At 53.7% G+C, this 108,391-nt stretch carries 94 protein-coding genes, 4 tRNA genes and 1 riboswitch (1 of these 99 running past the window's edge); of the genes, 10 read left to right on the forward strand and 88 right to left on the reverse strand.

Annotated features, from left to right (window positions below):
* The 14 genes from pknB to E0L13_RS01160 all read right to left on the reverse strand — a co-directional run.
* Positions 1 to 1,578, reverse strand: the 5' portion of a protein-coding gene (pknB, locus tag E0L13_RS01095; RefSeq protein WP_095628860.1) for a Stk1 family PASTA domain-containing Ser/Thr kinase. It extends 348 nt beyond the left edge of the window; the window shows 1,578 of its 1,926 coding nt (coding positions 1-1,578); the start codon lies at positions 1,576 to 1,578; its stop codon lies off the left edge, out of view.
* 39 nt (positions 1,579 to 1,617) lie between these two features.
* Positions 1,618 to 2,325 (reverse strand): Stp1/IreP family PP2C-type Ser/Thr phosphatase, encoded by a 708-nt coding sequence (locus tag E0L13_RS01100; protein ID WP_087477407.1) that lies wholly within the window; start codon positions 2,323 to 2,325, stop codon positions 1,618 to 1,620.
* A 69-nt stretch (positions 2,326 to 2,394) separates the two neighbouring features.
* Positions 2,395 to 3,423: a 23S rRNA (adenine(2503)-C(2))-methyltransferase RlmN gene (gene rlmN / locus E0L13_RS01105; RefSeq protein ID WP_168059662.1), complete on the reverse strand. Its 1,029-nt coding sequence runs from the start codon at positions 3,421 to 3,423 to the stop codon at positions 2,395 to 2,397.
* Between the two features lies 1 nt (position 3,424).
* On the reverse strand, positions 3,425 to 4,756 hold the full coding sequence (gene rsmB / locus E0L13_RS01110; protein ID WP_168059664.1) for a 16S rRNA (cytosine(967)-C(5))-methyltransferase RsmB: 1,332 nt from the start codon (positions 4,754 to 4,756) through the stop codon (positions 3,425 to 3,427).
* Positions 4,753 to 5,517, reverse strand: a complete 765-nt coding sequence (locus E0L13_RS01115) for a DUF116 domain-containing protein (RefSeq protein ID WP_168059666.1) — start codon at positions 5,515 to 5,517, stop codon at positions 4,753 to 4,755. The genes rsmB and E0L13_RS01115 overlap by 4 nt, the downstream gene beginning before the upstream one ends.
* A gap of 4 nt (positions 5,518 to 5,521) precedes the next feature.
* Positions 5,522 to 6,463, reverse strand: a complete 942-nt coding sequence (gene fmt / locus E0L13_RS01120) for a methionyl-tRNA formyltransferase (protein WP_168059668.1) — start codon at positions 6,461 to 6,463, stop codon at positions 5,522 to 5,524.
* Positions 6,463 to 6,921 carry a peptide deformylase gene (gene def / locus E0L13_RS01125; protein ID WP_087477402.1) on the reverse strand — a complete coding sequence of 153 codons (459 nt, stop codon included), beginning with the start codon at positions 6,919 to 6,921 and terminating at the stop codon, positions 6,463 to 6,465. The genes fmt and def overlap by 1 nt, the downstream gene beginning before the upstream one ends.
* Before the next feature lie 92 nt (positions 6,922 to 7,013).
* Positions 7,014 to 9,374 (reverse strand): primosomal protein N', encoded by a 2,361-nt coding sequence (gene priA / locus E0L13_RS01130; RefSeq protein ID WP_168059670.1) that lies wholly within the window; start codon positions 9,372 to 9,374, stop codon positions 7,014 to 7,016.
* 125 nt (positions 9,375 to 9,499) lie between these two features.
* Complete coding sequence (gene metK / locus E0L13_RS01135; RefSeq protein WP_095628854.1) at positions 9,500 to 10,690, reverse strand: methionine adenosyltransferase; 1,191 nt, start codon at positions 10,688 to 10,690, stop codon at positions 9,500 to 9,502.
* A gap of 55 nt (positions 10,691 to 10,745) precedes the next feature.
* A riboswitch (SAM riboswitch) is annotated at positions 10,746 to 10,848 on the reverse strand.
* Positions 10,849 to 10,925: 77 nt separating this feature from the next.
* On the reverse strand, positions 10,926 to 12,140 hold the full coding sequence (gene coaBC, locus E0L13_RS01140; RefSeq protein ID WP_168059672.1) for a bifunctional phosphopantothenoylcysteine decarboxylase/phosphopantothenate--cysteine ligase CoaBC: 1,215 nt from the start codon (positions 12,138 to 12,140) through the stop codon (positions 10,926 to 10,928).
* Positions 12,141 to 12,160: 20 nt separating this feature from the next.
* Complete coding sequence (gene rpoZ / locus E0L13_RS01145; protein ID WP_087477398.1) at positions 12,161 to 12,370, reverse strand: DNA-directed RNA polymerase subunit omega; 210 nt, start codon at positions 12,368 to 12,370, stop codon at positions 12,161 to 12,163.
* Positions 12,371 to 12,405: 35 nt separating this feature from the next.
* A complete protein-coding gene (gene gmk / locus E0L13_RS01150) occupies positions 12,406 to 13,020 on the reverse strand; it encodes a guanylate kinase (protein WP_168059674.1) in 615 nt (204 codons plus the stop codon).
* A gap of 17 nt (positions 13,021 to 13,037) precedes the next feature.
* Positions 13,038 to 13,316 carry a DUF370 domain-containing protein gene (locus E0L13_RS01155; protein ID WP_168059676.1) on the reverse strand — a complete coding sequence of 93 codons (279 nt, stop codon included), beginning with the start codon at positions 13,314 to 13,316 and terminating at the stop codon, positions 13,038 to 13,040.
* A 10-nt stretch (positions 13,317 to 13,326) separates the two neighbouring features.
* Positions 13,327 to 14,202 (reverse strand): YicC/YloC family endoribonuclease, encoded by an 876-nt coding sequence (locus tag E0L13_RS01160; protein WP_206081454.1) that lies wholly within the window; start codon positions 14,200 to 14,202, stop codon positions 13,327 to 13,329.
* Between the two features lie 212 nt (positions 14,203 to 14,414).
* Here E0L13_RS01160 and E0L13_RS01165 point away from each other — a divergent pair, with 212 nt between their 5' ends.
* On the forward strand, positions 14,415 to 16,130 hold the full coding sequence (locus E0L13_RS01165) for an NFACT family protein (protein ID WP_168059680.1): 1,716 nt from the start codon (positions 14,415 to 14,417) through the stop codon (positions 16,128 to 16,130).
* Between the two features lie 154 nt (positions 16,131 to 16,284).
* On the opposite strand, the gene E0L13_RS01170 is transcribed toward E0L13_RS01165, so the two are convergent.
* From E0L13_RS01170 to E0L13_RS01390, 46 genes are all read right to left on the reverse strand, one after another.
* Positions 16,285 to 16,914, reverse strand: a complete 630-nt coding sequence (locus tag E0L13_RS01170) for a class II aldolase/adducin family protein (RefSeq protein ID WP_168059682.1) — start codon at positions 16,912 to 16,914, stop codon at positions 16,285 to 16,287.
* Between the two features lie 61 nt (positions 16,915 to 16,975).
* Positions 16,976 to 18,580, reverse strand: coding sequence for a DUF4153 domain-containing protein (locus E0L13_RS01175; protein ID WP_168059684.1), 1,605 nt, complete (start codon positions 18,578 to 18,580; stop codon positions 16,976 to 16,978).
* A gap of 129 nt (positions 18,581 to 18,709) precedes the next feature.
* Complete coding sequence (gene speD, locus E0L13_RS01180; RefSeq protein ID WP_168059686.1) at positions 18,710 to 19,486, reverse strand: adenosylmethionine decarboxylase; 777 nt, start codon at positions 19,484 to 19,486, stop codon at positions 18,710 to 18,712.
* Positions 19,487 to 19,523: 37 nt separating this feature from the next.
* Positions 19,524 to 20,015, reverse strand: a complete 492-nt coding sequence (locus E0L13_RS01185; RefSeq protein WP_168059688.1) for a metallophosphoesterase — start codon at positions 20,013 to 20,015, stop codon at positions 19,524 to 19,526.
* Positions 20,012 to 20,602 (reverse strand): XTP/dITP diphosphatase, encoded by a 591-nt coding sequence (locus E0L13_RS01190; RefSeq protein WP_168059690.1) that lies wholly within the window; start codon positions 20,600 to 20,602, stop codon positions 20,012 to 20,014. Before E0L13_RS01190 ends, E0L13_RS01185 begins: the two co-directional genes overlap by 4 nt.
* Positions 20,603 to 20,620: 18 nt before the next feature.
* The gene (locus E0L13_RS01195) at positions 20,621 to 21,295 is read right to left on the reverse strand and encodes a coenzyme F420-0:L-glutamate ligase (RefSeq protein WP_087477388.1); all 675 of its coding nucleotides are present in this window, start codon (positions 21,293 to 21,295) and stop codon (positions 20,621 to 20,623) included.
* Between the two features lie 13 nt (positions 21,296 to 21,308).
* Positions 21,309 to 21,851: a hypothetical protein gene (locus E0L13_RS01200; protein ID WP_168059692.1), complete on the reverse strand. Its 543-nt coding sequence runs from the start codon at positions 21,849 to 21,851 to the stop codon at positions 21,309 to 21,311.
* Positions 21,852 to 21,910: 59 nt separating this feature from the next.
* The gene (gene murI, locus E0L13_RS01205; RefSeq protein WP_168059694.1) at positions 21,911 to 22,714 is read right to left on the reverse strand and encodes a glutamate racemase; all 804 of its coding nucleotides are present in this window, start codon (positions 22,712 to 22,714) and stop codon (positions 21,911 to 21,913) included.
* 14 nt (positions 22,715 to 22,728) lie between these two features.
* Positions 22,729 to 23,154 carry a thioesterase family protein gene (locus tag E0L13_RS01210; RefSeq protein ID WP_168059696.1) on the reverse strand — a complete coding sequence of 142 codons (426 nt, stop codon included), beginning with the start codon at positions 23,152 to 23,154 and terminating at the stop codon, positions 22,729 to 22,731.
* 133 nt (positions 23,155 to 23,287) lie between these two features.
* Entirely contained in the window at positions 23,288 to 23,626 is a 339-nt protein-coding gene (locus tag E0L13_RS01215) for a DUF1232 domain-containing protein (protein ID WP_087477384.1), read from the reverse strand.
* 16 nt (positions 23,627 to 23,642) lie between these two features.
* Positions 23,643 to 24,563, reverse strand: coding sequence for a hypothetical protein (locus E0L13_RS01220; protein WP_168059698.1), 921 nt, complete (start codon positions 24,561 to 24,563; stop codon positions 23,643 to 23,645).
* Positions 24,564 to 24,616: 53 nt separating this feature from the next.
* On the reverse strand, positions 24,617 to 25,372 hold the full coding sequence (locus E0L13_RS01225; RefSeq protein WP_168059700.1) for an SDR family oxidoreductase: 756 nt from the start codon (positions 25,370 to 25,372) through the stop codon (positions 24,617 to 24,619).
* A 13-nt stretch (positions 25,373 to 25,385) separates the two neighbouring features.
* On the reverse strand, positions 25,386 to 26,171 hold the full coding sequence (locus E0L13_RS01230; RefSeq protein WP_168059702.1) for a TSUP family transporter: 786 nt from the start codon (positions 26,169 to 26,171) through the stop codon (positions 25,386 to 25,388).
* Between the two features lie 12 nt (positions 26,172 to 26,183).
* Complete coding sequence (locus tag E0L13_RS11935; protein WP_168059704.1) at positions 26,184 to 27,560, reverse strand: divergent polysaccharide deacetylase family protein; 1,377 nt, start codon at positions 27,558 to 27,560, stop codon at positions 26,184 to 26,186.
* A 69-nt stretch (positions 27,561 to 27,629) separates the two neighbouring features.
* On the reverse strand, positions 27,630 to 28,790 hold the full coding sequence (locus E0L13_RS01240; RefSeq protein WP_168059706.1) for a glycosyltransferase: 1,161 nt from the start codon (positions 28,788 to 28,790) through the stop codon (positions 27,630 to 27,632).
* Positions 28,791 to 28,900: 110 nt separating this feature from the next.
* Entirely contained in the window at positions 28,901 to 29,179 is a 279-nt protein-coding gene (locus E0L13_RS01245; protein WP_087477379.1) for an HU family DNA-binding protein, read from the reverse strand.
* A gap of 44 nt (positions 29,180 to 29,223) precedes the next feature.
* On the reverse strand, positions 29,224 to 30,231 hold the full coding sequence (gene mazG / locus E0L13_RS01250) for a nucleoside triphosphate pyrophosphohydrolase (RefSeq protein WP_168059708.1): 1,008 nt from the start codon (positions 30,229 to 30,231) through the stop codon (positions 29,224 to 29,226).
* A gap of 30 nt (positions 30,232 to 30,261) precedes the next feature.
* The gene (locus tag E0L13_RS01255; protein ID WP_168059710.1) at positions 30,262 to 31,845 is read right to left on the reverse strand and encodes a polysaccharide biosynthesis protein; all 1,584 of its coding nucleotides are present in this window, start codon (positions 31,843 to 31,845) and stop codon (positions 30,262 to 30,264) included.
* Positions 31,838 to 35,128, reverse strand: coding sequence for a transcription-repair coupling factor (mfd, locus tag E0L13_RS01260; protein ID WP_168059712.1), 3,291 nt, complete (start codon positions 35,126 to 35,128; stop codon positions 31,838 to 31,840). The genes E0L13_RS01255 and mfd overlap by 8 nt, the downstream gene beginning before the upstream one ends.
* A 138-nt stretch (positions 35,129 to 35,266) precedes the next feature.
* Positions 35,267 to 36,007, reverse strand: coding sequence for a peptidoglycan recognition family protein (locus E0L13_RS01265; RefSeq protein WP_240924620.1), 741 nt, complete (start codon positions 36,005 to 36,007; stop codon positions 35,267 to 35,269).
* Positions 35,994 to 36,914 carry a PHP domain-containing protein gene (locus E0L13_RS01270; RefSeq protein WP_168059716.1) on the reverse strand — a complete coding sequence of 307 codons (921 nt, stop codon included), beginning with the start codon at positions 36,912 to 36,914 and terminating at the stop codon, positions 35,994 to 35,996. The genes E0L13_RS01265 and E0L13_RS01270 overlap by 14 nt, the downstream gene beginning before the upstream one ends.
* 91 nt (positions 36,915 to 37,005) lie before the next feature.
* Positions 37,006 to 37,362, reverse strand: coding sequence for a molecular chaperone Hsp90 (locus E0L13_RS01275; protein WP_168059718.1), 357 nt, complete (start codon positions 37,360 to 37,362; stop codon positions 37,006 to 37,008).
* Between the two features lie 230 nt (positions 37,363 to 37,592).
* Positions 37,593 to 38,051 (reverse strand): low molecular weight protein-tyrosine-phosphatase, encoded by a 459-nt coding sequence (locus E0L13_RS01280; RefSeq protein ID WP_168059720.1) that lies wholly within the window; start codon positions 38,049 to 38,051, stop codon positions 37,593 to 37,595.
* 120 nt (positions 38,052 to 38,171) lie between these two features.
* Positions 38,172 to 40,550 carry an AAA family ATPase gene (locus E0L13_RS01285; RefSeq protein ID WP_168059722.1) on the reverse strand — a complete coding sequence of 793 codons (2,379 nt, stop codon included), beginning with the start codon at positions 40,548 to 40,550 and terminating at the stop codon, positions 38,172 to 38,174.
* Complete coding sequence (locus tag E0L13_RS01290; RefSeq protein WP_168059724.1) at positions 40,547 to 40,996, reverse strand: hypothetical protein; 450 nt, start codon at positions 40,994 to 40,996, stop codon at positions 40,547 to 40,549. Before E0L13_RS01290 ends, E0L13_RS01285 begins: the two co-directional genes overlap by 4 nt.
* Before the next feature lie 185 nt (positions 40,997 to 41,181).
* A complete protein-coding gene (locus E0L13_RS01295) occupies positions 41,182 to 42,732 on the reverse strand; it encodes a hypothetical protein (RefSeq protein ID WP_168059726.1) in 1,551 nt (516 codons plus the stop codon).
* Between the two features lie 26 nt (positions 42,733 to 42,758).
* Positions 42,759 to 43,829 carry a PDDEXK nuclease domain-containing protein gene (locus E0L13_RS01300; protein ID WP_168059728.1) on the reverse strand — a complete coding sequence of 357 codons (1,071 nt, stop codon included), beginning with the start codon at positions 43,827 to 43,829 and terminating at the stop codon, positions 42,759 to 42,761.
* A 52-nt stretch (positions 43,830 to 43,881) separates the two neighbouring features.
* The gene (locus tag E0L13_RS11940; protein ID WP_277344261.1) at positions 43,882 to 44,013 is read right to left on the reverse strand and encodes a hypothetical protein; all 132 of its coding nucleotides are present in this window, start codon (positions 44,011 to 44,013) and stop codon (positions 43,882 to 43,884) included.
* Between the two features lie 240 nt (positions 44,014 to 44,253).
* A complete protein-coding gene (locus E0L13_RS01305; protein WP_168059730.1) occupies positions 44,254 to 44,910 on the reverse strand; it encodes a TatD family nuclease-associated radical SAM protein in 657 nt (218 codons plus the stop codon).
* Between the two features lie 13 nt (positions 44,911 to 44,923).
* On the reverse strand, positions 44,924 to 45,751 hold the full coding sequence (locus E0L13_RS01310; protein ID WP_168059732.1) for a pyridoxamine kinase: 828 nt from the start codon (positions 45,749 to 45,751) through the stop codon (positions 44,924 to 44,926).
* Positions 45,752 to 45,767: 16 nt separating this feature from the next.
* On the reverse strand, positions 45,768 to 46,304 hold the full coding sequence (locus E0L13_RS01315) for an ECF transporter S component (RefSeq protein ID WP_168059734.1): 537 nt from the start codon (positions 46,302 to 46,304) through the stop codon (positions 45,768 to 45,770).
* A gap of 205 nt (positions 46,305 to 46,509) precedes the next feature.
* A complete protein-coding gene (locus E0L13_RS01320) occupies positions 46,510 to 47,490 on the reverse strand; it encodes a Gfo/Idh/MocA family oxidoreductase (protein ID WP_168059736.1) in 981 nt (326 codons plus the stop codon).
* A gap of 9 nt (positions 47,491 to 47,499) precedes the next feature.
* Positions 47,500 to 48,321, reverse strand: coding sequence for an MBL fold metallo-hydrolase (locus E0L13_RS01325; RefSeq protein WP_095628830.1), 822 nt, complete (start codon positions 48,319 to 48,321; stop codon positions 47,500 to 47,502).
* 12 nt (positions 48,322 to 48,333) lie between these two features.
* Positions 48,334 to 50,796, reverse strand: coding sequence for a homocysteine S-methyltransferase family protein (locus E0L13_RS01330; RefSeq protein WP_240924621.1), 2,463 nt, complete (start codon positions 50,794 to 50,796; stop codon positions 48,334 to 48,336).
* A 30-nt stretch (positions 50,797 to 50,826) separates the two neighbouring features.
* Positions 50,827 to 52,959 (reverse strand): ASKHA domain-containing protein, encoded by a 2,133-nt coding sequence (locus tag E0L13_RS01335; RefSeq protein WP_168059738.1) that lies wholly within the window; start codon positions 52,957 to 52,959, stop codon positions 50,827 to 50,829.
* A gap of 4 nt (positions 52,960 to 52,963) precedes the next feature.
* Positions 52,964 to 53,791: a peptidoglycan editing factor PgeF gene (gene pgeF, locus E0L13_RS01340; RefSeq protein WP_168059740.1), complete on the reverse strand. Its 828-nt coding sequence runs from the start codon at positions 53,789 to 53,791 to the stop codon at positions 52,964 to 52,966.
* Positions 53,792 to 53,861: 70 nt separating this feature from the next.
* Entirely contained in the window at positions 53,862 to 55,211 is a 1,350-nt protein-coding gene (locus E0L13_RS01345; RefSeq protein WP_168059742.1) for an MATE family efflux transporter, read from the reverse strand.
* A gap of 115 nt (positions 55,212 to 55,326) precedes the next feature.
* Entirely contained in the window at positions 55,327 to 56,496 is a 1,170-nt protein-coding gene (locus E0L13_RS01350; protein WP_168059744.1) for an SLC13 family permease, read from the reverse strand.
* Positions 56,497 to 56,622: 126 nt separating this feature from the next.
* Positions 56,623 to 56,698 (reverse strand) — tRNA-Ala (locus E0L13_RS01355).
* A gap of 384 nt (positions 56,699 to 57,082) precedes the next feature.
* Positions 57,083 to 58,459, reverse strand: a complete 1,377-nt coding sequence (locus tag E0L13_RS01360; protein ID WP_168059746.1) for an amino acid permease — start codon at positions 58,457 to 58,459, stop codon at positions 57,083 to 57,085.
* Positions 58,460 to 58,594: 135 nt separating this feature from the next.
* A complete protein-coding gene (brnQ, locus tag E0L13_RS01365) occupies positions 58,595 to 59,923 on the reverse strand; it encodes a branched-chain amino acid transport system II carrier protein (protein WP_087477359.1) in 1,329 nt (442 codons plus the stop codon).
* 263 nt (positions 59,924 to 60,186) lie between these two features.
* A complete protein-coding gene (gene cobD, locus E0L13_RS01370; RefSeq protein ID WP_168059748.1) occupies positions 60,187 to 61,266 on the reverse strand; it encodes a threonine-phosphate decarboxylase CobD in 1,080 nt (359 codons plus the stop codon).
* Between the two features lie 5 nt (positions 61,267 to 61,271).
* A complete protein-coding gene (locus E0L13_RS01375) occupies positions 61,272 to 62,129 on the reverse strand; it encodes a GHMP kinase (protein ID WP_168059750.1) in 858 nt (285 codons plus the stop codon).
* On the reverse strand, positions 62,129 to 63,073 hold the full coding sequence (gene cbiB / locus E0L13_RS01380) for an adenosylcobinamide-phosphate synthase CbiB (RefSeq protein ID WP_168059752.1): 945 nt from the start codon (positions 63,071 to 63,073) through the stop codon (positions 62,129 to 62,131). Before cbiB ends, E0L13_RS01375 begins: the two co-directional genes overlap by 1 nt.
* A gap of 2 nt (positions 63,074 to 63,075) precedes the next feature.
* Positions 63,076 to 64,605: a cobyric acid synthase gene (locus E0L13_RS01385; RefSeq protein ID WP_168059754.1), complete on the reverse strand. Its 1,530-nt coding sequence runs from the start codon at positions 64,603 to 64,605 to the stop codon at positions 63,076 to 63,078.
* Positions 64,606 to 64,668: 63 nt separating this feature from the next.
* The gene (locus E0L13_RS01390) at positions 64,669 to 67,188 is read right to left on the reverse strand and encodes an excinuclease ABC subunit UvrA (protein WP_168059756.1); all 2,520 of its coding nucleotides are present in this window, start codon (positions 67,186 to 67,188) and stop codon (positions 64,669 to 64,671) included.
* A 211-nt stretch (positions 67,189 to 67,399) separates the two neighbouring features.
* Here E0L13_RS01390 and E0L13_RS01395 point away from each other — a divergent pair, with 211 nt between their 5' ends.
* The 4 genes from E0L13_RS01395 (at position 67,400) to E0L13_RS01410 (ending at position 68,951) form a co-directional block, all read left to right on the forward strand.
* Complete coding sequence (locus tag E0L13_RS01395; protein WP_168059758.1) at positions 67,400 to 68,503, forward strand: NADH-dependent flavin oxidoreductase; 1,104 nt, start codon at positions 67,400 to 67,402, stop codon at positions 68,501 to 68,503.
* Positions 68,504 to 68,702: 199 nt separating this feature from the next.
* Positions 68,703 to 68,779: transfer RNA gene (locus E0L13_RS01400), tRNA-Pro, on the forward strand.
* A gap of 11 nt (positions 68,780 to 68,790) precedes the next feature.
* Positions 68,791 to 68,864 (forward strand) — tRNA-Gly (locus E0L13_RS01405).
* A gap of 10 nt (positions 68,865 to 68,874) precedes the next feature.
* A tRNA-Arg gene (locus tag E0L13_RS01410) sits at positions 68,875 to 68,951 on the forward strand.
* 88 nt (positions 68,952 to 69,039) lie between these two features.
* On the opposite strand, the gene E0L13_RS01415 is transcribed toward E0L13_RS01410, so the two are convergent.
* Positions 69,040 to 69,858 carry a MerR family transcriptional regulator gene (locus E0L13_RS01415; RefSeq protein WP_154877741.1) on the reverse strand — a complete coding sequence of 273 codons (819 nt, stop codon included), beginning with the start codon at positions 69,856 to 69,858 and terminating at the stop codon, positions 69,040 to 69,042.
* 100 nt (positions 69,859 to 69,958) lie between these two features.
* On the opposite strand from E0L13_RS01415, the gene E0L13_RS01420 reads away from it, so the two are divergent.
* Together E0L13_RS01420 and E0L13_RS01425 are read left to right on the forward strand one after the other, a co-directional pair.
* The gene (locus tag E0L13_RS01420; protein WP_198947357.1) at positions 69,959 to 70,327 is read left to right on the forward strand and encodes a multidrug efflux SMR transporter; all 369 of its coding nucleotides are present in this window, start codon (positions 69,959 to 69,961) and stop codon (positions 70,325 to 70,327) included.
* Positions 70,317 to 70,643, forward strand: coding sequence for an SMR family transporter (locus E0L13_RS01425; protein ID WP_087477351.1), 327 nt, complete (start codon positions 70,317 to 70,319; stop codon positions 70,641 to 70,643). Before E0L13_RS01420 ends, E0L13_RS01425 begins: the two co-directional genes overlap by 11 nt.
* Before the next feature lie 65 nt (positions 70,644 to 70,708).
* Here E0L13_RS01425 and E0L13_RS01430 read toward each other — a convergent pair whose 3' ends face one another.
* The 20 genes from E0L13_RS01430 to E0L13_RS01525 form a co-directional block, all read right to left on the reverse strand.
* Positions 70,709 to 71,692: a P1 family peptidase gene (locus tag E0L13_RS01430; protein WP_168059760.1), complete on the reverse strand. Its 984-nt coding sequence runs from the start codon at positions 71,690 to 71,692 to the stop codon at positions 70,709 to 70,711.
* A gap of 64 nt (positions 71,693 to 71,756) precedes the next feature.
* Positions 71,757 to 72,281 (reverse strand): dCTP deaminase, encoded by a 525-nt coding sequence (dcd, locus tag E0L13_RS01435; RefSeq protein WP_168059762.1) that lies wholly within the window; start codon positions 72,279 to 72,281, stop codon positions 71,757 to 71,759.
* A 98-nt stretch (positions 72,282 to 72,379) separates the two neighbouring features.
* Entirely contained in the window at positions 72,380 to 73,666 is a 1,287-nt protein-coding gene (locus tag E0L13_RS01440; protein ID WP_168059764.1) for a tetratricopeptide repeat protein, read from the reverse strand.
* A gap of 71 nt (positions 73,667 to 73,737) precedes the next feature.
* Entirely contained in the window at positions 73,738 to 75,876 is a 2,139-nt protein-coding gene (locus E0L13_RS01445) for a DNA topoisomerase III (protein ID WP_168059766.1), read from the reverse strand.
* 42 nt (positions 75,877 to 75,918) lie between these two features.
* Positions 75,919 to 77,568, reverse strand: a complete 1,650-nt coding sequence (locus E0L13_RS01450; RefSeq protein WP_168059768.1) for an AAA family ATPase — start codon at positions 77,566 to 77,568, stop codon at positions 75,919 to 75,921.
* Positions 77,569 to 77,713: 145 nt separating this feature from the next.
* The gene (locus tag E0L13_RS01455; RefSeq protein WP_239386291.1) at positions 77,714 to 78,961 is read right to left on the reverse strand and encodes an NADP-dependent malic enzyme; all 1,248 of its coding nucleotides are present in this window, start codon (positions 78,959 to 78,961) and stop codon (positions 77,714 to 77,716) included.
* 30 nt (positions 78,962 to 78,991) lie between these two features.
* A complete protein-coding gene (gene malQ, locus E0L13_RS01460; RefSeq protein WP_168059770.1) occupies positions 78,992 to 82,390 on the reverse strand; it encodes a 4-alpha-glucanotransferase in 3,399 nt (1,132 codons plus the stop codon).
* A gap of 65 nt (positions 82,391 to 82,455) precedes the next feature.
* Complete coding sequence (glgA, locus tag E0L13_RS01465) at positions 82,456 to 83,895, reverse strand: glycogen synthase GlgA (RefSeq protein WP_154877737.1); 1,440 nt, start codon at positions 83,893 to 83,895, stop codon at positions 82,456 to 82,458.
* A 40-nt stretch (positions 83,896 to 83,935) separates the two neighbouring features.
* Positions 83,936 to 85,990, reverse strand: coding sequence for a 1,4-alpha-glucan branching protein GlgB (gene glgB / locus E0L13_RS01470; RefSeq protein WP_095628717.1), 2,055 nt, complete (start codon positions 85,988 to 85,990; stop codon positions 83,936 to 83,938).
* A gap of 21 nt (positions 85,991 to 86,011) precedes the next feature.
* On the reverse strand, positions 86,012 to 88,441 hold the full coding sequence (locus tag E0L13_RS01475) for a glycogen/starch/alpha-glucan phosphorylase (protein WP_107195545.1): 2,430 nt from the start codon (positions 88,439 to 88,441) through the stop codon (positions 86,012 to 86,014).
* A gap of 19 nt (positions 88,442 to 88,460) precedes the next feature.
* Positions 88,461 to 89,576: a glucose-1-phosphate adenylyltransferase subunit GlgD gene (gene glgD / locus E0L13_RS01480; protein ID WP_232818745.1), complete on the reverse strand. Its 1,116-nt coding sequence runs from the start codon at positions 89,574 to 89,576 to the stop codon at positions 88,461 to 88,463.
* Positions 89,577 to 89,579: 3 nt separating this feature from the next.
* Entirely contained in the window at positions 89,580 to 90,731 is a 1,152-nt protein-coding gene (locus E0L13_RS01485) for a glucose-1-phosphate adenylyltransferase (protein WP_087477341.1), read from the reverse strand.
* 317 nt (positions 90,732 to 91,048) lie between these two features.
* Positions 91,049 to 91,294, reverse strand: a complete 246-nt coding sequence (locus E0L13_RS01490; RefSeq protein WP_168059772.1) for a DUF4911 domain-containing protein — start codon at positions 91,292 to 91,294, stop codon at positions 91,049 to 91,051.
* Positions 91,287 to 92,510 carry a U32 family peptidase gene (locus E0L13_RS01495; protein WP_168059804.1) on the reverse strand — a complete coding sequence of 408 codons (1,224 nt, stop codon included), beginning with the start codon at positions 92,508 to 92,510 and terminating at the stop codon, positions 91,287 to 91,289. Before E0L13_RS01495 ends, E0L13_RS01490 begins: the two co-directional genes overlap by 8 nt.
* Before the next feature lie 14 nt (positions 92,511 to 92,524).
* Positions 92,525 to 93,115 carry an O-methyltransferase gene (locus E0L13_RS01500; protein WP_168059774.1) on the reverse strand — a complete coding sequence of 197 codons (591 nt, stop codon included), beginning with the start codon at positions 93,113 to 93,115 and terminating at the stop codon, positions 92,525 to 92,527.
* Complete coding sequence (mltG, locus tag E0L13_RS01505; protein WP_168059776.1) at positions 93,112 to 94,188, reverse strand: endolytic transglycosylase MltG; 1,077 nt, start codon at positions 94,186 to 94,188, stop codon at positions 93,112 to 93,114. The genes E0L13_RS01500 and mltG overlap by 4 nt, the downstream gene beginning before the upstream one ends.
* An 81-nt stretch (positions 94,189 to 94,269) precedes the next feature.
* Complete coding sequence (locus tag E0L13_RS01510) at positions 94,270 to 94,707, reverse strand: hypothetical protein (protein WP_168059778.1); 438 nt, start codon at positions 94,705 to 94,707, stop codon at positions 94,270 to 94,272.
* An 86-nt stretch (positions 94,708 to 94,793) separates the two neighbouring features.
* Complete coding sequence (locus E0L13_RS01515) at positions 94,794 to 95,201, reverse strand: hypothetical protein (RefSeq protein WP_168059780.1); 408 nt, start codon at positions 95,199 to 95,201, stop codon at positions 94,794 to 94,796.
* A gap of 127 nt (positions 95,202 to 95,328) precedes the next feature.
* Positions 95,329 to 97,155: a DUF4127 family protein gene (locus E0L13_RS01520; RefSeq protein WP_168059782.1), complete on the reverse strand. Its 1,827-nt coding sequence runs from the start codon at positions 97,153 to 97,155 to the stop codon at positions 95,329 to 95,331.
* A gap of 57 nt (positions 97,156 to 97,212) precedes the next feature.
* Positions 97,213 to 97,878 (reverse strand): trimeric intracellular cation channel family protein, encoded by a 666-nt coding sequence (locus tag E0L13_RS01525; protein WP_095628709.1) that lies wholly within the window; start codon positions 97,876 to 97,878, stop codon positions 97,213 to 97,215.
* Positions 97,879 to 97,955: 77 nt separating this feature from the next.
* Here E0L13_RS01525 and tadA point away from each other — a divergent pair, with 77 nt between their 5' ends.
* On the forward strand, positions 97,956 to 98,411 hold the full coding sequence (gene tadA / locus E0L13_RS01530; protein WP_168059784.1) for a tRNA adenosine(34) deaminase TadA: 456 nt from the start codon (positions 97,956 to 97,958) through the stop codon (positions 98,409 to 98,411).
* A 141-nt stretch (positions 98,412 to 98,552) separates the two neighbouring features.
* A complete protein-coding gene (locus E0L13_RS01535; protein ID WP_087477332.1) occupies positions 98,553 to 99,266 on the forward strand; it encodes an SIMPL domain-containing protein in 714 nt (237 codons plus the stop codon).
* 57 nt (positions 99,267 to 99,323) lie between these two features.
* On the opposite strand, the gene E0L13_RS01540 is transcribed toward E0L13_RS01535, so the two are convergent.
* The 7 genes from E0L13_RS01540 to E0L13_RS01570 form a co-directional block, all read right to left on the reverse strand.
* A complete protein-coding gene (locus E0L13_RS01540) occupies positions 99,324 to 100,760 on the reverse strand; it encodes an Rne/Rng family ribonuclease (RefSeq protein ID WP_168059786.1) in 1,437 nt (478 codons plus the stop codon).
* Positions 100,761 to 100,956: 196 nt separating this feature from the next.
* Positions 100,957 to 101,259, reverse strand: coding sequence for a hypothetical protein (locus E0L13_RS01545; protein ID WP_233127845.1), 303 nt, complete (start codon positions 101,257 to 101,259; stop codon positions 100,957 to 100,959).
* Between the two features lie 140 nt (positions 101,260 to 101,399).
* Positions 101,400 to 102,254 (reverse strand): MurR/RpiR family transcriptional regulator, encoded by an 855-nt coding sequence (locus E0L13_RS01550; RefSeq protein ID WP_095628705.1) that lies wholly within the window; start codon positions 102,252 to 102,254, stop codon positions 101,400 to 101,402.
* A gap of 57 nt (positions 102,255 to 102,311) precedes the next feature.
* Positions 102,312 to 103,631 (reverse strand): gluconate:H+ symporter, encoded by a 1,320-nt coding sequence (locus E0L13_RS01555; protein ID WP_087477329.1) that lies wholly within the window; start codon positions 103,629 to 103,631, stop codon positions 102,312 to 102,314.
* A gap of 18 nt (positions 103,632 to 103,649) precedes the next feature.
* Positions 103,650 to 105,062: a decarboxylating NADP(+)-dependent phosphogluconate dehydrogenase gene (gene gnd, locus E0L13_RS01560; protein ID WP_168059788.1), complete on the reverse strand. Its 1,413-nt coding sequence runs from the start codon at positions 105,060 to 105,062 to the stop codon at positions 103,650 to 103,652.
* Positions 105,063 to 105,087: 25 nt separating this feature from the next.
* Positions 105,088 to 106,635: a gluconokinase gene (locus tag E0L13_RS01565; RefSeq protein ID WP_168059790.1), complete on the reverse strand. Its 1,548-nt coding sequence runs from the start codon at positions 106,633 to 106,635 to the stop codon at positions 105,088 to 105,090.
* A 364-nt stretch (positions 106,636 to 106,999) separates the two neighbouring features.
* Positions 107,000 to 107,884: an MBL fold metallo-hydrolase gene (locus E0L13_RS01570; RefSeq protein WP_168059792.1), complete on the reverse strand. Its 885-nt coding sequence runs from the start codon at positions 107,882 to 107,884 to the stop codon at positions 107,000 to 107,002.
* 338 nt (positions 107,885 to 108,222) lie between these two features.
* On the opposite strand from E0L13_RS01570, the gene E0L13_RS01575 reads away from it, so the two are divergent.
* On the forward strand, positions 108,223 to 108,378 hold the full coding sequence (locus tag E0L13_RS01575) for a type II toxin-antitoxin system RelB/DinJ family antitoxin (RefSeq protein ID WP_168059794.1): 156 nt from the start codon (positions 108,223 to 108,225) through the stop codon (positions 108,376 to 108,378).
* Positions 108,379 to 108,391 lie beyond the last annotated feature (13 nt).

The following is a 108,391-nucleotide window of genomic DNA, read 5'->3' on the forward strand; positions in this document are numbered from 1 at the left end:
ATCCAGATTGGTCACGTTGCCGACGATATATCCGGCGTTTTCCAAGGTCTTCATGGCCGTATCCAAGGTCATGCCGCTGACGGTCGGCGCATCCTGTCCGTTTTTAGCGTCATTCTTCTTTTCGGCCTTGCGGCAGATAATGACGTCGACCGACGAGCCCTTCGCTACTTTGCGCGGCGAGGCCGGGCTCTGGCTGATGATCTTGCCGTTTTCATATTTTTCGCTTTCGGCGTAATGGACGGAGCCGATGGTCAGGCCGATTTCAGACAGCTTTTTCTTCGCTTCATCCAGCGTCAGGTCCCGCAGGTCGGGCATGAGGACTTCCGAGCCTTGATTGCCCTTGCTGACGGTCAGGTAAATAGTCCGGTTTTCCTTGACGACGGCCCCTCCCGACGGCGTCTGGGTAATGACCTCGCCGACAGGCACTTCATCGCTTTCTATTTCGTTGACCGAAACGTTGAGGTGTTCCTTGGACAGTATTTCCTTGGCGATTTCCACCTGCTTGCCTGTTACGTCGGGAACGGTAATATCCTGAGTGCTCCAGAAATTGCCGAAGGAAAAGAATGCCCACATAAACGCGACGACAAAGACGCCGAGCATACCGATGATAATGGATTTTTTCGAATGGCTGCTGATGGAATCGAGCATGCGGGAAAAGATATTTTTCTTCTGCTCCTCTTCCGGCGATTTCAGCGGCGGAATCTTCTGAGTCGCAAAATTATTTTTGATAATCGGCATGGCTCCTTTATTGGTATTGACGAATCCTTGGGACAAGCGAAGCTCCGACATCATTTCGGCAATCGACTGGAACCGGTCGTCGGGATTCTTGGCCATGGCCTTTAAAATACACTGTTCCACCAGTCGGGGAATGCGGCGGTTATACTTCGTCGGCAAGGGAATATCATCCTGCACGTGCTGCAGGGCGACGCTGATTGCCGTCTCGCCTTCGAAGGGCACGACGCCGGTCATCATCTCGTACATGACGACGCCCAAGGAATAGATATCCGTCCGTTCGTCTACGGGGCCGCCGCTGGCCTGTTCCGGCGAAAAATAATGGACGGAGCCCAGCACGGCGTGGTCATCCTTGTTGGTCGCGCTGGAATTTATAGCTCTGGCGATGCCAAAGTCGGCGACTTTGATGCGTCCCGTTTCAGTCACCAGGATGTTATGGGGCTTGATGTCGCAGTGGACGATGCCGTTTTTATGGGCATTTTCCAAAGCCTCGCCGATATCGAAGGTAATCTGTATGGACGTATTGATCGGCAGATGGCCGTGCTTTTCAATATATTCCTTCAGCGTTTCGCCGCGGACGTATTCCATGACGATGTAATGCACATTTTCGTCATAACCAACATCATATATATTTACGATATTGGGATGGGACAGCTTGGCCGCCGCCTGCGCTTCCTGACGGAACCGGACGACGAAATCGTGGTCGTCTCCGTATTTTGCGAGAAGGATCTTGACGGCGACGATACGGTCCAGCAAAATATCCTGGGCCTTGTAGACGACGGCCATGCCGCCGGTGCCTACTTCCTCCAATATCTTGTATCTGTTGTCTAATATATGACCAATCATTTTTAGATTCTCCACCACTTTCATAGTAGTCAATCCCGATTATATGGTTGTTAAAATTGCAGTAACATTGTCTTTTGCGCCGTTATCGTATACCTGGGCAAAAAGATCGTTGATAATATCGCGTTCACTGCGGCTGTAATCGCCGACGGCGTCGCGCAGGACCTGCTCGTCCAAAAACGACGTCAGGCCGTCGGAGCAAATGAGTATCCGGTCTCCCCGCTCTACGGCAAAGGCGCCGCTGTCTACAAGCAGCGTCTTATCGACGCCGACGGCGCGGGTCAGGACGTGGCGCTGCGGGTGGTTCTGCAGCTCTTCTGACGTGATTTTATGCCGTTCCAGCAGCTCCTGGACGATCGTATGGTCTACGGATATTTGCTGCAGCCGGCCGCCGCGGTACAAGTAAATGCGGCTGTCGCCGACGTGACCCCAAAAGGCGTGCTGCTTGGCCAGGGTTACGAGAGATATAGTCGTTCCCATGCCTTCCAGCGACGGGTCGATCATCGTCTTGCTGATAATGCAGGAATTTGCGTATTGAATAGCTTTTTCCAGTTGTACCGGCGCGGCAAAGGTAAAGTTCTTAAAATAATAGGCGATGGCTTCTACGGCCGTCTTGCTGGCTATTTCGCCGCCGACGTACCCGCCCATGCCGTCGGCGACGGCCAAGACGTTTCGTTCGCGGCTTATATAAAAAGAATCTTCATTTACCTTGCGCACCAGACCGATTCGTGATTCGCCGTATGTGCCCAAAGTCTCACGTCCTCTCGCGGTGCGTTGTTATTACATACACATAATTCATATCATATTCCCTAGGACATGTCAAATGTTTTCACGCTTGATACGCAGCTGCCCGCAGGCGGCCTGGATCTGGCTTCCCATTTCGCGGCGCAGCGTGACGTTTATGCCGCGTTTCTGCAAATACGCAATAAAGGAATTGATTTCTCCTGCTGACGGACGATACAGGCCGACGTCGTAATTATCATTTATGGGAATGGCGTTAATCAGGATATTTTTTCCGCCAAACAGCTCTGCGAGCTCGCGGGCGCAGGCCGTGCTGCAGTTTACGCCCTGTATCAGGATGTATTCAAAAGTCACCTTGCGGCCTGTTTTCTGAAAATAATGGTCTGCCGCCTTCAGCACGTCGGCGACGGGATAGGTGTCCGTAATCGGCATGATGCGGCGGCGCAGCTCGTCGTTCGGCGCGTGGAGCGACACGGCCAGCGTAATAGGGATGCCTTCGTCGGCCAGGTCATACATGCGCGGCACGATGCCCGACGTCGACAGGGCCATGTTGCGGTATCCCAGATACAGCGTGTCCTTTTCATGGATCATCTTCATAAAACGGACGACGTTGTCATAGTTCAGCAGGGGTTCGCCTGTCCCCATGATGACGATAGAGTGAAGATCCGGCGTTACGTATTTGCGGAACGCCATGAGCTGGGCTACCATTTCGCCGGCTGTCAAATTGCGGACGAAGCCGTTTTTAGCCGAAGCGCAGAAGGCGCAGTTTACGGCGCAGCCCACTTGCGACGACAAGCAGATAGAATTGCCGTAGTCGTGCATCATGAGGACTGTTTCGACGGTGTTGCCGTCGTGCAGGCTCAAAAGCAGCTTGACCGTCTGACCGTCCGGCGACTCCAGCTTAGACAGGATTTCGGGGAAACAGATGGGCAGCTCGGCCTTTAGCTTCTCCCTGTCGCCCTTGGGCAGCAGGACCATGTCGTCCCAGGAAAAAATATGCTGCTTATAGATGTAGTGAAAGATTTGGTCTGCCCGGAATTTTTTCATGCCCCGGGCTACGAGGAACTCCTGCAGCTCCGTTTTGGTCATATCGAATATATCGGCCATATTACTCTCCTCTTCTCATGCGGGCGATGAAAAAGCCGTCCAGGTGGTCGCGCTGCGGCAGCAGCTGGATGCACGGCCCGTCGTGATTCGGCAGGCGGCAGAAATCTGCAGCGTTTTCCAAGTGGAAGTCGCCGTGATCCTGCAAAAATTGCCGTACAATCTGGATATTTTCTTCATCGTGCATCGTGCAGGTGCTGTACACGAGGACGCCGCCGGGCTTGACGCATTGGGATGCGCTGTCCAGGATGCGCTTCTGCAGTACCGGCAGAGTCCGTAAGTCGCTGGGCTTCTTGCGCCAACGCAAGTCGATTTTATGGCGCAGCACTCCCAGGCCGGAGCACGGCGCGTCAACAAGCACCCGGTCGGCACGGCCGGCGTAGGACTGGCCGATCGTGCAGGCGTTCTGCAAAATCGTGCGCACGTTGGCCAAGCCCAGGTGCTTGGCGTTGCTTTCGATGAGGCGCAGCTTATGCTCGTAAATATCTCCGCCGTAGACCGTACAGGTCGGTCCGCCCAGGGCGGCGATGTGCGTCGTCTTTCCTCCCGGCGCGGCGCAGACGTCGAAAATGAGCTCGTGAGGCTGAGGATCCAGCACATGGGCGACGAGCTGAGACGGCTCGTCCTGAATGATAGCCAGCCCCTTTTTCAGGGCTTTGACGCTGCCGATGTTAGGGATGTCCGGCAAATATACGCCTTCAGGCGCATAGGCTGCTTTTTCAGCCTGAATTCCCTCTTCCGCCAGTTGGGCAATGAGCTCGTCGCGGCTGACGCAGGCCGTATTTGTCCGCAGGCAAAGCACCGGTATACTGTCGAAATACCGGCACAGCGCTTCTGTTTCAGCCAGGCCGTACTCTTTAATCCACGCTTTTACCAGCCAATCCTGCTGATGATACGTCAGCGTCAGATGCAGCAGCGGATCTTCTTCCATCGTCGGAATGGAAAATTCTTGCCGGCGGCGAAGGCTGCTGCGCAGCATGGCATTGACGAAACCGGCCATGCCTTTATTGCCGAGGCGCGTCGCCAGCTTGACCGATTCGTTGCATGCCGCCGACTCGGGCACCTTGGTCATGCCGAATATCTGGTACAAGCCTAAGCGGACGATGGCCAGACACAGGGGATCGAGCTTATTGAGCTTGCGCGTGCTGATTTTTGATACGATCCAGTCTAAGTAATTGATATACCGCAGCGTGCCGTATACTAATTCCGTGTAAAACCGGCGGTCCCGGTCTTCCATTTTATATTTTTGGATAGCCTGCGACACAACGATATTGCTGTATCCTTCGTCTTTGCAGATAGCCAGCAGGCTGCGCAGGGCTATTTCACGTACGTTCATGCATCTTCTCCTATCATTGCAGATAAAATTTCTGTTAAGGCTCGTATATCGACGTCAGTATTGAAGCAAGGGCCGTTCGGCCGCTTGTTCAGCAAGCCGACAGCCGGCAAAGGCGCTACGTCCTGCATGCCGCTGATCAAGTCGCGCTCGCAGGCGACGGCTACTACCGCTTTCGGACGACAGGCCGCGACGACTTGCCGGGCCAGCGTTCCGCCGGGAACGACAGCGAAAGAAATGCCCAAGCGTTCCGACAGAGCTGTCATCTCGCCGATGGGACAGCGGCCGCACCGCCGGCAGTTCTGCACGTTCCGCGTGATTTTATGAGGGCATTGGTCCCACTGCAGACAGTGCGGCGCCAGCAGCAGGACTTGCCGCGGCGGCAGGCAGAGCGGACGGCGCAGGATCAAGTGATTCAGGACCTGGATATAGGCCCGGCTTATGGCGCTTTCCGCATACAGCAGCTTGCCGATACAGCGCACGAGGGAAAAGAGGACGCGAAGGCAGACAAATAACAACTGGCGAAGCCGCTTGTTTGAAGGCGTTCCGGCCAGTACACAGACCCACGTAAACCCATAAGCTGCAGCGGCCGCCGCCAAGCACAGCCGGACGGCCCAGTCCCACCAAGCCGCTGCGGACGGCACATACAGGGACAGTCCCGGTTTGACCAGCGCGCAGACGGCGGCAAATCCAGCTAAAAAGACGGCGGCAGCGATACCGCCGCCGCTTAAAAATAAAATCGTCTGCCTGTACGCTGCCTTCACGAGTTTACTCCCTCGTTAAGACGTCGCCAGGCTGCAAGGAAATGCCTTGGAGAAACTGGGCCGTCTGCATGCGCTTCCGGCTTTCCGGCTGTACTTCACGCACGCACAGCGCGCCGCTGCCGGTTTGTACCGTAAAGGTCTTCTTAGTAACGGCGATGATCGTCCCCGGTTCAGCGTCGGCTCCGTCAACGACGGCGGCGCTCCACACCTTGAGGCGTTTGCCGTCGAGCCATGTATAAGCGCCGGGATGAGGATCAAGGGTGCGGATAAGCCGCTCGATGACAATAGCGTCCTGCGTCCAGTCGATTTGCGCCGTTTCCTTGTCGATTTTTGCCGTATACGTAGCCTGAGATTCGTCTTGGGGGCAGGCATTTCGTTCATACTCTTCAATATGGGCCAATACGTCCGTCAGCGCCTGTGCGCCCAATACGGACAGCTTATCGAAGAGCGATCCCGTCGTTTCCTTCGGGTCCAGCTTTATTTCCGCTTTCTTCAGGATGGCCCCCGTATCCATGCCTTCGTCGAGGAGCATGATCGTCACGCCGCTTACGGCCTCGCCGTCCTTGACGGCATACTGGATCGGCGCGGCTCCCCGATACTTCGGAAGGAGCGAGCCATGCACGTTCAGGCAGCCGTACTTAGGAATATCCAGTACGGCCTTGGGCAAAATCTTGCCGTAGGCAATGACGATGATGACATCGGGCTGAAATGCCGCCAATTCGGCTACGACCTGTTCGTCCCGCAGCGTATCCGGCTGCAGCACGGGAATCCCCAATTCCAGAGCCTTTTCCTTTACGGGTGAAAAGGAAACCTTTTTCCCGCGGCCCCGCTGCTTATCGGGCTGGCTGTACACTGCGGCGATGTCAAAGCCCTGATCGTGCAGTGCTTGCAGGGACGGCACGGAAAAATCGGGCGTCCCCATAAATACGATTCGTAACGATGCCATTAGCCTATTCTCCGTAAATTTTCTGCTTTTTCAATAAAAAGCGTACCGTATAAATGATCGATTTCATGCTGGAAAATACGAGCCAGGAATCCTTCAGGCTCATAGATCACCGTTTTGCCGCGGCGGTTCAGGGCCTTGACCTTGATGCGGTGATGCCGTTTTACCGTGCCGTAATAGCCGGGAACGCTCAGGCAGCCTTCATCTCCGTCGTCCGTTTCTTCCGAACGCTCGATGATTTCCGGATTGATCAGCTCGATTAAGCCGTTGCCGTCGTCGAGGACGACGAGCTGCAGCGATTCGTTGACCTGCGGGCCTGCGAGGCCGACGCCTTCGGCAGCGTACATGGTTTCAGCCATGTCATCGAGCAGTTTTTTAATGTGTTTCGTAATATGTTCAACCGGTTTTGCTGTTTCTTTCAAAATAGGCGCGCCGGCTTCAATGATTTTTAGCGTTGCCATTCTCTCACCTCATAGCTTACTATAGTATATTTACATTTTTCTCTTTATTATATCATATTTTTTCATATCTCTACAGATACGGCTTTTTCGTTTTAGAAGGACGGGTCCACGTCAATGACAACGCCGGAAGCCCAGCACTGGGGCTCACGGCGCATATAGTCTTTGATATCATCCAGGGATTTGCCTTTTATCAAGATAACCAGGCGGTATTTGCCGCGTATCCTCTTGATGATGTCGGCAAAAGGGCCAATGACTTCGACGGGACTGTGTTCCCAGCGCGTCCAGCTTTGCAGCGCCGCCGCTAAGTCGTTTCCCCGCCGCCACAGGGGCTGCTCCTCTTCGTCTGTAAGGATGATTTTTATGATGCGATGGAAGGGCGGGTACTGCAGGGCGCGGCGAAATTCGATTTCCTGCTCGTAGAAAGTGTGATAATCCTGCTTCTGCGCGCACTGAATGACGTAGTGCTCCGGCGCATAGGTCTGCATGACGACCCGGCCCGGCGCGTCTCCCCGTCCGGCCCGTCCGGCGGCCTGCGTCAGGAGCTGAAAGGTCCGTTCGCCAGCCCAATAGGCCGGCAGGTTGAGCAGGCTGTCGGCAGATAAAATGCCGACGGCGCTGACATTGGCAAAGTCATGGCCTTTCGCTACCATCTGCGTCCCTAAGAGGATATCGTATTCATGCCGCCGGAACCGTTCCAATATCTGCTCGCCGCTGTACTTGCGGCTGGCCGTATCCTGGTCCAGGCGGACGACGCGGCTGCTGGGAAACAACTCGCCCAGCTGTTCTTCGACCTTTTCCGTCCCCGTTCCGAAAAACTTGATATACTTGCTGCCGCAGGCCGGACATACCGTCGGAATCGGCTTGGACGCCTCGCAGTAGTGGCACTGCAGGTGGTCGCTCTGCTTGTGGTAGACCATGGGCACGTCGCAGGTGTCGCATTTGACGACGTAGCCGCACTTGCGGCACATGACGAAGGTGGCAAATCCGCGGCGGTTCAGCAGGATGATAGCCTGCTGCCTGGCTGCCAGCGTTTCTTCCAGCAGGGAAACCATAGCGTCCGACAAGACGCGGTAGTTGCCCCTGGCCAGTTCGTCGCGCATGTCGGCAATGGTTACAGTCGGCAAGGGCCGGCCGTGGATGCGTTCTTTCAGCTCCAGCAGCGTATATTCTCCCTGCAGGGCTGCGTAATAATCGCTGACCGAAGGCGTGGCGCTGCCCAATATAACCGGGCAGCAGTAATAGGCGGCGCGCTTCTGCGCTACGGCGACGGCATGATAGCGCGGCGATTCTTCCTGCTTGTACGAGCTGTCGTGAGCTTCATCGACGATGACGAGGCCGAGATGCTGCGCCGCCGTAAAGACGGCCGAGCGGGCTCCGATGCAGATGTGGCTTTCGCCGCGGAGCATGCGGAGCCAGTTGTTTTTCCGTTCGCCCTTCGAGAGCTGGCTGTGCATGACGACGACGTCGTTTCCGAAGCGGCGGACAAACTGCCTTACGATTTGGCCGGTCAGGGCGATTTCCGGCACGAGGACGATGACCTGCTTTCCCTGCCGCAATACGTCTTCGGCCAGCTGCATATACACTTCGGTCTTGCCGCTCCCCGTAACGCCGTGCAGCACATAAGTGCGCCCCGTCGCGTCGCCGCGGACGGCCTGTACGGCCCGGGCCTGCTCGCTTGTCAGCGTCAGCGGATGGCTCTGACCTAACGTCGGCAGCAGCTGCCTCGTTCGGACGTCTCTTTCGCTGATAGCTGCCAGTCCCGTACCGCAGAGGCGGCGTATGACGTCGGCACTGTATCCTTTTTCGATAAAGGAAGACACGGGCGCGCTGCCTGCTTGCTTTAATTCAGCCAGCAAGGCTGCTTGCCGCCTTCGGTTCGCCAGCAGGCCGTCGGCGTCGTCCCGCACAAAGGACAGCCACTTCTCCGTTTTATCGGATATTTTATTTTTCCAGCCCTTTTCTACCTGCAGTACGCCTGCCGCAAGAAGATCGTCTACTTGCCTGGCGCCGAATTTCCGCGCCAGCGCCGCTTTTTCCACCTGGTCCTTCGTTTGGACGTACGCGGCGACAGCGGCATCTTCCGCTGTCGCGGGAGCCTTCGTTCCAACCGTAATATACAGACGGACTTCCAGACCTTTCTTTTCTATCATGAACAGGCGGAGGGCGTCGGCAAGGCTGCAGAGATAATACCGGCTGATCCAGGAAGCCGTTTCGATCATTTCTTCCTGAAACCCCGCCTGCGCCGACAGCACGGTGCTGATCGGCTTGAGCTCGTATGCATATTCGCCTGCATTCCTCTCGCTGACGGCGACGACGATTCCTTCTTCCTGCCGCCGTCCAAAGGGAACCTGCACGCGGCTGCCGACGTGCACAGCCATGCCGTCCGGGACGATATAGGAAAAGGTCTGCTGCAGCCGTTTGGCCGTCGTATTGATGATGATGTCTGCTGTCATACCCCTGCTCCTGCGTTTATATAACATAAATATAGGGACTTGACGAAGCAAGCCCCTATACATTGTATCATATTTAATTCAGCCATGCCACCTGGAAGGCATGATTCCTCTGAGATGGCCCAGTTTTATAAGCCGGCTTCCTGACGGAGAACGTCGGCTTTATCAAGCTGTTCCCAAGGCAGGTTCAGATCGTTGCGGCCGAAATGACCGTAAGCGGCCGTCTGTTTGTAAATCGGGCGCTGCAAGTCGAGCATTTCGATGATGCCGGCCGGACGGAGGTCGAAGTGTTTGCGGATCAATTCGACAATCTTTTCGTTTTCGACTTTGCCCGTACCGAAGGTTTCTACGTGGATAGAAACGGGATGGGCTACGCCGATGGCATAGGCCAGCTGGATTTCGCATTTATCCGCCAAGCCTGCGGCTACGATGTTCTTCGCCACATAGCGGGCTGCGTAAGCTGCCGAGCGGTCTACCTTTGTGGGGTCCTTGCCGGAGAAAGCGCCGCCGCCGTGACGAGCCATGCCGCCGTAGGTATCGACGATGATCTTGCGGCCCGTAAGGCCGGAGTCGCCCTGAGGACCGCCGATGACGAAGCGGCCTGTCGGGTTGATGAACAGTTTCGTCTGGTCATCGAACAAGCCTTCGGGAAGTTCCGGTTTGATGACGTATTCGAGCAAATCTTTTTCAATCTGTTCGCGCGTAACTTCCGGGCTGTGCTGAGCCGAAATGACGATGGTGTCGATGCGGACAGGCTTGCCGTCTTCGTATTCGACCGTTACCTGCGTCTTTCCGTCCGGACGGAGGTACGGCAGCGTGCCGTCCTTGCGGACCTTGGCCAGACGGCGGGACAGGCGGTGAGCCAGAGAAATCGGCAGCGGCATGTAGTCGTCCGTTTCGTTCGTCGCGTAGCCGAACATCATGCCCTGGTCGCCGGCGCCGATCGAGTCGAATTTATCCGTCGTGCCGGATTTCTTTTCCTGCGCTTCGTCAACGCCCATGGCGATGTCCGGGGACTGTTCGTCCAGGGAAACGAGGACGCCGCACGTATCGCAGTCAAAGCCGTATTTTGCGCGGGTATAACCGATATTGCGGACCGTTTCGCGTACGATGTGCGGAATATCTACGTAGCACGTCGTGGAGATTTCGCCTACGACGTGTACCATACCTGTCGTTACGAGGGTTTCGCAGGCGACGCGGGCGTTTTTATCTTTTTCCAAAATTGCATCCAAAATGCCGTCAGAAATTTGGTCGGCCATTTTGTCGGGATGGCCTTCGGTTACGGATTCAGACGTAAAAAATTCACGATTCTTTGCCATTATATCCTCCTTATGCGTTCAAAAAAAATCCCCTCTGAAAAGAGGGGTATGTATCAGCCCATCTTTCAGTACGCTACACTGTTGGATTTAGCACCTTTCATTCACTGAAGGTTGCTGCTGCATCATCGGGCCAATCCCTCCACAGCTCTTGATGGTTAAATATTTTATTCACTTGACCTATTGTATACTAACAAGAAGAATTATGCAAGACCTATTCGAAAAATCATGGCCTCGATTACTGATTTTTTTTGGCTAAAATCGCCGCGGCCCGTTCTACGATGACCGCCGCCAGGTCTTCCTTGTCCATTTTCTCGAGCTTTTCCATCGAGCCGTCAGGGAACAGGAAGGTGGCGATATTCGTCGTGCCCTGGAAGCCGGCCCCTTCGGCGCTGACGTCGTTGGCGACGAGCATGTCGAGGTTCTTCTTCTTTAACTTAGCCGTGCCGTACTCGATGAGGTTCGTTGTTTCGGCAGCAAAGCCGATGAGAACCTGATGGGCCTTGCGCTGGCCCAAGCCGTACAGGATGTCCGGGTTTTTAGCCATCGTCAAGGTCAGCGTTTCGTCGGATTTCTTGATCTTATTCGCTGCCGGATGAGCCGAACGGTAATCGGCGACGGCAGCCGACTTGATGACCAGATCGCAGTCGTCGTAATACGAATCGACGGCGGCCTTCATGTCGTTGGTGCTGCCTACGTCGATGCGGCGCGCTACGCCGGCCGGCGTCTTCAGATGGTCGTTGCTGCCGGCGACCAAGGTGACGTCTGCGCCGGCAAAGGCTGCGGCTTTAGCGATGGCAAAGCCCATGCGGCCGCTGGAATGGTTGCCGATAAAGCGGACCGGGTCGATAGGCTCGCGCGTGCCGCCGGCCGTGACGATGACCTTCTTTCCTTTCAGCAGGTTCGTCCGGCAGGCTGCAAATTCAATATAGTCGACAATATCTTCCGGTTCGGGCAGGCGGCCGACGCCGGTAACGCCGCAGGCCAAATGACCTGTAGCAGGCTCGATGATTTCATAGCCGTACTCTCTGAGGGCGGCGATATTTTTCTGCACGATGGGGTTCGTGTACATGTTGCTGTTCATAGCCGGGGCGATGACGACGGGAGCCGTCGTAGCCATGACCGTCGTCGTCAGCATATCGTCGGCAATGCCGCCGGCAATTTTACCGATGACGTTGGCCGTAGCCGGGGCGATGACGAATACGTCGGCCCACTGGGCCAGGGCGATGTGTTCGACGTTAAATTCGGGAATATCGCCGAACATGGATACGGCGACGGGGTTGCCGGAAATTTCCCGCATCGTCAGCGGCGTAATAAACTCCGCCGCATGATCGGTCATAATGCACTTGACTTCGGCGCCGCGCTTGCGCAGCATGCTGGCGATTTCAGCGGCCTTAAACGCGGCGATGCCGCCGCTGATACCCAAGACGATTTTCTTGTTTTCTAATAACATGGCGATACTATCCTCCGCAATTATTTAATGCCGCCCTGAGGCTTTTCATAGGTAATCTTGCCCTGATCGATTTCTTCCATCGCGATGGAAACGACGCGCGTCGTTTCTACGTCTACGAGCGGTTCGTCGCCGTCCGTCAATTCGCGGGCCCGTTTTGCCGCCAGCGTAACTAAGGTGTATTTGCTGTCTACTTTTTTCATTAACGATTCCAACGTCGGTTTAATCAACATAAGAACATCTCTCCTCTTTTACTGCATACAAATTTCTATTGATACGCCTGCTTGGTCTCTTCGATACAGTTGGCGTTGCGCATGACTCGGCACTCCTCTGCTTTCAGCACGGCGGCAGCCTTCTGAATCGCTTCGCCCAGATCGTCGTTGACGATGACATAGTCGTATTTATCAATCCATTCCAGCTCGTTCCGGGCCTTCGCCAGCCGCGCGGCGATGACGTCGTCCGAGTCGGTATGGCGTCCCCGAAGCCGTTCTTCCAGGACGGCCTTACTCGGCGGAACGATGTAGATAAAGACACCTTGGGGATATTTTTCCTTCACCTGCATAGCTCCCTGAATGTCGATTTCCAGCATGACGTGGTTGCCCTGACGGAGCATCTGGTATACGTATTCCTTCGGTGTGCCGTAATAATGGTCGTATACCTTGGCGTGTTCCAAGAACGCGTCTTCCTTCAGCAGCTCTTCAAAACGGCCGTTGTCGGTAAAATAATAGTTGACGCCGTCTTCTTCGCCCGGCCGCGGCTGGCGCGTCGTCATAGAAATAGAATAATGGATATTGGGAAAATGCTCCCGCAGTGCGTCGCATATCGTCCCCTTGCCGGCGCCGGACGGGCCGGAGACGACGATAAGCAGACCTGAATCGATCATGGTCGCTCCATCCTCTCTTATAAATCTTCTTCTGGTTCTTCCTGGTCTTCCCCGTCGACCTGCAAAATGCGGTGGGAAATGGTTTCCGCCTGCAGGGCCGATAAGATGATCTGCCCATTGTCCATGATAAGGACCGAACGGGTCTTGCGGCCGAAGGTCGCGTCGATGAGCGTATTGCGCTCCCGCGCTTCCTGCACCATGCGCTTAATCGGCGCCGATTCGGGGCTGATAATGGCTACGACTTTGCTGCCCATTACCATGTTGCCGAACCCTATATTCAATAAGTTGAAATTCATAGACTCACCATCATTCGATATTCTGCACCTGTTCGCGGATTTTTTCGATTTCGTTTTTCAGCTGCAGGACATATTCCGTCACGTCGGTGTCGTTGGCCTTCGAGCCAATCGTATTGACTTCCCGGTTCAGTTCCTGGATGAGGAAATCAAGCTTGCGGCCTACGTCACCGTCCTGTTCCAGAAAGCCCTTTAATTGTACCACATGGCTGCGGAAGCGTACAACTTCTTCCGTAAAATCCACCTTGTCGGCGTATGTAGCTACTTCCTGCAGCAGCCGATCCTGGTCGGGAACCTGGCGGGCCGCATCGAACAGGGCCAGTATTTTCTTCTCCAGCCGTTCCTTATAGCGGGCGACGACGTCTTCTTTCTTCGCTTCAATGGCCTCGATCATAGCCGCCATCCTGTCGGTCCGCGCCAGCAAGTCGCGGCGGATATTAGCTCCTTCCTTGTCCCGCATGGCGACCATGCCGTCCAAGGCGCCCTGCAGGGCCTGGGCGAAGACGGGCCATACCTCTTCGGCGTTGACTGCCGGCGGTTCCTGAACGAACCAATCCTTAGTCAAGCCCATGATCAGCGGCAGCGTCGTCTTTTCTCCGCCGAACAGCGACTGGTTTACGTCGTCCATCGCCGCCTTGCAGGCTGCCAGGGCCGCGTAGTCGATGCGGATCTGCGGCGCCGCCGGCGTCAGCTCACCGACGGTGACGTATACGTCGACCTTGCCGCGGTGCAGCGTCTCCTTTATACTTTTCCGCAATTTATCTTCCAGCGCCAGATAGGCGTGGGGCATGCGGATGTTTAACTCTAAAAATCGTTGGTTGACGGCACGCATTTCAATGGTCACGCTGACGTGCTCATCGCTGTACGTACCTCGGCCGAAGCCGGTCATACTGCGCACTATGATGACCTCCTCTACAGCATCGTTCTATCTAATGTATTAGTATAACGTAAATCCGGCCGCAGGTCTATATACTTTTACGCAAAAGGCCGACTTTTCCCCTCAAAATCCGCGCCCGGCCGCAAGCCTATCTACTCACGGCCCCGTATTTATGGTATGATGTCAGAATAGAGTAATTTTGTAAAAGAACAGGAGTTGTCATTATGAATCTCGATGGCATTACGCTTCATTGTATTACCAATGAATTAAAAGATATATTAAAGGGCGGTCAGATTTCCAAAATATACCAGCTGGACAACCGCTCTCTTTACTTCCGCGTGTTCAACGATACGGGAGTCCACCACCTCATCATGACCTTGGATGATTCGCCTCGGCTGTACGTCGCGCGGCAGATGCCGCCGACGCCGGACGTGCCGACGGGCTTGTGCATGTTTCTGCGCAAATATTATGAAAACGGCCGCATCGCCTCGATCAGCCAGCTCCACATGGACCGGCTCATCGAAATTGCCGTCGACGTCCTCGACACGTCGGGCCAGCTGGCGACGAGGAAGATCCACGTCGAGCTCATGGGCAAATACAGCAACGTCATCTTCACCGAAGACGGCGTCATCATCGAAGCTCTCATCAAGACCCGCAAGGACAAGCAGGCCCTGCGTACTATCTTCCCCAAGGAGCCCTATGATTTCCCGCCTAACTTCATGCGCATGAACCCCTTCGACTTTTCCGCCGAAGAATTAGCCGCCATGATGGAAACGGGTACGGATGAACCCTTGGGAAAGTGGATGCTCAAGCGGTTCAACGGCATGAGCACCGTCGTCCTCGACGAATTGGCCGTCCGAAGCGGCCTCGATAAAAACGCCCTCGTCCAGGACCTGTCGCCGGCCGACAAATTCTCCTGGTGCCGCTGTATCGAACGCCTGGGCCAAGAGCTTGACGGCGTATCGGGAGCCTTCGTTTATACGGTCAAGGGAAAAGAAATCATCTTCCCCCTGGAACTGCAAAGCTTGTCTGCCTATCCGCGCCGCCGCTTCTCGTCCATCGAAGAATACCTCGACGACTATCAGGCCGCTAGCAAGGGCAGCCTCAACGGCGAGCAGGAAGAGATGCAGAAGCGCGTCGCCAAGCTTATTGAAAAACAAAAGAAAAAGATCAAGCGCATTTCGTCCGAATTGAAAGAAACGGATAAGATGGATACTTATAAGCTTTACGGCGACCTGCTCATGATTTACGCCTACGAAAAGCACGATCACGAAAAGAGCGTCACCGTTGCCAATCTCCTGTCGGAGCAGCAGGAACCGATTACCATTCCCCTCGAACCGGCCTATTCCATGACGGACAATGCCAACCGTTATTACAAGCGCTACACGAAGATGCGCAACCGCAAGCAGAAATCGGCCGAGCTCATCGCCGAAAACGAGCAGCATCTCCAGTATCTCTACTCGCTGGAATACGCCTTGGACAACATCGGCAGCAAAGCGGAAATCGTCGATATTAAAGCCGAAATGCGGCAAATGGGGCTTATTTCCTCCTCGTCCAAGGATAAAATGAAGCGGGAATTTTCTCAGCAAATCCTGACCGCCGATGCCGGCGGCATCCCCATCTGGGTAGGCCGCAACAACCGGCAGAACGATTTTTTGACCCAGAAGAAAGCCCATCCCTACGACTTGTGGTTCCACATCAAAAATCAGCCCGGGTCCCACGTCATTTTAGCCTGCCACAACGTAACGCCGACAGACGAGCAAATCGAAATGGCCGCTCAGATGGCCGCCTATTACAGCAAGGCCCGCGGCACATCGAAGGCCGAAGTAGATTGCGCCCTTGTGCGCAATGTCAAAAAGCCGGCCCATGCTGCGCCGGGCTTCGTCGTCTTTGAAAACCAAACGACTTACGTCGTAGAGCCGAAGGACTGGAGCAAGTAACGTATCCCCTACGCTGAGTCCTTGATAAGATTCATCGAAGGGATAATTTCTTATCAAAAGAAAAAATCTGAAAAAGATAAATTGCGTATACAAAAAAGCTGTTCAGCCGACGATGGATTGAACAGCTTTTTGCTTAACATCTAATCTGAATTGACTAGCGCAGGAAAAACGACGCCAGCTCTTGGCTGCGGCTGATATCCTGCAGGGCCCGGGAATTGACGGCGAAAGCCAGCGACGCCCGGTAGACTTTGGCGACGGCTTCCAGCGTTTCCATACGGTACAGGGCTTCCTTCAGGTCTTTACCCAGAGCTGTCGCACCGTGGCGTTCCATGAGGAATACGTCGACCTTCTTGGCGTATTCGGCACAGACCTTGCCCAATTCAGCGCTGCCCGGCGCGGCGTACGGCACGGTCGGTACGGATTTCCCCAGGACGATAGCGCCTTCAGTCACAATAGTGCTGGGAAAGGTTAATCCGGCAACGGTCACGGCGGTGGCGACGATGGGATGGGCGTGGATAATAGCATTGACATCGGGACGAGCCTTATAGATTTCCAAATGAAGAGGCGTTTCCGACGACGGCTTTCCTTCTCCTTTTATCACCTTGCCGTTTATATCCATGACCAGAAGCTGAGACGGCTTCAATTCGCCCTTCGGCAGGCCCGACGGCGTAATGACGATCGTTCCATTAGGGTTTCGGAAGCTGATATTGCCGTCGCAGGCGGCGACGAGACCAGCTTCCTTCATTTTTTCACCGATTTTGCATAGTTTTTTCTTCGTATCCATATATAACACTCCTTCATGTCCATCTATGTATACTATACCATGACTACGGCCTGAGGCAACTTTATTTTTCCAACAGAATGGCTGATATGGAAATGCTCTGGATAGCATCGTCGGCCAAATCGACATTCATCGTGCGTATAAAGAGATAATGGCCGTCGTCGGGAAGGAGATACAGGTTTGCCACATTTTGATTGGCCATCTGACCGGCGCCTTCGTACTGTCGGCACAGCTGTTCGGCATAGGGCAGCAGGGAAATCGCTACGTCTCCCCTCTGCGTTTGAACCGTGAGCATGCCGTCCTTACCGGCCGTCTTTTCCACGACGTACATTGCTGTGTATCCGGCTACCGATACAGCCGTACTGTCATTGATGAAATACCGCGACCGATAATGAGGACCGGCATAGCGGAGAGATTCCATGACCGGCGATTGCAGAATAACTTCAACAGTCGGGTCCCTCTGGCCCGTATAGCTCTTCACGTAGCGGTACGTGCTGTATATTTCTTCCTTATCTTCACGGGACATATCCGCCGCGTCTGAGACCACGCCGTTTTGAAGCATTCCCTTTTCTTCCATCATCGCCAGCAGCCGCCTTTCCTGACTGCGGTACGGGGCGTCCAGTACGTTCAAAGGCGTTATGGAAATGACCAGCGTCATACCGGCGGCCAATAGAAACAGCCAGGTTCCGGACAAGCGGCGCAGGGCCGCCGGGATCACGGCGATGCCGAAGGCCGTGCAGGCCATAGACAAATAGCGCAGCTCCGTCAATCCATAAGCTTCATGACGAATATACACGCCCCAAAGTTGTACAGCTACGACAGGAATGAGGAGAAGGCCGCCCCAACGGCGGTAACGCAGTAGCCAGACATGATTGTCATAATTACTGCAAGTCAAATAACAAAAAGCATATACCAGCAGCGCAATGGAAGCAAACCAATTCATCTTCCCTACGGGCATTTCTCCCTTAAAGCAAATCATGGCGATGTATATGTACAGAATCGCCAGCAATACGCCGTAAACCGGTACGACGACGTAAGCCATGACGCTGCCGAAGGGCTTGGACGGTGCAGCCGGCCGTCCCGGCTCGGGAACAGACGATAAGAATACGTTCCACCCGACGACCAAAAACGACGCATAGAAAATCAATGCGTACAAGTTGGAAAAAGATAAGGACAGCTGAAGCAGCGTCTGCAGAGCCATGGCGCAAATAGACAGGGATATGTCAGCGACGACGGCGACGCCGACGGCCTGCAGGGCGCCGCAGAATACGCGGTTGAAGGCGCTTTCACCGGCATAATACGTCAGCCAGGCCAGAATACCGGCTGTCAAGGCCAGAAATATACCGGAGCCATATAAGATGATATAGGTCATGTCCTGTACGGCCATCCACGTACCGTACGAGCCAGCCCATACGACAAGGGACGCGCCTTGCCATAACCAGGCCTTCGCCCCCCTAATCCGGCGTACTTCCAATACCAGCTGCCACCAGACAGAAAACATAGCAGCAATACACAGAGATATAGCGCCATAGACAAGCCACTTTTCGTCCGACGGCCAGCAAGTCAGATAGGCTACATCGGCAAACAATAATAGGGAAATGATAAACGGCACCGTAAAGCGGCGGATACTGTCGACACTTCGCCGACGGAGTTGCAGCACTATATTCACAGGAAACCAGCTCCTTTCTGTCTATTGGATGTTACAGGTATTATACCATGAGTATCAAGATTATAAAAGAAAAACTGCCTGCCATCTTATTTTAAGACAACAGGCAGTTTTGTTCATAGAGATAAAAAATTAACGCATCGTCGGCATATTGTGGCCGTTGAATATTTCCAGCATTTCCTGATATACGAGCTTGCGGATTTGATTGCGCTGCCGTTCTGTCAGCTGGTCAGCCGTCATGTTGAACAGGTAATTGTTCAAATCAAAATCCTTCAGCATCATTTTCGTATGGAAGATATTTTCCTGATATACGTTGACGTCTATCATATTATAGCGGCTGCGCGTACTCTGGGAAATGTAATTTTGGATGGAATTAATGCGGTGATCGATGAACAGCTTCTTGCCGCTCAAGTCGCGGGTAAAGCCGCGGACATGGTAGTCGAGGGTTACGATGTCGGAATCGAAATTGTCTATCAGGTAATTCAGCGCGTTGAGAGGAGAAATACGACCGCACGTCGATACGTCGATATCGGCGCGGAAAGTCATGATCCCCTTCTGAGGATGGCTTTCCGGATACGTATGAACCGTCAGATGGCTCTTATCCAGATGACAAACTACGTCGGCGTCGGCCGGTTCGACAGGCTCTTCCGAAATGAGGATCGTCACGCTGGCCCCCTGCGGATCGTAATCCTGGCTGGCAATATTCAAAATATTGGCGCCGATAATGGACGAGACATTTTTTAAAATATTCGTCAGCCGTTCTGCGTTATATTGTTCATCAATATATTCGATATACTGGCGGCGCGACTCTTCGCTGACGGCATAACAAATGTCGTATATGTTGAAGCTCAGCGTTTTGGTCAGATTATTGAAGCCATACAATTTTAATTTATTCGTTTTCGTTGCCATTTCATCATACCTTTTCAATAAAATTTCCAAATAAAAGTTACTTTGTCAGTTCATAAAACTGTATATCCGTCAGCACGCCGTCGTCTATGGCGCACACGGCATACGTGCCCACCCTGCCGTCGCGGGGCAGGGAAATACTGCCGGGATTGACGATGGCCATATCGTCGTCGCGTCGGCAAAAGCGACGGTGCGTATGCCCAAACAGGACGAGCCGGGCCTCGTGTTCCCGGCCTAGCTGCCGAAGCTTGGCCAGCCGCGCATCGCCGTACCACTGGTGACCGTGAACGGCGATGATATTTACGCCGCCGATGGTCACCTTACGGCACGCCGGCGCGTCGCTCATAAAATCGTTGTTGCCCCTGACAGAATATACGGGCACGCCTGTATATATAGCTAAATCGTCGCCGTCGTCGCTGTAATCGCCGCAGTGTATCCAAGCCGCCACGTCCGGCGCCTGCGATACCATGCGTTCCAGCGGACGAAAGCGGCCGTGGCTGTCACTGACGACGCCTATGCGGATAGGCGTCATGACAGAGCCTCGACGAGCAGCTCCAGTGCTTTGCCCCGATGGCTGATTTCATTTTTCTCTTCCATCGTCATCTCGGCCATGGTCTTGCCCTTTTCCGGCACGTAAAACAACGGGTCGTAGCCGAAGCCGTTCGTACCGGCATAAAAATCACGCAGCACGCCACTGCAGCGGCCTTCTCTGACGATTTCCCGTCCGTCGGGAAACAGCAGGGCCAGCACGCAGGCGTAATGAACCGTCCGCTCTTCCGGCGGAAAGGCCGACAATTCGTCGATCAGCTTTTGGTTGTTCTTTTCATCGTCGCATTCCGGGCCGGCATAGCGGGCCGAATAGACGCCGGGCCGGCCGCCTAAGGCGTCGGCGATGATGCCGGAATCGTCGGCCAGGCAGGGAAGCCCTGTAGCCTTCATGTAATACGCCGCTTTCAGACGAGCGTTTTCTTCAAAGGTCTTTCCCGTTTCTTCCGGTTCCGGCAGCTGGGGACACAAGTCGCGGACAGCTGTCGCCGTATACCCCAAGGGCTCCAATACACTTTTAAATTCCCGTATTTTTCCGGCGTTATGGGTTGCCAGGACGATTGTCTGTTTCATAAGTTCCGTCGTCACTCCTTAGTTTGCCGCCGCAGGTTCGGGCTTCTGATGAACGAACTTCGCGTAATTCTTGATTACGACGATAGGGGTTTTCTGCGAAGCGTTTCCGAAGGGATTGTCGATAAGAATACGGGCGATTTCGCTGGGATTGAGGCCTTTCGAATGACCGAGGACGGCAGAGCGCTTCAAGTCGTTGACGTCGGCGACACAGGCACCGTAGCAGCCCAGGCGCTGCTTAATCTTTTCTGCTACCTTATCCGGTTCAGCCGGCCCGTAGACGATGCATTTGTCAAAAGGCGGCATCGTGCCCGTAACATCGTCCGTCAGGGAAGCCTGGCGGCACAGCTGGTACCAAACGCCGTTTTTACCGATTAATTTGGCCAGGAAGCCGATGATAAAGCAGAACAGCATCTTCCACTCCCCTTCCAGCTCCATAGCGGCCTGCATGCCGTAGAGGCTTGCCATGCTGCCTTCGCCGGGAACGAAGCGGCGCATGAGACGGGCCTGCCACGACGGCGTCAGCTCTTCCGGGCGCGTATAGCGGCGCTGCGTAATCGCTACGACGCTTTCGGCCGTGCATACGATATCGTCGGGACCGACAATATCCTTCGCATATTCTTCAATGGCATCGACAATGTCATCTTTATCCGTAAGGATTCTCGTCTTAATCGGTACAAGTTCTAATTCTGCCATTTCCATATACCTCCTAATGCAGTTCCAATGCGTGCTGTACTTCCGAAGCCTTCAGGGTGATGCGGGCTTTGTGGATGTACCATTCGCTTCTCGACACGACCTGGTATACCAAATCGATGGGCATGTCAGGGAAGGTCTTCAAATCTTCGCGGATATTGCCGCTCTTGCTGACGAGGGCAATGGTAACGCGAAGGCTGCTTCCTTTTCCAGGATAGTAAATGACAGATTCCCAATAGTTGTCGTCCCGTTCAGCTGCCGTATTAGCCAGCTGCGAATGGACGACACATTTGTCGTATTGTTCTCTCGGCAGCAGCGTACGGGGATAAAAATCCATAATCGTGCCTAACTGACGGCCAGCGTTATGAAAGGGCACTTCCGTTTCAAAGACAGCCGTATCGGCCGTCATCTGCTTCAGCTCAAAGGGCTTGCGGCGGCGCGCCTCGATGACGAAGCGGGCGTCGCCCTGTCTCCAGGCAAATAAGCGGAACAGCAGGTACAATACGGCGACGATGCCGATAACAGCAATGACGATGTTGATCAATACATACAATAACACGGCGCAAGACTCCTTTTCGACGCCTTATCTGCATGATAAGGCCGTAATTTTCTCCGCCCTCAGGCAAAGGATATTTCTTCAACTGTAAATTCGTTGGCCGGAATGAGATGCTCGGCCAGCTTGCCGCCGCGCCGGGCCTCGGCGGTAAAGCAAAGGCGCAGATATCCCGGCAGGCGGTCGTGGTTGAGAAGGCCGCCCTTCTTTAATACTTCCAGCGTCTGCAAAGCCATTTCGTGAGCCGGGTCTACAAAGGCAATCGTATCGCCGCACAGCTCTTCGAATAATGGCTGCACAAAGGGAAAATGCGTGCAGCCGAAAATGGCCGTATCGGCTCCGGACGCAATGACCGGGGCCGTATATCGACGAAGGGGCTCCATGATCTCCTCGCCGGACAGGACGCCCCGCTCGACAAGGTTGGCCAAGGCCGGGCAAGCTTGTTCTACAATTTCGATGTCCGGATCGATGGCCGCAGCCATTTTTTTATGGCTGTGATTGGCAATCGTCAACTCCGTCGCGAAGACGGCGATTTTTTTCTTGGCGCTGATTTCCCGGGCCGTACGAATGCCGCGGCTCATGCCGATGAGGGGATACGGCACTTCTTTCCGCACCGTCTCGTAGGCCACGGCCGTTACGGTATTGCAGCCGATAGCGACGAGCTTGACCTCTTTTTCGCTCATAAAACGCAGTATATCTCTCGTATATGAAAATATTTCTTCCGGCGTGCGCGAACCGTAGGGATTGCGCTTCGTATCGCCGACATAAATGATATTTTCATGAGGCAGCAGCATGCGCAGCTTATTTACGACAGTCAAACCGCCGACGCCGGAATCGAATACGCCGATAGGCTGTCTATTCCGCTCCACTTGTCATTCCTCCATTATTGGGCAGAAGCTTCCTCCCGCTCATACCATGCTTTCAATTTATTGTAATGCCTGTCGTCCAAGCGGGCCACTGTCCCCGTATCCTTATGAGTAAACACGTTCTGCGACGTGCCGACGGCCAGCAGGACGCCGTCTTCCTTGCGCACAATGCGGTATGAATACGTCATCTGGGCCCGCGACAGACGGGTCAGACGCGTTTCAATCACGATGGTATCGGCGTAGTTAATGGGGCTGACGTACTCGCAGGAGACGTTCTTTATGGGAAATAATATGCCCTCGTCCATCAGCTCGAACAAGTCTATGCCGGCCTGCTTTAAATACTCGCAGCGGCCGCATTCAAACCAGCGGATGTGGTTGGAGTGGTGGGCGATTCCCATCATATCGGTTTCATAAAACCGCACTTTTTCAGTAACAGTAACCATGCCAATTCATCCTCCTATATAGCATACTCACATCATTTTACGATGAGTAGGTATGTTTGTCAAAGGAATTTCGCCAATTCATGAGAAATAGACAATCCCAACACGGATATCCGTATCGGAATTGTCTATTTCGTCACACGTTGGCAAAGGGAAACATGCGGCGTACCTTTTCCAGGTGCTCCGGCTTGACATACGTTCCGGCCAAGCGCAGGGCCGCCGCTACGACGGCGGCGTCGTCGAGCCAGCCGATGCCGATAAAGGCGTCGGATACCAAATCCAAAGGCAGTATGACGTACCCCAGGGCTCCCATCAGGGCCAGCTTGACGAACTTCGGCGTATCCTTATCCTGCATGCAGTAAAAAATCGTCATCAGCTTGGGCAGGAAATGAAGGCGCCGCCCCGTTCCCCGTATAAAGCGAATAAATTTTCCCGGCGTATAAAAACGGGCGAAAAAACTCAGCAGTTTCCACATACGCATCGTCCCTTTTTTAATCCAGCGGAATCTTGGCGTCTTCTACGGCGGCCTTGACCTGTTCTTCTACCGTAGTCTTCTTTTCTTCTTCCGTTGTTTCGGCGGCCGCAGCCTGTTCCGCCGCATCGTCGGCAGCTTCGTCCGCCGTTTCTGCAGCGACGGCCTTCGCCGCGTCTTCCGCCGCTTTTTCTTCGATAATTTCTTCTACTAAATCGTCCTTATGGCGGACATTGTGGTATAATTCCTGGCCCTTTTCCTTGACGTCCTGGAATTTTTCCGCAGCCGTACCGCCCCACCGTTTGATGAAATCGACGGTTTCGTCGCCGAGAGGAACGTTTTTCAAGGGATTTTCACGCAGGCGGTCGACCTGTTCGCGGGCTTTGTCCTTCCATTCGCCCATCATTTCGACATACGGCGTCATATCACTGGGCATGCCGTCCTTCATCCATCGCTGCGTCACGCGGCCCAGGCTGTACGTAATGCCTACGGCAACGGGAACCTGAATAACGCTGAACGGGATGAGCGTCGTGAGCAGCGTGCCGATCATGCGGCTGCCTACAGCACCGAGGAAAGCGATGAGAGCCCGTTCGGTCAGCTTGACGTTGTAAATGCGGGCGATGCGGCTGACGAGATATACTTCGTTTGCCATGAGAGCCACCGTTCCCAGCAGCGGCGCAACGACAATCGCACCGGCACGGGCCGCGGCCCAGCGGCACAGCGTTTCAACCTTAACGTCTACATCATCTGTAGACTGTTCAATCGTCTGGAGAACCTGCAGGGCCATTTCGTTTTCGCCGCCGGGAATTTCCTGGTCGGCCGCGGCAACGGCCTCAGCTTCCTGAGCCGGGGCTTGACTGGATTTCAAATCGGCCAATTCCTGTTTCAGCTTGGCAATTTCTTCCTGCAGCTGTTCTACTGTTTTCATTTCTTCTGACATATATACCACCTCATTTGCGCAAATTTGATAAGTTAATTTATTTTCCCATGTTTTTACCAGCTTGTCAAACCACCGTCGACGGGAAGTGCCGCAGCTGTAATAAACGAGGCGTCGTCACTGAGCAAAAAGGCAATGGCCTTCCCCACTTCCAGCGGCTTCGCCAGCCGGTACAAGGGATACTGTTCCCTCATGGATTCTATCGTCAGGGACGGGTCTCCTTGCAGCTGCTTTTCCAAGAGCGGCGTTTCTACATCGCCGGGACAGACACAGTTGACCCGTACCTGATGGGGCGCCGCCTCCAGTGCCAGGGATTTCGAAAAAGCCACGACGGCCCCCTTCGTCGCGCCGTAAACCGAACAGGCCACGTTTCCCTGAAGGCCGGCATCACTGCTGACGGTGACGATGCTGCCGCAGGTCTTCTTGAGATACGGCAGAGCGTATCTGCACAAGGAAATCGTGCCGTACACGTTGACGGCAAACATCTGCCGCACCTGTTCATCGTCGGTATATTCCAGCAGGCACTCTTCATAATATCCCGCCGACGTAACAAGGCCGTCCAGTCGGCCAAACTGCCGAACCGTTTCGTCGATCATACAGCGGCAATCCTCGTCATTACCTACATCGCCGCCCATATAGACGGCACGGCTGCCGGCGTTCAAATATTCCAGAGCCGCCTTGCCCCGCTCAGCGCTGCGGCCGCTGACAACGACATTCCAGCCTCTTTCCAGTAAAATTTCCGCTGCTGCCAGGCCGATGCCCGATGTGCCGCCGCTGATGAAGGCCGTTTTCTGCATAGATTCCGTCATCATATTTCCTCCTTCGCTACAATAATCCGGCGTAATCCAAGGCCAGCTTAACAATTAACACGGTCGTTACGACGAGCATGATCGCCCGGACAAAGGCCGTGCCGCGCCGTATTGCCAGGCGGGAGCCGAAATACGCGCCGGCAAACAGGCAGACGGCCATCGCCGCGCCGTAAATATACAATATTTTTCCCCAATATACGAGGAGGACAAAGCTGGTCAGATTGCTCATCAGGTTCAGCACCTTGGCGTTGCCGGCAGCGATGATGAAATCAAAACCCAGAGAAACAAAGGCCACGATGAGAAAGGTTCCCGTGCCGGGACCAATGAAGCCGTCGTAAAATCCGATAGCGCCGGCTGCGGCCATGGCTAAGGCCAGATTCCTCTTCGTCTCGCCCTGATACGTATTGACCGCTCCCATAGAGCTTCCCCGGCTGAAAACAAAGAGAATCGTCGCTACCAGGGCCGCAATGATAATCGGCTGAAGCCATTGGGCCGACAGGTGAAGCATACAGATGCAGCCCAGCACGGCCCCGGCGAAGGTACAGGGCAGAGCCCGCTTCATCAGGTGGACGTCCACCTTGCCGGCCCGCCAGAACTGCCAGGCGCTCATGACGGCGCCGAAGGTGGCGGAAAACTTATTCGTACCGATGGCCAGATGAGGCGGCATCCCCGTCGCCAGCAGCACCGGCAGGGAAATAAGCCCTCCGCCGCCGGCAATAGCATCGACGAAGCCTGCCAAAAATCCGCCGCCCATGACGAATATCAGAATGTATATGGAAATCGTACTATCCCCTATATCCATAGTCTTCCCCCGCTACGACATCAAGTCCGTTACAAATACGATGTCGACGCCCTTGGCATGGAGCTCGTCGACCATTTCACTGAGAGCCTGCGCCGTATTAGGCCGGCAGTGACCGATGACGACGGCGCTGCCGTTTCGTATCGCCATGTCTCCGCCCTGGCGCAGCCGCTCTTTAATAGAAGCTACGTCGGAATCGTTGTCGATAAACAGGTTGTTGCGGCCCGTCATGACGCCCATAGCCGAGGCGGTCTGCTCGCCTACGGAGGCGCTGTTTGTGCGGCTGTCGAGGAAAGCCAGGCCGCGCTGTCTCATAACGGACATGACGCTTTTCATGATGCGCTCATCTGCCGTAGCCATCGATCCCTGATGGTTGTTCATGCCGACGGCATAAGGCACCTGATCGAGGATTTCATTAGCCGTAGCCTGAATCTTGCTGTCGCTCATGTCGCCGCCAATAAATATTTCTTCCGACGACGTCGTATTCAGAGGCTGCATGGGCATATGCACGAATATCTTGCGTCCCGCGCTGTAGCCGCTGGCAGCGGCTTCGGCTGTATGGGCCTTATACGGCATGACGGCGTATGTCAGCGGGACGGGAATGGAGTTCATACGCGACAACGTATCGAGATCGACGCCGCAGTCGTCAATGACGATGGCCAGACGGCCCTGTACCTGAGCCGGGTGGCTTTGCTTCGGCGCAGCCTGCTTTGGTTTCGACTCCGTCACAGCCTTCTTCTCTTCTGCCGGTTTATCCTTTTCATCGTCAGGTGAAGACGATTCCGTGAATATGTCCTTTATATTTTTGACTAAGCCGCTTTTTTCCTGTACCGGCAACACGTACAGCTTGTCCGTCACCAGGTACAGCGGGTCGCCGTCGAGGGTATCGAAGTAAGCGATATCGTATTCCACTGCATCCTGCCCGTCAAGCTTCGTCTGGGTCACGCGGTATATAGACGCTTTGCCGCCGCTCTTTTGCAGAAATTTTTCCAGTTTTTTCCGGGAAAAAGGCTCTGACAGCGTTACAGCAGTGCTGCGCGTAGTCCAGTAAATCGTGCCGCCCGTCGCCTGCCGTTCTTCCCTCCGCTCTTCCCGCTTCAGTTCCTGTGTGTCTGCATCCTGTTCCTTGAGCCAGGCCGCAATGGCATCGCTTAATTCCTGGGAAGTATCTGTATATACAGCGTCTTTTCCGTCGTCGCGAACCGTTTCAATCTGCTCCATCTGCCGGTCCGACGACGGCTCCCTGCCCGTATCCCTGTCACCGGCAAGCCAATACGCGCCAATGCATAAGGCGATAAGGCACAGCAGGACAATCCATGGCCGCGATGACGAGCCCTTGGGACGGCGCGGCTGTCTGGTCTTGCGGGGCCGCCGTGTAGTAGTCTGTTTCACTTGCCATTCCTCCTATAAAAAGAGCCGGATGCTGCTTCCATAGCGAAGGCTATGGGCCATCCGGCTCCGTTATATTGATTCGTGAGAATATTCGCTGCCGCAGACCGACAGGGATTCCTCATCGTCCGGAAATACAATCTGACGAATATGAGTCGCAATAATACGCGCTCCGTCGCGGTGGCACGACACGCTGGCCTCCGACATAACCTGCAGTTTTTCCGGGTGCTGCAGCAAATCTGCCGTAATAACGGCCAGATTTTCCTGTCCTTTCGCCCAGCGGGCGCAGCCCTTCTCCTGCATGTACATGGCATTCGCCTCTTCCTGTCCGGGAATAGGGCTGTACAGCACCATCGGCACCTGAACCGTCGCTGCTTCCGTACACGTCAGCGCTCCCGGCTTCGTAACCAGGAGGGCCGCCTTCGCCATGAGCTCGGCAATGCGATTCGTATAGCCCAGTACCTTGACGGGATGGCGCAGTTCGCGGCGAAGCTGATAAATTTCATCGTATAAATCGGCGTTATATCCCGTAACGACAGTAAAGCTATCGACATCGTCCAGCTTATCAAGGCGTACCAGCGACTGGCGGATAGACCCCATACCCAATCCGCCGCCCATGATGAGGACGTTTTTGTTGCGCTGATGGTCTTCATCCCAGCGCCACGTCCCCTGCTTAAAGGTGCTGCGGACGGGAATTCCCGACACAGTAATCTTTCGGCCGTCGATTCCCTGCTCGGTCAGCAGCTTTTTCAGAGGCGACGCGGCTACAAAATACGCGTCGATCTGCGGGTATACCCACAGCTGATGAATAGCAAAATCCGTAATAACGCCGACAAGGGGTAGCGTCAGCCGGCGCTGACGCTTGAGCAAAGCTGCCGCGCCGGCCGGAAACGGATGGGTAAAGACGAGGATGTCCGGCTTCTTGTCAGCCAAAACGCGCAGCATGCGGCGCTTCAGCCCCCAGGAAATGAGCGTCTTAACAGCCATGCCTTTTTTATAGCCTTGAGAAGAGTAGTACATCAAATCGTATAATAAAGGGAATAAGTCCAGGATTTTGATATACGTTTCCTTGACGATATTATCGATAGACAAGACGTCGTTAGAAAGAAAATCGACGTGCTCTACCTCCCAGTCGGCAGGAATCGTTTTCACATATTCTTCTATTGCGCGCGCTGCCTGTGTATGCCCTGTGCCGATCGACGCCGACATGATCAGGACTTTTTTCTTCGTCATACAAATCCCTTCTTTTGGGTAGAAGATACGATTACCTTACTATCTCTATGTTACGACAAAAATCAAGTAAAGAAAAGGGCCGTGTACTATGCGGCCCTCGTTTTACGACATTATTTATTGTTGACCAAGTCTTTTAACTGTTTGCCAGCTTTAAATGCCGGTGTCTTGGAAGCTTCGATCTGAATCGGTTCGTTGTTGCGCGGGTTGCGGCCTTCACGGGCTTTGCGCTGGCGAACTTCAAACGTGCCGAAACCGATAATCTGTACTTTATCGCCTTCGATCAGGCTTTCGCTGATGGCTTCAAATACAGCCTTTACCGCTTTTTCAGCATCCTTTTTCGTCAGATCGGATTTCTGTGCGACACTCGCAATTAATTCTGTTTTGTTCATTACAAGTCCTCCTTTATTTGGTTACATCTATCTTCACAGCCAACCTATTCTCCATCGCCGCAGCCGCGCCGTTCCAAGTCCTTGGCTTCCTTCCAAAAGGAGTCCAATTCGTCTAAGGAAAACTCGTTCCACGAACGGCCCGATTCCTTAACGCGCTGCTCGACGTGAGAAAACCGGCGGCGAAACTTGCTGTTCGCTCGATGTAACGCGCATTCCGGCTCGATATGAAAATGCCGGCATACATTTGCAAAGACAAATAGCACGTCGCCCGCTTCTTCTTCCGCGTGGTCTCCGTCCTGCTCCTGCAGGGCCTCCTGAAACTCCTGCCATTCTTCGTCCAGCTTAGCCAGCACGTCTTCGTCCTTATCCCAGTCGAAGCCGACCTTGGCCGCTTTTTCCTGAAGCTTATAGGCCTGCAGCAGAGACGGAAGTCCTTTGACGACGCCGTCCAGCATCCGGTCATGATGCTGGCGCTTTTCGCCCTGCTTTAATCTATCCCAGTTTAACACACTCTCGCCCTTGTTTTCAAGGCTTTTTTCGCTAAAAACGTGGGGATGACGGCGAATCATCTTTTCCGTAATATCGCCGACGATATCCTGGGCGGAGAAAAGCCCTTCTTCTTCGCCGATGCGGGAGTGGATGACGACCTGGTACAGCACGTCGCCCAGTTCTTCCCGCATTCCTGCGTCGTCGCCCTGGTCGATAGCGTCGAGCATTTCGTACACTTCTTCCAGCAGGAAGCGGCGCAGCGTCCGATGGGTCTGGGCAATATCCCACGGGCAGCCCTCCGGGCCGCGCAGCCTGGCCATGACGTCTACGATAGGCGTCATATCGAAGGGCATGTGCCCCTGTGCCGCTTCCTCCTTCAGCGCGTCGTCGATCATCTGGCGTACTTTTTCGGCCATGGCCGGACCGCCCGGCACAGTATGCACGACATCTCTCACATACGACGTCTTGACTAAATAGTTTACGACAGGACGGTACATTTCTTCAAACGAATGCTCCCAGCCGGCCCTATCCGTTCCCAGCGGAATGATTTCAATAGTTCCCATGACGTATCCCCCTTTCAGGCATCTTCCAATCTATTTTTCCAGCCGGCTAAGCAGTGACGACACCTTCGCGCCTATGACGGGCACGCGGCGCAGAGCGTCGGCGGCGACGGCGCGGAATAAAAACAAACAGAGGATATATATGGCTCCGGCCGCGCTGATCGCGGCGAGCGTCGCCCCTGTATTGCCCAAAAACAGCAATAAGCCGTGATACGCAAACCAGGCCGTCCCCGCCATGGCCGCAGCCGACAGGAACAAGCGAGCCACATACCCCCACTGCACGTGGTAAGCGATGAGCCGATGGGCAAAATACAAATTTAAAATCGTCGCTACGGCTAAGTCAATATTCGTAGCCCAGGCTGCACCGACTTCTCCCAGCCAGGGAATAGCCGTCAAATGCCAGCTGAATAAGATTTTAAATACTGCGGCAACGGCCATGTTAAGCAAGGGAATGGCCGTATGCCCCATGCCCTGGAGCAAGCCGCTCGTAATCTGCTGCACGCCGATAAAAAAGACGGATATGGACAGCACGCAGATAGCCGGACCGGCTTCAGGCGTCGCGTAAAGCATCTGCGAAATCGGCACGGCCAATACGGCCAGGCCGCAGCAGCTCGGCACCGTGATGACATTGGCAATGCGCATGGCCGTATGGGCCCGCTGCAGAACCAAATCGGTCTGCCCCTTTGAATAAGCTGCCGAAACGGCCGGCACCAGGCTCGTCGCCAGGGAAATCGTCAATATCGTCGGCAGCTGGACGAGGCCGTTGGCCATACCGGTAAGATAGCCAAACAGCGTCGTCGCCTCGTGTATCGTATATCCGGCTGCCTCCAGCCGCTGCGGCACGATAAACAAGTCGATGCTTGCTACAGCCGGCAGGAGCATATTCGCCGCTGCGACGGGAACGGCCAGGACGGCCAGACGCCGGATAACCGAAACGGCCCGGCAGGGCGCAAACTGCCCCTCGTCAGCCGGCAAGGGCGCGCGGCTGTGACGGTAATACAAGAAGGCTATGACAGCCAGACCGGCTGCCGCTCCCGGTACGGCGCCGAAGGTTGCGCCAGCCGCCGCGATTTCCAGTCCGTAGGGAAACAACAGCCAGGCCAGGGCGAGCATCGTGCACACGCGGACAAACTGATCAACCATCTGCGACACTGCCGTCGGCGTCATGAGCTGCAGCCCCTGGAAGTAGCCGCGGAAGCAGCACGTTACGATGGAAATTGTCAGAGCAGGAGCGAGCACCAGCAGGGGCAGGTACGCCCGGTCGTCACGGACCAGGCCGTAGGCAATCAGGGCCTTCGCCCCTAAAGCCATGGCGATGCCGCAGCCCAGGGCCGCCAGGGTCATGACAGCCAGGGTAATATGAAAAATACGCTTGGCGCCGCTGTAATTCCCCTTGGCCGTTTGTTCGGCTACCATGATGGAGACGGCGATTGGTATGCCCGCGCCGGCAATGCTGAGAAATAAAATATACAAGGGATAGGCCATCTGGTACAAGCCGATGCCTTCGCCTTCCAGCAGCCGGGACAACAGAATGCGGTTCGCGCCGCCGAGTATCTTTACGACGATACCAGCAACGGTCAGAACCATAGCGCCTTGCAAAAAAGAAGTTTTACTCAAGGGGATTCCCCTTTCTCAGCTTCGAAAACGTAGTCAGCAGCTCGGCGAGCAGCGTCAGAATATCCGGCGTATTAGCCAGGGATACACGCAGCATCAGCGGATTGCCCGGCACGGGCCGAATGCGGCGGCGCAGGGATATATCCAGCTGATTCGCTTTGGGAAGCAGGTTGGGATACTGCCATTTTAGTTCCAGCACGTCCCGCTTCTGCGAAATCAGGATGATGTGCTGATCCTGGGCCTGCAAGCGCAGCTTCGTCGCCTGCAGCAGCGTCTGCACAGGCTTCGTCGGCTTGCCGTATCTGTCTTCCAGCTCCGCTGCCAGGGCGTTGAGTTCCTCTTCAGTCCGCAGCAGGGCCATGCGCTGATACATTTCAATTTTCTGGCCGCCGTTGCTGATATACTCGTCGTCAATAAACGCGTCGACATGGATTTCCATGACCGTATCCTGCCGTTCCGGCTCGGCGGGCTTGCCGGACTGGGCCTTGGCAATGGCCTCTTCCAGCATATGGCAGTACATGGCGAACCCGACGCTGGCAATGTTGCCATGCTGTTCCCGGCCCAGCAGGTTGCCGGCACCGCGTATTTCCAAATCCCGCATGGCAATCTTAAAGCCTGATCCCAACTCTGTAAATTCTTTAATAGCCTGCAGCCGTTTTTCCGCAACTTCCGACAGCACCTTATCGCGGCGATACAGGAAGTAGGCGTAAGCCATGCGATGGCTCCGGCCGACGCGGCCGCGCATCTGGTACAGCTGGGACAAGCCGAAATGGTCGGCATCGTATACGATAATCGTATTGGCATTGGCTACGTCCAGCCCGTTTTCTACCAGACTGGAGCATAGGAGCACGTCATACGTTCCTTCGTAAAAATCAAACATGATCTGCTCCAGCAGCGTCCCCGCCATCTGGCCGTGGGCGATGCCGATGGTGATATCCGGCAGCAGGGCCTGCAGCTCGTCCTTCATCGTCTCGATGGATTCGACGCGGTTGTAGACGAAAAATACTTGTCCGCCCCGCCGTTTTTCACGCATAACCGCATCGCGGACAATGCGGGCGTTGTACTCCGTCACATAGGTCTGCACCGGCAGGCGGTCCGTCGGCGGCGTCTCGATGATGCACATTTCCCGCAGGTTAACCAGGGACATGTGCAGCGTCCGGGGAATCGGCGTTGCGCTTAAGGTCAGCACGTCGATATTAGCGGCCCAGGCCTTCCATTTTTCCTTTTGAGCCACGCCGAAACGCTGCTCTTCGTCGACGACGAGCAGGCCTAAGTCTTTAAATTTTACCTTTTTATTCAGCAGGCTGTGCGTGCCGATGAGGACATCGACGTCGCCGCTGAGCGTACGGGCCAATATGTCCTTCTTTTCTTTATATGAGCGGAAGCGGTTCAGCACGTCGCAGGCTACGCCGAAGGGGCCGAATCGTTCGCTGAAGGTCTGAAAATGCTGCTGGGCTAATACGGTCGTCGGCACGAGGACGGCGACCTGCTTGCCGCCCATGACAGCCTTAAAAATGGCCCGCATAGCTACTTCCGTCTTGCCGAAGCCTACGTCGCCGCAGACGAGGCAATCCATGGGAAAGGGCTTTTCCATGCTCTTTTTAATCGTCTGGACAGCCCGCAGCTGATCGTCTGTTTCTTCATAGGGAAAGGCGTCTTCAAATTCCTTTTGGTAGGACGTATCAGCCGGGAAAGCGTATCCCGGAACGATTTCCCGCTTGGCGTACAAGGCGACGAGCTTTTCCGCCAAATCAGTAATCGATTTCTGAGCCTTTTTCCGCACCTTCTGCCATTCGTTGCCGCCCATTCGGTGCAGCTTCGGCGTCGTTCCTTCGTTTCCGATGTAGCGCTGCAGCAGTTTCAGCTGATCCGTCGGCACGTACAGGATATCCTGACCGGCATAATGGATTTCCAAGTAGTCCTTATGCACGCCGTCCAGCTCGATGGTCTTAATGCCTTCGTACCGGCCGATGCCGTGGGACTCGTGGACGACATAGTCGCCGGGCTTCAGATCTGTAAATACGTTGATTTCCTGTCCCTTGGCCGCATGATGGCGGAGGCGGCGCTTCTGCATACCATATACGTCCCGTTCGGCCAAAACGACGAGCTTGGCGTAGGGAAGCTCGAAGCCGCTGCGGATTTCGCCGTCTGCCGTATACACAGCGCCTTTCTGCATAGGCCTGCCGTCGTCATATAGCTGCGGCTCTACGTCCTGCTGGCGGAGCCAGGCTGTCAGAGACGCCGTCCGCTCACGGCTCCCCAATACGAAGATGACGGTATTGCCGTTTTTCTGCCAGTGGCTCAATTCGTCTTTCAGCAGAGTAAACTGCTTTTGGAAGCTGGCCATCATCTTAGCGGCGAAGCTCGACGAAGAATCGGCCGGCATATCCGGCACGGACTGGGCCATGAGGGACAGCATGATTTGACTAGCAACCCGTTCTGCTGTCACGGCCTTCTGCCAAGGACAGAGGCGGCCTTTATAATCGTCGGACTCCTTCAAAAGCTTTTTCAGGCTTTCCCGTATCCGGTTGGGCTCGTCCCAGATAATGATGCCGTCGCCGATGTAATCGAGGACCGTACAAGCCCGTTCGTCCTGCTCTTCTTCCAGGGAAATCGGCAGCAGGCGGACCTGCCGTACCGCTTCCTTCGATTTTTGGCTGTTGACGTCGAAAAAGCGCAGGCTGTCTATGTCGTCGCCGAAAAACTCGACGCGCAGCGGGTCCTGCTGATTGACTGCATATATATCAATAATGTCGCCGCGGACGGAAAAATGGCCGCGCCGCTCAACGAGATCGACTCGTTCGTATCCGCCTTCTACAAGACGCTGCAGGAACATATCCCGTTCGTACTCCGCGCCGGCTTTTATATCGACAGCGCCGTCGTCAATGCGCTGCGGCGGCAATACATATTGAAAAGCCTCCTCCGCTGTCGCCAATATGACGCCGGGCCGGCCTTCACGCAGAAAACCGAGAACGCGCATCTGCTGCGCCGACCGTTCGATGCTTTTCGCCGTCGTCGTAAAGACAGCTTTGTCGACGAAAGGAAAATCCAAAACCGGCATATTAGGCAGCCAGAACTGCAAATCGGTCTGCCAGGCCGCAGCCTGCTCTTTTCCCGGCACGACGATCAGCGCCGGCCCCTTTATTTCAGCCAGCGCATTCCCTGCGAAGGCGCTTTTTGCCGAGCCTCCCAGTCCGTAAATGCTGTGCCGCCCGGGCAGCTGAAACTGCTCCGCTGCCTTTTTAATATTTTCATCGTCATTCATCCATTGAAATACTTGATTCATTGCTTGACCTCATAGAAAATGGGGCTTTAGACAGTACGCTAAAGCCCTATTTAGTAATGTTTTACGTTGTCTTACTATATGCACGGTTTGTATTATATCATATTTTCCGTCTAAACGCATAGGCATGACTTGCCGGGATTACCGGTCTTTCTTGAGAATCTTCCATATATCGACGTCTTCCAGCTCTTTTTCCGCTGTCCGTACCTTGACGTCGCGACGTATCTGCGGCAGCAGACGGTATAAGTTGCCACCGGGGCAATCCGTCGCGTTCACGTCGCGATGGCCTTCAATCGTCGTAACGCCTGCCTCGATATTGTATATATGGCACAGCCAGACCAAGAGCCGCTCCAGCGAGGAAAGCTGCTTAGCCGTCGGCTGTTCGATGTCAAAATTACCCGTCACGTTGACGCCGACCGTATCGTAATTATGGCCCTGAGCATGAGCTCCTACAGTAGCCAATGGACGGCCCCGTTCAATTGTACCGTCCTTTCGGATGACGTAATGATAGCCGATGCCGGCCCAGCCCTTCGCCAAATGGGCCTTGTGAATGGCCTCTGCCGACGTGTCGCCGGACGGCATGCCTACATGATGAATGACGATCCCCTTCGTATCAGGCCGTACCAGAAGCGGTTCGGCAAAGGAAAACTTCGTTTCGACAACGGGAACGTCTTCAGCCGGGCTTCTGTCAGCAGCCGGATCATACCGGCGTAATCCCTCCTTTCCGCGATCAGAGGGAAGCTTTCCTTTGCTTGGAACAGCTTGTACTGTCTTTGTCTGTACAACAACTGCATCTGCCGCCTTCGCCTCGGCAGCAGTTAGAACTCCCAGCCAGCAGATACAGCAAACCAGCGCACATATATAGGTTTTAACTTGTCTCATAGGCATATACGTCCCCGCCTCGTTCCTGAATGATGCGGCACAGCGTGTCGAACGCAGCCTGCGGCGCAGGATGACCGTATTGCCCCAAACGAATATGCGGCTTAGCCCGTCCGTGATAATCGCTGCCAATCGTAGCCAGCAAACCGTTCTCTTCAGCGATAGCTGCATAAAAAGCCGCCGTATCGCCGTCGTGATAGCTGCAGTACGCTTCGATGCCGTCTATGCCTTGAGCAATTAAGTCTTCCGTTATGTCCCGATTTTGCTTCATGTTCGCTCCCGGATGAGCTAAGACGGCAGCGCCGCCGTGTTCCTGTATGATGCGGACGGCTTGGGAGAACGGCATGAGAACCATGGGAACAAAAGCCGGTCCTCCCTGGCCGCAGAAATCCCAGCCAAAATTGACGTACGGCGCATTGCTGCGAGCACCGCCGGGCCGGTAAGGTGCCAGCAGGGGATTTCCGTCGTTACGAGGGTCTTCTAAAGCCGTTTTAGCAATATTGACCGAAGCGACGACGCCGCTGGAAGCCATATCCCAGATAGCCTGCCGATCCAGATATATCCCTAACCCTTCGACAGCATCGAGAACCTTTTCGGAAATAGCCAGCCGCTGGGCGTGCAGGTCCTGTTCCAATTCGTCAAAGACCGGCGCCTGATAACGAATTCCATATCCCAGCAGGTGGAAATTCCTGCCCTTATGCTGACAACTGATTTCGATTCCCGGAATAAAAGGCAGCTGCAAGGCTGCCGCTGCGGCCTTTGCCTCATCCAGAGCGCCTACGGCATCGTGATCCGTAACGGCTGCCGCCTGCAAACCGGCATCGGCACACTGACGCATCAAATCAGCCGGCTCAAATTCCCCATCCATGCTGTATTTCGTATGCATATGCAGATCAAGCCATGTTTCCACTATATACCATCCTTCCAATCTCATATATCAATTTATATCTGAATACTAAAATGACACCGTAGATAGGTGTCATTTAGAAAACTATATTGAATTATAACAGGCTGTCTTTCTTTTCCAAAATTGCAGTAGCCGCCGAACAGGCCGGACAATCACAGTATACGGCTCCCTGAGCCTTGATATCCTTGGCATGGGCTGCAATGGCTTTGGCCGTCTCTTCACCAAAGACCTCAACGCCGCCGGCTGATTCGGCAAACTGAATCAGCATGTCGATAGGCATGATATCCCCTTCCAGCTCGGCAATATACTTCTTCGTTTCTTCAGCTTCCCGATTCGTCCCGACGGCATCGAGCCAAGCCTGGGCCGCAGCTTTCGCTTCCTGACTGCATGACGGGGCGGCCATAAGCGCATGCGTCTGTTCAACTACAAAATCCAATATTTGCTTATCCATATACTGCACCTCTTTCCATGACGGAATATCCTTACATATACATATTATATCACATCATAAAAGAGACAAAAGACAATTTACGCTTTTTATACAGAAAACAAAGGCACAACCCGCAGCTATGAATCGCTATAATCCATAATGCAGCTAGAGTGCCCAGAGGAACTAATTACGAGTACTGGGATACCTCCTGTGACGCCAGCTAGTACGGCCATAGCTAATCATGCCGCGCCCTATTTCTTCTGCAAGATGTACTCCAATAATGCCCGGCAGCCCATATCGACATCTTCATAGGTCTTGTCGAAATTCCCCGTATACCACGGGTCGGCTACTTCTCGGTCAATCCCGGCAAAAGACAAGAGAGAATATACCTTGCCGTCGTCGTCCGGCCCGCAAATGCGGCGAATTTCATAATCGTTTTCCCGGTCAAAGCCGATAATATAATCGTACGCCTCGTAATCGGCCTTGGTAATCTGCACGGCCTTGCGTTTCGTAAAAGGAATCCCCTGCTCGCGCAGTTTCTCCTTCGTTCCCCAATGAGTATCGTTGCCAATCTCTTCCCGGCTCGTCGCCGCCGAAGTAATATAAAACAAATCAGCAATCCCCCGCTGCCGCACCAATTCCTTCATGACAAACTCCGCCATGGTAGATCTGCAAATATTGCCGTGGCAGATGAATAGTATTTTTATCATATCTCTTATATCCTTTCCTCTTTTGCGCTGTTTTTTAGCGCATCAGAGATACCCGGAGGGTGCTTAATAAACCTTCAAAAGATGATTCTCCACAGAAAATCCGCTTCTTAAGCTCTCCTCTTACATGAAATCCGCTTCTAGGAGCTCACAAAATCCAATTCCACGTCCACTCAACTTATACTTTAGCAATTTACTAATACGGTCATCACAGGTGATGAAAAATAACTGTTCCATAGTTGCTTTTGATGACATTTGATACTTAAGCAAATCCATGAACGCAAGCATATTAACATCATCCATACATGCTGTCAGGTCATCAATAAAATATACTTTCATCTTTTCACGGTCATTTCTTGCATTAATACCCGCAAAAAAATGAGCCAACATAAAGACACTGATCTGACCATTACTTAAAACATTAACGATACTCTTACCTTTATCATCAATTAACGAGATTCCCTCATTCTTCTGAACAATATTAATTCCGTTACTAGAATTAAATCTTATCAGTTTATTATAGAATTTTCCAAGAGTCGGACCTACCTTTTCGTACTCGTCTTTCGAAAGTTTCTCCACAATTTCCCTGATATCTCTTGCTCTCCAAGATGCAATATCTTTCAATTTCTGAAGTTCTTCTATCTCCTCATCAAGGCTCTGATTCTTCTTATTATCCTCCTCCAGTTTTTGATTCAAGTCATGTAAAGTGTGATTTGCAAGAATACTATCGATGGCATTGAGCTTTGATACAAACAAATCATAAGAGAAATTCGAAATCTCATACGATGTGGTAATGAGATTTTTCACTTTTTCATATGTCTGTTGTACTGTTTCATTTTCAAACTTATACCCTAAAACTGTTAGAATTTTCTGATAAATATCTCTCACATTCTGCTCTTCGGCTTCCTCTAAAAGCATCCCCTCTCCAGCATCCAATAATTCTCCTACCTTTTCTGCATTCAATCCTTCTATATCGATTTCTTGTCTTGATTTCTGCAATATCTTAACCGCATTAAAATATGGCTGTATCTCATCCTTTAGAGCTTTCAGATCATTAATCTCCACCTCTAACCTTTCCTTTTCTTTCTCCACGACAGTTTTTGTGTAATTAATGATTTTCCGATAAAGAGTTTCAATCTCTGTCTGTAACGACGTTTTCTGTACTTCTTTTACCTTTACAGATTCCCCATTTTGCTTAATATACTCATCGGCTTCTTTAAGAATCAAAGCCTCTTCCATGGTAGAAAATGACTTCGAACCACAAACGGGACATCGGGCAAGACCATTCTCTTTTAAAACAGCATCTCTATGTTCAATCACCACTTGTTTATTCGCCGAAAGAAAAGATAACAACTTAAGCATCTTATTATTCTTGGAAAGCAGCTCAATCTCGGCAGAGAGCTTTTTTAGTTTTTCCTCTTCCTCTTCAATTACCTTCTTATCCATATCAAAATCAGACTTCATAAAGCCATCAATTTCGAAGGCAATCATTGCTTCTCCGGCCTGAAAAATTGTATCTTTTGCAAAAGACAATCCCTTCAATTTACTAAGTTTGGTCTCAAGACTTATAATTGCATCCGTATTCTTCGAAAATCCAGCTTTCACCGCACGTTGAATATGCTCTTCTTTCGTCTCCCAGTAAGAGGCAATTTTTTTAATAACAACCTGCTGGGCCTTTAAATTCTCATTTTCTACAAGTTTATAAAGTTCTTCTCTCACCACCTGATAACCACAATTACACACTTCTGCTTTCTGTGCACTTAGCTCCTCTTTATTAAGACCAAGTATATCTGTCTTTTCATCCGGATAAAAAATGGTCGAAGGATATGAAACCTGCTTTGCATCCTCACGAACTTTCGATAACTGATTCTTGTGGTTTTCAATCACCGTCTGCGGTACTTTCTGTTTTTTCTTATCCTCAATATATCGATCAACATCCTCAGCAAAAAGCTCCAGATTCTCCGCAACCATCTTACGATCTTCATAGTTTGTGATAAACTCACTAAAGAAGTCCTTTAGGTCCTTTCTCTTTTTACTTTGAACATTAAATGACTTCTGAACATCACAAAAATGGAAATTATAGAAACTATCTCCTACATATTCCCGAACAAATGATTTCGCCATTTCTTCATTTCCATCTATCGTAGCCTTAGATGACCTTGGATCTAGTTCATCCTTTGTCTGTTCTCTGCAAAGAATTATCTCTTTATCTCCATCAACTAACCAGAGAACTACCTTGACCTTCGTTTTCGCTCCAGCATAACGATTCTTTAGAATACCATCCGTATTCATCTTGCGTTCAACATCATTGGTACTTCTAGCATCAAAAGCAGTTTTTAATCTTCCAATATTGCCAGTCAGACACCACTCAATCGCATCGACAGTTGTCGTCTTACCAATTCCATTTGCAGCTGAAAGAAGCACAACCGGCTTAGCATCAAAATCAATGGTTTTATCGCTAAATCCTCTAAAATTTATCATTCTTATCTTGCGAACTATCATCTTTTCAGCCACTCCTTAATCTGTTCGTAATCCTGCACTTCAAAAGACTTATCCAGTACACCGTCTCTTTCTTTTCTGTTCACTCTTTTCCGTTTCTTTTCCATTAGTGCTAATAGTCCCTCATCTTCAGGAAGTAACTGACTCAATCGTTTCATTTGCTCCGTATCCGGCGCAAATGCATCTGTCGGAATCATATGAAATGGTAATTCGACCACCTCATCATCATCAATTACAATTTGATTCTTATCTGTCATATCGCCCTTAATGAGAACCTTCCTTGATATTAGTAAATTACCCTCCCGGCTCTTATCCAGAATCTCCTTGGAATAAACTATCAACTGCACAACATTATACTTTAGTTTATGAATCATTTCTGCTTTACCATTAATAATCATAAACACACGAATCCGATCATCCCAGCGATCGCATAAGGTATTGATTTCCATCAAGTCTCCATCCAGAAGAAAAAACAAATCATCTCTCTGCTCGCTGATAAAAATACATAACAACTCTTACGGCTTCTGATCCAAATCAAAGAGATCCTCCAGATTAATTCCATATTCAGAAGCTATATTCCCAACAAGGATATCCTTATAACCGCTCTTCTTAAACTCTTCTTGCAAAATCATAGCTACATTTCCTCTTTAACACATTTCTCTGAAAAGATGCAGCCACCGCAAACGTCAGGTACGCTCCATTCATCCTCATCAATTCCAATACACTCCATACACTCAATATAAAAACTATCCTCACCAAGATCCGCAACCGTAGGATTTTCATTTACGTTTGCCGTACTATAATTATAATAATTTTTACCTTTGGTAATTTTACTATTCTCAAAAAACCATTTTTCTGGCTTCGGTGAAATATTCACCATCCGTTCCACAATCTTTCGTTTTATACCTTTAAACTTTCCGCCCGCCGGAGGTAAAATTACACTATGACTTACATATTTATCTTCTGGAAAATTCAGACAAACATAGTCAGTAACCGAGGAATCTATGTAATAACACGGATCAAACATTTCTAAGTAAACCGAAATCTCCGTCTCATCATTCACCTTCTCCTGACAAATGTCTAACATAATCTTCCACAGATAGTCCAGAAAAACAAGAAAGACTGTTTTACATTCCGTCATATAGCTGAATCTGTCATCTACAATCGCACCTCTGTAAGCAGCAATCTTACTAGCATCGTCCGTACTAAATGTATTCAACAACTGATACTGACCATCTACAGTTTGAGCAATTTTATTTATCCATTGTAAAGTATTCCGGTATATCCGATTCAACATGTGTGTCTGTAAGTCAGAAAGGTCATTATTATTTATAATCTCACCATATTCTTCGCAAACAACACCCACCAGATAATTTGCAATAGTCTTTTCTATCTTCGTTCTGACGGAATCTGACATATACTGATCAAACTCCTTTTTATCCACTCGCAGATGTTCAAAATTCGAATCAACCAATTCATAACGACGTTGTATATATGAAATCGCAAGACCAAGCAAAATTAACTGCCAGTGCTCCTCATTTCCACCACTATCAGTATTCGGATAATTTCGGGCTAATGCCTTCATCAATTCTACTTTGTACTCATTAATATCCAATTGGTGGGAAATATCATATTCGGCCATAAACTCGTTCAACGAATCCTCCGAAGCCATGGCCGCAAACAGGTTTTGCTTTTGTACGTCTTTCTTATTCGTTGTGTAAATATTCGTCTTAAGCCAGGTAACTGGATCTACAATATTTGAATAATCCATCGACTTGCGCAATGTATTTCCAAGTCCAATATATGCTTTCATCTCATCAAACGTTGGTTTCTTAACCTTTGGCTTTCTATGTATATAAAGTCTCGGAACTGCTTTTAAAGTAGACTGAAGCATCTGAAGGCGTAGATACTGATAATAAAGATCTGTGGAAATTTCCTTTATATTAGGATTTGTCTTCGGATAATATTTTACCTGAATAAACTCAAATGTACCATCCTCGAAAAATACGTCCACATCCTCTAGATATTCTGAACACACATACTTTACTTGCTTCTGAAGAAGACACATAATTGTAATATAATCCTGAAATAGAAATCCTCTAATTTTACTCGTTGCATCTCTATCCTTATCACCATCATACATGACTGATAATTTATTAAATTCTTCTTTCGTATATAGACTCACGAATCATTTCCCCTCTTTATTTGCATCTACATATCCTTTTTCAATTCGTCTACATATAGATCCGGATGCTGCATAGAAAATATTTCTTTCTGCCTCTCAATCTCTGCTTTCAACTGCTCTTTCGTGGGCAAATAAGTCAGATATTTTGACATGAACAACCGATCATTATCATGAAGTACCGAATATCTGGCAATATCCTCATCTGTTTCTGAACACAGCAGAATCCCAATGGTAGGGTTATCTCCCTGCCCTCGCTTTAAATCATCATACATACGCACATACATATCAATCTGTCCCACGTCTTGATGAGTAATTTTGCCCATCTTCAAATCGATTAGGACATAACACTTAAGTTCAATATTATAAAAAACGAGATCAAGATAGTAATCCGAGGTTTCCGTTACAATGTGCTGTTGACGAGCCACAAAGGCAAATCCTCTCCCCAGTTCCATCAAAAAATCTCTAATATGTGAAAGAATGGAGGACTCTAAATCTCCCTCTAAATAGGTATCTTCATTTTTAAAACCGAGGAATTCCGCAATCACTGGACTTTTAATCAATTCAAATTGATTTTTCTGAAATTCGGCAGTTTTCTGTTTCATTTCTTCAATTACAGCCTCTTTTTTCGGCGTCTGAAGAAGTCTGTAATAATATTGTGTACTAATATTACGGTCTAACGTTCTTGAGCTCCAACTCTCGTCAACCGCCTCTTTCATATACCAATAGCGTGCATTTTCATCTGTAACACGAAGAAGACTCCTAATATGCGTCCAGTTAAGATTGTGAACGCATGCGTTCACAATCTGCTCATCGGGAAAGCATTGATAAAATTTGATGTAATAATGCAAGTTTCTTTTGGAATAATTTTTACCAAACTCCTTTGTCAAATCCTCTGCCAAGGCAGAAATCAAACCTCTACCGTACTCTGCACGTTCACTGCCACCCAGTTCCTGTTCTACAATCCGTTTGCCTATATTCCAATAGGTAAGCAGCATTGCCTTACTGGAAGCACTATAAGCAGCCTCTTGTCCAGAGGAAATAATGCTTTTAATTTCTGTAATAACTGACTGGTATGGAGTCAAATGTTTTTCCATCATGTCACCTCGATTCCCCATAATAATTATATTTTAACTTGCTTTTCCTGTCGTATCAAGACTCTTTCAAAAATGGTGTAGTAGTGGTGTAGTAAGCGCCCTTTTGCTCCATAGAACCATTGATTTTACTGGCTTTTTCAGGACTTTTAGGGATACTGCCGTGGCAGACAAAAAGCACCTTTATCATCAATTCTCTCCTCCTGAAGTCAGCACATTATACTTGATTAAAAATATTGAACCGTCACAGTAAACTGCTGCACGTATTGAGAATAGCATATCATATTTCTGATTGTCAAACGATTGTCATTGCTATCTGTGTTAAATATATTTTTCTACAAAATAATAATTTCCATACAAAAATACTGCCCGGCCGAAACCGAACAGTATATTGATTCTTAGGTATATAAATTATACAACCGGCACGTTCTTACGAGTCTTCGTAGACACGCACGCGCAGCGTCAGGCCTCGTTCCTGGCATATGGTCCGGCACTTGGCGATTTCTTCACTGTCTTCGACGTGATCAACGACGGTTAGGACCACGTTCGGCACGTATTGCTTGCATCGCTGGGCAAACTGCAGCATGGCGTCATAGGACTGTATGCCGAAGCGGCTGCGTGTCAATTCCAAATAGCGTTCCTTATTGGAAGCGTTCAGGCTGATAGAAATGGTATCGAGGAGACCCTTAAAATCCGGCGCCGTATCACGGCCATAGGACAGGTCGGACAGGCCGTTCGTATTCAGCCGCGTCAGCACATCAGGATGGGTCTGCTTTACATAAGCCAGCAACTTCTTTAAATCTTCCAGCCGTTCTGTCGGTTCGCCGAATCCGCAGAATACGACTTCGCCCACGTAGTCCCACGGCGCAGCGTCGAGCAAGGCCTTTACTTCGGCAGCAGTCGGTTCTTTTTTAAGCCACAGCGTCGTTTCTTCGGCCATCTTCTTCATGCTGCGCAGACAAAAGGTGCACGAGCAAGTGCAGCGGTTGGTCAGATTCACGTATATGGCGCGTTTTCCTTCAGGCTGGCGTTTTAAGCTTTCTTCGAGAGTGATATATTCTCCCTTGTCATAGGCATACACTATCATGAGTATTTCCTCCCTACTTCAATTCTGTCAAAAATTCTTCAAAAGCCAAGCCGCAGTTGTGCGGCAAGTCTAATTCTTCCGTGTATATCATGGTCTTAGTGATGAAATCGGCGGCCGTACGGACGGCTTCTGTCAGCGGACGGCCCTGCACGACGATGCCTGACACGATGCCGGCGAAAACGTCGCCCGTTCCCGATCGGTCGCTGCCGATTTTCTTTGTCTTCAGCAGCTGCGGCTCTGCGCCGCGTTCATAAATATAATTGCCGATGTCTTCCCCGCAGTGAATCCCCGTAATGACCAGTTTTTCCGGCCCTAACCCCGATAATGCTCCGGCCATATCGCGCAGCTCTGCCAGCGTGGTACGGCCATCTTCAGGATAAGGAATCTGTAAAAGTCGGCACGCTTCGGTCAGGTTCGGCGTGATGACGTCGGCATAGGGCAGCAGATGCCGCATGCCGCGGCATAGTTCCTCCGTATACGAGGAATAGAGCTTACCGTAATCCCCCATGACAGGATCGACGATGACCGTCGTGCCTTCCTTCTTAAAGGTCCGCAGAAAGTCCAGCACCAGCTCGATTTGCTGCACCGAACCGAGAAATCCCGTCGATATGCCGTCAAATGTCAAATTGTTTTCCTTCCAATTTTCCATGTACGGCTTCATCCGGTCCGTATAATCGTCGATATAGTACGTCGGAAATCCCGTATGCACCGACAAGACTGCCGTCGGCAATACGCAGGCCTGTATTTTCAGCGCCGAAATGATTGGCAGTTCTACGGCGACGGAACAGCGTCCGTAGCCTGTCACGTCGTTGATCAAGGCAATTTTCTTCTGATGCTTCATACGCTACCTCGTTTCCCTAAAAACACGCCGCTGTCTTCTGCAATGCCGCTCCGACGGCCATAGCCGCTGCGACGTTAATCACTCCTTCACCGATCAGTCCCGGCGTCATGAGCAAGCCGGCCCCGGCGCTGCCGTATAATAAGGAGCCTGACCCGGCATAGGCAATGACCATCCACAGCGCCGATACAGAAAAGGCCAGCAGCATCCGCATAGACAAGACCGAGGGCCGTTCTCCCGCAGCGGGTATCGCAGCCATACGGAAAACTATCTCTACCATGACCCATTTGATAACCAGCGTCGGAAGAATCCATATGGGGAATCCACCTAACAAGTCAGAAAAGGCCGAGCCGACAGACGCGGCGCATCCAGCCTGATGGCGCGGAAGAAACAGGATCAGCAGAAAAATAACGGCGTCGCCTAAATGGGCATAGCCAAAGGGAATGGGAATACGCGGCATAAATGTCATCAAAAACACGACAGCCATACAAACGGCAGTCATACAAAGGGATTTTGTCGAAACCTGTTGTTGTTTTCTTGCTGTATGCGAATACATGACGCATCCTTCCTTTCGGTCTCAATGCCGGCACGGGACTAGTTTTCTAAATCTGTACTTAATTTTATCTCAACAAACAGGCTAAGTAAATAGGACAGATTGCGTTTTTTCTGTCAAATTTCTTAAGCATTCCCATATTTTTTGTTTTTACGGCAAAAAGTTATACAAAAAAAGGCCCTGGTCAGAGCCTTTTTCATGAATATCGTTATGCTTCTTCGGGATAGGTCAATCCCCATTGCCGCCGCAGCGTCGTCATGGTTTCCATCACGTCGGCCGTATACTGCAAATACATGGCGTTTCCTTCGCCGGCCGCAGCTTGCTCCATGTGCAGGATTTCATAACATAAAGCCATGTCCGTATAGCCAGCCTCTATGATTTCCTGGCGGCCGTCATCTGTATACGTAACGACAGCCTTACTGCCGCGGGGATAATCATAGATTTCTATATATCCCCTGTCGAAAACAGCCGTGCCCCGCTTAGGCTGCTTGGCATGAAGCGATAAAGATAACACGGCCATTTCTCCCGCTTCATTCTGCAGGAGGATACTGGACTGCTCGTCTACGCCGCTCGGCGCTAAGGAGACCTGCGAGAGGACCTGCGTCGCCTTGGACGATAAAAACCAGCGGGCAAAGGACAAGGCGTACACGCCGATGTCGAGGAGCGCGCCGCCAGCCAGTTCCTTACTGAAAAAGCGATTGGTCATATCGTACGGCTTATAGCTGCCGAATCTGGCCTGCACCAGGCGCAGCCGGCCTAACGCTCCCCCTCCGAAGCGCTTCCGCAGTTCTTCATACAAAGGCATGTGATATAATGTCATGCCTTCGGCTAAAATGCAGCCATTTTCCTGTGCCGCTTCCATGGCCTGGTTCAGCTCGCCGCTGTTGAGGGTAATGGCCTTTTCACATAAGACGTGCTTTCCCGCTTGCAGCGCCGGCAGGATGTATTCGATATGACGATTATGGGGCGTGGCGATATAGACGATGTCTACATTGGGATCGTGCGCCGCGTCTTCCGGCCGGTCGTACACCGTTTCTATGCCGTACTGCCGGGCAAAGGCTGCGGCCTTCTCCTGGGTCCGGTTCCCTACGCCGTTTATGCGGCCGCCGAGGCGTTCCGCACCTTGGGCAAATTCATGGGCAATAGTACCGCAGCCGATTATCGCCCAGTTATACCGCAGTTGATTCATAACGTCCTCCTATACCCATTCCAACTCCAAATTTACGCCGGCTTCCCTGACCGGCACGACGTCGGCTAAGGCGCGCTTCGACGGGAAATCACAGCAGTGGGCAGCGTAGACGACGCCGGGCTGAAGGGCCTTAAAATAGGCAACGGTCTGCTCCAATACATCTGGATCCGGATTCATCAAGTGGAATCCGCCGACGACGGCGGCAATCCGCTCGTCCCGGCAGACGCGCTTGGCCTGCTCGATAATATTGCAGATACCGGCATGAGAGCAGCCGGCAATGACGACCAGCCCATCTTCCGACCGATAGGACAGCGCCGTGTCGTCGCAAACGAAATCGCTTTCCCACTGGCCGCCGACCTTCGTCTTGCCGATAGGACGATGGCCTTCAAAAGAATTGGTCTTTTCGATTTCTCCCAAATACGCCAGCTTAGGGCTGAGCCATAAGGGCTGCTTTTCCAAGCGCAGGGCGAAAACGCCTGAAAGGGCTTCAGCCGTCATTGGCGAGCCGATGTCCAGCGTTCCGACGCGTTTGGGAGCAAAGGCCGCCGGATGGGCCAGCAGGGGCACGCCGTAGCGTCCCAGCTTCTCATACCATTCGTGCAGATACAGCAGGCCCCGCGTGTGGTCGTTATGGCCGTGAGAAATGACGACGCCGTCGAGGGCATGCATCGGCAGATTCATGGAAAAGGCATTTTTCAGGAATATATCTGAATAGCCGGCGTCAAACAGCCAAGTCTTGCCGTCTTCTTCCAGATAGTAGGAAAGGCCGGGCTCGCCGACGTAGTACTGGTCGATAAAGGTATAATTGTCTACTAATATTCGCAGCTTCACAGGCGTTTCCTCCTAGCAGGACAACAAATCCGACACGAGCTTGACGCAGTCCGCCGCATCCTTCGAATAGCCGTCGGCGCCGATTTCATCGGAAAAGCTGGCCGTTACGGCGGCTCCGCCGATGATGATCTTGCCGCCGTAGCCCTTCGCCGCCGCTTCGGCGATGACGTCCTTCATGCGCATCATCGTCGTCGTCATCAAGGCCGATAAACCGATAATCGAAGCCTTTTCTTCCAGCGCCGCGGCAACGATGGCCGAAGCGGGCACGTCTTTTCCCAAATCAACGACGCGGTAGCCGTAGTTGCGCAGCATCAGGCCGACGAGGTTCTTGCCGATGTCGTGGACGTCGCCTTCTACCGTCGCGATGACGACCGTAGCCGATTCTTTCTGGCCTTTCCTTTCAATAAGCGGCTCGAGCAGGGCAATAGCCCGTTCCATAGCGCTGGCACTGGCGATGAGCTGGGGCAGGAAATACACTTGCTGGTTGTACAGCTCTCCGACGCGGTTAATGGCCGGAATCAGGAGCTCGTCGATAACCTGCTCCGGCGACATGCCCCGAGCTACGGCTTCTTCAGCATAGCGGACAGCGGCGTCGCGTTCCCCATCGAGGACGGCTTGATATACCGGATCGGCAGCCGCTTTATCGGAAGATAGGATAGCAGTTTGCCCTCCAGTTGCCTGAGAGCGCTGTGCCGTTTCCGCTTCCTGCCGCTTTCGTTCTTCTTCCTTTGCGGTAAAATACTGCATCCGCTTGATATATGCCATATCGCCGCCCTCTTTATTCATGAGCATATTCGATGCCGCGGCGACGTTCATGAGCATGTCCTGCGACGGATTGGCAATCGCCATGGTCAGGCCGCTGGCAATAGCCATAGCCAAAAAGGTCATGTTGACATAAGCCCGGCCAGGCAGGCCAAAGGAAATATTGGACAAGCCGCATACCGTCGGCAGGGCCAGGCCGTGTTTGCAGTGGACAAACGTTGCCAGGCAGTCGAGAGCCGCTGACGGCGCTGCGCCGACAGTGGCGACTAAGCCGTCGACGACGATATCTTCTTTCGTAAAACCCTGGGCGTAGGCCTCGGCCAACAGGGCATCCAATACGGCATGCTTTTCTTCTAGCGAAGCGGGAATGCCTTCGTCCGACAAGGGCAAGGCGATAAACATGGCCCCGTATTTTTTGGCGATCGGCAGGAGCTTGTCTATCTTTTCCCGTTCAAAGGAAATGGAATTGATCAAGGCCCTGCCGGGATATATGCGCAGCGCCGCCTCGATGACCTCAGGATAGCTTGAGTCGATGCTCAGGGGCAATCCCGATACGGCCGTGATTTCATAAATAGCCTTGACCATCATATCCTTTTCATCGATGCCGTTCGTACCCATGTTGACGTCGAGAATCGCCGCGCCGTTTTGTTCCTGTTCCCGGGCCATTTGGCGAACTAACTCCAGCTTACCTTCGCGCAGTTCTGCCTGCAGAGCCTTCTTTCCCGTCGGATTGATGCGTTCGCCAATAATTTGAAACGGGCCGGATAAGGAAATTTCTGTTACCTGCCGTTCCGATGCCAGTACGCGGCGGCGTATGGCCCGAATCGGTCTGGGCGGCATATCCCGCACGGCGTCGCTCAAAGCCCGGATATGTTCAGGCGTCGTGCCGCAGCAACCTCCGACGATGCGAGCCCCCGCTTCGACGAGAAGCTTGCCGTCGCGGCCAAATTCTTCCGGCGTCATGCGGTACACCGTCCGGCCCTCTTCCAATTCCGGCAGACCGGCATTAGGCTTGGCCAGCAAGGGAATATCAGCATAATCATACATCGTCCGAATCATCGCAGCCATATCTTCCGGTCCTGTCGAGCAGTTCACCCCGACAGCGTCGACGCCGAGAGACTGGAGCACGACGACAGCCGCTTCCGGCGGCGTACCGTACAGAGTGCGGCCGTCTTTTTCAAAGGTCAGGCTGGCCATAATCGGCAGATCGCAGATTTCTTTAATAGCCAGCACGCAGGCCCGCGTCTCCTGGAGGCTCATCATCGTTTCGACGATAAACAAGTCGACGCCGCCGTCATACAAGGCCTTCGCCTGCTCTTTATAAATAGACACTAACTCGTCAAAAGTCAGCTCGCCCATCGGATAAAGCTGCTGCCCCGTCATCGTCATGTCGCCGGCGACATAGGCCTTGCCCTGCGCCGCTTTCTTGCATAGCGCGACGAGTTCTCCATTTATCTGCGTCAGCTTGTCTTCCAGTCCATATTCAGCCAGCTTCAGCCGATTTCCCGTAAAGGTCGGCGCATACAAAATCTGCGTCCCTGCCGCGACGAAACGGCGCTGCAAATCCAGCAGGACTTCCTTATGTTCCAATATCCACTGCTCCGGGCATACGCCGACAGGCATGCCGGCTTGCTGCAAATTCGTCCCCGTCGCCCCGTCCAGGACTACGATTCCCTGCTCCAGCAGGCGGCGAAATTCTTCTCGTGTCATCATCCATTACCCCTTATATATAACGCCGCAGCGTTAAAAATTCATGTATTCGATGTATGCCGACTGAAAAAAGTCGTTATTGGCCAGTATGACCTCATCGGCATGACGGCAGATATTCTTCATATCGTCCAAAACAGCTTCGTCGGCCAGTACGGCAGCAGCGCCGGCCAGCGACGTATTGCCGGCTGCGGTGGTCTTATAAACCAGCTGCTGCGGCAGCAATCCAATGGCCGCGGCCTTAGCCGGCTGCAAATAATAGCCGAACCCTCCGGCAACATACACGCGGTCTATATCTTCGCAGGTCATCCGTCCTTCGTAGAGAAGGGTCTCAATACCGGCGCGGATGGCGCTCTTTGCTAACTGAACCTCGCGGATATCCTTCTGGGTCATGACGATCTGCTCGCAGTCCAGCGTCGTCGCCAAGGGAAACCCCCGTCGAAAATACGGGTCCTTCAGCTTTCCCGTCGTATCGACAAGACCTGTCTCGACGAGGCCCGCCAGAGCCTCGATAACGCCGGTACCGCAGATGCCGACAGGCGGCGCACCGTCAATGGTCCGTACCTTCGGCCGGACGCCGTTCATCGTCACGGTGCAGATGGCTCCGGATACGCTGGCCGTTCCCCATTGCAGGCTGCCTCCTTCCAAAGCCGGCCCGGCAGCCGTCGCCGTCGTCAGAAGGCCTGCTTCGCTGCGCAGAACCATTTCGCCGTTCGTCCCTAAATCGATCAGAAGCGTCGTTTCTTCCGGCTTCATGAGGCCGCAGGCCCAAATGCCGGCCGTTATATCGGCCCCTACATAGGTGCTGATGCAGGGGAGCAAGGCGACAGGCTGATTGGAAAACCCGTCGTACTTGCCGAATACGTCCTTCCACGAGTACCAATCTCCGCCCAAAGATATGGGACGAAACGGCCAGGAACCCAACCTGCCGCAGTCCCAGCCCATCAGCAAATGAAGCATTGTCGTGTTGCCGGCAATGGCGGCCTGCAGGCAGCGGCCTTTGGCCTGAGGATATGCATTCCATATCTGATGAACCATCTGCTGCAAATCACGGCAGACGGCCTTGCGAAGCTGCGGCCCCTTGCCGCCCTTCGCTGCCTGTATGCGGCTGACGACGTCGGCGCCGAAGGCCCGCTGGCTGTTAGCCGCCGTAATCGTATGAACCGTGCGGCCAGTCGTCGTATCTACCAAGGAAAGAGCCAGCGTCGTCGTGCCGATATCGACGGCCAGGCCGTACGAATGCCCGGCGTCTGCTTCATGGGCGTCGCCATCTTGGCCAAGAGCCGCCAGAACGCCGCGGTTCCCCTTGGGAATCACAATCTGCACATCTTCTGACGGTACGGCTTTGCAGGCCAGCCGCCAGCCGCCAGCCAAATCGGCAGGCGTAAACAGTTCGCGGTCCTCCGGCGATACGGCGACCGTCCCTTCTGCGACGCGGACGCGGCATTTTCCGCACCGGCCCGTTTCGCCGCAGGGAAAGCTGTCCATATACCCTTGCCGCCGCAGCCACTGGCTGATACGCACGCCCTTGGGACAACGAATATATTCTTCCTGCTCCCCTTCCTTCCGCAGGGAACAAGATGCATTGCCGCAGCGCCGGCAATCGTGTTCTATATGAAATACGTCCGGGTCGTCTGCCAATTCATATAAAATTGCCATGGATTTCTCGGGCTGCAGCATATGATTTTCCGTCAGGGTCACGCCTAAGGTGCGTCCGGCCTCAACGGCCTGCACTGCCCGTTTCTGCAGGGAAAAGCCGCAGTCCGCTCCGGCCTCATGCCGCCCGGCAATACCACAGCCTGTTTCACGGCAAAGACTCCGTATCGTTTCTCTCAGCTGCCGTTCAAAAGAAAACAAACAGCTGTCCGCCATAGCACTGAACAGGACGGCCTCCGAATACTCCTTGCGAGCAATGTACATAGCGGCCTGACGGCTCACGGCAGTCCCTGCGGTCAGTACAGCATACAAACCCGTTCGCCCCTGTCCGTCGTCGGCAAAAGCCAAGGCGGCTTTCAGCCGGACAGCCTGACGGACACGGCGCTCCAGCTCGGCGAATAAGGCCTTGCCCTGGGCCTGACTGGCCGCATCCTTTCCATATCCGGCTAAAGCCAGGGACACAGCGGCGTCAGGCCGAATATCTCGTCCTGCAACAATGCGAATATCCTTCACGGCCTCAGTCTCCTTCATTCCACACGATAACCGCCATATGACGACCTGTCTGTTCGCCGGCCTTGCTGGCTTTTCGGTACGAGAAAAAGAGGTCGTCACGGCAATAGGTGCAAAGGCCTGCGTCTTCCAAATGCTCCGCCCGAATGCCGGCGCGCAGCAGAAGCAGCCGGTTCGCCTTCGGCAAATCGAAATAGTATTTGTCCCCTGCCGGCCGGGTCAGTTCTTTCATCTCCAAAGGCGAAAACAGCTCGGCAAATGCATCGACGACTTCCTGCCCTACTTCAAAGCAGCAGGCCCCGATAGCCGGTCCTATGGCGGCCAGCACGTCGCCCGGCTCCGTACCGTAGGCCTCGTGCATGCGCCGCAGCGTCACCGCCGCGATGTTTCCCGCCGTCCCCCGCCAGCCGCCGTGACTTACGGCGACAGCATGGTGCACGGGATCGCAGAATATTAAAGGCGTGCAATCGGCAAAATTCATCGTCAGCGGCACGCCTGCTTCATCGGTCATCAGGCCGTCGCATGACGGAATCGCTCTCTCCCGCTCCAAGGCCCCGCGGCCCCTGTCGGCTCGTCCGGCCTGAACGACGTTGACGCCGTGCACCTGGTTGCAGCAGATGATGTGCTCCGGCACGACGTGCAGGGCCGACAAATAGCGACGGCGGTTTTCCAGGACATGCCGCGAATCGTCGCCGCTGGAAAAGCTCATATTGAGAGACCCAAAGGGCGCGCCGCTCACGCCGCCCTTCCGCGCCGATACGGCGGCAGTCACATTAGGCAGCGCCTTAAATATATCAAAGGTAATATAAAAAATACCGTTTTTTTCTTGCAGCATCGCAGTTCCTCCTTGCTGATATACAAGTGACATCGTTACCATTATACAGAAAAATACCTGAAAAAACCAGCTATTTACCAGCCTTCCCCATGGCGGCCGACGCGGTTCGCCTGTAGATGAAAAAGGCCAGCAAAGCCGCAACGCTTTCCGCTATCCAAAAGCAATGCCAGATGCCGTCAGGTCCCCACAGGCCGACACAGATAAACGCTGCCGGAATAATGACGACGACGTAGCGCAGGAGAGAAATCAGCAGGGACGGCACGCCCTTTCCCAGTCCTTCAAGAGCTCCCGACGCCGTAACGGACAGAGCCGATACGATAAAACCGCAGCTGATAATGCGCAGGGCCGACGCGCCGAGGCGTACCGTTTCGGGATTTTCCGTAAACCAGCCCATGAGTACGTCCGGAACGGCAAAGCAGACAATGGTTCCGCCAATCATGATGAGGCTGTTCAGCCCTAACGTCGTCTTATACAACGCACCGACGCGGCCGTATTCCCCAGCGCCGAAGTTATAGCCGATAAGAGGGCGCACGCCCTGAATGATGCCGTTGGACGGCATGTACAGAAAGGTCTGGAGCTTATAGTAGATGCCGAGGATGACGACGTATATCGGCGAAAAGGGAGCCAGCAGGCCGTTGAGAGCCGACACGAGCAGCGACGGCAGGCCCATATTGAGCACGGCGGGAATACCGATGCCGTAGAGCCGCTTATCCAGCAGGGGATTCCATACCAAATAGGCCGACGAAATACGTACCTGCAGAGGCTTATACCGGCATACGATAAGGTATACAGCCAGTGATACGGCCTGTCCCATTCCCGTTGCCCAAGCCGCTCCGGCAATCCCCATAGCTGGGATGGGGCCGAAGCCGAAAATCAAAATGGGGTCGCCGATAATATTCGTCAAGCACCCGCAGATAAGAGCTATCATCGTCACATTCATCCTGCCGACGGCTTGAAACATCTTTTCATAGGCCAGGCCGATAGTCAATATCGTAGAAAATCCGAAGACAATATAGGCATAGGTTAACCCCATGGAAACGACAGCCTCGTCGTCGGTAAACATGCGCAGAAAAGGCGGAATCAGGGCGAAGGTCACAGCCGTCAGCACGACGCCGTGGATGATGGACAATACCATGCCGTGCGTCGCCGCCGTATGGGCCGTATCGTGCTGCCTTGCCCCCAGGCAGATGGAAATGACCGCATTCAAGCCGACGCCGAAGCCGATGCCCACGGCGTTGACGAAGTTCTGCATGGGAAATACGAGAGATACGGCAGTCAGGGCGTCTTCGCTGATCATGGCGACAAAAAAGCTGTCAATGATGTTATATAAAGAGTTGACGATCATCGATACGACAGCCGGCAGCGACATGGACGCGATGAGCGGCAATATCGGTTTCTCTTTCATAAAGGTTTCGTTCACGCAATTACCTCCTACACACAAAAAAGCCGCACGACTGCATGACGACAATCGTGTGGCTAAAAGATGACAAGGTCCGGAAAAGTCCACAGATGACTTTTAGTAAATTCGTATGTAATTAAATAAAAACGCTTTCCATTGCCAAGACGGCAGCTAAAAACACGACATTTGCCGCCGTGAAAAAGGCCAAATACCGCAGGGGACGGCAATGGGCCGTTCCTAAGTAAGCTTTAAAAGAAATGATACTGGCCATGGAAGCGATAATCGTCCCCAAGCCGCCGACGTTGACGCCCAGCAGCAGTTCCCGCGCCGCCTCCGTATAGGGAGCGAGAAGAACGACGGTCGGCACGTTGCTCAAAACCTGGCTGAGCAGAAGGGACAGCATAAATTCATGGCCCTGCAGCAGCTGGGCCGGGCCAGCCGCCATAATCGGCAGACGGCCGATATTGCCTACGCCGATAAATAAAAAGATGAACAACAATAGCAGCTTGTAATCGACGTCGCGAAATACTTTCCTGTCCGCTAAAACCAAGGCCGGGCAGACGATAAGAAACATCATCAGCGGCGTGATCAGGCGCAGGACAGCCAAGATACACACGCCGAACAACAGGGCAAAGACCAGTCCCTTTCGCCGCCCCATCGTCGGCGCATCGCCGTCAGGCACAGAAACGGCCGTCTTAGGAATATAATACGTAACAGCCCACAGCAGCAGGCCGCTGAACGCCGTCAACGGCCCCGTAATGCTGAGAAATTCAGCTAAATTCATCTGATAATAGGAATAGATAAACAGGTTCTGCGGATTGCCGATAGGCGTCAATATACTGCCCATATTCGCCGCAATCGTCTGAAAGGTCAGGACAAACAGCAGCCGGTCTTCCATGCCTGCCGCTGAAAGCACGGCAATAGCCAGGGGCACAAAGATGATGAGCGACACGTCGTTCGTCACGGCCATGGAGAAAAAGAAGCAGCTGAATACGAAAAACTGCACGAGACGGCGCGCTGATACGGCTCCGGAAAACAAGCGCCCGTAAGCGTAAGTCAAGACGCCGCCGCGACGAAAGCCGGCAATAATCGCCATCAGGCAGAATAACGTCGCCAGCAGCGGCGCATTGATACTACCGACCAGCTGTTCCGGCGAAACGGGAACGGCAATCGTCGTCGCCAAGGCAAACAACGAGGCAATCGTCAAATCCGGATTTTGCCGCATATATAATTCTATCCGCTTCAGCGCGGCTATTCCCGGTATGGAAACCGATATGGTATTTCGTACTCGCTGCTGTACTTTCATACGGCTTGTCTTCCTCCCTGCAATGTCTTCTCATAAGCTACTGTATTATAGCATGCCGCGCGGCAGAATGCCACTAGTTTCATGCATTTTTCCACAAAAAAAAGACCCCGCTAAGGGTCTTTTTCATGGTGGAGATGAAGGGGCTTGAACCCTCGACCTCACGGATGCGAACCGTACGCTCTCCCAGCTGAGCTACATCCCCATGACATGTACTTATTATACAAGATTCATGGAGTTTTACAAGTCCTATTTTAAATTTTTCCTGCAATTTCCTTAGCAAAAACACAATTCCATAAGCGCACATAGGAGAAAAAATGAAAACGATACTATTACATATGCTATTTTCTATTCTTTCCTGCAAATACAGAAAACAATTTGAAATCGTCGTTTCGCTGTGGTTTTTCCGGTAAAAATAGATAAAGATAATTGTTTGAACGGCACAACGGCTCTAACCGGGCCGCGCAAGGTTTCAGGCTAGTAGTTCTGCCCTATCAAAAAACACCGCATCGCACAGGGCAACTGCAGGATGCGGTGTTTTCAGTTTTACAGATATATCGCTTAAAGCTTCTTCTGCTTCTTTCAACCTCTATTTGTTTAACGTACTGTGTCTGTAACCGTAGGTCAAGTAAATGGCCAACCCCAAAACCGACCAGATGGCAAACAACACGAGCGTATGCCACGACAGCTGGGAAAAGACAAAGGCGCAGAATATAAACCCTAAGGGAGCGATGACGTGTACTGCCGGGCAGCGGAATCCTCTCGGCTTATCCGGGTATTTGCGGCGCAGAACGAGAATGCCGACGCACGAGCACAGGAAAGCGAAAATCGTACCGGCACTGCACGTTTCGGCGACGATGTGAATCGGCGTGAAGCCGGCGATGCACGCAACGAGAATTCCGACGACAATCTGAATAATATACGGCGTGTGGAATTTCGGATGGACCTTATACAAGCTCATGGGCATCAGGCCGTCGCGGCTCATGGAATAGAGGGCCCGGCTCTGCGCATAGAGCATGCACAGTACAACTGTCGATAACCCGCAGAATGCGCCGGTGCCGACGACAGCCGAGCCTAAATGAAGGCCGATGTATTCCAATACAAACGATGCCGGAGCAGCCGTATCAAGAAGGGGATACGGCACGACGCCGGTCATAGCGGCGCATACGGCGATGTACAAAATCGTACAGATAGCCAAGGCGGCGATGATGCCGATAGGCATATCCCGTTTCGGATTTTTCGTTTCTTCCGCCGCTGTGGACAAGGCATCGAAACCAAGGTAAGCAAAGAACAGCACAGCCGTGCCGGCGGCGACGCCGTGAATGCCGTACGGCAGGAAGGGCTGCCAATTCGCCGGTTCAATATGGGGAGCTGCTAAAAACAGGAATACGAAAATCGTGCCGATTTTGATGTACACGAGAATCCGGTTTACACGGGTACTTTCCTTTACGCCGATGACCAGCAGCGCCGTCGTGACGAGGACGATAAAGGCTGCCGGCAGATTGATGAGTCCGCCTTCAGCCGGCACGGCCGTAAGCGCTTTAGGCAAATCGATGCCGCACGAATGAAGAATACCGACAAAATATGCCGACCAGCCGCCGGCGACGGCGCTGGCTCCAACGGAATATTCCAAAATCAGGCTCCAGCCTACCCACCAGCCGAATACTTCACCCAGCGACGCATAGGCATAGGTATACGAGCTCCCTGATACAGGAAGGAACGAGGCCAACTCCGAATACGCCAGGCAAACGAAGGTACAGGTAACGGCTGCCAGCACGAAGGACAGCATCAGGCCAGGGCCGGCATATTTAGCAGCGCCAATGCCGGTCAGGACGAAAATCCCCGTCCCGATGATGATTCCCAACCCCATGAGGGTGATGTCGAACGCTCCCAAGGCTTTCGTCAATTTTTTTTCTTCCGTAGTCTCCATCAAATCTTCGAAGGATTTACGGCGCAAAATGTTCATGCTTTTTTCCCCTTTACACTACAAATTCAGCGTAATGAACAAAACAGCTCCTAAGAATTAGGATTCCTAAGAGCTGTTTTATTATGCTTGCCTAAGAGTATATCATGTCACTTGGCAGTTGACAACAAAATTTTCTTAACTTGCTTTAGATTTTACTGCGCCCTTCCAAATCAGGCCGATGATAAACCCGGCGATGGCAAAGGAAATCCAGCCCATACCGATGGAATGGAACGGAACCATCGTATTGAAGAATGTATCGATGCCGCCGAGGGAAATACCGGCAGTCTGCGTACCGGCGATGAGTGACGGAATAATCGTCAGGCCCATCGTCCAGGCGTATACGCACTGACGGCCGCCGAAGGACTTATGCAGGAACGTCAGGAATACGATGGCGACAACCTGCGGATAAATGAACATCAAAACGGGAATAGCCGCAACGATGATGGTCTTCAAACCGAACATAGCGACGCCGAAGGACCAAACGGAGAAAATCGTTACCCAGCCCTTATAGCTGATCTTCGGAATCAAGCGGTTGAAGTATCTTGCGCAGGATGAAATCAAGCCGATAGCTGTGGACAAGCAGGCCAGCAATACGATGATGGCCAGGATAATAGCCCCTACGTCGCCGAAGAGGATCATAGCGCTCTTGGAAAGTACCGGTGCGCCCGTATCCTGAATGCCGAATGCCATAACGCTGTCGGCGCCGATCTTGGAAATAAAGATGTAAACGAAAGCCAAGCAGCCGACGGCGATAATGCCGGCTTTAAATACTTCTTTCGTCACTTCTTCCGGCGTAGACGCGCCGTCTTCTACGACGAATTCTACGACCAAGATAGCGAAGATAAGCGATGCGATGGCATCCATCGTGCCGTAGCCGTCGATGAAGCCCTGTACGGTCGCCAGCATAGGCGTCGCGTATTTTTCCGTCGCTTCAAGAGGCGTGCCGAGCGGCGTAATGAACGACTTAACGATAAGAACTAAAATGACAAACAGCAAAGTCGGCGTCAGAATCTTGCCGATACGGTCGACGAGCTTGCTCGGCGATACGGACAGCCACCACGAAACGACGAAGAAAACGACCAGGAATATGGTCATAACCATGTCGCTGCCGCCGTCGGACAAGAACGGACGAACGGCGATTTCATAGGAAACGCTGCCCGTTCTCGGCGTAGCAAAGCAAGGCCCGATCGTAAGCGATGAAATAACTGCGAAGAACAATCCGAACTTCGGATGCACGCGGCCTGCCAGCTCCTCCAAGTCTTTACAGCCCGAATAGCCGATAGCCAGTACGCCCAGCAGCGGAAGGCTAACGCCTGTCAGAACAAAGCCCAAAACGGCCCACCAGACGTTCACGCCTGCGTTCTGCCCCATAGATGCCGGGAATATCAAGTTGCCGGCGCCAAAGAACAAGGCGAACAGCATTAACCCGATAGCTACGGTTCTGTTTTGTTTCTTTTCTCCCATATGAATTCCTCCTAACCCTTTTAAATTTTTCGCTACATATAAATAAGGACGGGAATAAAGTGTAGCATACATTAAATAATTTAATCTTTGCGATTACGTTATCTAATCTATGATGTTATTGTATCATAAAATCAAAAAAAAATCATTTGCAAACCCTACTTTTAATGTTCTTCTAATTTCATTTTAATTTAAATTTAATAAATACGTGATTTTTGTAACTTATATTGAGCAATAAAAAGACGGTAAAATTTAAATACCGTCCTTTAACTTTCAATAGAAACAACATGTTTAAGAGCTTTGCAAAGCATTTCATTCTCTTCCTCTGTCCGCACGGCGAGGCGAAAATAAAAGGGCGTCAGGCCAGGATAGTTAGCACAATCGCGAATTAGTATACCCTCGTTGCGAAGCGCGGCGCCAATATGATAGGCTGTCAGTCCCGTTCCTGCAGCGTCGGTCAGCATAAAATTAACCGTCGGCGGCAGCGGATTCAGGCCAGGTATGGCTCGTACTTTTTCGTACAAGCGCATTGCCGCATTCCGCACGTATTGTTGCGTTTTCTCCTGATACGTCCTGTCTTTCAGGGCGGCGATGCCGGCGGACTGGGCCAGGCAATTGACGTTCCACACATCTTTGTGCATTTCCAGCCGCCTGCATTTCCCCTCCGGCACGACGGCAAAGCCCAGGCGCAGGCCGGGAACGGCGTAATATTTCGTAAGGGATTGTACGACGAACAGGTTGTCATACTGTTTTACCAGCGAACGGGCGGCGTACTGCTCGCTATCGCTGCGGAAATCGAGGAAGGACTCATCGACTATGACGTCTGTCCCGGCCTTCCGCGCCGTCCATACCAGGGACTCTATGTCGCTTGCCGGCGTCAGCGTCCCCGTTGGGTTATTGGGATTGCCGATCATAATGCAGTCTGCATTGCCGGCTTGCCGGCGCAATTCATCGACAGGCATGGCGAAGCCATCTTCACATTTCATATAGCAATAAATTACATCTGCCCTCGCCGCCAACGCCGCCCGCTCATATTCGTTAAAAGAGGGAACCGGAATCAGGACGCGCTTCGGCCGAAAGCAGTGCATGTACACGTAAAATAGTTCAGCCGCGCCGTTCCCCAGCAAAAGCTCGGCTTCCGGCACGGCGTAATAGCTGCTCAAAGCCTCCTTAAGCCGCCGTCCCTGCGGGTCTGGATAGTGGACGACGGTATCGATTTCCGCCGCAATCGCCGCGCGGACCGAGTCCGACAGGCCGAGAGGGTTGATGTTGGCGCTGAAATCCAGCCACTTCCCGCCATCAATAGGTATATATATATTTCCGCCGTGTTCAAATCGTTCGGGCAAGGCCCTCATCTCCTCTCGATAGTCCATCCGCCGCCGCTTAACGAAGCCGCGCCCATATAGTCCGCCGCCAGCCGTTCCGCTGCGTATGGTCCCATGCAGTCGTCAAGCCATTGTAAAGAGCAATGTTCTGGAAACAGCAACCCGCAAACCGTGCCGCTGTGACCGATATTCACACCGACAGCTCCGAATGCCTTCCCTAGTTCCAGCAGCGCCGGCAGCTGCGGCTTACAGACGACGCGCTGATGGGCCAGGGCGCTGTGCGTTGCGGCAGCGCCCAGCTTTTCCGCCGTATATGGCGGCGTCAGCAGCGGCAGTATCTGCTCCGCGTCAATGCTGTACATCCTGGCGGCTTCATCGTACTGTTCATGAAAGGCCAGCGTATCGACGGTCCCACCCAAATCGAACATAGCAATAGCCAGGGCCGGCATGACGCCAAAAGAATGAAGTATGTTGCCGGTTTGATAATTGATTGCCACGATGCCGCGGCAGAATACGCCGTCTGTCGGCTCGATAGACGCGGCGATGGAGGCGATTTCCTGTTCCGTTATCGACCGTCCGCAAGCTGTTGCCGCAGCTACAACAACGGCCCCTATGTCGGCACTGCTCGACGCCATCCCCTTCCCTGCCGGCAGCTCCGACGTCACATACAGGCTGAACGGAAATTGACTGACGCCCAGATACTGCAGCGTTTTTGCCAAAGCGGCCCGCGATTTTTCCCCGGCGGCAATACATCTGAGGCCGTCGTCTTTGACAACGGCCTCGGCGCAGCGGTCGATAGGGCAGGTAATAAGAAAAGGTTCTCCATTGGCGTAGCCCTGCGCCAGCTCGCCGCACGAACCGGGAACGCGCACGATCAATTCCATCACGCCACCTGCCAGCAGCACCACGCCGTCAGCGCCGCCGCAGACAACGCAACGGCATACATGAGATGGACGGCCTGACGAATATGGCCGGGCCCCAGCTCGTGCCTGGGATCGCCCATATAGGCCCGGAAGGAAACCTTGCCGAAATAGGAATTATATCCGCCCAGCCGAATGCCTAACGCGCCGGCTACGGCAGCTTCTGCATAGCCCCCGTTCGGACTGGGGTGCTTGGACGCGTCGCGCCGTACGATGCGCCACGCTCCCTTCCAGTCATAGCGCAGCAACGCGGCCATCAGGATGTACAGCAATGCGCCGATGCGGGCTGGTATGTAATTGAGCACGTCGTCCAGCCGGGCAGCAAACCGGCCGAAATACAAGTATTTGTCATTCTTGTAGCCAATCATCGAATCGAGGGTATTCGCCGCTCTGTAACATGCCGCTAGGGGCGCGCCGCCGAGGGCAAAAAAGAACAGCGGCGACAAAATACCGTCAATCGTATTTTCCGCTACCGTTTCGACCGTCGCCCGCACGACCTCGCCCTCGCTCAGTTTCTCCGTATCCCTGCCGACAATCCAGCCCACCTTCGCCCGGGCGATGCGCAGGCGGTGATGAAGCAAATAATGACGGATTTCGTTGGCCGCCTGGGCCAGGCTGCGGGGGCAAATCGTCCAGAACAAGATAAATCCTTCGGCCGCATAGGATACATAGGCATTGTCTATATACGATATCCCCAGCATGACAGCGTAAACGATATCATATACGGCCAGCAGAACAATGATAGACAAGACCATGCCGGCAAGGAACTGCTCCTTTTTTCCTGCTGCCGAACGGTAAAATATCCGTTCCAGCCAAGCAATAAGCGACCCTATCAGCGCCACAGGATGTATTTTGACGCGCGGGTCGCCTAACAGCGTGTCGAACAGCAGCGCCCAGATAACCGCCATGATCAGTCCCTCCCAGCCATGATGCGCCGCAGCGTATCCATGTCTAAATGCGCGCGGACGACGGCAGCCAGCCGGTCGTAGCTCTTCTGCTTTTCCGCCCGGAAATTCCGCCGCACCGCTAAGGGCTGCAGTCCCTTCTGCCGCCGCAGGCAGTTGAGGAAATCCCGGCGGAAGGCGTCGTTGTCAAATATACCATGCATATACGTCCCCCAAACCAAGCCGTCGCGTCGCGCCGTGCCGTGCACGACATGGCAGGCCTGCTGAGACCGCTCCGTCACAACGATGGGGTGAAGCAGCCCTGCTTCGGTATCAGCCGTATGGCCCATATGGATTTCATAGCCTTCCAGCCCTTCCGCCGACAGCACCTGCCCTAAAAACGGCAGGCCGCAGCATTCGCCTTTGACCTGGGCCAAGGTCTTTCCGGCTGTAAAGGTCGTTTCTATGGGTAGCAAATCCAATCCTCCTATGCCTTCCGTCGACGACTCCGTATGCTCCGGGTCATAAATATACCGACCCAGCATCTGATATCCGCCGCAGATGCCGACGACGGGCGCGCCTGCTGACAGCACCTGGTAAAGGGATGACGCCATGCCGCTGTCTTGCAGCCAGGCCATATCCTCAATGGTATTCTTGCTTCCCGGGAGGATGACGACGTCGGGACGGCCCAGATCGGCCGCCTCGCGGACATAGCGCAGAGATACGTCCCCTTCGCCTTGAAGACTGTCAAAATCGGTAAAGTTGGAAATCTTCGGCAGGCGGATTACGGCAATATCCAGATCGCCTTCCTGTCTATCTGCTGGCTTATCCTCCAATGACACCGAGTCTTCGTCGTCAATGTTTAAATTTTCTATATAGGGAATGACGCCTAAGACGGGTTTGCCGGTCTTCTTCTCCAAAAAGTCTACGGCCGGGGCAAATAAGGATACGTCGCCGCGGAATTTATTGACGATGAGCCCCTTGACCAAATCCCGTTCGTCTTCCTCCAATAATGCGAGCGTACCTACCAAGGCTGCCAGCGAACCGCCCCGGTCGACGTCGGCTACGAGAAGGACCGGCGCATGCAGATATTTAGCTACGCGCATATTTACGATATCGTATGGTTTCAAATTTACTTCCGCCGGACTGCCGGCCCCTTCGATGACCAGAGTGTCATAGGCCTTTGTCAGGCGCGACAAGGCGTTCTGTACTGCCGAAAAGGCCTCCAAGGCATATCCATTATGGTATTCCTTAGCGGACATATTGCCTACGGACAGGCCGTCGATGATAACCTGGGAGCAGGAGTTTCCCGTAGGCTTGAGCAGGACAGGATTCATATCGACAGCCGGCTCCAATCCTGCCGCTTCGGCCTGCGCCACCTGGGCCCGGCCCATTTCCCGGCCGTCAGCCGTCACATAGGAGTTCAGCGCCATGTTTTGCGCCTTAAAAGGGACGACGCTCTTTCCTTCCTGCAGAAAAATGCGGCATAGTGCCGCGGCTAATACGCTCTTGCCGACATGGGAACTCGTCCCCTGCAGCATAATATATTCGGCCATGCCGTCATGCTCCTTTCCAATTTCATATCTATAACTTCATCGGCTTACCATTCGCCGCTCTGATTATAGCAAAGGGCGAAGATATCGTCCAGTCGCGCTCTGCGGAGCCGCCGCGATGTCTCCTGGCGTCCCTGCCGCTACAATGCGGCCGCCCTGCGCACCGCCGCCGGGACCCATGTCGATGATATAGTCGGCGTTGGCAATCATGTCCAGGTCGTGTTCGATGACGATTACTGTCGCTCCCTGGTCGATGAGGCGCTGAAAAATCGCAATGAGGCTGCGCACGTCCAAGGGATGCAAGCCAATCGTCGGCTCGTCAAAGACAAAGAGCGCCTCGTCCTGTCCCCTGCCGATTTCGGCGGCCAGCTTCAGCCGCTGGGCTTCACCGCCCGATAAGGCCGGCGTCGCTTCGCCGAGGGTCAAGTACCCTAGTCCTAAATCCACTAATGTCTGCAAGCGGTCGCGGACTTTTTTCACGTTCTTTACGGCTTCCAAAGCCTGTTCCACTGTCAGTGCAATCAATTCCGGCAGAGACAGCCCTTGGCCGCCGTCCTTTGCCGGACGTCTAATGGCTGCGGCTTCTTTGCCGTAACGCGAGCCGCCGCAGGCCGGGCAAGTCACAGCCACGTCGGGCAAAAACTGCACGTCCATCGTAATCTGTCCCGTGCCGTCGCAGGCCGGGCAGCGCAGCGAGCCCGTATTGTAAGAAAAGTCCTTCATGCCATAGCCCTTTTCCTTCGCTGCCGGCAGGGCCGCATAGACCCGGCGCAGGTCGTCCAGGACGTTGCTGTACGTCGCTACTGTCGAGCGGACATTTGCGCCGATCGGCGCGGCATCGATCAGGTGGACCCTTCGTATGCCGCCGCCTTCTATGGCCAGGACATGTCCTGGCAGAGGCTGCCCGTCGGCCTGACGCTGTAGCGCCGGTATCAGGCTTTCCAAAATCAGCGTCGTCTTGCCCGATCCGGACACGCCGGTCACAGCGACTAGCCTTCCTTTGGGCAGCGCGACGTCTAACGGCTGAACCGTGTGAATCGGCCCGGAAACCATGCGTATCGTTCCATGATCAAACATCGTTTCTTTATCAGCCCGCCGGCGCACAACTGGCGAGCCGCTCCCTGCAAGAAAGGGCCCGATGCGCGACGACGGATTCAGAGCTACGTCCTGCACCGTACCGGCGCAGACGAGGCGGCCGCCGTGCGCTCCGGCTCCAGGGCCCATTTCTATGAGCCAGTCCGCCGCTTTCAGGACCTGCAGGTCGTGGTCTACGAGGACGACGGAGTTTCCATGTGCAGTCAGATCGCCCAGCATCCCCAGAAGGCCGTCGACGTTAGCCGGATGAAGACCGATAGACGGCTCGTCCAGCACGTACAGCACGCCTGTCGTACGGTTCCGAACAGCCCGGGCCAGCTGGACGCGCTGACGCTCGCCGGTAGACAACGTCGCGCCGGCCCGGTCGATAGACAAGTATCCCAGACCTAATTCCACAAGGCGCTTCGCCGTATGGAGAAATTGAGCCGCTATACTGTCAGCCATGTCTCGCAGCGATTCGGGCATAGCCGCCGGTACGGCCTGGACCCACGGGATAAGGACATCCAGCGTCATCGCCGAGGCCTCACCCAAATCCAATCCGCAGAGGCGCGTCGACCGGGCCCGCTCGCTAAGGCGGGTGCCGCCGCAGTCGGGGCAGACGTCCTGCTTTAAAAATTTTTCTACGCGCTTCATACCCTTGTCGTCCTTGACCTTCGCCAATGCATTTTCTACGGTATACACGGCATTGTAATAGGTAAAGTCCAGTTCGCCGGCCTGGTTGCTGCTCTTCGCCTTATAAAAGATGTGCTTTTTAACTGCCGGGCCGTGAAAGACGATGTCCCGTTCCCTATCGGTCAGTTCCGAAAAGGGCACGTCTGTACGGACGCCCATAGCCCGGCATACGTCGGTCATAAGGGACCACATGAGAGAATTCCACGGCGCGACAGCTCCCTCGTCGATGGACAAGGATTCGTCGGGAACCAGCGACGCCTCGTCGACAGTCCGCACGATACCCGTGCCACCGCAGGTCCTGCAGGCTCCGCCGCTGTTGAAAGAAAAATCCTCCGCCGCTGGACCGTCAAATGCAACGCCGCATACAGGACAAACGAGCCTTTTCCCCATAGCCACGGCAGCCGACGGCTCTAAATAGTGGCCGTTGGGACAACGATGACTGCCGAGACGGGAAAACAACAGCCGCAGGCTGTTCAGCAGTTCCGTCGCCGTGCCGAAGGTACTGCGGATACCCGGCACGGCCGGCCGCTGATGAAGTGCTAAGGCCGCCGGCACGTTTTCAATGCTGTCGATCTTCGCTTCCGCCGCCTGGGTCATGCGCCGCCTCGTATAGGCTGACAAGGCTTCCAAATACCGCCGCGACCCTTCGGCATACAATACGCCCAAGGCCAACGACGATTTCCCTGAGCCGGATACGCCGGCTATGGCTACCAACTTCCCCAAAGGGATGTCTATATCGAGATTTTTTAAATTATGGACTCGCGCGCCCCGTATCTGAATGCAGTCGGGCGCCGCTCCCCTGCGTTTATTCTGTTCCATACCGTACAGCTATGCCTCCTTCGCCGACGACAACAAGATTCGGTGTTCTTCTTATTGTATCATTGATTGCTTCTGATTTCACTATGACAATGACGGTGCCTTTTATGACGAACTGTATCGATACTATTTGCATCGTCTCCGTTTCATGATATAATGGCCCTATAAATTTATACTTTTTTAATCAACTTATATGGTATAGAGAGGTGATACGATGCGTTCATTCCACGATACACTGACGCTGCCCAACGGCGTTGTGCTGAAAAACCGTTTGGCCATTGCTCCGCTTACAGTCTGCCTCAGCGACCCCCACGGCTATGTCACGCCGCAGGAAGTCGACTATTACGCCTCCCGTACAGGCGAGGTGGGGATGTACATTACAGGCTGCTCCTACATCCAGCCGAACGGCCGCGGCTGGCTCGGCGAAGAAGCCATTTACGACGATTCGTTTATTCCCGGCCTGTCCAAGATGGCTTCTGCAATCAAACGAAACGGCACTAAGGCGATCATGCAGATCTTCCACGCCGGCCGCATGGCTGAAGAAGACGCTATTTTCGGCTATGATTTAGTATCGGCCGGCGACGTCGCCGCGCCCTTGAAAGGATACCGTACGCCCCGTCCCTTGACTGATGCAGAAATCGCCGAAGTCATTGCAAATTTCAAAGGCGCCGCCGTCCGCGCGATGAAAGCCGGCTTTGACGGCGTAGAAATCCACGGGGCCAATAACTATCTCATCCATCAGTTTTTCTCTCCCCATTCCAACAATCGGACCGACTGCTGGGGCGGCTCGCTGGAAAACCGCGCCGCCTTTCCCCTGGCCGTCGCCGACGCCGTCTTAGACGCAGTCCGAGAAATGGGAGCCAAAGATTTTATCGTTGGCTATCGCCTGTCTCCGCGCGAGCAATGGACGCCGGGCATTGCCCTCGGCGATACGCTGTACCTCGTAGACAAGCTCGCCTCTTTGAAGCTGGATTACCTGCATATTTCCCAAAGCCATATTACCAGCACGGCCGCCGAGCCGGAATACTGCGGCAAGCCGATTCTCGCGCATATTGACGAAACCGTCCGCGGCCGGCTGCCCATCATTTCCGTCGGCAACATCCAGACCCGCAGCGACGTACAGCAGGCCCTCGAACACTCGGACATCGCCGCCGTCGGCGGTTCCGCCCTAATCGACCCGAACTGGGCTGCGAAGCTTTTAAACGGGCACGACGAAGCAATCCGTACCAAGCTAGCGCCGGAAGACAGGGAGATCCTGAAAATTTCTCCGCTGGCATTTAAGATTCTCTCCAGTCGCGCGCCGGAACGCATTTTATAAACAGTACAAGAAACGCCCGCCGCAGTACTGCCGAGCGCTGCGTCATACCGTCTCGTTCATCACGTAATATACAGCCCGACGAGCTCAACCTCGCCGGGCTATGATTTTATAACAGCTAGTACCTGACATGATAGTTCTCGTCTTTGTGAAAAAATAATTTGACAAATCTACTCATTCACGATATAATATTTTTCGTTGGCGGGGCATAGCGCAGTTTGGTAGCGCACCTGGCTTGGGACCAGGGGGTCGCAGGTTCAAATCCTGCTGCTCCGACCATATCGCAGCATGCGGGTGTAGCTCAATGGTAGAGCGCCAGCCTTCCAAGCTGGTTACGTGGGTTCGATTCCCATCACCCGCTCCATTTTCGTTATGACTCAGTAGCTCAGCTGGATAGAGCAACAGCCTTCTAAGCTGTGGGTCTAGAGTTCGAATCTCTACTGGGTCACCAATATAAGAAAGCATGAGATACGCATCGTCGTCCTCATGCTTTCTTTTTTTTGTCTGCAAAAGTCAATAGCTTTCTTCGTATACATCGCTCAGGTCACAGGCTCTACCTGCCCTTCAATTCGCAGCAAATAGTTTTCGTCGTCTTTTTCCGTCAAATAATTGAGCATATCCTCTTCATATATCTTGCCGCACAGCCTGTATCCCAGGGCTTGCACCTCGTTGACAAACTGCCGATACGCTTCGGGCAGCATGTCATACGAGTCCTGTATGTATTTGACGGCGTACAAGCCGGCCGGCTTGACGTGGCAGTGCCTGCTTCGGACGGGCTTGTCGATTTTAGAGCAATAATACTGCGTGTAATAGGTCTGATCTGCAATCGCTTGTTCCCCGATGATTTCGCCGATTGTAAAGGTGTTGTACGTACGGTGGGCGTTGCAGTATTTGAAGTGTTCGCTGATTGCCTCTACGACGGACTTTTCATCCTGCTTCCGCTGGCCGTCCGTAATGATAAAGTATTCTTCCTCTTTTTCTACAAACTGAATAGTGTCGATAGGAACATGCAGGGACTGTTTCGTAGTCTCTATGGTATTTTTTAAAATACGCCGCAAGCGTTTCAATCGTTCAATTTCCGCCGCAAGGGCTTTGTCCTGCTCTTTGAGCATCTGCAAAAACTCCGTCGTATTCCGCCGTTCAATATACGCTTTGATTTCATGTAAGGTCAGCCCTACTTCTTTGAGCACGCTGATTAAATCGAACGTATCCAGCTGATACAGGCCGTAGAGACGATAGCCGTTCTCGCCGACCCGGGCCGGTTTGAGCAGGCCGATGTCGTCATAGTGAAACAGCGTATCCTTTGTCACGCCGCACAAGCTGGCAAATTCTCCTGTTTTCAGGTATTTTTTTGACATAAAACTCACCTCTTGACTATGGTGCTGCACCATACTTTATACTTAGTATAGCCAATGGAACTAGAAAAGGCAACAGGATAACAGAAAGGATGTTTTATCTATGAAGCACACTGCAGCATATTGTTGGTTTATGTTGTTTTTAGCGATTATGCTGGAGCTGACGGGCACGTCGTCGATGAAATACTTTACCATGCAGGGCGGTTCCGAAGGCTATATTACGATGATTTCTTGTATGTTATTGTCTTATTTCGTCCTCAGTAAAGCCGTCGTCCGCATCCCCATCAGCCTGGCTTATGCCGTATGGGAAGGCGTCGGCCTCGTCGGCACAGTATGCATTGCCTGGTCCGTATTTCACGAACCCATGCCGCCGCTGAAACTATTAGGATTTTTTGTCATTTTATCAGGACTCGCCATGATTAAACTGGGCACGTCCCTGCCGGAAAAGGAGGCTGCTTCTCATGACAGTTAATCTTTTGGGCATACTGCTCCTCGTCGGCGCCGTCGGGTTAGACCTGTGCGCCAATATTTGTCTGAAAAAGTCGAATGGATTTACGCAAAAGCGGTACGGCATAGCCGCTCTCTCCTTCGTCGTCTTGTCATTCTTCTGCCTGGCTCATCTCATCCGCATCATGGATTTGAGCATCGCCTACGCCATGTTCGGCGCCCTGGGCCTGATTCTGACGACGACTGTAGACGCCCGCTTCTTCGGCCTGCGCATACGTCCTCTGGGCATATGCGGCGTAGCGACGATGATTGCCGGCGTCGTATTAATCAAACTCATATAAAACGCAAAAACGGATTTACCTGCAGCCTGGCGAATCAGACGCCTGCATGGTAAATCCGTTTTTTATTAATAGGTAGTTAAGCTTTTAGCCGCCGGAACGCCGTATGCCTGTTCCGCCGTCAATACGGCGCGGCGTACGGCTTGTTCTACGACGTAAGCGGCAATCGTCCCCGTCGTGCTGACATCGGCTTCTACGTCGCCGACGCTCAGGGCGTACAAGGAATCGCCGTCAGCTGTCGTGTTGACCGGCCGGATCGTCCGCACAAAGCCGTTACTGGCCAAAGCGGCGATTTTTTTCATGTGACTTTTATCGAACTTGCCGTTCGTAACGACGGCGCCGATCGTCGTATTGGTCGTACCGGCCGCCGCCCGCAGGGAAAAGAGCGTATCGTGCATGCCGTATTCTTCCAGCATGACGCGGCGCGTATCGGCAAATCCCGTGCCGTCGTCGTTCAGCATGCCGGCGATGATTTTATTATGTTCATCCAATACGTCGCCGACGGCGTTGACGACGACGACAGCGCCGACCTTCAGCTCGCCGACCTGGACGGCGTATACGCCGAGGCCAGACTTCATCATGCCTTTAGGGCCGCAGAGCTTGCCCACTGTCGCGCCGGTTCCTGCGCCGTAATTGCCTTCCTGAATCACATGTTTTTCCGATGCGACGCAGGCCGCATAGCCCATAGCCGCATCGGGACGGACGTTGTCTCCGCATCCCAGGTCAAAAATGCACGACGCTACGACGAGAGGCACATTGCAGATGCCCGTCGGAAAGCCGATGCCCTTTTCTTCCAAATACTGCATGACCCCGCCGGCGGCGTTCAAACCGAAGGCGCTGCCGCCGCTTAACAGTACGGCATGAATTCTCTCCGCTGCCGCCGTCGGATTGAGGAGCTCCGACTCCCGGCTGGCCGGCCCGCCGCCGCGAATATCGACGCCGCAGGGCGCGCCGTCAGGAAATATGAGGACAGTACAGCCCGTGCCGCCCTGCTCATCCTGGGCGCTGCCGATGCGAAATCCCTGAATATCCTGCAATGCAATTTCTTTCATAGCCTTTCTCCTTTCGCAAAAAAGCATATCTGCGCGCAGACATGCTTTATATCCTTTGCTTATATTATTTCTTCTGGAAATCCTTCCACAGCATGCTCGGCTGAATGCCTGAATTGTTCTGGTATTTGCCGTGCTGATATGTATCGTACTCGCCGTCGATGTCGTGGTAGTAAATCTGGCAGATTTCCACGTTGGGATAAATTCGGATCGGCTGGACGCAGAAGATTTCCAGCGTCCAGTAGCCGGCAAAGCCGACGTCGCCGAAGCCTGCCGTCACGTGGATGAACACGCCCAGACGGCCGACAGACGAGCGGCCTTCCAGCATGGGAATATAGCCGTCGGTCTTCGTATACTCGTTCGTCCGTCCCAGATACAGCTTATTCGGCTGCAAGACGTAGCCGTCTTCGGGAATGTCGATAATCGAGGCTGGATTGGGCTTGGCCATGTCCAGTTCGTAGTCATCATATACCATCAGCTGATTATATAACGATAAATTATAGCTGTTCGGATTAACCCGTTTGGGATGAAAGGGCGTAATGATAATTTCCTTACCCAAATGCTTTACGATTTCCTTGCCTGATAAAATCATGTTGTGCTTTCACCTTTCCATATGGTATACCAAAATTATATACCAAAACAGGCTGCGTCGCCATACAAAACGAGAAAGTATATGCGAAAAATTCATCGTCAGAACAGGCTTTCTTTTTTCCGGATGTCGACGGCCCGCCGCGATGCCCTGCCGCCGAAGCGGTCCCGGCCGACTTCGACGAAAAAGGTGACGTACGTCCCCGCCTCGGCGTCCAGCCCCAGGAGGGCGTCACGTTTAAAATAATAGGACGGCCCGCCGTATTCCTTGATAAACCCGGCCCGTCCCCCCGGCAAAACGGCCGAGATAAAGCCCTGCTTTTCTTCTTCCCCGTCGTGCCGGCACCGTATCCAGAATGCCTGCAGCGAACGAAGCAACTCCGCCTTACGGGGAACCTGCCCTTCATACGTCGCGGCCTGCCTGCGCAGAGCCTCCGGAACGAACCAGCCTTTTTCCAGCCGGATGCGCAGAGCCAAGGCATAGTGCCGTGCCCGCTCCGTCCGCAAGTCCTCCTGCCCCGCCAGGGAATCGGCAAATTCAGCGAGGAACTGAACTTTATCGGCCATATCTCCCGGCAGGAGCAGGGCTGCTGCGCCGTATGTTTTCATCTTCCGCAGGCTTTTCTGCGCCTGCCCTGCGTAAAACAGCCCGCGGTATATAATCCAATGCTGCTTATACTGCAAAAGGGCGGAAAACTCTCTTTCCGCACCGCCTATGTCGCCGAGGCGAAGGCGGCATAGGGCGATGCGATATTTGAACCAGATATCATTGTCATAGTGAAAGTCCGTAAAAATACGCAGCCCCTCTTCACAGACAGCAATGCAGGCGTCATATTCCCCCTTCTTGACCAATACGCCGCTCTTCAGAGCATACCACCGCTCGCGGTACGACGCGCCGCTCAGCCATTCGCCGTCTTTGACGTACTCCTGCGGCTGCAAAGACAACCTGTTAGGATTAAGGAGAGTCAGCCAGGAGTCTATCTCTTCAGCGGTAGCTTTTTTCTGCCGGCGCAGCACGTCGATCATCTTCCAGACGGCCCGTTCATAAGGGGATTGAGCCGTTTGCTCGGTATACTTGACGATGGCCTCAACGGCCCGTCGGAAATCGTCTTCGTCAGACTGTCCGGGTATAAAAGGACGCACGTACAGATGATACAGGCACCAGCCGTATACATCCCGGATTTGTGTGAAGCCGGGAAAGGCTATGATGCACCGGCGGGAAATCTCCCGTCCTTCGGCATACTCTCTCAGTTTGCTCAGGCTGTAGGCGTAGTAGTAATAGTCCCACGGCCCCCATGCATCCATTGCGGCAATTTGCCGGGCATACATAGCCGCTGCCTGGTCGTATTTCTGCTGGCGGCACCAACGCCGGGCCTGCGCTGTATCCATCCTTCACCCCTCCTCTCCTCTGCTGTACTATACGGCACAGACGCTTACACCGTACGCCGTCCCCGACAGGTTTATTTTTCGGACGAGGCAGCATAAATGCTGGGAACGCCGTCTACGTCGGCACAGGTCGTACGGCAGCCTTCCTTACTGCAGGCCCAAAACGGCCCGTATGGGCCGCTGCGGCGGACAAAGATTCCTTCCTTGCAGCGCGGACAAACATAAGATTCCCCGTCGCCTGCCGCCGACGCAGGCGGCACGTCGATGCGCTCCGTATGGCGGCATTTGGGATAGTTGGTACAGCCCCAGAAATCGCCGTACTTTCCATGGCGGCGTACCATAGCGCCGCCGCATTGAGGACACACGCGCCCTTCCTTTGGCTGCGGCGTTCCGTCATTGTTCTGGGCTGCCGCAATGAGCTTGCGCAAAAATAATTCCTGGGCGCTGAGAAAGTCGGCTAGGCTGTCCTTTCCCAGGCTCATCTGGTACAGCCGTTCTTCCCAAACAGCCGTTTCATCGGGATACAGCAGCTCGTCCGGCAGGGAATCGACGAGAAGATAGGCCATATCCGTCGGTTTCAGGTACTTCTTTTTCCCTTCTTCGACTAAAAATTTCCGCTCGATGAGCTCGCCGATAATCGTGGCCCGCGTCGCTTCCGTACCGATGCCCTGCACTTCTTTAAGCTTTTTCTTCAGCGAATCGTCCTTGACGTATTTATAAATTTCCTTCATAGCCTGAAGGAGCGTCGACGAAGTAAACCGCGGCGGCGCCTTCGTAGCTTTCTCTTCGACCTTGCCGCGGCGGAACTGGACGCCGTCTCCCTTGCGGACCGGCGGCAGCTCTCCTTTTTCGTCTTCGTCGTCCGTATCGGACTGATACAGCTCTTTCCAGCCCAATACGACGACGGTCTTGCCGTGAGCGACGAACTGCTCGCCGGCGGCTTCGACGACGACGCGGTTCTGTATATATTCGTGGACAGGATAAAACTGTGCCATATAGGCCTGGGCAATGAGGAAATAGATATTTCGCTGAACTGCCGTCAGCTTATCGTACGGACAGGGCACCGTCGTCGGGATAATCGCATGGTGCGCCGTAATCTTGCCGTCATTCCAAGCCCGACTCTTGATGCTGCCGTCGGCCTGCCCGGCCCATTGGGACAAGGTTTTATCTGAAATTCGGCCTAAATTAGCTAAAATAGCCGGCACGTCCTTGCGCTGATTCAGAGGCAGGTACTCGCAGTCCGAACGGGGATAGGTCGTCAGCTTGCGCTCGTACAGCTGCTGGGCCGCGTCTAATACCTGCTGGGGGCTGTAGCCGTAGCGTTTTCCTGCCAGCACCTGTAAGGACGACAAGGACAAGGGGAGCCGCTGGGCTTCCTTCTTTTTCGTCTTCTTCCCTTCGGCAATCGTTCCGTCAGGCTGAGCCCGCAGCCTGTCCAAGATCGCTTCGGCTGTCTTACAGTCGACGCAGCGCCCTTCCGAATCGAGGCCGGCCTGCGTATCGCCAGGCTGCCACTGAGCCGTGATAACGCCCTTGGCATGATCGAACTGCGCCTTGACGACGTAATAGGTCACGGGCTTGAAATTGTCGATTTCCCGCTGGCGGCGGACGACTAAGGCCAGCGTCGGCGTCTTGACCCGGCCGATGGGAAATACGACGCGGTGCCCCTGCCGGCGGGCGGCCAGCGTATAGGCCCGCGACAGGTTCATGCCGATGAGCCAGTCGGCGCGGCTGCGGGCCAAAGCTGATTCCTTGAGATGAGAAAAATCGCCGTTATCCCGCAAATCATGAAGGGCTTCACCGATGCTCTTTTCGTCGAGGGCATTTAAAAGGATGCGCTCGACGCGCTTCGTATTGCCTACATAATCGAGTATTTCGTCAATCAGAAGCTGCCCTTCCCTGTCAGGGTCGCCGGCATGGACGATGGAGTCGGCGTCGCCGATGAGGCGGCAGATGACGTCGAACTGCTCCCTGCTGTTCGGGCTGACGAGCAGCTTCCAATGCTCTGGAATAATGGGCAAATCGGCGTCCTTCCACTGCTTGTATTGCCGATTATAATCCTGCGGCTCCGCCTGCTGCAGCATGTGGCCGTAGGCCCAGGTGACGATGCCGCCGCCCGTACGGATAAAGCCCTTTTCCTGCCGCTGCGGCTGCGGGAGGCATTTTGCCAGTTCCCTGGCCATGCTGGGCTTCTCTGCGATAAACAATTTCATACTATACGATAACTCCTGCTCTAATGTCTGCTGCAAGGCAGCTTATACTTTTGCCAGTTTGCCGGCCTCTTCGATGACCTTGACAAAGGCCCTGGGGATTTCCTGGCTGCGCAGGGACTGCCCCAGGAGCCGGCCTAGGATGACGCCCTTGTTGCTGTACAGCCAGGCAAAATAATAGATGTACAGGGCCTTGATATTGCGGGCGTTGACGTTGCCCAGCATGCGCGGCGGATAGTCGTGGAAATTGACGTCCAGCTTGCGGCAGGCCTTTTTAATCATGTCCGACGTGGCCCGGCCGTGCTCGCCGGCTACGGTATTGATGATGCGGTCCAGCTCGCGGCGGCGGCCCATGTCGATCATCGTCTTGGCCAAATCCATTTCAAAGCAAATTTCGTCGGTAAAGAACACGCCCGTCTCGCCCTTATGGCCGCCCTTTACGTCGGCGTCGTATAAGGCGACGGTGGGAATCTTGAAGTATTCCAGAAGCTTCTTTATCTTTGAAATCGAGCTTTCGCCGCGGGCGTTGATGAGGCAGATGCCGTAGTAGTCAAAGGGCAGCCCCAGCGTCGTGCCGAACAGCTGGAAGCAGCCGAACTCCGTTTCCCCTTCGACGACGAGGACGCTCCGCGAATACAAGGCCTCCTTCACTTCGGGGAAATGCATGATCAGGTGCTTCTCGATTTCCTCGCTGAAATGAAAGGTCGCTCCGCAGGCCGCGCAGACCTGACCGGCGTCGCCGCGGTACAGGCGGACGATATTGCGGTAATCGTCGACGAGGGCGTCTGTCGAGTGCGTGACGATGAACAGCTGCCCCCGCAGGCCGTCGATGCCGAACAAATCCTTCAGGAGCTCGCAGAAGCGGGAATCACCGTTGCTCAGGAGCTGCTTGTAATAATTTAAAATAGACCGCTGCATGTATGGATGGAGGTGCACCTCCGGCTCGTCGATAGATACGACGAGAGGCAAATAGCGCCGCCCCTTGCCGTCGATAATCAGGCTCTGCTCCAGGGGCATGGCCTTGCTTCGGGACATGATGAAAATCTGCGTGAGGATACGCAGGGCGACGAGGGAAATAAACTTCATGTTGTCGGCTGTCGAGCGATCCTGGCGGCTCAGGATGCGGGACAAGAGGAAGATATTGACAAAATACGACGAGTCGAGGCTGCCTACCTGCACTTCATGATGGATAAAGGCCTGCGTATCTTCGTCCAGCCCGTCGTCATGGGAATGCTCCCACTGATACAGCCGCCGTTCCAACGCGCGGTATACCGTTGCCGGCACTTTGAGTTCTTCCGGGTCGACGACGGAATTGGGCAGATAATGGATGCAGCGTATCAGGTCGAGAGGCAGTTCTTCGTTTCTCTCTGCATCGTACAGCCGCGGGTAGATTTCTTCCACCCGCTTTTCCAGGCGCACCGTCATCGTCTCCCGCCGCTCGTCGGGAAAGGCGGCAAAGTATTCGTTCTGATTTCGCAGCAAATGCATTTCCAGCGTGACAATAATCGGCTTTTCCGGGTCGGCGTAATCGTCTTCCCTGATGCCGAAGCCTTCGCTCATAACCGACAGCAGGCGCAGAAACCCGCTTTTGCCGATAGCGTTTTCACCGACGAGATAGTTGGCCTTTTCATGAAAGGTCATTTCCACGTCTGTCAAGTTTCGATAATTTTCAATATGCATGTAATGGATATGCACAATATCACCGCCTGTATAGAATCCGTTCGCAACATACCGTAATAGTATAATATTCGACGCAGGCGTCTTGTGTCCCTGCTTTTTTCCGAGCAGAAACGAAAAACACCGGCGTCACTGCCAGATGACGCCGGTGCTTTCATATCTGCTATACTTCCTTCAAAAAGGCTTCGGCCTTTGCCGCTTCCTCTTCATAGGTCAAGGGATTGCCGGCAATGCCTTCTTTCGCCGCCGCCTCGGCAACGGCAGCCGCCACGGCGATGGTGACGCGATGGTCGAAGGCGTCGGGCAGGATGTAGTCTTCCCGCAGACCGTCCTGCTTCGCCACGTCGGCAATGGCTCTCGCCGCCGCCAGCTTCATGCCTTCACTGATATCCGACGCATGGCAGTCGATAGCCCCGCGGAAAATCCCCGGAAATACGAGGACGTTGTTGACCTGATTGGGGAAATCGGACCGGCCCGAGCCGACGACGGACGCGCCGGCAGCCTTCGCTTCGTCGGGATAGATTTCCGGGATGGGATTTGCCATGGCGAAAACGACGTTTTTCTCGGCCATCGAAGCGATCATTTCCTGGGACACGAGGCCGCCGCGGGACACGCCGATAAACACGTCTTTGCCTGCCAGTACATCCTTCAGGCTGCCCTTGGCGTGACGGCGGTTCGTCCGCTTCGCCATGGCGGCCTGAGCCGGATTGAGCGTATCGTCGCCTTCACAGACGGCGCCGTTGATGTCGCAGAGCGTCACGTCTGTAAAACCATATTCCAGCAGCAGATTGGCGATGCTGATGCCGGCTGCGCCGGCGCCGTTGATGACGACCGACGCCGTTTCGGCAGACTTTCCTAAATACTCCAGCGCGTTGATGACGCCGGCCAGGACGATGATGGCCGTGCCGTGCTGATCGTCGTGGAACACGGGGATATTCAGCGTTTCGCGAAGCCGCTTTTCGATTTCAAAGCAGCGCGGGCTGCTGATATCTTCCAGGTTGATCCCGCCAAAGGACGGGCTGGCCAGCTGGACGAAGCGGACAAATTCGTCTACGTCCTGCGTGCCTACGCACAGGGGCACGGCGTTGATGCCGGCAAACTCGCTGAACAGCAGGCACTTCCCTTCCATGACCGGCATGGCCGCATCAGGGCCGATATTCCCCAACCCCAGGACGGCGCTGCCGTCGGTAATGACGGCCACGTCGTTGCCCTTGCCGGTATACGTATAGGCCAGCTCTTTATCCTGGGCGATTTCCAGGCACGGCGCGGCGACGCCGGGCGTATATAAGATGGACAGGGCTTCCTTGGAATCGGCCCGCAATTTGCTGTGAATGGCTAGTTTGCCGTGCAGCTGGGCGTGGACTTCCAAGGCCCGTTTAAATTTTTCATTTTTATCTGTCATATCAGACATGCGTCTCTTCCCCCTCTGAAACGGGCGCAGTTACCGTCCGTATTCTTTGCATAATTCAGACAGCCATTTGGCGATGTCCAGCTTGAGCATGCCGCCGTCCATCTGCCACTGCCAGTTTCCTTCGGCAACGCCGGGTACGTTCATGCGGCAGTTTCCCGGCAGGGCCAGTATGTCCTGCAGGGGTACGACGGCCGTTTCGGCGCGGCGGCTGTAGACGTAGGCGATGACGGCGCGGACGACAGCTTCCGGCGCGGCGTCGTCCGGCAGGCCCAAGGCCTGGCGCAGCTGTAGCCGTTCCGATTCGTCCAGGTCTTCTTCATACCAGCCCAGCGTCGTGTTGTTGTCGTGCGTTCCCGTGTAGACGAGACAGTTCGGCTCTGTATCAAAGGAATACCGGCCGTCGGCCCGTTCTGCCATGTGGAAATGGAGTATCTTCATGCCTGGCAGGCGCAGGGCGTCTTTCAGGGCGCATACGTCGTCCGTAATGATGCCCAGATCCTCCGCCACCATGGGCAGGAAACCGAGCTCTTTATACACGGCACGGAACAGGTCGAGGCCCGGCCCTTTGACCCAGGCGCCTTCGCGGGCCGTCTTGGCTTCGGCGGGCACAGCCCAGTACGATTCGAGGCCGCGGAAATGGTCGATGCGCACTTCGTCTACAAACTGGTATATCGCGCGGAACCGCTCTACCCACCAGCGATAGCCGTCGGCAGCCATGGCCTCATAGTCGTACAGCGGGTTGCCCCACAGCTGGCCATCGGCGCTGAAATAATCGGGCGGCACGCCGGCGACGGCCGTGGGATTGCCGCCTTCGTCCAGCTGGAACAGCTCCTGATGAGCCCAGCAGTCGGCGCTGTTGTGGGCGACAAACATGGGCATGTCACCGAGGATCTGCACGCCGTTGTCATGGGCATATTTCCGAAGAGCCTGCCACTGGCAGTAGAAAATATACTGCAAGAATTTATAATGGGATATGGCGCCGGACAATTCTTTTTTATAATAGGCTACGCCGTCGGCAGCGTGGCAGCGGATGTTGTCGGGCCATTCTGTCCAGACCTTGCCGCCGAAGAAATCGCTGACGGACCGGAACAAGGCGTAGTCGTCGAGCCAGTAGGCGTTTTCCTTGCAGAAATCGGCATAAGGCGACCACGGCACGTTCAGGTCTTTCTTATGGGACATGCGCCAGAGCGCGTCCTTCTTGACCTTCCAGTCTTCGTCCCAGGATTTCGTCTTCCCGACAGCTTCTTTATATTCGCACAGCTCTTCAGCAGACAGCCATCCCCATTCGTGCAGCACGTCGAGGGAAATGAGCCGTTCGTTCCCGGCAAAGGCCGATCGGGCCAGATAGGGCGAATCGCCCATGAGCGGCGGCGTCAGCGGCAGGATCTGCCATAGGCTCTGGCCGGCCGTCTTGAGAAAATCGATAAACCGATAGGCGTTGGGTCCCAGGTCGCCGTTCCCGCCTGCCGAAGGCAGCGACGTCGGATGCAGGAGGACGCCAGCCCGTTTTTTGCGGGCTTCCTGCCCTTTCAGGATGACGGCGCTCAGAGGCGGCAGGGTCAGGGTGAAGCGGCTGTTGATCGTGCGGATAGGCTTCATGCGGGGATACAAAGCGTTGGTCAGCTCGCCGTAGGCCAATCCGTTCGTGTACACGCTGACCGTCCGCAGGGACGTAGTGTTTTTATTCATAGCGATGATAAAGAAGCCGTCTTCTTTTTTCTGTCCGAATATATCCCGGCCGCCTTCGATGCTGCGGGCATAGGCAAAGACGTCGCCGTCGGCGTACAGCGGGATGAAACGGCCCGTCCGCAGGGCATCGCTGCTGCGGCGCAGTCCTGTCAGCTCTTTCGTCCACGACAGGATTTCTTCGTCCTCATGCCCCCATGGATAGGTGCGGCGGTTGTCCGGGTCCTTTCCGCCGGTCACGCCGGCTTCGTCGCCGTAATAAATGCAGGGCGCGCCGGGCATTGTCATCTGCCAGGCCAGAAGCAGGTGCAGGCGCTTCTTGGCGATGTCCTCAGCCGAGAGCGTATTCGTGTCGGCGTCCTTTGCCAGGACCGTCAGGATGCGTTCGATATCGTGGCTGCCGATGAGGTTGAGCATGGCGTAAAAGTGCTCAGGCGGATAATTCTCAATGAGGTGGGTCATTTCAGCCAGCATGCGCCGTCCTTCCTTGCGCCCCATGATGAAATCGACGGCAATCGTCCGCAAGGCGTAGTTCATGGCGCTGTCGAGCTCATAGCCGCACAGGTATTCGCGCTGTTCGCCGTAGCTGATCTTATTCGACGCGTCTTCCCACACTTCTCCAATGAGCACGGCCTCGGGGTTTTCTTCCTTCAGCGTCTTATAGAAATCGCGGAGAAATGCCGCCGGCAGCTCGTCGACGACGTCGAGACGCCAGCCGCTGATGCCCTGGCGCATCCAGTAGCGCAGCACGCTGTCGTCGTTATGGATGACAAAATCCATATACGACGGCTCTGTTTCCTCTACGTTTGGCAAATCCATGACGCCCCACCACGACTCGTAGTCGTTCGGGTATTCCTTAAACCGGTACCACGAATAGTACGGCGATTCCTTGGACTGGTAGGCGCCGACGCTGTCGTAATGGCCGAAGCGGTTGAAATAAATGCTGTCGGCCCCCGTATGGCTGAACACGCCGTCCAGGATGACGGCCAGGCCCTCGTCCTTAGCTGCCCGGCAGAACGCGGCAAACTCTTCGTTCGTCCCCAGAAAGGGATCGACGCGGTGGTAATCGGCCGTGCTGTAGCGATGGTTCGTGCAGCTTTCAAAAATAGGGTTGAGGTAAATCGCCGTAACGCCTAATTCTTTCAGATACGAAAACTTTTCCCGGATACCCGCCAGGTTGCCGCCGTAAAAATCGTAAAAGGCAATCTCTCCCGTATCGGGGTTCTTCCAATAGGCCGGTATGTCGTCCCAGTCGCTGTGAATGACGGCGCCCGTCTTGCCCGTAAGCACCGCCGTCGTGTCCTTGCCGCGGCGGAACCGGTCGGGAAAAATCTGATAGACGATGGCATTCTTGAACCAGTCCGGCGTCTTGACGTCCTTATCGTATACGGTAATCTGATAGGACGGCGGCTCCTGAGCCGTAATGCGGCCCTTGCCGCCGAGCTGCTCGTGGTTATTGCCGTAATAGACGGTCTTGCCGTCGTAGGAAACGATGAAATAGTACCAAAGGAGGCACCCCTTATCCGGCATGGTCAGCGTCGCCTTGAAGGCCTCGCCTTCCCAGGTCATGGGAACGATCGTTTCGCCGGCGTTGCTCTGCCACAGGCGCACGCTGGCCTGCCAGTTTTCTTCTATATTTTTGTCGGCCCGCAGGCGCAGGACGACCTGGCTGCCCGAGGGAACGGCGCCGAAAACAGAGCGGCAATAAAATTCATGTGAATTGTGATACAGTCCTAAATCCATGAAATCTCCTTTTTTGTAAAATCCCCCGCCGAGCAAGTACGGCGGGGGATTTGGCTGTATTGTTCTTATCGGTTCAATACCTTTTTGTACAAGTCTGCATACGCCTGAGCCGAACGCTTCCAGCTGTAGTCGCTTTCCATGGCGTTCTTGACGATGTGATCCCACAAGGCAGTATCTTCGTAGTATCCCAAAGCCGTCTTTGCCGTAAACAACAGTTCATGAGCATTGAAGTTCGGGAACGTCAGGCCGTTGCCCTGATTTTTGTATTTATCAAAGGGAACGACGGTGTCTCGCAGGCCGCCCGTTTCGCGGACGACGGGCACGGCGCCGTATCTCAGGGCGATGAGCTGACTCAGTCCGCACGGTTCATACCGCGAGGGCATGAGGAAGATATCCGCCGCCGCATAGACGCGGTGCGCCAGGCCTTCGTTGAACATGATGTTGGCCGATACCTTTGTCGGATAGCGGCGGGCCAAATCGCGGAAGGCTTCTTCATACTGCCAGTCGCCGGTCCCGACGATAACCAGCTGTACGTCGTCTTCGACGAGCTCGTCCATAATGCGCGTTACCAAATCCATGCCCTTGTCTTCGACGAGGCGCGATACCATGGCGACCATGGGCACGCCGCGCTTGATGCGCAGCCCCAATTCCTTGCGCAGGGCGTCCTTGTTGACGCGCTTGCCGGCGCGGGCGTCCTTCGACGTATACGTTTGGGCAATATAGGGGTCCGTTTCGGGATTATAGGCATCTTCATCGAGGCCGTTGATAATGCCGACGACCTTGTCCTGATTGCTGCGGATATAGCCGTCCAGCCGTTCGCCGAAGTACGGATAGGTAATTTCCTGAGCGTACGTCGGGCTGACCGTCGTGATGTAGTCGGCGTAGACCATGCCCGATTTCATGTAGTTCACGCAGTCGTCGCATTCCAGATTGCCATTGTCGAACAAGTACTGCGGCAGGCCGATGATATCCTGCATGATAGACGCCGGATAAATCCCCTGATATTTCAGGTTATGAATGGTATAGACGAATTTCATATTCTTGTAGAAATCGTCATGGTAGAAATCTTCCTTCAAGAAGACGCCCAGCATACCCGTATGCCAGTCGTTGCCGTGAATGATGTCGGGCTGGAAGCCGATGCGCGGCAGCATCGTCAGCACGGCGCGGCAGAAATAGGCGAACCGTTCGTCGTCGTCGGCATAGCCGTACAGGCGGTCGCGCTTGAAGTACCATTCATTGTCGATGAAGTATACCTTGACGCCGTCCATATCGATTTCGTCGACGCCGTAGTACAGCTGACGCCAGGCCAGATTGACGATCCCCGTCGTCACCTGCTTCATCTGCTGCTTTGCTTCGTCTTTAATCAGGCTGTATTTCGGAATGACCAGGCGGACGTCCATGCCCTTGGCGGCCAATTCCTTCGGTAAAGCGCCCATGACGTCGGCTAAGCCGCCCGTCTTGATAAAAGGCACGGCTTCTGACGCCACGAATAATATTTTTTCCATCTTAACTCCCCCACTTTCCCTTTGGAATGCAGTTTACTATTTATTTCGCCGCGTCGCTTTTCGTCGTCTTTTTAACGGCGCGTTTTCTCGTCGTCTTGGAAGCCGGTTTCTTTTCGCTGCTCTTGGCCTTTTTAGCCGAGCCAGTCGTCTTCCGCGTCTTGGCAGTACTGCTGCCAGCCTTCAGAGATTTTTTTTTATCGGCCGACGTCTTGAGCTGTAAATATATAGTCGCCAGCGGCGGCAGCGTCAGCTCCAGAGACTGTTCCATGCCGTGCATGGGAATATCCTGCGCTTCAAATTCGCCTTCGTTGAGGACGTTGGAGCCGCCGAAGGCTTCGGAATCGCTGTTGAATACTTCGACATACGTCCCCTTGCGCGGCACGCCGAAGCGGTACGAATGGCGGACGACAGGCGTGAAGTTGCATACGACGACGGTCATGTCATCCGTTTCCTGGCCGCTGCGGAAGAAGGCGATGACGCTGTTGTCGCGGTCGTCGCAGCTGATCCACGAGAAGCCCGACCAGTCGCAGTCTTCTTCCCAGAATTCAGGATGCTCTACATAATACGTATTCAGCTCCTTGACGTAGTCGTGCATGGCCTTGTGCATGGGATATTCGAGCAGATGCCAGTCGAGGCTGTCGTCGTATTTCCATTCGATGAACTGGCCGAAGTCGCTGCCCATGAACAGGAGCTTCTTGCCGGGATGAGACATCCAGTAGCCGTAGAAAGCCCGCAGGCCGGCAAATTTCTGCCAGTAGTCGCCGGGCATCTTGTCCAAGAGCGAGTGCTTGCCGTGGACGACTTCGTCGTGCGACAAAGGCAGGATGAAGTTTTCCGAAAAGGCGTAGCACAGGGAAAACGTAACGAGATTGTGATTATCCTTGCGGAACAGCGGATCCATGGACATGTAGCGGAGCATGTCGTTCATCCAGCCCATATTCCACTTATAGTTGAATCCCAGGCCGCCGACGTCGACAGGCTTGGTCACCAGCGGCCAGGCCGACGATTCTTCGGCAATCATGAGGGCATGGGGAAATTCGCTGAACACAGCTTTATTTAAATTGCGCAGGAAGTCGATGGCTTCGAGGTTTTCCCGGCCGCCGTACTTATTGGGCTGCCAATTTCCATCGGGATGGCCGTAGTCGAGATACAGCATGTTGGCCACGGCGTCGATGCGCAGGCCGTCGATGTGGAACTGGCTGAGCCAGAACATGGCGCTGGAAATGAGGAAGGACTGTACTTCCGTCCGTCCATAGTCGAAATTCATCGTATCCCATTCTTTGTTTTCTGCCAGCATGGGGTTCCCCGATTCATAGCAGGGCTCGCCGTCGAAATAGCGCAGGCCGTGGGCGTCGCGGCAGAAATGGCCCGGCACCCAGTCGAGGATGACGCCGATGCCGTGCTTATGGCATGTGTCGACGAGGTACATGAAGTCTTCCGGCGCGCCGTAGCGGCTCGTCGCCGAGAAGTACCCCGTCGCCTGATAGCCCCATGAGCCGTCGAAGGGATATTCGCACAGGGGCATGATTTCGATGTGCGTATAGTTCATAGACGTGACGTATTCCACGAGCTTGTCGGCGATTTCGCGGTATGTCAGCATATTGCCTTCTTCGTCGCGGCACCACGAGCCGAGATGCACTTCATAGGTCAGCATGGGCTTGCGGTACGAGTCGTACTGCTCGCGGCTGTTCTGCCACTTTTTGTCCTTCCACGTATAGCGGAGCTTGGTGATCTTAGAGGCCGTATTGGGGCGCACTTCCGACCAGAAGGCATAGGGGTCGCTCTTCATGAGCACTTCGCCCGACGCCGTCGTGACGGCGTATTTGTAAATGTCCCCTTCCTGAAGGCCTTCGATATACGTAACCCAGATGCCGTTGCCGGCGCCGCACCGTTCCATAGGATTGGCTTCAATGTCCCACTGGTTGAAATCGCCGACGACGCTTACCTTCTGGGCATGGGGAGCCCAGACGGAAAAGCGCACGCACGATCTGCGGCGGAGAACGGTAAAATGAGCGCCGAACAAACGGTAGCTGGCGTAGTTTGTTCCCTGATGGTACAGAAACGTACCGTATTCGTCAATTGCACTGAGTTTCATGTAAGCATTCCCCCTGACTGATTATACCTTGACGGGTTTAATACGCCAAATGTCAGATGCATACTGCTGAATCGTCCTGTCGCTGGAGAAGTAGCCCGAATGGGCGATGTTGATGGCGCTGGAATGGAACCACTGCTTTTGATTTGCGTAGCGGCGGGATATTTCCGTATGGGCCTCGCAGTAGGCGGCGAAATCCTTGAGGACAAAGAATTCGTCGTTGCGGTCCAGCAGCGATTCGTACAGCATGCCGAAATGTTCGCCGTTGATGGAGCCGTCTACAAGCGAGTTCATGAGCTGGCGGATACGCGGGTCCGAGCTGTACATGTTCCACGACGAATAGCCGCCGTGCATGTAGTAATTCATGACTTCTTCCGCCCGCAGGCCGAAGATGACGCAGTGTTCCATGCCGACTTCGCGGCAGATTTCTACGTTGGCCCCGTCCATCGTACCCAGCGTAATGGCCCCGTTCATCATGAATTTCATATTGCCCGTGCCGGACGCTTCCTTGCCGGCCGTGGAGATCTGCTCGCTCACGTCGGCCGCCGGGAACAGGAGCTGTCCCAAGGATACGTTGTAGTTCTCCAGGAACAGTACCTTCAGCTGCTTGTTCACCTGCTTGTCGCGGTTTATCATGTTGGCCACGACGTTGATAAGCTTGATTGTCTGCTTAGCTTCGCCGTAGCCCGACGCAGCCTTGCCGCCGAACAGGAACGTGTGCGGGCGGACGCGCAGGTCCGGATTTGCTTTCAGCGTATAGTACAGGTGAAGGATGCCGAGGATATTCAACAGCTGCCGTTTGTATAGATGAATGCGCTTGATCTGAATGTCGAAAATCGAATCGACGGCGATATTCGTATCGTATTCCTTCTTGATATAGTCAGCCAGAATTTCCTTGCGGGCTTTCTTCACCTTCGCCAGCTTATCCAGGAAGGCGCTGTCGCTGGAAACGGTCTTCAAGCGGATGAGCTTGGACGGTTCAAGACGCCATTCGTCGCCGATGGCTTCGTCGATGAGGTCCGACAGCTGCGGATTGGCTTCGATAAGCCAGCGGCGGTGCGTAACGCCGTTGGTCTTGTTGGAGAAACGGTTCGGGAAAATCGTGTAGAACTGATGGAGCGTCGAATCCTTCAGGATCTGCGAGTGGATTTCCGCAACGCCGTTGACGCTGTGGCTGCCCAGTACGGACAAATGAGCCATGTGAACCTGACCGTCCCAAAGGATGGCTACGCTGCGGGCTTTGTTTTCGTCGCCCGGATAGAGGCGGCGCACTTCCTTGAGCCAGCGGTTGTTGATTTCTTCGACGATGAGATAAATGCGCGGCAGGAGCGACTGGAACATGGGGATAGACCATTTTTCCATGGCTTCCGGCAAAATCGTGTGGTTCGTATAGGCCACGGTACGGCACGTAATATCCCATGCGTCTTCCCAGGCCATGCCTTCCTCGTCGAGGAGGATGCGCATCAGTTCCGGCACGACCAGAGCCGGATGGGTGTCGTTGATGTGGATGGCGATGTACTGGTCGAACTTGTACATGCTTTCCTTGTATTTTCTCTTATAGTGACGTACGATGCTCTGCAGGCCTGCCGAAACCATGAAGTATTCCTGCATCAGGCGCAGGCGGCGGCCATCTTCCGTGCTGTCTTCCGGATAGAGGAAGCGGGAAATGAGCTGTACGTTGTTCTTGTAGCGGAACGCCCGGTGGCGGTCGCCGAGGGTCAGCTCGCGGTACAAGTCTTCCCGGGAGTATTCGGCCCGCCACAGGCGCAGCGTATTGACGGTGTCGTTATGATAGCCAATGACAGGAACGTCGTACGGGACGGCGCGGACAGACGAATAATTTTCGTGAACGCATTCGAGCTCTCCGTCTTCCGTCGGCCGCATGTAGGCGTTGCCGCCGAAGCGGACGTTTACGGCCTTATCTACTCGCTTGACTTCCCAGGGATAGCCGTTGACCAGCCAGTTGTCAGGAAGCTCTACCTGCTGGCCGTCGACGATGCGCTGGTTGAACAGCCCGTACTGGTAGCGGATGCTGCATCCGTGTCCCGGCAGCTGCAGCGCCGCCAGGGAGTCGATGAAGCAGGCTGCCAGACGGCCTAAGCCGCCGTTGCCCAAGCCCGGGTCCCGTTCCTGCGGAACGACGTCTTCCAGCTTCCAGCCCAGATCTTCCAAGCCCTGCCGGCAAATATCTTCCAAGCCGATGCCGATGAGGTTGGACTGGAGCAAGCGTCCCAGCAAAAATTCAATCGAGAAATAATAGACCTGTTTCGCCTTTTGCTCGGCGTACACTTCGTTCGTACGAATCCAATCTTCACTGACCAAGTCGCGTATCATGTAGGCAATCGTCTGGTATACTTCGTTGAGCGTCAGATCTCTGAGTTCTTTTTCCCACAAGACATGCGCCTTTTCAGTAAATATCTTCTTGAATTCTTCCTTATCCTGCCATTTTTTCATTGTTCTTCTATACCTCTTCTTAAATTACAGTGCATTTTCCGATGCACAGCGGTTTGTCCTTGGTGCCGGACAAAATGGCCTCAGGCTGCACTACGGCGTTCTTGTCGCATACGACGTAGTCGAGCTGGGCATCGTCGCCGATGACCGTATGCTGCATGATGATGCTGTTGCGGATGACGGCGTTCTTGCCGACCTTGACCTTGCGGAACAAGATGGAATTTTCGACGCGGCCTTCGATAATGCAGCCGTTTGCTACGAGAGAATTGCTGACATGCGATTCTTCCATGTACTTAGCCGGCGCTTCGTCTTTGATCTTCGTGTAGATGTGGTGCTGCTTGTCCTTGAGGAACAAGTCGTGCCACGTCTTGGCGTCGAGCAGATCCATGTTGACCTGGAAGTACGAATCGATGGTATCGATCCGCTTCGCATATCCTTGATAATTATAACCGAAAATGCGCAAGCGGTCTACATTGCGCTTCAGCACGTCCGTAATCAGGTAGTTGTACCCCTGCGTATAGGCCTTGCGGATGCAGCTTTCAAAGACCTTGCTGTCGATGAGGACGCCCCGCTGATACAGGTTTTCGCCGGCTGCCAGCGTTTCCCGCGATTCAATGTCCAGGACGCGGTCGTTTTCGCCGATATTCAGGGCGTAGCCGCTGCGGTTAAATTCGTATTTCTGCTTCTGGTAAATGAGGGTGACGTCGGCGTTGTGACGGCGGTGGAAATGGAGCACTTCGTCGTAGTCGATGTTCTGCACCATGTCGCAGCCTGTCAGCAAGATGTACGGCTTATTGCCCCGTTCGACGAACATGAGGTTTTTATAGTAAGCCGGTACGTCGCCTTCTGTAGGATGAACGACATCTTCTACTTCTTCCGGCAGATAGAACAGGCCGTCGCCTTTGCGTGCCAGGCCCCATTCCTTACCGGAGCGGATGTGGTCCAATACGGAGCGCGACTGGGCCGACAACAAGAGTCCGACCTGCGATACGCCGGCGTTGACCAGATTGGACAGCGTAAAGTCGATGAGGCGGAATTTGCCGCCTACGGGAATGGTCGCCAAGGGCCGTTTTTCATTGAGCTCGCGGAGCGGGCTTTCGTTTCTAAGGTTAATTATTGCAATCATGTTGCTGTTCATATGTTATGCCTCCCCTTTTTTAGCTGCCAGCTTTTCTTCGTTTCTGCCCAATACGGCGATAGAGCCGTCTTCGTTCTGTACGACGGCGCCGTCATGGATGACGCAGCGTTCGCCGATAATCGCCTTGTCGACGACGGCGCCCTTCTTGATGACCGTGCCCGGCAGGATGACGGAATTGCTTACCTTTGCGCCCTTTTCAATCGTCACGTCATAGAAGATGATCGAGTTGATGACGTTGCCCAGGATAGCCGAGCCTTCGGCGACGATAGAGCTCTTGGCGCTGCCTTCGGGTCCTACGAAATGAGGCGGCATGCTCTGGCTGGCAGAATAAATACGCCATGCCGGATTGTTCAGGTCGAGGGGCGGTTCGTCGGCAATGAGGTCCATATTGGCCTGCCACAGGCTGTCGATCGTTCCGACGTCCTTCCAATAGCCTTCAAAGGGATAGGCGTACAGGGGCAGCTTGTCCTTCAGCATAGCGGGAATGACGTTTTTGCCAAAGTCGTGTTCCGATTTTTCATCCTTCGCGTCGGCTTTCAAATAGCTTTCCAATACGTCGCGGTCGAAGATATAAATGCCCATGGAAGCCAGGTTGCTTTCGGGCTTAGCCGGTTTTTCCTGGAATTTATTGATGCGCATCGTTTCGTCGGCGACCATGATGCCGAAGCGGCTGGCTTCGTCCCAGGGAACGCGGATCGTCGCGATGGTGACTTTCGCCTGATGCTTTTTGTGGAAGGCCAGCATCTTAGCGTAGTCCATAGAATAGATATGGTCGCCCGACAAGATGAGGACGTAGTCGTCTCCGACCATTTCGACGAAATTCAAGTTCTGATAAATAGCGTCGGCCGTGCCGCGGTACCAGTTGGAACCGCCGTCGCTTTCATACGGCGGCAGGATATATGCACCGCCCCGATCGGAATCCAAGTCCCACGAGCTGCCGTTGCCGACGTACCAGTTCAGTTCCAGCGGCTGGTACTGGGTCAGGATGCCGACGGTGTTGATGCCGGAATTGCGGCAGTTACTGAGCGGAAAGTCGATAATGCGGTATTTGCCGCCGAACAAAAGGCCGGGCTTAGCCTGGTCCTTCGTCAGGACGCCCAGACGGCTCCCTCGCCCGCCAGCCAGAATCATTGCCAGACAATTGGATTTTCTCATACAAAATTCCTCCTCACATCAAGAAAATCCCAGCAATACTCCAACCAAATACACACGTTATGTCTATATGCTATAGGATTTTCTTTTGTAAATATACTTCCGCGAATAGCTATGCATATTTTAAATAATATACACTAATTATACACCATCCAAGAGAAAAAATTAAGAGCAAATCACGCTGCAAATTGCGCCTTTTTCACAGATATTATTGACTTTTTACGGAAAGATTACCCTTTCGCAACAAAAAACCGCCTCTGGCAGACAGAAGCGGCTTCGTAACCTTTTATGCGCATTATAAATATTTATAAGTTGATAATTTATTCTTTTCCTATTTGCCAGCGGCGGGCTTCTTCATGCGAAAGCAAAGCGACAGGAAAGGGCAAAGACAGCAGAAGGTCCCGCGTTTCCGCTGCCGTATCAGCCGTCGTCCTGACAAAGCCGACGCCGGCTTTCCCGTCTATGGCCGTGACGACGCCCAGGTACTCGCATCCCTCAAGAATCCGCGTCAGATACGTCATTTCCTGCGGAGGAATGCGGAAGTACACCCATTCCGGCTCAAGCATGGCTCTTCATCTCCCGGCGCATCATAGAATAGGCTTCCAACGGCTCGTTTACGGGAATAGCGACGACCTGCTGGGCATGACGGGCCGCATCAAGGTCCTGGCCGTCTTCATCGAGAATGCGGCTGACGGCACAGCGGACCAGACGTCCCTTGGGCTGGAGAAATTCGACGGTCTGCCCAACCTTAAAGTGATTGCGCTGTTCGATCCAGGCCAGCTTCCGTTCCGCGTCATAGGAGCGGACGAGGCCGATGAATTCATGAGTCTGCGTATTGCTCGAATGGCTGTATACCTGATCGGCTTCCGTCGGACGGGACACAGAAAAGCCCCGCGTATAGGGACGGTGAGAAATCTTTTCCAACTCCTCTACCCATTCAGGCAGGACGCGGAAATGCTCCGGGTCCCGTTCATAGGCGTCGAGAGCCTGACGATATACCTTGACAACCGTCGCGACGTAGTGAACGCTCTTCATGCGCCCCTCGATTTTCAGGCTGCACAAGCCGGCGTCATACAAGTCGGGCAGATACGGAAGAAGGCACAGATCCTTGGAATTGAAGATATACGTGCCCCGTTCATCTTCCATGACCGGAAAATACTGGCCCGGCCGCTTCTCTTCTACGACGTTGTATTTGAACCGGCAGCACTGGACGCACTGACCCCGGTTGGAATCACGGTTTTCCGTAAAGTAATTGCTCAGCAGGCAGCGGCCCGAATAGGAAATGCACATCGCGCCGTGCACGAAGCCTTCCATCTCAACGGGCACCTTGTCGTGAATGGCCTTTACGTCTTTTAAGCTGACCTCGCGGGCCATGACAACGCGCTTTGCGCCGGCGTCATGCCAAAATTTCGCCGACGCCCAGTTGGTCACGTTGGCCTGTGTCGAAATATGAATGGGCAGGTCGGGCACGATTTGCCGGGCCAGGCTGAAAATGCCGGGGTCGGCAATGAGCACGGCGTCAACATGAATATCCCGCAGGCTGGTCAAGTATTCCGGCAGGCCGTTTAAGTCGGCGTTGTGGGGAAAGATATTGACGGTCACGTGAACCTTCTTCCCCAGCCCATGGGCGTAGCAGACGGCTTCTTCCATTTCTTCCAGGGAAAAATTATCGCTGAAAGCCCGCAGCCCAAAGGACTTGCCGCCTAAATACACGGCGTCGGCCCCGTACAGCAGGGCCATTTTCAATTTATCCATATTGCCGGCTGGAGCCAGCAATTCCATCTTCTGCATGTGTATTATCCTTTCCATCGGGAAACGGTCATACCGTCTCCGTTTTCAAAAAACACCGATTCAAACCGGTCGTCGTCATAGATCATGTCCAAGAATTCGCGCAGACGGCCTACGGCCGTGCGGTGCTTATGGGGCACTGTCCCTTCGATATAAAACATATCATGGTAGCTTATATTGTCGGCTACGACGACGGCGCCGGGCCGCAGCTTGGGCATGATTTTTGCCAGCTGCCGCGAATACTGGCCCTTCGGGCCGTCGAGGAAGACAAAATCCCACGTCTCGTCCAGCTCGTCGAGGAGGGCCGTGCCGTCGCCTTCGAGAAGGCATATCATCGCTCCATAGGGCGAGCGACCGATAAAATCCCGGGCCGCGGCAATGCGTTCTGCGTCGATTTCGATCGTCGTAATGCGGCTTTCCGCTGCCAGGCACGAGGCTATCTGCAAGGTCGAGTAACCGATAGCCGCGCCGATTTCCAAGACCGACGACGGGTTCGCCGCCGTCACCAGGCCGCGGAATAAGGGCAGCTCGGCGTCTCGCAAGATCGGAACCTGATGGATTTTAGCGTAAGCCTTCATCTCATCCCACAGTTCCGTCATGGCATATGCTCCTCTACGTTTTTCATGTGCTCTTCGTACGTCGCGGCAAAGTAATTGTGGCCGTCCTCATCAGCTACAAAATACAAATACGACGTATGAGGCGCTTTCAGGACGGCGTTCATGCAGTCCATGCCGGGATTGCCGATCGGTCCCGGCGGCAGGCCTTCGTACATGTACGTATTATAAGGCGAATCGTAGCGCGTCTCGGCGATGCTGTACGCCGCCTTATGGGTCCCCATGGCATAGGAAATGCTGGCGTCGGACTGGAGCTTCATGTGCTTGTCCAGGCGGTTGAGGAATACCGAGGCGATGAGGGGCCGGTCCTTTTCGTACTTCGCTTCCTTTTCAATGAGCGATGCCAAGGTGACAAACTGGTAAATAGACAGATTTTCCTCATCGATGCCCTTCTTCATTTCCTCCGTCAGATGGTCGTCGAAGTTTTTCAGCATCATCTTGACGATGTCGTCAGCCGTCGCGTTCAGGGGAATAAAGTACGTATCGGGAAAGAGAAAGCCCTCTGTCGGAAAGGTTACTTCGCGATGGCTCTTCATATACGGATAGAGATATTCTTCCTTTTTGGCCGCCGCCAGAAAATCCTTTTCGGAAATTTTTCCCATAGCCGCCACTTCCTTGGCGATGCGCCACACCGTGTAGCCCTCGGGAATAACCAGGCGCAGGGCTTCCGACTTGCCGCTGGTCAGCTTTTCCAAAATAGAGTGAACGCTCATAGACGTGTCGATAACGTACTCGCCTTCCTTGATATCGCCGGCCTGACCCGTAGCTACGGCTGCCGTGCGGAACAGGAGCGGGCTGGCAATATAACCCTGTTCACAGAGCATATCGGCTACTTCCGACGCCGTCATGTCGCTGCGAACATGGACGTAGCCTCGTTTTTCCGGCAGGAAAAGATTCGGCGCACCATAAGCCGCCGCCACGAAGGCCGCAGACAAAAGAAGCGCGCAAAGAACAGCCCCTGCGGCGCGCCGTTTTCGGCGGCCCGGAGCTGTATTGCGTACTTCCTGCGTTTCCTTATGTTCTTTGTTTTTTTCTGAATACTTATTGTTATGTTCCATAGGCAGTATTATACAGCATTACGGCTGTATTGCCAATGGTCCGGAGCCATCGTTCAGACGCTGCATAGCCATGCCATGAGCCTACCGGCGGTCTCCGCGGCGATGAGGCGGCGCCGGACGATGCTTTTTGCCGTCTTTAAACGTCTTATCTCTCTTGGGCGGCGCAAACAATTCCTTCAGCGTATCTTCAGAAATGCCTGTCCTTTCGGGAAGCTTATGCATGAACCGCCGATGGTCCCGCTGCCCTTTCCGTTCAAACCGTTTCATTTCGTCATACAGCTTAAAAGCCTGGTCCTGCGTAATCTTGCCGTCCCGTACCATAGCCTGCACGCGATGCGAAAAATCAAAAGTGCTGTGGAACCCCGGTCCGGCCATACCGATGCGGTGCGGCGGCGGAGGCGGGCCGGGACGCATGTCGGCAGCCGAAGCCTGGCTGTTCGGCATAACCGTCATGACGGCGGCAGCAGCGCCTACTAATGCAAAAGATGCCAATTTCTTACGCCATGTTGTCGTTTTCATATGATTCAGCTCCTTTACGCTTTCTGTGTTTTCATATACTTAGCTGCGCAGGGAGTATATTTCTCCCGTCGCCCGTCTGATTTCCATTAAGCCCGTCCGCGGCGCGGCGCATCTTTTTTATCGCCATGGCCTTTCTGGTCGTGCCTGGCCGTATCCTTACCGTTCCTGACGTCGCCCCTCTTAGGCGGCTGCTTCTTCATAACACCGGGCTTCTTTGCATCCTTCTTCAATTCTTTCTTTATGTCTTTTTTATCGGCCTTGCGGTCTTTTTTGACATCCTTCCGAACGTCCTTACGCACGTCCTTACGATCTCCCGGCTTCCGCACGTCGTTATCATGCTTAGGCCCGTCCTTTTGAACAGCCTTGACAGGCAGTCTTCCATGAGTCATATCGGCAGCCGAAACCATAGAATACGGCGCGGCTACGACGACGGCCATGACGCCGGTCATAACAGAAGCTATAATCTTTTTGCGCAGCGAATCTTTTAATTTCATCGTATATCAGCTCCCTTTATTCAAATGTCTTTGGTATATGAATAGTATAGCTAATAATTGTTACAATTTTGTTACAGCACGATGTCATTGTCGGCACAATGCGGCTCGCCGCGCCCTCCCCTTTCGATTACTTAGGAGCCCACGTGCGGTTTTTCTGAGCCGCCTCTTCCTTGGCATTCAGCTCCTGGGCCTGCTTTTCCGCCTCATAGGCGGCTTTCGCGTCAGCTTCAGCCTCTTTCAGCCGTTTTTCCAGGGCCGGGTCTACCTTGCCGCCCTTAGCGGCCTTCTTAGCATCCTCCAAGGCTTTCTTAGCATCGTTCAGGATTTTTTCCAGACGATCCAGCTCTTTCTGCTTCAAATTCTGCCGTTCCCGCCATTCCAAATCGACGTCGGGCTTATCGTGGACGTCCACGTATACTTCAAACAAGCGGTTCCACGGCAAGGTCACGTCGACTGTCCGCGGGTCGACGCCCAAATACGTGCCGGCATAGCGCTGTAGCTGTTCTTTTGTCAGGCTCTGGAGCTCTCTCATGACCGTCGGATAATAGCGCTTCACCGTGCCGGCTTCCAGCTTCTGATCCATGCGGGAAATATAGTCGCGCACGTTGGCCTGATAGGCCCAGTTGTCCAGATACTGCGTCGTCAGCATGTCGCGGTGGGCCTCCGGCGTCATATACCGCGACAGGACGCCCTGGGACAAGCCGTAGCCGACGGAATTGCTGGCCGTATTCCAGCCGTTGTACGCCGCCAGGCGGTACATCATCTTGTCCTGATACAAGCCGTATACGAGGGTATTGTCCGATCCGTTGGAAAAGGCCATGTCGACGAGGCTGACGGGAATACCGGCCTTGACGGCCGTTTCTATCTGCGTCAGAAATTCCCGCGTCGACTGCAGCATGATGGGAAAGTTTTCAAAATTTCCCGATTCGCTGGTCGACGACGTAAGGGGCGTATTCACCGCCAGCAGCAAATCGGGCCGTTCCGTTTCAGTTACGGTACCGCCAATCGCCTCGATATGAGCGGCAATCGTCTTGCCGATAGCCTGTCCGTCGTAGCTCGGAACGGTCTTCTCTCCGCCGCCCAGGGGATAAATCACCGTGACCTTGGGATGATAGTTCGTAAAATCATTGTTTGCCCGCGTGATAAGCAGCAGCCCCAGCTGGTCCGCACCGGGGAAAGAGCCGAAGGACGTCTTGGGCACGTCGGCGCCGGCCATTTCCAAATACTTCGATTCGAGGGACGACTGGGTATTGACGGAATTATCATCATGGCCCAGGCTGTAATATTTGAAAATCCCCTTCTTGGCATCCTGAATGAGACGGTAATTAATCATCATATTCTTCTGCCGGCGATTGTACCAGTCCTGCAAATATTCCAAAGGAATACGGCGCATGACGGCAAACCAGCTGCTCCGCTCCTGGGGCGTCAGGTTATCTACGTCCATCTTAGCCTGCAGGGCCGCCAGCTGATACATATCCGTCCCCATTTTCAGGTAATAATCAGGCTCTACGCCCTTGCCGCCGGCCCAGGGGCTGCGCATAACGGTACTGAAAGCGTAAATAGGTACGTTTTTATGAAGCTTATGCAGGTTTTCCACCTTTTCCAGCCGTTCGACAAGGGTTTCCATGTCGAAATTATGCTTCCGCGAATCGACGAGACCGCCATATACCAGAGAATCAATAGATAAGACCATCGCGTCGGCCAGGCCGGCGTTCTCGTTGACCCAGCGCAGGAGCCGGTCCGGCGAGCCTTGAAAATTAGACCCGGACAAATATTGCTCCGGCGGCGTAAGAACTGTATATCCCGCGTCTTCCGCCGTGTTGACCGTATACGCCAGATCGACGGGACGATTATCCTGAGGCACATATAAAATCGTCCGCGCCATCGCCGTCGGCCCGACGCTCATGAGCATGGACAAGACGGCGGCGCCTATGGCTTTTTGCCAACCCTTCAAAACTACCACTTCCTATCAAATATAATAAAATCATTGTAATGATTATAGCAAACTCCGTTAAAAAATGGAACTCTTCGTTGTCCTGCGCACGCGGGGCAAGTTCCAGTGAAGGCGCACTGCAACTAGCCGCAGGCAGACCGTAAAGGCAAAGCTCAAGGTCGACGCGGCGTATATGGTGAAGCCCCAATAGATGTGGACGGAAAGCAATATGCACGCCCCGGCCAAGGCCGCCGTCGCATAAATTTCCTTTTTCAATACGCCCGGTATCTGCCCGGCCAGCACGTCGCGGACGACGCCTCCGCCTACGGCGGTCAGCACGCCGAGAGTGACGTTCAGCACCCAGTACTGGGGATAATAATAAAATCCCATGAGCGTCCCCGTGACGGTAAAGGAACCCAGGCCGATGGCATCGCAGACGAGATAGACCGATTCCATTTGATGAACCAGACGCTGGCGAGACGACACGTTGACGTAGCGGATAAATAAGACGACGGCGACGATGGAAAGGGCGATAATCCAGACGTACAGCGTCGTGCGGAACGCCGACGGCGGCGTATGACCCAGCATCAGGTCGCGGACAATCCCTCCGCCGACAGCCGTCGCAGCCGCCAGGACAAAAATACCGAATAAATCCATGCGCCGGGAAATCGCCACCAGCGCCCCCGACAAGGCGAAGGCCGACGTTCCCAATATATCAAAAACCTGCCACCAAATAGATTGCATATGACACCTCGATTTAGTAAAATAATACAATACATACCTTACCATACTATATTATATAGGGAGAATCAAGACACGTCATGACAAAAGACGAATTTTACATGGGCAAAGCCATAGAAGAAGCGAAAATCGCCGCCGCCGTCGGGGAAATCCCCGTAGGCGCCGTCGTCATTTATCAAAAGAAGGCCATTGCCCGGGCCTACAACCTGCGCGAAACCCTGCCCTGCGCCACGGCCCACGCCGAGCTCCTGGCCATCGAAAAAGCTTGCCGGGCTCTGGGCCGCTGGCGGCTCACGGGCTGCACCCTCTACGTCACCGTCGAGCCCTGCCCCATGTGCGCCGGCGCCATCGTCAACAGCCGCCTCGACCGCGTCGTCTACGGCTGCGACGATCCAAAGGGCGGCGCCGTCCGTTCACTGTTTCAAATCGTCGACAATCCGGCCCTGAACCACCGCGTCGAAGTGACGGCCGGCGTCCGGGCCGACGAATGCGCCGCCATCATGCGCGATTTCTTCCGCAGCCGGCGGCAAAAATAAACAAAACACAACTATCTGACATAATTATGACATAATTGTTACAGTTTCTGCACAGTCCTCTCCTTCGTATTGAGGGACTTCCGGCGAAATGCTATAATAGGCCTACCAATAAGATACATTGCGCTAAAAGGAGGTCCTATCATGAAATATTATCCCGTCAAAGCCTTGGCCGTCGCCGCCCTGCTCATCGGTTCCACGGCCTTTATGTCCCCGTCCTATGCCGCTGCTCCCGAACCGTCGGTCATCCACGTCACGGGCTACGCCCAGCAGGAAGTCGCTCCCGACACGGCCTACGTCACCATCGGCATGGAAACGACAGGAGAAGACGCTCAGCAGGCCCGCACGCAGAACAACGAAGTCATGAGCCAGGTCACGGCGGCCATGAAATCTATGGGCATCGCCCCGGAAAACCTCAAGACCATGGGCTTCTACATGTCGCCGAACTACGACAGCAAGAGCCGCAAGATCGTATCGTACACCGTAACGAATAATCTGCAAATTAAAGTGTCCGACCTCGACATGATTCCCCGCATCATCGCCAAGGCGGCCAACCTGAACGCCAACTCTATTCAAGGCATCCGCTTCACCAACGAAAAGACCGAACAGATTAAGGACAACCTGGTCAAGCAAGCCATCATCAACGGCAGACGGCAGGCCGAAGCCGCCGCCCAGGCCGCAGGCATGTCCCTCGGCAAGGTGAAGGAAATCAGCATTTCCGGCCGCTCGCCGTCCTATGAAAACGGATACGCCGGCGCGGCGCTGCGCATGTCTGCAAAAGCCGCCGACTACGCCCCCGTCGAAGCAGGCACGAACACCTTAAGCGAAACAGTCACCATGACATTCTATCTCCAGTAACATACGGACGAGCAAAAAAAATAGCCCGGCACATCATAGTGTCGAGCTATTTTTCATTTATTCATGATACGACAAAATCGAAAATACTTCCCGGTTCGGATGATCCGACGCTTCGAAGTGAAGCGTCCGGGACAGCTCCCGCTCTAGTTCATCCCGCCGCTTTTTATCTTTTAAGACAGCTAACACGTCGGCATGGGCGCAGATGAGCAGGTCGCCCTTTATATGGCGCACGTGAACCATATGGCGCAGGCGGCGGATAATCTGGATCGCCACTGATTCAGGCGAATACAAATACCCCGAACCGCCACAGATATCGCAGGGACTGAACTGTACCTGATACAAGCCCTGCCGGGCCTTCTTGCGGGTAATTTCCACCAAATTCAGGGCCGTCATGCCCAGGACATGGGTCTTTGTACAGTCCTGAGCCATTTCCCGCTCCAGTATCTGCAGAATTTCATCGCGCCGCACGGGCTGGGCCATGTCGATGAAATCGATGATGATGATGCCGCCGATATCGCGGAGCCGCAGCTGCCGGGCGATTTCCACGGCTGCTTCCTTATTGACGTGAAATATCGTGTCCTGCAGAGTGCCGTTACCCGTGTACTTGCCGCTGTTGACGTCGATGACCGTCAGCGCCTCCGTATGGTCAAAGACCAGCGTGCCTCCCGACGGCAGCGCAACTTCGCGGGCCATAAGGTGCCGCAGCTCGTCTTCTAAATTATAGCATTCAAAAATGGGCTGGTCGCCCTGATACCACTCGACGCGGCTGCGCCACTGGTCGTCCGTCACGATTTGGCAGATGCGGTCGTAGGCATCCTTGTCGTCGACGACGATTTTCTTTACGTCGGCCGTGAAGTGATCCCGTATCATCCGCATGACTAAGTCGGCCTCACGGTACAGGAGCTTGGGCTTTTTCGCCAGCTTATACCGCTGCTGCACGCTGTCCCACGTCCGCAGCAGATAGCGGATATCGGCCAGCAGCGCCTCTTCCGACACGCCCTTGGCGACGGTGCGGATGATCAGGCCCATGCCGGCCGGCTTGATTTTCGCCGTAATATCGCGCAGGCGGTTCCGCTCCTCTTCGTCCCGTATCTTTTTCGACACGCCGACGTAGTCGACCGTCGGCATGAGGACGGCATATCTCCCGGCCAGGCTGACGTTGGCCGTCACCTTGGCCCCCTTGCTGCCCCGTTCCTCCTTGATGACCTGGACGAGGACGCTCTGGCCTACAGAAATATGGGTCTGCTGAATTTCCTCTTTCGTCGCTGCCCGGGGAAATAAATCGCCTAAATACAAAAAGGCGTTTTTCTTGCGGCCGATGTTGACGAAGGCCGCCTGCAGGGCCGGCAGGATATTCTGTATGGTTCCCTTGTAAATGTGATTGCCAATGTGCGTCTCGTCATTCCGCTCGACGGCGAAATCGCGGAGACGACCGTCTTCTATAATAGCCATGCGCGTTTCTTCAGGCATGACATTCCCTACGATTAATTTCATCTGCTGTTCCTCACTCTTAAAAGCTATGAAAACATTGTATCATAAAAACCACGGTCAAGCCATATGCGCCGCCCCATCGGCACCGCCGAAAGCAGCGATAAAATACCCGCAGACAGATCATCACCACTGCCTGCGGGTATTTTATACTATATGAGATTAAAAGGGAGATCATATCCTCCCCTATTGGGGAGCCATGTTATTTGGCGATGGCGATAATCGCTGCGACAGCAGCTACGCCCAAGGCCCAGTTGGCCTTCTTGTTGGCATCGTCAGCGTCTTCCTGAGTTTTGCTCTTATGGTCGCGTTTCCAATCTTTGTCATGATCGCGGCGATCTCTGTCGCGGCGGTCATGGTCACGATACCGGTCGTCGCGCTGTTCCCAGCCGGGCCGGTCGTGTCTCGGGCCGGCAGCCTGAACGGCAACGGCTCCGCTGAACGTCGTCAGTACCAACGTCGTGATCAACGTCATCTTCAAAATATTCTTTATGCGCTTCATCATCTGTACCACTCCTTTAGCTGCCATTCCAGTGTTTTCCTTTGGTTGATACATATAGTATACAGCACAAATGTTACAATTGTGTGTCATTTCTTTGGCAAGTTATATACTTTTTTCGCATACAAGGCCCTGAAGGATATGACTTATATTCTCTTTTTCGTAATTTCCCGCCGCATTTTCTGCATGTTGTCCTGAAACAGCTCGGCATCGGCCATGGCGATGCGCGTGTACAGGACGTCGCCAATGGCCATGTGAATGAGGCGCGACGCGCCGGCTTCGGAGGAATAGCGGACTTCGCGGCCCATGCCGCACAGGCACACGTCGGCCAGCTTTGCCAGCGGTGATTTGGCATGACTCGTAATGACGACGACAGACGCGCCGCTGTCCTTCGCCACCTGCACGGACTGGAGCAGCTCCTGCGACGCGCCGCTGTGGGAGACGGCGATGACCGCATCGGCCGGCGACAAGAGAGCTGCCGACGTAACCTGCATGTGCGAGTCCGCATAGGCCTGAATGGCCAAACCCAGGCGGAGGTAGCGCGTAGCGATATCCCGGCACACCGTCGCCGAGTTGCCGAAGCCGAACACGGCGACGCGGCGGGCCCGGCGCAGGATACGGGCCGCGTCGTCTACGGCGTCGTAGTCCAGCAAAGCCAGCGTATCCTGCAGGCCGTCGCTGATGTTTTGAAACATCTTGGACGCTACGACAGAGCAGCGGTCGCCGCTGCGGATGTCGTGAAACTCTTTATTTTCTGCCGCCGACATGCCGGCAATGAGGTTCAGCTTCAATTCCTGCAGGCCGCTGAACCCCAGCTTTTTACAAAAACGCGATACTGTAATTTCCGAGCTTTCCGTAGCGTTGGCAATGTCGGAAATAGTCTGCTCCATGATTTCTTCCGGCGCAGCGACGATATAATCGGCAATACGGCGCTCTGATTTCGTCAGACCGCCGTATGCGCTGCGCAGCACGGGAAATTGCTGGATTGCTTTTTCATCCATAGGCGCGTCTCCCCTACCTTGCAAATTTTCATATTATTTCTATGACTCTATTTAATTTTATACTAAAAATGCGTCGATAACAAGTACGCCGAGGAGGCCCATGACGGCGATGATCGTTTCCAGCGCGCACCAGGTACGCACCGTTTCCTTGACGGTCAGGCCGAAGAATTCTTTAAACAGCCAGAAGCCGGGGTCGTTAGGCGGGCTGAAGATGAGGGAGCCTGCGCCCGTAGCCAGCACCATCAGCTCGGGATTGGCCCCGGTAGCCGCGCAAATCGGAGCGGCAATGCCGCCGGCCGTCAAGGCAGCGACAGTAGCCGAGCCGCAGGCTGTACGGATAACGGCAGCCACGAGCCAAGCCAATACTAAGGGGGACAAATCTGCACCGGCGACCAAATCACCGATATAGGTACCGACGCCGCTGTCGATGAGGACCTGCTTGAGAGCACCGCCGCCGCCGACGATAAGGAGAATCATGGCGATAGCTAGGACAGCGTCCTGGACGATTTTCATGACTTCATCCATCTTCTTGCCGCGGCCCAGGCCGAAGGTGTAAATGGCGATGGCCACAGCGATGGTCAGGGCCATGTCCGGCTGGCCGAGGAAGGTCAGGATATGGCGTGCTCCCGAAGCTTCTGGAAGAGCCAATTTCGCAATAGCTGATGCAGCCATGAGGACGACCGGCACGAGAGCAGTGAAAACGGAAACGCCGAATCCGGGCATTTCATCGTCTTTAAAGATTTTAGGATTGTACAATCCCTTAGGAATTTCCGGGTTAATATCCTTCGTCAAATTGTAATACAGCGGGCCGGCGACGATAGCCGTCGGAATGGCGATAATCGCGCCGTATACGAGGGTCGTGCCGATATCGGCGTTATAGATGATGGCGATAGCCGTCGGGCCGGGATGGGGCGGCAGGAAGCCGTGCGTGACCGACAAGGCCGCAGCCATCGGGATGCCTACTTCGAGAAGGGGAATCTTCGCTTCTGCAGCGATAGTGAATACAAGGGGAATCAAGAGGACGAAGCCGATTTCATAGAACAGGGCGATGCCGACGATGAAGCCCGTCAGGCAGACGGCCCATTTTACCTTTTCCCGGCCGAAGACGTTGATGAGCGTCGTGGCGATGCGCTGTGCGCCGCCGCTTTCGGCCATGAGCTTGCCCAGCATAGCGCCGAAGGAAACGACGATAGCCAGGCCGCCGAGGGTTCCGCCCAAGCCTTTTTCAATAGTCGGGATCAGCTTGTCGATAGGCATTCCTTCGGCCAGGCCGACGAGACCGGCAACGACCAGGAGGGCCAGGAAGCTGTTCAGCTTGACTCTGACGATGAGGAAAAACAGTACGAGAATACCGATGGCAAGTATGACTAGCGGCATGAGTATGACCTCCTTCTATTATTTCGTATAATGTTCCTTCCACTGATGATGGAACGTTCCTTCTTTATCTACGCGCTTAAAGGTATGAGCGCCGAAGTAGTCGCGCAGGGCCTGAATGAGGTTGGCGCCGACGCGGGGGCTGCTGTAGGCGTCGATGTATTCCATGGCGTTGGCATAGGCCGGTACGGGGATGCCTTCGCTGACGGCCAGGCAGACGATCTTGCGCAGGCTGGCCTGGTTGGCGTTGATCTTGTCGAGGAAGAATTCGTCGAACATGAGGTTTTCCAGATTCGGGTTCTTTTCGTAGGCTTCGGTGATCTTGTTCAGGAATTCGGCCTGAATGATGCAGCCGGCCCGGAAAATAGACGCAATGCTGCCGTAGTCAAGGTTCCAGCCGTACGTTTCCGAGGCGCTGCGGTACAGCGAGAAGCCCTGGGCGTAGGCGACGATTTTCGCCGTGTACAAGCTCTGACGGACGGCTTCGATAAAGGCCTCCCCTTCCTGCTTCGTAAGAGCCGGCTTATGGATGACTTCCTGCGCCACCTTGCGGCCCGGCTGGTTGGACATGACCCGGGCGTTGCAGGCCGCCGTAATCATGGAAATATCTACGCCCTGCTTCATCGATTCGATGCTCGTCCAGCGGCCTGTGCCCTTCTGGCCGGCAGCGTCGACGATGTAGTCTACGACCTGTCCGCCTGCTTCGTCGTCTTCTGCGAAGATATCGGCGGCAATGCCTATGAGGAAGCTCTTGAGCTCGCCCTGATTCCATTCATGGAAGATTTCCGAAATCTTGGCGTTGTCGTAGCCGCCGACGTATTTCAGGAGCAGGTACGCTTCGGAAATGAGCTGCATGTCGGCGTATTCGATGCCGTTGTGGACCATCTTGACGTAGTGGCCTGCACCGTCTTCACCGATGTAGGTGCAGCACGGCTTGCCGTCGGCAGCCTTGGCGGCGATGGCTTCGTAGACCGGCTGGATTTCCGGATACGTGTCCTTGTTGCCGCCGGGCATGATGGACGGGCCGCGGCGGGCGCCGTTTTCGCCGCCGGAAATGCCCATGCCGTAGAAGTGGATGCCTGCTTCGCTGCAGCGTTCGCAGCGGCGGCGCGTGTCGCCGAAGTACGAGTTGCCGCCGTCGATGATGATGTCGCCGGCATCGAGGATGGGAATAAGCTGTTCAATCATGCTGTCTACAGGCGCGCCGGCCATGATCATGAGCATGATCTTGCGAGGCTTTTTCAGGGAGCCGATAAATTCCTTCAAGTCGTAGTAGCCTTTAATGTTGTCGTGAGGCCGTTCCGTTACAAATTTTTCCGTCAAATCCGGCGTGTAGTTGTATACCGATACGGCAAAGCCGTGGTCGGCCATATTGAGGGCCAGATTGCTGCCCATGACAGCCATGCCTACGACGCCGATATCCCGTAATTCCATAATCATCTATCTCCTCTCTGCTTCCTTATATTTTCTTCTGATATTCCGTAATATCGGAAAATTCAGTCTGTAAGTTATGATACAAGCGGACGAAAATGTCGTACAATTCGTCGTATACTTCGCGGTTTTCCTCCTGCGGCGTGTAGATGCGGCGCGGATGGACGAGGTGAGCCGTATCGGCGATGCTCTTCATCTTGCCGTTGGAAATAAAGCCCAGTACGGCGGCGCCGAATGCCGCGCCTTCGCTGTTGTCCGGCAAGGTAATGGGCTGATTGAGGACATCCGACAGGATTTGAATCCACAATCTCGATTTCGTAAAGCTGCCGCTGACGCGGATATCCTTCACCTCTCCGAATTCCTTCAAGGCCTGCATGACGCTGTTCAGGCTGTAGCAGATGCCTTCCATGACGGCCCGGATCATGTGGGACCGGCTGTGGTTGAGGGAGAATCCGAAGAACATGCCCCGCAGCTCCGAATTCCAGTACGGAGCCCGTTCGCCCGTAAAGTACGGCAGGCAGATGAGGCCGTCGGCGCCGGCGTCGACGTGTTCTGCCTTCATGGTCATGAGGTCGTACGGGTCGATGTCCAGGTTTTCCAGGGCGCTGCCGCCGTAATGGCAGATCTTGTCGCGGACCCAGCGGAGGATCATGCCGCCGTTGTTGATCGCGCCGCCGGCTACCCACATGTCGTCGGTCAGGTTGTAGCACCACGTGCGCATCTGCGGATCCGTCATCGGTTCCTTCGTCAGCATGCGCAGCGCGCCGCTCGTACCGATGGTGCCGCTGAGCTGGCCCGGTTCGACGGCGCCGATGCCGACGTTGACCAATACGCCGTCCGTCGCGCCGATAACGACGGGCAATCCCTTGGGCAGATGCATGGCCGCCGCCGCTTCGTCCGTCAGCGGATGGCTGTACGTCGTCGATACGACGGGAGGCATGTAGTCCTTCGTCACGCCGGCGTACGCCAGGATTTCATCGTCCCAGTCCAGCGTATGCTCGTTGTACATGCCGCTCGTGCTGGCCGCTGACTTGTCGATGACCCATTCACCCGTCATGTTGTAGAAAATATAATCCTTTAAGGAGCCGACGTATTTCATCTGCTTGAACAGCTCCGGCTGGTTTTCCCGCAGCCAGATGATCTTCGCCAGGGGATAGCAGGCGTGAATGGGGCATCCTGTCCGTTCGTAGAAGGACCGGCACAGCTCCGGATTCTTTTTCATTTCCCGCACGATGCCCGTGCTGCGGCTGTCGGCCCAGGTCTGCATGTCCATGAGCGGTTCCTTCATGTCGTCCAGGCCGGCGAAGCTGTGCATGACCGTGCTCAGGGCTACGCCTGCCAGCTCCTTGTTCTTATAGCGGAGCTGGTCTGCCGTCTTGCGCACGACCTGTTCGATAGCTTCATAAATTTGCAGCGGACTTTCTTCCGCCCAGTCCGGATGAGGCGTTAACAGCGGATAAAACGCTTCGGAAGAGCAGACGTTCGTCCCTTCTTCCGTGTAGGCGATAGCCCGCACGCCTGTCGTCCCTACGTCGACGCCAATCCAAACTTCCTGATTTGCCGAATCCATTGGCATATGTCATCCCGTCCTTTCAATACATTTCCCTTCGTCATGTAAGAATACTGTAAAACCTTGGTAAACCTTGTTTGTACCTTTATTATACTCATTCGTTAGTAAAATGCAATAGTCTTTTCATTTTATTTTTAATTTTATGATATATTTATATCATAAAAACTGCCGTACCTATGTGACGCTTACATAGTATATACGGGCTATCCAATTACAATAAGCCTTTTTCATGGTTGTGTTCGTGCACAGGATAATGAACAAGATTTTACGTGAAACTTTTCCCAAATAAACCCTGCCTATCTGTCATAGTTCCACAAAAAAAAGACGCCTGCCTATGCAAGCGCCTTGTCGTCTTACTCTCATATATACATTATACAGCTTTCCATACCATCAAATGATCCTCAAAGGCATAGGTCATCTCGTCCGTATCGCGGAGCCACGACAAATACGAGCGAATCGTGCTGCCTACCAGGACGTACTGCTCTATCGTCATGACCAGCTGATACCGGTCGAATACCTTCTGCAGGATGTGCTCAAATATCATCGGTTCCTGGCACAGCGACAGGAGATAGGCCTTGATTTCATATATCTTGTCCCGATTGGCCTGCACGAGCTTCTGCATATCCTCCTTCGAGCCGGCCGCCGCGTGAGACGGCACAAAGACGTCCCCCACCATAGCCTCCACGGCGTCGAGGGTCTTTAAATAGGCCGCTACGTCGTAAATGAAGGACACGGCGTATTTATCGAGGTTTTCTATGCTGCTAAGGCAGTCGGCCAGAAAGACCGTGTTGTCCGGCGTGCGGAAGCCTACCATGTCGAAAAAATGGCCCGGCAGAGGAATTACTTCTATGTCCTTAGGGAAATCGGCGTCGGTAAAGTCGACGGCGTCGCTGGCCGCCGCCAGCAAAAACTTGTGGCGCAAATCCTTGCAAGGGTAACCGCCGTACAAGAAGGACGTTTCCAAAATAGGATACTTCGTAAACGCCGTTTCAATACCGCCGGCAAAGACCTTGCATTTCCGCTGGCGCTGCAGATAATCGTTGCCGCCGATGTGGTCGGCATTGGAATGAGTATTCAAAATCCCCTTCAGCGTCCAGCCCTTTTCGTCGAGAAGCTTGCGGATCTTCCGTCCCGCGTCCTTGTCGTTGCCGCTGTCAATCAAATACACATCCGTCCCGTCGGCAACATACACGCCAATTTTCGCCGGACTCTCGATGTAATAGGTCTTCTCGTTGACCTGTACCAATTCAAACATCCTGCATTCCTCCCTGCACCGAATTTGTTATAATCAATATACATATAAGATATTATAACATAAAAATGAAATTTAATTAGAATATTCGGCATACAAGGAGGAACACTATTAATTTTTTAATATCTTCATGAACCTAAAGCGTTTCATTGATGAAAATATACGTAAAAAATACAACGGTTTTGTATTCAGCTGCGGCAGCAATGGGTATATCCCTTTTTCTTGAATCATCGTATTCTTGAAATACTTATTCAAATGATCATCAAATACACTTTTTACTAATTGTATTGATGTTGTATGGATATTGTATAAAAATATATATAGAAAGGGGCGTGTTTACGATGGCACAAACTACAATCAGCGTCCGAATGGACGAATCCTTAAAAAAAGAATTTGACCGCATTTGCAATGATCTGGGACTTTCTATGACTACGGCTATTACCATGCTGGCAAAAAAAATGACAAGGGAAAAACGTATCCCCTTCGACGTGCTATAGATCCTTTTTATTC

Source organism: Megasphaera sp. SW808 (assembly GCF_012027795.1).
GTDB classification, from domain to species: Bacteria; Bacillota; Negativicutes; order Veillonellales; family Megasphaeraceae; genus Megasphaera; species Megasphaera stantonii.

Excerpts from the sequence above, each read along its gene's own strand:
- rlmN (WP_168059662.1), bottom strand. The coding sequence starts at position 3,423 with ATGGCCGATATATTCGATATGACCAAAACGGAGCTGCAGGAGTTCCTC.
- rsmB (WP_168059664.1), bottom strand. The coding sequence starts at position 4,756 with ATGAACGTACGTGAAATAGCCCTGCGCAGCCTGCTGGCTATCTGCAAA.
- fmt (WP_168059668.1), bottom strand. The coding sequence starts at position 6,463 with ATGGCATCGTTACGAATCGTATTTATGGGGACGCCCGATTTTTCCGTG.
- def (WP_087477402.1), bottom strand. The coding sequence starts at position 6,921 with ATGGCAACGCTAAAAATCATTGAAGCCGGCGCGCCTATTTTGAAAGAA.
- priA (WP_168059670.1), bottom strand. The coding sequence starts at position 9,374 with ATGACAGCAGACATCATCATCAATACGACGGCCAAACGGCTGCAGCAG.
- metK (WP_095628854.1), bottom strand. The coding sequence starts at position 10,690 with ATGGCAAAGAATCGTGAATTTTTTACGTCTGAATCCGTAACCGAAGGC.
- coaBC (WP_168059672.1), bottom strand. The coding sequence starts at position 12,140 with ATGTTATTAGAAAACAAGAAAATCGTCTTGGGTATCAGCGGCGGCATC.
- rpoZ (WP_087477398.1), bottom strand. The coding sequence starts at position 12,370 with ATGTTGATTAAACCGACGTTGGAATCGTTAATGAAAAAAGTAGACAGC.
- gmk (WP_168059674.1), bottom strand. The coding sequence starts at position 13,020 with ATGATCGATTCAGGTCTGCTTATCGTCGTCTCCGGCCCGTCCGGCGCC.
- E0L13_RS01155 (WP_168059676.1), bottom strand. The coding sequence starts at position 13,316 with ATGAATTTCAACTTATTGAATATAGGGTTCGGCAACATGGTAATGGGC.
- E0L13_RS01160 (WP_206081454.1), bottom strand. The coding sequence starts at position 14,202 with ATGACCGGCTTCGGCCGAGGTACGTACAGCGATGAGCACGTCAGCGTG.
- E0L13_RS01165 (WP_168059680.1), top strand. The coding sequence starts at position 14,415 with ATGAATCTCGATGGCATTACGCTTCATTGTATTACCAATGAATTAAAA.
- E0L13_RS01170 (WP_168059682.1), bottom strand. The coding sequence starts at position 16,914 with ATGGATACGAAGAAAAAACTATGCAAAATCGGTGAAAAAATGAAGGAA.
- speD (WP_168059686.1), bottom strand. The coding sequence starts at position 19,486 with ATGGCAACGAAAACGAATAAATTAAAATTGTATGGCTTCAATAATCTG.
- E0L13_RS01185 (WP_168059688.1), bottom strand. The coding sequence starts at position 20,015 with ATGACGCCTATCCGCATAGGCGTCGTCAGTGACAGCCACGGCCGCTTT.
- E0L13_RS01190 (WP_168059690.1), bottom strand. The coding sequence starts at position 20,602 with ATGAAACAGACAATCGTCCTGGCAACCCATAACGCCGGAAAAATACGG.
- E0L13_RS01195 (WP_087477388.1), bottom strand. The coding sequence starts at position 21,295 with ATGGCAGAATTAGAACTTGTACCGATTAAGACGAGAATCCTTACGGAT.
- E0L13_RS01210 (WP_168059696.1), bottom strand. The coding sequence starts at position 23,154 with ATGGTTACTGTTACTGAAAAAGTGCGGTTTTATGAAACCGATATGATG.
- E0L13_RS01215 (WP_087477384.1), bottom strand. The coding sequence starts at position 23,626 with ATGTGGAAACTGCTGAGTTTTTTCGCCCGTTTTTATACGCCGGGAAAA.
- E0L13_RS01220 (WP_168059698.1), bottom strand. The coding sequence starts at position 24,563 with ATGTCAGAAGAAATGAAAACAGTAGAACAGCTGCAGGAAGAAATTGCC.
- E0L13_RS01225 (WP_168059700.1), bottom strand. The coding sequence starts at position 25,372 with ATGATGACGGAATCTATGCAGAAAACGGCCTTCATCAGCGGCGGCACA.
- E0L13_RS01230 (WP_168059702.1), bottom strand. The coding sequence starts at position 26,171 with ATGGATATAGGGGATAGTACGATTTCCATATACATTCTGATATTCGTC.
- E0L13_RS01240 (WP_168059706.1), bottom strand. The coding sequence starts at position 28,790 with ATGACGAAGAAAAAAGTCCTGATCATGTCGGCGTCGATCGGCACAGGG.
- E0L13_RS01245 (WP_087477379.1), bottom strand. The coding sequence starts at position 29,179 with ATGAACAAAACAGAATTAATTGCGAGTGTCGCACAGAAATCCGATCTG.
- mazG (WP_168059708.1), bottom strand. The coding sequence starts at position 30,231 with ATGGGAACTATTGAAATCATTCCGCTGGGAACGGATAGGGCCGGCTGG.
- mfd (WP_168059712.1), bottom strand. The coding sequence starts at position 35,128 with ATGAATCAAGTATTTCAATGGATGAATGACGATGAAAATATTAAAAAG.
- E0L13_RS01265 (WP_240924620.1), bottom strand. The coding sequence starts at position 36,007 with ATGAGACAAGTTAAAACCTATATATGTGCGCTGGTTTGCTGTATCTGC.
- E0L13_RS01275 (WP_168059718.1), bottom strand. The coding sequence starts at position 37,362 with ATGGATAAGCAAATATTGGATTTTGTAGTTGAACAGACGCATGCGCTT.
- E0L13_RS01280 (WP_168059720.1), bottom strand. The coding sequence starts at position 38,051 with ATGATAAAAATACTATTCATCTGCCACGGCAATATTTGCAGATCTACC.
- E0L13_RS01285 (WP_168059722.1), bottom strand. The coding sequence starts at position 40,550 with ATGATAGTTCGCAAGATAAGAATGATAAATTTTAGAGGATTTAGCGAT.
- E0L13_RS01290 (WP_168059724.1), bottom strand. The coding sequence starts at position 40,996 with ATGGAAATCAATACCTTATGCGATCGCTGGGATGATCGGATTCGTGTG.
- E0L13_RS01300 (WP_168059728.1), bottom strand. The coding sequence starts at position 43,829 with ATGATGGAAAAACATTTGACTCCATACCAGTCAGTTATTACAGAAATT.
- E0L13_RS11940 (WP_277344261.1), bottom strand. The coding sequence starts at position 44,013 with ATGATAAAGGTGCTTTTTGTCTGCCACGGCAGTATCCCTAAAAGTCCT.
- E0L13_RS01305 (WP_168059730.1), bottom strand. The coding sequence starts at position 44,910 with ATGATAGTGTATGCCTATGACAAGGGAGAATATATCACTCTCGAAGAA.
- E0L13_RS01310 (WP_168059732.1), bottom strand. The coding sequence starts at position 45,751 with ATGAAGCATCAGAAGAAAATTGCCTTGATCAACGACGTGACAGGCTAC.
- E0L13_RS01315 (WP_168059734.1), bottom strand. The coding sequence starts at position 46,304 with ATGTATTCGCATACAGCAAGAAAACAACAACAGGTTTCGACAAAATCC.
- E0L13_RS01320 (WP_168059736.1), bottom strand. The coding sequence starts at position 47,490 with ATGAATCAACTGCGGTATAACTGGGCGATAATCGGCTGCGGTACTATT.
- E0L13_RS01330 (WP_240924621.1), bottom strand. The coding sequence starts at position 50,796 with ATGATGACACGAGAAGAATTTCGCCGCCTGCTGGAGCAGGGAATCGTA.
- pgeF (WP_168059740.1), bottom strand. The coding sequence starts at position 53,791 with ATGCTGCAAGAAAAAAACGGTATTTTTTATATTACCTTTGATATATTT.
- E0L13_RS01350 (WP_168059744.1), bottom strand. The coding sequence starts at position 56,496 with ATGAAAGTACAGCAGCGAGTACGAAATACCATATCGGTTTCCATACCG.
- E0L13_RS01360 (WP_168059746.1), bottom strand. The coding sequence starts at position 58,459 with ATGAACATTTTGCGCCGTAAATCCTTCGAAGATTTGATGGAGACTACG.
- brnQ (WP_087477359.1), bottom strand. The coding sequence starts at position 59,923 with ATGGGAGAAAAGAAACAAAACAGAACCGTAGCTATCGGGTTAATGCTG.
- E0L13_RS01375 (WP_168059750.1), bottom strand. The coding sequence starts at position 62,129 with ATGGAATTGATCGTGCGCGTTCCCGGTTCGTGCGGCGAGCTGGCGCAG.
- cbiB (WP_168059752.1), bottom strand. The coding sequence starts at position 63,073 with ATGGCGGTTATCTGGGCGCTGCTGTTCGACACGCTGTTAGGCGACCCG.
- E0L13_RS01385 (WP_168059754.1), bottom strand. The coding sequence starts at position 64,605 with ATGGCCGAATATATTATGCTGCAGGGGACGAGTTCCCATGTCGGCAAG.
- E0L13_RS01390 (WP_168059756.1), bottom strand. The coding sequence starts at position 67,188 with ATGGAACAGAATAAACGCAGGGGAGCGGCGCCCGACTGCATTCAGATA.
- E0L13_RS01395 (WP_168059758.1), top strand. The coding sequence starts at position 67,400 with ATGCGTTCATTCCACGATACACTGACGCTGCCCAACGGCGTTGTGCTG.
- E0L13_RS01415 (WP_154877741.1), bottom strand. The coding sequence starts at position 69,858 with ATGTCAAAAAAATACCTGAAAACAGGAGAATTTGCCAGCTTGTGCGGC.
- E0L13_RS01420 (WP_198947357.1), top strand. The coding sequence starts at position 69,959 with ATGAAGCACACTGCAGCATATTGTTGGTTTATGTTGTTTTTAGCGATT.
- E0L13_RS01425 (WP_087477351.1), top strand. The coding sequence starts at position 70,317 with ATGACAGTTAATCTTTTGGGCATACTGCTCCTCGTCGGCGCCGTCGGG.
- E0L13_RS01430 (WP_168059760.1), bottom strand. The coding sequence starts at position 71,692 with ATGAAAGAAATTGCATTGCAGGATATTCAGGGATTTCGCATCGGCAGC.
- dcd (WP_168059762.1), bottom strand. The coding sequence starts at position 72,281 with ATGATTTTATCAGGCAAGGAAATCGTAAAGCATTTGGGTAAGGAAATT.
- E0L13_RS01440 (WP_168059764.1), bottom strand. The coding sequence starts at position 73,666 with ATGGATACAGCGCAGGCCCGGCGTTGGTGCCGCCAGCAGAAATACGAC.
- E0L13_RS01445 (WP_168059766.1), bottom strand. The coding sequence starts at position 75,876 with ATGAAATTGTTTATCGCAGAGAAGCCCAGCATGGCCAGGGAACTGGCA.
- E0L13_RS01455 (WP_239386291.1), bottom strand. The coding sequence starts at position 78,961 with ATGTCTGATATGACAGATAAAAATGAAAAATTTAAACGGGCCTTGGAA.
- malQ (WP_168059770.1), bottom strand. The coding sequence starts at position 82,390 with ATGGATTTAGGACTGTATCACAATTCACATGAATTTTATTGCCGCTCT.
- glgA (WP_154877737.1), bottom strand. The coding sequence starts at position 83,895 with ATGGAAAAAATATTATTCGTGGCGTCAGAAGCCGTGCCTTTTATCAAG.
- glgB (WP_095628717.1), bottom strand. The coding sequence starts at position 85,990 with ATGAAACTCAGTGCAATTGACGAATACGGTACGTTTCTGTACCATCAG.
- E0L13_RS01475 (WP_107195545.1), bottom strand. The coding sequence starts at position 88,441 with ATGAAAAAATGGCAGGATAAGGAAGAATTCAAGAAGATATTTACTGAA.
- glgD (WP_232818745.1), bottom strand. The coding sequence starts at position 89,576 with ATGAACAGCAACATGATTGCAATAATTAACCTTAGAAACGAAAGCCCG.
- E0L13_RS01485 (WP_087477341.1), bottom strand. The coding sequence starts at position 90,731 with ATGAGAAAATCCAATTGTCTGGCAATGATTCTGGCTGGCGGGCGAGGG.
- E0L13_RS01490 (WP_168059772.1), bottom strand. The coding sequence starts at position 91,294 with ATGCTTGAGCCGGAATGGGTGTACTTCCGCATTCCTCCGCAGGAAATG.
- E0L13_RS01495 (WP_168059804.1), bottom strand. The coding sequence starts at position 92,510 with ATGGAATTGCTGGCTCCAGCCGGCAATATGGATAAATTGAAAATGGCC.
- E0L13_RS01500 (WP_168059774.1), bottom strand. The coding sequence starts at position 93,115 with ATGACGGAACTGTGGGATGAGATGAAGGCTTACGCTAAAATCCATCAG.
- mltG (WP_168059776.1), bottom strand. The coding sequence starts at position 94,188 with ATGGAACATAACAATAAGTATTCAGAAAAAAACAAAGAACATAAGGAA.
- E0L13_RS01510 (WP_168059778.1), bottom strand. The coding sequence starts at position 94,707 with ATGAAAACGACAACATGGCGTAAGAAATTGGCATCTTTTGCATTAGTA.
- E0L13_RS01515 (WP_168059780.1), bottom strand. The coding sequence starts at position 95,201 with ATGAAATTAAAAGATTCGCTGCGCAAAAAGATTATAGCTTCTGTTATG.
- E0L13_RS01525 (WP_095628709.1), bottom strand. The coding sequence starts at position 97,878 with ATGCAATCTATTTGGTGGCAGGTTTTTGATATATTGGGAACGTCGGCC.
- tadA (WP_168059784.1), top strand. The coding sequence starts at position 97,956 with ATGACAAAAGACGAATTTTACATGGGCAAAGCCATAGAAGAAGCGAAA.
- E0L13_RS01535 (WP_087477332.1), top strand. The coding sequence starts at position 98,553 with ATGAAATATTATCCCGTCAAAGCCTTGGCCGTCGCCGCCCTGCTCATC.
- E0L13_RS01540 (WP_168059786.1), bottom strand. The coding sequence starts at position 100,760 with ATGAAATTAATCGTAGGGAATGTCATGCCTGAAGAAACGCGCATGGCT.
- E0L13_RS01545 (WP_233127845.1), bottom strand. The coding sequence starts at position 101,259 with ATGATGAAGCGCATAAAGAATATTTTGAAGATGACGTTGATCACGACG.
- E0L13_RS01550 (WP_095628705.1), bottom strand. The coding sequence starts at position 102,254 with ATGGATGAAAAAGCAATCCAGCAATTTCCCGTGCTGCGCAGCGCATAC.
- E0L13_RS01555 (WP_087477329.1), bottom strand. The coding sequence starts at position 103,631 with ATGCCGCTAGTCATACTTGCCATCGGTATTCTCGTACTGTTTTTCCTC.
- gnd (WP_168059788.1), bottom strand. The coding sequence starts at position 105,062 with ATGGAATTACGGGATATCGGCGTCGTAGGCATGGCTGTCATGGGCAGC.
- E0L13_RS01565 (WP_168059790.1), bottom strand. The coding sequence starts at position 106,635 with ATGCCAATGGATTCGGCAAATCAGGAAGTTTGGATTGGCGTCGACGTA.
- E0L13_RS01570 (WP_168059792.1), bottom strand. The coding sequence starts at position 107,884 with ATGTTTGAATTGGTACAGGTCAACGAGAAGACCTATTACATCGAGAGT.
- E0L13_RS01575 (WP_168059794.1), top strand. The coding sequence starts at position 108,223 with ATGGCACAAACTACAATCAGCGTCCGAATGGACGAATCCTTAAAAAAA.